We start from the raw sequence: 113,846 nt of genomic DNA, 5'->3' as shown, positions 1-113,846 counted from the left end.
CGGCGATGGCGGTGACGAAGCCCGCGATCTGGTTGATGTCGGTGGCGATGCCGCGCAGCGATTCGTCGGTCTGCCGGGCGAGGTCGACGCCGTTGCGCACCCGGTCCACCGTCGCGGTGATGCGCTGGTCGATGTCGCGCGCCGCCTCCGCCGAGCGTTCGGCGAGCGCGCGCACTTCGGAGGCGACCACCGCGAAGCCCCGGCCCGCATCGCCCGCGCGCGCCGCCTCGACCCCGGCGTTCAGCGCCAGCAGATTGGTCTGGAACGACAGCCCGTCGATCAGCGAGATGATCTCGGCGATCTCGTTCGACGAGCGTTCGATGTCGCCGATCGCGGCGACGGTGCGGCGGACGATCGCCTCGCTCGCCTTCACGTCCTCGCGCGCCCTGGCGGCGATGCCCTGCGCGTCGCGGGCCTGTGCCGCATTGGCCTGTACCGTATCGGTCATCTCGCTGACGGCGGCGGAGGTCTGTTCGAGGCTCGCCGCCTGCTGCTCGGCGCGCCGGGCGAGGTCGTCGGTCGCGGCCTGCATCTCGGCGGCGTTGTCGGCGATGCCGCCGGTGCCCTGCCGGATCGCGAGGAGCGCGCCCGACAGGCGCGTCGCCGATGCGTTGAAGTCGCGCTCCAGCACGGCATAGGCGGCGGGAAAGCCGCTCAGGCGCACGCGCAGGTCGCCGTCCGACAGGCGGGCGAGCGCCTGGCCGACCTGATCGACCACCTGCTGCTGGTCGGCATCCGCCTGCTGCTTGGCGACGGCGGCGTCGCGGAACACGATGACCGCGCGCGACATGCTGCCGATCTCGTCGCCGCGGGCCGCATCGCGCACCGGGACCGACGTGTCGCCCTGCGCCAGCGCCTCCATCTCGCCGGTCAGCCGCACGATCGGGCGGGCCAGCCCGCGGGTCAGCCGGATCGAGGCGAAGATCGTCCCCACGACGAGGAACAGCCCGCCGAGCGCCAGCGCGAGCATGCCGGTGCGCATCGCCGCCGCCCGGTCGGCACGTACCTGCTCCATCCGCGTGCCCTGTTCGTCGCGGATCGCGTGCAGCGCGGGCGTGACGGAGTTGACCCAGAAATCCGCCGCCCAGCGATTGCGCCCGAGCAGTTCGGCACGCCCCCGGTCGCGATCGACCCGACCGATCGCGAGGATCGGATCGATCAGCCGCGCGCGCCATTCGTCCATCCGTGCACGGGTGGTGGCGATGCCGCGCTGCGCGACCGGATCGCCCGCCAGCAACCGGTCGAGCGCATCGGCGGCCTGGCGTTCCTTGGCCACGGCGTCGCGATAGTCGGCGATGTTCTGCGGATCGCCCGCGATCAGATAGCCGCGCATCTGGCTGTTCTGGTTCAGCATCGCCGATTCCATCGCCTGCGCCTGGGCATGGATGTCCTGCGCGCGGACGCTTTCGGTGCTGGTGGTACCGATCCGGTCGAGCGCCCACCACAATATGCCCATCATCAGCAGGACGCCGAGAGTGATGGCGGCGAAGGCACCGGCGATACGCTTGCCGATCGGTATGGAATTCATGATGTGGAACAGCCCCCAGTAGCGATTGCCACGCAGGGGTAAGCCCATGATCTTCAACGACCCGTTAAGCGGCGGGCCGCACCCCGTCCAGCCGCGCGACGATCCGCTGGCGCATCTCGTCCAGCGTCACCGCCTGTACCGCGCCCGCATCGGACAGGCCGTCGCGCAGCAGCGCGGCGATCGCCAGCTGCATCTGCGTCACCCGGTCGATCTGTTGCAGGCTGGTCAGGTGGCGGCGCAGCGTGGCTTCGTCGCCGGCGAGGTCATAGGCGAGGTCGGCGAGCAACTGCGACGCCAGCACCAGTTCGTCGGCCAGCGCGCCGGCCAGCGTCGTTCCGGCGGGCGGGGCGATCATCGCGCACATAGCTTGAGCACCGCCTGGGCCAGCGCCTCGTGCGCGACCGGTTGGGAAACCATGCCGCGGGCCAGCGCATAGCCGCCGCCGGTCGCGGGGGAGAGGGCATAGCCGCCCGCGCCCAGCATCGCCTTCACCCCGCCGCCGCCGTCTTCGCTGCCGTCGATCAGCAGCGCGGCGACCGCATCCTGCCCCGCCGCCTTTGCCGCCGAGGCGAACAGCAGCGAGATCGAGGGCCGCTCGCCCGCCACCGGTTCGCGCGCCAGCAGCCGGGCACGGCCGTCGGGCCAGCCGTCGACGACGAGGTGCCGGTCGCCCGCGGGCGCGAAATAGATGGTGCCGCGCTCGATCGCCATGCCGTCCGCCGCCACCATGACGCGCGGCGCGACCTGCTGCCCCAGCCTGGCGACCAGCCGGTCCAGCAACTCTGCCCCCAGATGCTGCACGACCAGCACCGGCGGACCGTCGGCGGGAAAGGCGGAGAAGAAGTCGAACATCGCCGCCGTGCTCGAGGCATCGCCGCCGACCACCACCAGCCGCCCGTTCCAGTCGATCGACGCCACCTTGGCCACCGGGGCGGCGGGGCGGGGCGCCTTCAACTCCATGTTGCGCGCCTGCTTGATGCGCTTGCCCAGCCGCGCGATGATCGCGTCCAGCTCGGCCGGGGCGGCGACGCGCGGCTTGGGGAAGCAATCGACCGCGCCCAGCCGGAGCGCCTCGACCGATTCGCTCGCGCCGTCGGTGGTGCGGGTGGAGAACATGATGACCGGCATCGGCCGCTGGCCCATGATCTCCGCCAGATAATCGATCCCGCTCATGCCCGGCATCTCGACGTCCAGCGTCATGACGTGCGGGCGAAGCTGCGCCACCATGTCGCGCGCCTCGGCCGCGCCGTCCGCCAGCCCGACGACCTCGACGCCGGGTATGCGCTCCAGCGCGCCTGCGATCAGCGCGCGCATCGTCAGCGAATCGTCGACGACAAGGACTTTGGTAAGCGGCGTTACAGGCACAGGCCGATCCTAGCGCGGAAAAGAGGTCAGCTTGGCAGATTCAGGCGGCGTCGGCCAGCACCACCGGATCGACCAGCCGGTCCAGCGCGAGGACGAGGATCATGCGGTCGTCGATCGTCGCCAGCCCTTCGAGATAGCGCGATGCGTCGCTGTCGCCCAGGTCGGGCAGCGGCTGCATCGCCTCGGTCGGCACGGTCACGATGTCGTTGACCGCATCGACGATCACGCCCTGCAACTGCTCGCCGATGCGCACCACGATGATGACGTGGCGCGCGCTCGGGTCGGTCATGCCCCAGCCCAGGCGACAGCGCAGGTCGAGCACCGGCAGCACGATGCCGCGCAGGTTCACCACGCCGCGGACATGGGCGGGCACGTTGGGCAGCGGCGTGGCGGGCGACCATGCGCGGATCTCGCGGATGGCCATGATGTCGACGCCGAGAAACTGGTCGCCGAGCTGGAAGGTGATGAGCTGACGGGACATGGGCAGGCTCCGGTAGGCGGGATCAGTGCAGGACGCGGCGGATCGCGGCGGCCAGCTTGTCGGGATGGAACGGCTTGACGATCCAGCCGGTCGCCCCGGCGGCGCGGGCGCGGGCCTTCTTCTCGTCCGAGCTTTCGGTCGTCAGCACGAGGATCGGCAGGCCGCTGCGCCCGGTGCCGCGCACCTCGGCGATCAGGCCGAACCCGTCCATGCGCGGCATGTTGATATCGGTGATGAGCAGGTCCGGCTCGACGCCGCCCAGCGTCTCCATCGCGTGGACGCCGTCCTCGGCCTCGATCACGCTGTAGCCGAGGTCGGTCAGCGCGACGCGCAGCAACATCCGCATACTGGGCGAATCGTCCACGGTCATGATGGTCTTGGTCACGATAGCAACTCCCCGAAATCGATGATGGGCATCAGAAGAACTCCACGTCGCCGGCTGATGCCGGTGCGATGATCGCCGGGCGGGCGGTGCGGACCGGCGCGACCGCCGCCGCATCGACGACGCTGCGGCAGCGCGCGAGGCCGAGCGCGGCGCGGAACTCGACGCGGCGGGCGCTGTGGCCGCCGACATCCTCGCCGACCAGCGGGATGCGCTCGCTCGACAGGAATTCGCGGGCGAAGGCGATGTTGGCCCCCCCGAAATCGCGAAAGCCCGCGCGCATCATCGCCCCGCCGAAGATCCGCGCCTTCAGCCGGTGGCGCATCGCCCCCATGGCGAGCATGGCGTTGATGAGCACTTCCATCGCATAGACGCCGTAGCGCTGCATCGACGCGGGGTCGGCGGCGGCCCCGCCGTCGGCCAGCAGATAATGGTTGATGCCCCCGATGCGCGCGACCGGATCGTAGAAGCAGGCGGCGACGCAACTGCCGAGCACCGTGGTCAGCACCACGTCGGGATCGTGGCTGACGCGGGTTTCCCCCTGGGCGACGGTGATCCGGCGGAATGCGGGTTCGACCAGCGTCATGCCGCGCAGGCCTGGAGCAGGCGCGGCGCGATGCGGCGCAGCGGCAGCTGTTCGGCGACTGCGCCGATCGCCCATGCGACGGCGGGCATGCCGTACACCACGCTCGTCGCCCGATCCTGTCCGATCGTCACCGCCCCCGCCGTTCGCATCGCCTTCAACCCCTCCGCTCCGTCACCGCCCATGCCGGTCAGTATCGCGCCGGTCGCATCCGCGCCCGCGGCGCGTGCGACCGATCGGAACAGCCGGTCCACCGATGGGCGGTGTCCGTTCATCTTGTCCGCCTCGATCAGGCGGCAGTAGCGGCGCGCGCCGTCGCCCCCGATCTCCAGATGCCGCTCGCCGCCGGGCGCGACATAGACCTTGCCCGGCGTCAGCACCGCCCCGGCACGCGCTTCCGCCACCTGCGGCGCGCACAGCCGGTCGAGGCGCGCGGCGAAGCTGGTGGTGAAGCTGGCGGGCATGTGCTGCACGATCACGGTCGGCGGGCAGTTGGCGGGAAAGCCCGACAGCAGCTCGATCAGCGCCTCCACGCCGCCGGTCGATGCGCCGAGCGCGATCAGGCTGCCCGCACGGGGACTGAAGCTGCCCGGTTGCAGGGCGCGGGGCGGGGCGATGCGGGTGTGCGGCTGGGTCCGGGCGGCGGCGCGGACCAGTTCGGCGAGATCGCCGGTGCGCGGCACGTCGCCGCCGGCGTGCAGCCGCGCCTTGTCGAAACAGTCGAACGCGCCCAGTTCCAGCGCGGCGAGCGTGGTGTCGGCCCGTTCGGAGGTGAGCGACGACACCATCACCACCGGCATCGGGCGCAGCCGCATCAGCCGTTCGAGGAAGTCGAGCCCGTTCATGCCGGGCATCTCGATGTCGAGCGTGACGACATCGGGATCGAGCGCCTTGATCTGCGCGCGCGCCTCGTCCGCGCTGGCGGCGGTGCCGATGACGTCGATCGCCGGATCGGCGGCCAGCCGCTGGCACACCAGCGCCTGCATCGCGCGCGAATCGTCGATCACCAGCGTGCGGACGACGCTCATGCCGCCACCTTCAGATAGGCGGTGCGCCCGACGATCTCGAACCGCCGCGCGACCGGCCCCACCAGCCGCTCGGAATGGCCGATATAGAGCATGCCGCCTACCGCCAGCTGATCGGCAAGGCGCGACTGGAGTCGTTCCTTGGTCGCCTCGTCGAAATAGATCATGACGTTGCGGCACAGGATCGCATCGAAGTGCCGCCGCATCGGCCAGTCGCCCAGCAGGTTGAGGGCGCGGAATGCGACCGCCTCGCGCAGCGCGGGGTCGATGGCGAGCATGTCGCCCTCCGCCCGTGTCCAGTTCGTGCGTAGCGTCGGCGGGACGGTCGCCATCGCCGCGCGCGGATAGCGGCCAGCGCGGGCGGTCGCGAGCACGCTCGGCGACACGTCGGTCGCCAGCAGGCGGAAGTCGCGGCGCAGCAGCCGCGCGGCGCCGCGATCCTCGCCCAGCGCCGCCATCAGCCAGCTGTACGGCTCCTCGCCGCTGGAGCACGCCGCCGACCACAGCCGGACGCTGCCGCCCGCCGCCAGCCGTTCGGCAAGGCCGGGCCAGAGGCGCTCGGCGAAGTCGTCGAAATGATGGCGTTCGCGGTAGAAGCTGGTGTGGTTGGTGGTCAGCGCGTCGATCGCGCGGGCGCGTTCGGCGGCGTCGCGCCCGATAAGCCGCACATAGTCGCCGACGCTGGTCAGCCCGCAGGCGCGCACCCGCGGGGCGAGGCGGCCATAGACCAGCTGCGCCTTGCCCGGCGGCAGCAGGATGCCGACCTCGGCATAGGCCAGTTCGGCGATCGCCGCATGATCGGCATCGCAGAAACCGAACTCGCGTGCCCTGGGCGGAAGGAGGGCGGGGGCGTTCATGCGGCGCGCGCCAGCGGCGGGCGGGCGATCGACCGGCCCTTGGCGGTCAGCGCGTCGACATCGACGATCAGCGCGACCCGCCCGTCGCCGAGGATGGTGGCCCCGGAAACGCCGTCGACCGGGCGGAAATTGGCTTCGAGGCTCTTCACCACCACCTGCCGCTGGTCCTGGATCGAATCGACCAGCAGCGCGGCCTGTCCCTGATCGCCCTCGACGACGATCAGCACCGCCTGCGTCGCGTCGCGTTCGGAGTCGGCGATGCCCAGGTGGCGCGCGATCGGCAGCACCGGCACATAGGCCCCGCGCACGTCGAGCAGCGCCGCGTTGGGACCGAACCGGTTCAGCATCGCCTCGGTCGGGCGCAGGCTCTCGACGATCGCGCCGAGCGGCACGACGAAGGTCTGCGCGCCGACCGTCACGATCATCCCGTCGAGCACCGCCAGCGTCAGCGGCAGGCTGAGCGAGAAGCTCGACCCCGCCCCCTCGCGCGACTGGATGCCGATGCGCCCGCCCAGCGCCTGGATGTTGCGGCGGACCACGTCCATGCCGACCCCGCGCCCGGAGATATTGGAGACGGCGGCGGCGGTCGAGAAGCCCGGCGCGAAGATCAGATTGTCGATCTCCTCGTCGGTGAGCGGGGCGTCGGGCAGCACGATGCCGCGCTCGATCGCCTTGGCCAGCACGCGGGCCCGGTCGATGCCGCGCCCGTCGTCGGACACGGTGATGACGATCCGGCCCGACTGGTGCGCGGCGGACAGGCGGACGACGCCTTCGCCCGGCTTGCCCGCCGCCGCGCGCTGTTCCGGGGTTTCCAGCCCGTGATCGACCGCGTTGCGGATCAGGTGGGTCAGCGGTTCGCCGATGCGTTCGACCACGGTCTTGTCGACCTCGGTCATCTCGCCCTCGACCTCTAGGCGGACGCGCTTGCCGGTTTCGGCCTCCAGTTCGCGGACGATGCGCGGCACGCGGCTGAACACCGTCTTCATCGGCTGGGCGCGGATCGCCATCGTCGATTCCTGCAACTCGCGCGTCAGATGTTCGAGGTCGGTCAGTTCGGAAATGTCGCCCAGCCGCTGTTCGGACAGGCGCTGCGCCAGCATCGCCTGGGTGATGACCAGTTCGCCGACGAGGTTGACCAGCCGGTCGAGCCGGTCGAGGTCGACGCGGATCGTCTGCTGCGCCGCCGCCGCGCGCGGCGCGGCCGCCGTATCCGCCGCGGCGGGCAGGGCGACGGGTTCCGGCTCCGCTGCCGGTTCGACCGGCAGGATCGTCGGCACCGGCGCTTCGACCGGCGCGGCCTCCCCCTCGCGCATCAGCGTCATCGCGGCGGGATCGGCGAAATCGAACACCGCGCGGATATCGTCCTCGTCCACTACGCCTGGCAGGCGGACCTCCCAGCCGAGGCAGGGCCGTCCGGGATCGAGCGCGTCGAGCGAGGGGAGGCGGGTCCGGTCGCACGCCGTCACCGTGCCGCCGATCAGCAGCAGTTCGCGCAGCAGCAGCAGCGGCTCCGCGCCATGATCGAACGCATCGGCGGTCGGGCGATAGCACAGCCGCCAGTCGGCGGGCGCGGCGGGGGGCGGGCCGAAATCGTCGAGCATCGCCATCAGATCGTCGAACCCGTCGTCGACGACGGCGACGACGGGCGGTGCGTCGCCCGATGCCGCGCCTTCCAGCCGGGCGAGCATCGCCGCGTCGTCGGGCACCGCGCCGCCGTCGCGCGCGGCGGCGACGTGATCGGCCAGCACGTCGAACGCGCGCATCGTCAGGTCGAGCAGACCGTCGTCCAGCACCAGCGCGCCGTTGCGGATCAGGTCCAGCAGCGTCTCGTAATGATGGGTATAGGTCTGGAGCCGTTCATGGCCGAACGCGCCCGCGCCGCCCTTGATCGAATGGACGCAGCGGAACACCGCGTTGATCGTCTCCCCGTCGCGGTTCCCCTCGCGCAGCAGGGCGAAGTTCGCCTCCATGCCCGCGAGCCCCTCGTCGCATTCCTGGAAGAATATTTGCTGGATGGCGTCGAGATCCACGGGCGCGCTCCGTCGTCAGGCGGCGAGAAGGGTGGGGAGGGCGGCGAGCGTCGCCATGTCCGACAACGCCGGGGCGGGATCGGCGATGCGGAAGAGCAGGCCGCGTGCCGCCGCCGTCACCTGCGCCGCAGCCAGCACCTGCAACCCCGCCTGCCCGATCCGCTCGACCGCGCTGCCGTCGAGCAGGAGCGGCCGACCGGCGGCGATCGCGTCGAGCAGCATGGCGCGCAGCGGCGCGGCGGCGGCGGTGTCGATCACTGCGGGCAGCGGCAGCGGGGCCATCGACGCTTCCTCGGGGACAGGGGCAAGGGCGAGCATCAGAATTCGGACCAGTCGTCGGCAGCGGCCAGCGCGGGTTCCGCCGAACCGCCGCCTGCCGCCCGCCGCCGCGAACCGCGCGCGATCTCACGTCCCGCACGGGCGGCGCGCGCCTGCAACTGGTGGACCGGCAGCGGGATGGGCGCGGCGGCGCGCGGCGCGTCGTCAAGCTTGAAGCGTGCCACCTGCTGCGCCAGTTCGCGCGCCTCGTCGGCCAGGCTGCGGGCGGCGGCGGTCGCTTCCTCGACCATCGCGGCGTTCTGCTGGGTCACGCCGTCCATCTCGCTGACGGCGGTGTTGACCTGTTGCAGCCCGTTGGCCTGTTGCTCGGCGGAGGTCGCGATCTGGGCGACCAGCGTGTTGATCTCGCCGATGCGGCCGATGATGCGTTGCAGCGCCTTGCCGGTCTCGCTGACCAGCGACACGCCGATGCCGACCTGTTCGCTCGACGCGGTGATCTTGATCTTCACGTCCTTGGCGGCATCGGCGGAGCGCTGCGCCAGCGCGCGGACTTCGGAGGCCACGACCGCGAAGCCGCGCCCGGCCTCCCCGGCACGTGCCGCCTCGACGCCCGCGTTCAGCGCGAGCAGGTTGGTCTGGAACGCGATCCCGTCGATCACGCTGATGATGTCGCCGATCTCCGCCGATGCGCGCTCGATGCCGGTCATCGCATCGACCGCGCGGCGCACGACGTCGCCCGACTGTTCCGCCTCGCTGCGCGTCTCGCTGACCACCGCATTGGCGCGCACCGCGCCTGCCGCCGTCTCGCGCACGGTCGAGGTGATCTCGTCCATCGCCGCGGCGGTTTCCTCGAGGCTCGCGGCCTGCTGTTCGGTCCGCTGCGACAGGTCGTCGGAAGCCTGGCGCACGTCGGCGGCGCCGTTGTTGATGCCGTTGCTGGCCGCGCTGACCGCCGCCAGCATGTCGGCGATCGCGTCCATCGCGCCGTTGAAGTCACGGCGCAGCGGTTCGTATTCGGGCAGGAACGGCTCGTGGATGCGCTGCGTCACGTCGCCGTCGGCCAGCCGCGACAGGCCGGTGCCGAGCGCAGTCACGACCTGCTGCTGCGCTTGTCCCGCGCGGCGCACCGCCTCGCCGTTGGCGCGGAACACGTCCATCGCCTGGGTCATGCGACCGACGCAATCGGTGAAGTCGGTATATTGGACCGGCGAGGTCAGGTCGCCCGCCGCCAGTCCCTCCATGCGGACCACGGTATCGACATAGGGGCCGGTGATGAGCTGTTTCGCGACCGCGCAGACCAGCGCGATCGCGACCAGCGCGCCGATCGCCAGCGCCTTGGCCGGCATCGTCCCGCCCGCCGTCAGCGTGGTGACGACCGGGATCGCCGCCAGCGCGACGAAGATCACGCCAAGAACATCGAACTTCCGTCGGATCGGTGCCGACGCCTGAAACCAACGAAGCATATCGCCATCCTCTGCCATTGCCCGTCCGGGGCCCCCGGGCATGGAAGCGGATGTATGATCGCGCAGATAAGATACGGTTAATCCGGCACGCTTGGTATACCGAAAGGCGCGGGCGGGCGGTGCGATGCCCGCGATATCCAGCTGTCGTGCCCCTGTCCCCGCCATGGGGGGGATCATGCCCAAGCTTCGTGAAGCAAAGGCTAATTTCCGGTCGGGCGGGACGGGTCGCTACCGAAGCACGTGCGCGGCGTGCCGGGGCGGCCGGGTTTCCCGCATGCCGACCAGCACCGGCGCGACTCCGAGCGCGACCAGCGCGATCAGGATGCCGGGCGCCATCGGCGATCCGGTGCACGCCAGCAGCAGTTCGGAGGCGAGCGGGGCCAGCCCGCCGAAGATCGCCGTGGCGGCGGTGGCCCCCAGCGCAAGGCCGGTCAGCCGCCCCTCGCCCGGAAACTGTTCGGCGGTGGCGACCGCGCCGACCGCGCTCATCGCCCCGCCCAGCGCCGCAAGCACCAGCGCGCCGCCCAGTGCCGTCACCGGCGATCCCCCCGCCATCACCGCGAACATCGTCGCGGGCAGCAGCGCGGCGGCGGCGCACACGCCCAGCAGCACCGGCCTGCGCCCGATCCGGTCGGACAGCAGGCCCACAAGCGGCGTCACCGCGATCACCATCACCGCCGCGATCGTCGACAGCCACAGCGCGTCGCCCTCCTGCATCGCGCCGGTGCCGGTCAGGAAGGTCGGGACATAGACGATACCGACATAATAGGTGATCGACCCCAGCGCCGAGATCGCGAAACCCCGTGCCACCGCCGCGCGATGATGGCGCAGCACATGGGCGAGCGGTGCGGCGGGCACCGTGCCCTCTGCCTGCTGCCGCTCGAAATCGGGGGATTCGCTGAGCGTCGATCGCGCCAGCGCCACCGCTCCCGCCAGCGCGGCACCGAAGAAGAAGGGGATGCGCCAGCCCCATGCCGCCAGTGCCTCCGCGCTCATCGCCGCCACCGTCGCCGCCGAGATGCCGACCGCGAGCAGCCCGCCGACCTCGCTCGCCGCCGATGCGGTGGACGTCACCAGCCCGCGCCGTTCGGGCCGCGCGCCCTCGAACAGATAGGCGACGACGCCGGTATATTCGCCGCCGACCGAGAAGGCCATGACGCAGCGCAGGAGCAGCAGCAGCCACCCCGCCGCCGGGCCGATCGCCGCGCGGGTCGGCAACAGCGCGATGCCGAGCATCGCCACCGTCATCAGCGCCATCGACGTCAGCATCATCACCCGCCGCCCGTGCCGGTCGCCCAGCCGCCCGAACACGACCGCACCCAGCGGCCGCATCAGATACGAGATCGCGAAGCCGCCGAGCGTCGCCAGCAGCGACGTGCCGCCCTCGCCATAGAACACCCGCGACAGCACGGTCGCGAGATACAGGTACAGGGTGAAGTCATACCATTCGACCACGGTCGAGAAGGCGGCGACGGCCATCGAGCGGCGCGGGACGCCGTGCGCGGCGGGGGCGGACCGGGGCATGGCGCTTGGCTCCTGCGCGCGTCGGGGGACGGGTGCCGGACCATGCGGATTTCATCCCTTCGATGCAAGCCGCCTGCGGAAGTGTTAATTCGTAAAATTGCAATCGTTATTACACGGCGCTGTCACGGATCGCCCCTAGCGGCGCCCACGGGCTTCGCACCGGACGTGCGAAGGGGGAGATTGTTCGTCATCATGTCACCGAAGTTCCGCGCACGTTGCGCCACCCTGCCGTTCACCCTCGCCGCGCTGGCGCTGGCCGCGCCCGCACTGGCGCAGACCGCGCCCGCGCCTGCCGGGAAAGACACGAATAGCGACGAGATCGTCGTCACCGGCTCCTATGCCCGCAGCCTCGCCACCGCGACGCAGACCAAGCGGCAGGCGGCGTACGGCGTCGATTCGATCGCATCGACCGACATCGGCAAGTTCCCGGCGCAGAACGTGGCGGAGGCGTTGCAGCTGGTCAGCGGCGTCGCGATCACCCGCCCGCGCGGCGAGGGGCTGTACGTCAGCGTCCGCGGCCTGGGGCCGCAGTTCCAGAACACGCTGCTGAACGGGCGTTCGGTGGCACTCAACGACCTGATCGAGAACGGCGGCGCGCAGGGCCGCTCGTTCCGCTTCGAGATGCTGCCCGCCGAATTCGTCGCGCGGATCGACGTGGTGAAGACCCCGACCCCGGACATGACCGAGGGGGCGCTCGGCGGCAATATCGACGTCACCACCTTCCGCCCGCTCGACGTGGGCAGCAAGACCACGCTGAACCTGCGCGGTACCTATACCGGGCAGACGCACCGGGTGCGCCCCAATGCCACCGTGCTGCACAGCGCGACGACCGACGACGGCACCTTCGGCATCCTCGCGGGCGCGCAATATTGGGGCAAGGACGTCCGCAACGACCGGTTCCTGAACTTCGGCTGGAACCTCAACCGCTTCTCGGGCGTGCTCGGCAACGGCTTCTACACGCCGACCCGCACCCGCCCCACGATCGAGACCGAGCAGCGCGACCGGCTGTCGGGCATCGTCTCTGCGCAGTGGCGACCGACTCCGGAACTGGAGACCACGCTCGACGTGCTCGCGACGCGGCTGGACGTTGCCTATGACGAATATGGCATCGACATCTATCCCGACGACACCAGCATCTCCGGCCACCGCCCGGTGCCGGTCGCCGGATCGCAGAAGATCGACGGCAACACCGTCGTCGCCGCGACGATCAACGACGTGCGCTTCATGGCGTCGCGCGAATACAGCCTCAACCGCCACGACCTGCTGACCATCGGGCTGAAGCAGGCGTGGAACCCCGATCGCTGGCATGTCTCGGCCACCGCCAACTGGTCTTCGGCGCACAGCTTCCACCCCAGCTACCGCGAAGGCACGGTGCGCAGCCGCGCGCTGTTCTTCGCGCCGCTGACCTATGATGCGTCGGGCGGGTACAAGGTGCTGCCGACGATCACGACGACCCGCGACCTGAACGATCCGGCCAATTATGTCGTGCAGACGCTGAACATCGCGCCCAAGGACAGCAAGGACTGGGACGCATACACCCGCTTCGACGTGGCGCGCGATGTCGACGGCTTCCTGACGAAGCTGTCGGCGGGCGGCGAGTACCATTGGCGCAAGCGCGACTATTTCCGCCGCGATTTCAACATCAACACCCTGACCGGCCAGCCGGTGTCGGTGCTGGGCAGCGGGGCGATGATCGCGCTGCCGTACGGCGATTTCCTGAAGGACGTGGACGGCAATACCCCGCGGACGTGGGCGGTGCCGGATACCGGCAGCTTCTTCGACCGGCTGTTCACCCCCGCCGTCGCCGCGTCGCCGCTGAGCGCGGGCGACCTGCGCTCGTCGTTCGTGACGCGCGAGAAGATCACGGCGGGCTATGTCCGCGCCGACTACACCTTTCCGCTGGGCGACGTCAGCGTCACCGGCAATATCGGCGCGCGCTATGTCCATACCGATCAGGTGGCGAGCGGTACGCTGACGCTCGGCAGCACCCCGCGGGCGGTCAGCTTCCCGCGCACCTTCGACAACATCCTGCCCAGCGCCAACCTGCGCGCCGAGATCAGCCCGACACTGATCGGTCGTCTCGCGGCCAGCCGGGTGCTGACCCGCCCCAACGTGACCGACAGCGCGCCGCGCATCACCGTGTCGACCGACGCACCGACCGCCAGCGGCGGCAATCCGGAGCTCAAACCCTTCCTCGCGACCCAGTTCGACGGTTCGCTCGAATGGTATTTCGCGCCGTCGGGGGCGCTGACCGGCGCGGTGTTCTACAAGGCGATGGACGATTACATCACCGCGCAGAACGTCAATATCGACATCCCCGGCCGCGGCACGGTGCTGCTCAGCACGCAGGTCAACGGCGGCGATGCCAAGGTGTACGGCGTGGAAGCGGCCTATAACCAGGTCTTCACCTTCCTGCCCGCGCCGTTCGACGGGCTGGGCGTGCAGGCGTCCTACACCCACACTTCGGTCAAGGCGAGCTATACGGCGGGTGCGCGCGTGATCGTCGACCAGCTGATCGGGCTGTCGAAGAACAGCTTCAACCTCGTCGGCTTCTACGACAAGGGGCCGATTTCGACCCGGCTGTCGTACGTCTGGCGCGACACCTATCTGGCGGGCACCGGCAGCACGACGCAGACGCCCAATTACGTCGCGCCGTTCGGATCGCTCGACGGCAATTTCTCCTACCGCATCACGCCGAAGCTGATGGCCAGCGTCGAGGCGATCAACCTGGCGGGCGCGCGGGCCTATGCCTATCAGGACAGCAAGCTGCGCTTCGGCGAGATCAACTATTACGGGCGCACCGTGCTGTTCGGCGTCCGGGCGGAGTTCTGATGCGGAAGTTCCTGTTCGCGATCGGATGCGGGGCGGCCATTGCGGCTGCCCCGGTACCGGCACCGACCATGGCCGACGTGCAGGTCGTCGGGTCGCACAACAGCTTCAAGGCGCGCATCCCCGCTTCGGTGATGCGCGTCCTTCGCGCGCGCGATGCGAAGCTCGCCGACGCGCTCGATTATTATCACCTGCCGCTCAGGGACCAGCTCGACCGCGGCGTGCGGCAGCTGGAGATCGATATCTTCGCCGATCCGAAGGGTGGGCGCTATGCCGATCCCAAGGGGGAAGCCATCGCGCGGGCAGCGGGCGAGGCGACCGGCTTCGACCGCGCGGCGATGCTGCGACCCGGATACAAGGTGTTCCACATTCCCGACGTGGATTACCTTAGCACCTGCGTGACGCTCACGCGCTGTCTGGGGGAGATCGCGGCATGGTCGCGCGCGCATCCGCGGCACCTGCCGATCATGCTGACGATCAACGCCGCCGACACGCCGTCGACCCGTCCCGAGATCGCCAGCCCGCTGCCGCTCGACGATGCGGGGCTGCTCGACGCATTGGACGGGGAAATTCGCGCAAGCCTCGGCACCCGGCTGCTGACGCCCGACATGGTGCGCGGGACTGCGCCGACGCTGGCAGGGGCGGTGGCGACGGGGGGCTGGCCGTCGCTCGAACGGGCGCGGGGCAGGGTCTATGTGCTGTTCGATGTGCGCAAGGCCGTGTCCGATGCCTATCGCGCCGGGCACGCCTCGCTGAAGGGGCGGGCGATGTTCGGCTGGTATCCGTCGGGCGAGGCCGAGAGCGTCGTGCAGATCGTGCAGGACCCGTTGGTCGACGGCGCACGCATCCGCGACTGGGTGACGGCGGGCACGATCGTCCGCACCCGCACCGACGCCAATACGGTGGAAGCGCGCACCGGCGACCATGCCAAGGCGCAGGCGGCGGCGGCGAGCGGGGCGCAGGCGGTCAGCACCGATTACTATCCCGGCGCACCCGATCCGGCGGGGCTGGGCTTCACCGTGACGCTGCCCGGCGGCGCGATGGCGCGGTGCAATCCGGTGCGGATCGATCGGTGCGACGCGAGGGCGTTGCGGGAGTAGGGAGCACCGTCGTCATTCCCGCGCAGGCGGGAATCCATATGCGCCGACGTGCGGACAAGATGCGCAACGGCGGCGTCTATGGATTCCCGCCTTCGCGGGAATGACGACGGGAAGTTTCATCCTCTGTCCTCCTCAACCCGCGGTTTTCTCTTGAGAAACCGGTGTCACCCCGGCATCATCCTCCCACCGTCATCACGACGAAGCGAGAGGATCGAGGATGCACCGACTGCCGCGCGCCGCGTGCCACGCCCTGTTGTCGCTGCTCTTCGTCGCCATGCCCGCTGCGGCGCAGGAGGCGAAGCCCGACCGGGTGCTGCTGTTCCACCGCGCGACCGGTTTCGTCCATGACTCGATCCCCGCCGCCGTCGCCGCGCTGAGCACCATCGCCCGCGAACAGGGGCTGGAGCCGGTGGCGAGCGACGATCCGGCGCTGTTCGACCGGCCGCTCGACCGCTTTGCCGCGATCGTGCTGGTGTCCACCACCACCGATCGCAAGAAGCCCGATAGCGAATGGTTCGTCGGGCCGCGTCGTGCCGCGCTGACCGGTTTCGTCGAACGCGGCGGCGGGCTGGTCGCGATCCATGCCGCCGCCGATTCGCATGCAGGCTGGAGCGATTACGCCGCGCTGATCGGCGGCCGCTTCGCCCGCCATCCCGAAGGTACGCCAACGGGGCAGGTGACGCGCACCGCCGTGCCGCATCCCGCCACCGCGCCGCTGCCCCGGCAGTTCGCGATCGCCGACGAATGGTACTGGTTCGACGATCTGTCGCCTGCGCTCACCCATCTGCTGACGCTCGACCCGCGCTCGATCGGCGCGAACGAGGTCAATCCGCGCCCGCTCGCCTGGGCGCACCGGGTCGGGGCGGGGCGGGTGTTCTACACCGGCCTCGGCCACCGCAAGGAAAGCTGGGCGGACGCCCGCGTGCTCGCCCATGTCGCGGGCGGATTGGGCTGGGCGAGCGGGCGGGCGAAGGGGCCGCCGATGGTCGTCGTCACCGACGACGCCACCCGCATCCGCCAGCCGACGCCGCACGGGGCCATCGGCATGAGCACCGCATGGCGCATCACCGACACGGTGCCCGGCCGGACGATGGAGTTCCGCCGCCGCACGCTGGACAAGGGCGCGGCGATCGGCCTGCACCCGATCGACCATGACGAGGTCTATCACGTCGTATCGGGCGAGGGCGATGTGACCAGCGACGGCACGACCCGGCGGGTAGGACCGGGGCAGACGGTGTATCTCTACAGCGGCGCGAGCGTCGGCATCGCACAGCGCGGGCGCGAACCGCTGGCGCTGGTCATCAGCTATCCGCTGGCGCAGGCGGCGGACTGAGCGACCCTCGCTGGTTCCGCAACCGGGGATATGGTATCGCTACGCCGTCTCCGGGGGGAGTGAAGCGATGCGATATGCACGGGCGCACTGGTGGCTGGCGGCGCTGCTGCCGCTGATCGTGCTGGCCTTCTGGCCGGGGTATTTCGCCGACCTGCGCGGGGCGTCGCTTGCGCATCACGTCCATGGCATCGCGGGCACGCTGTGGCTGGCGCTGGCATGGGCGCAGAGCCGGGCGATCGCGACGCGACGCTTCGCGCTGCATGCCGCGCTCGGGCGGGCGCTGTTCGTGGCGGTACCGCTGTTCGCTGCCGGGGCGGCGCTGGCGATCGTGGCGCTGGCGACCACCCATGTCGCCGCCGCCAATCCGTTCAACGCCCGGTTCGGCGGACGGCTCGCCCCGATCGATACCATGTCGATGATCCTGTTGCCGCTGCTGGTGCGCGATGCGCTGGTCCATCGGCGGCGGGCGGATCGCCATGCGGCGGCGATGCTGGCGACGGTGCTGCTGGTCCTGCCGCCGGTGCTTGGGCGGCTGGCGGGATGGATTCCCGGTTTTCCGCCGGGGTTCGAGCCGAGCTTCCACGCCGCGCAACTGGTGTCGGCGGCGATCGCGGCGGGGCTGTGGTGGCGCGACCGGCGCGGCGGCGCGCCGTTCGCCGTCGTCGCGGTGGTCCTGCCGATCCAGTCGCTGTCGTTCGCATTATGGGACGGGCAGCCGTTCGTCGGGTTCGCCGCCACCCTGCCGCCGCTCCCCTTTGCCGCAGTGGCGGCGGCGGCGAGCTTAGAGCTGCTCTGGACGGCGTGGCGACCGACCGCGCGCCGCCGCGAGTCTCACGTCCCCGGCTGAACATAGGGAAAGCGCGCGAACAATTCGCGTTCCCAGCCGCGCGGGTCGTCCATCACCCGGCTGGTCCGGTCGAACACCATCGTCGCGCGGCGCGGCAGGGTATAGCGCGGCCAGTCCGCCCCCGGCGTGCCGCTGCGCGCCAGCGACACGAACGCCGCCATCATCCGCGCCGACAGCGCGCGCGCCGCCGCATCGGTGCCGCTGACCGAACCGGCTGCGTCGAGCGTGCCGAACACCAGCGGGATGTCGTCGGTATGCCCCGCACCGCCGCCGGGGCGCAGCGGCGCGCCATAGTCGAGCTGGTAGACCCACGCCGCCGCACCCGCCGCCGCCATCGCATCCGCCTCGATCACCTGTCCTGGCCAGCTGCGCCCGGCGGTGGTCGCGCGATAGAGGACGTCGGTCGGCGTCATCGCCGGGAAATGCGCGCGATACTGCGCCACCACCCATTCGGGATGCGCGTCGACGCGCAGTTGCGGCGCCATGCGCGCGGCGAGGTTGCTCCAGTCCAGCCCGCGCACCACCGGCCCGTCGGGCGCGATGAACGCCCGCGTCTCCTCGCGCGTGTTGCCGAGGATCATCGGGATCGTCCGCGCCTGCGGATGCGCATCGGGCCAGAAGGGGTGGCGCTCCAGCGAACGCATGTCGAGCACCGGCCCCATATAGACCCCGCCGCCGAGGATCGGGTCCTCCGCCGCCAGCGCATCGATCAGCGCCTCGACCGGCATCGTTGCCGCCTCCGCCGGGGTCGCCTTCGCCCGCGCCAGCAGCGCCTGTGCGCGGCGGGTGGCGTTGAGCGGGCCGGATGCCGTGACCTGCTGCCCGCTCATCGTCGCGGCGGCGTGGAACAGTCCGCGTGCGGCGGGCATCGCCATCAGCGTCGCGATCTTGGCTCCGCCGCCCGACTGGCCGAACACCATCACCCGCCGGGGGGCGCCGCCGAAGCCCGCGATATTGTCGCGCACCCATTGCAGCGCCAGCACCAGATCGAGCTGCCCGACATTGCCGCTGTCGGGAAAACGCGGATCGAGCCGGGCGAGATAGAGATAGCCGAGCGCGTTCAGCCGGTGGTTGACGGTCACGACCACCACGTCGCCCGCCGCCGCCAGCCGCGCGCCCTCGACCAGCGGGTCGACCACCGTGCCGCCCGAATAGGCCCCGCCGTGGAAATAGACCATCACCGGCCGCTTCGCGCCCGCCCGTGCCTCCGGTGTCCATACGTTGAGGAACAGGCAGTCCTCGCGCCGGTCCGTGCCCGATCCGCGCTGCGGGCAGGTCGGGCCGTAGGTGTTGGCGGCGAGGGTTTCGCGTGACGGGCGGGGCGGGGCGGGCGGCTGGAAGCGGGTGGGCGTCGGGTCCGCGCCATAGCGGATGCCGCGGAACGCCGCGACGCCGCCCTCGCGCGTGCCCTGCCAGCGCCCGGCGGGGCCTTGCACCACCGGATCGCCCGCACCCCATGCCGCATGCGGCAGCAGGGTCAGCGCCGCCGCACCGCCCAGCACCCCGCGCCGCCCGATCCGCGCCCGTTCCGTCACCGACCCTCTCCCGTCCGGCCAAGTTCTTGTGGCGGCTATGGTAATCGGTGTCATCGGTGCGGGCAAGTCACCCCGCCGGGGCCGCGACCGAGGCGCGGCGGATCAGCGTCGAGACGAACAGCGCGTCGGGCTCGGCGGCATCGTCGTCCTCGCCCTCGCCGATCAGCTTCAGCGCGGCGGCGCGCGCCATCGTCGCGATCGGCCAGCGCACCGTGGTCAGCGGCGGCCACAGGTGCGACGCGATCGAGGTATCGTCGAAGCCGATGATCGACAGGTCGTGCGGCACCTCCAGTCCGCGCTGCCGCGCGACATGCAGCGCGCCCGCCGCCATTTCGTCGTTCGAGCAGAAGATCGCGGTCGGGCGCGGCGACAGGTCGAGCAGCCGCTCGGCGGCGCGCATGCCCGATTCGAAGGTATAATCCCCCTGCGCGATCCACGTCCGCTGGATCGCGATCCCCGCCGCCGCCAGCGCTTCCTCATAGCCCTGTTGCCGCTCGTGCGCGGAGCGGAAGCCGTGCGGCCCGGCGATCATGCACACCCGGCGATGCCCGGCGGCGAACAGATGCTCCACCGCGCCGCGCACCGCCTCGCGATCGTTCGACGACACCATGTTGTGGCGATCGTCGAACGGCGCGGACCCCATGCGGACATAGCGGCAGCCGATCTGCGCGCACAGTTCCGCCAGCGCGTCATTCTCCGAGATCGGCGGCAACAGCATCACCCCGTACGGGCGCTGCCGTTCGAGGAAGCGGCGGATTTCCTCGGCCATGTCGGGCGCGCCCCGATCGACCGGATGGACCAGCAGCTCGAATTCGGTATCGCGCAGCACCTCGAGCAGTCCCTGCTGCACGTTCAGCACCATCTGCGCATTGGGATTGTCGTGGATCAGCGCGATCAGGAAGTTGCGGCGCAGCGCCAGCGCGCGCGCCTGCGGATTGGGGCTGTAGCCGAGGTCGGCGATCACCGCCTGCACCCGCTCGCGCGTCTCCGCGTTCAGCAGCGGCGACTGGTTGATGACGCGACTGACGGTCTTTTTCGACACGCCTGCGAGTCGGGCGACATCGTTGATGGTGGGCTGGCCGCTCTTCTGCATATCCGATCGATAGCGCTGCCGTGGCCCCGCGCCAATCGCGGGGCGTCGATTTCGCCCGCTTGTTTTTGACACCGGTTTCCTATAGGCCATCGGCAACGGAGAAGGAGAGGGCGGGGCATGGACAATCGCGATCGGATCGCACGCGCATTCGTGGACGCGCGGCGGCAGGCACGCGGTCTCTCCGCCTATCCCGGGGTGCGTCCGACGACCCTGGCCGAAGCCTATGCGATCCAGGACCATGCGATCGCGCTCGACGGGCGGGCAGTCGCGGGGTGGAAGGTCGGCAGGATCAACGCACCGCTCGACGCCGCACTGGGATCGAACCGGCTGGCCGGGCCGATCTTCGCCGACCAGGTCCATCTCCCCGCTGCCGGGCGGATGCCGGTGATCGCCGACGGGTTCGCGGCGGCGGAGGCCGAATATTGCGTCCGGATCGCGCGCGCGCCCGCGGCGGGCCGCACCGGCCTGTCGATCGAAGCGACGATGGAGCTGATCGATACGATCCATGTCGGGATCGAGATCGCCAGCTCGCCGCACCGGGGGATCAACGCCGACGGACCGCTGGTCACGATCAGCGATTACGGCAACAACTACGGCCTCTCGATCGGGCAGGAGCTGACCGGCTGGCGCGACCTGGCGTTCATGGACTGGCCGGTCGAATCGCGGATCGACGGGCAGGTCGTCGGTCGCGCCACCGCGCGGCAGATGCTCGACGGGCCGATCGGGGCGGTATCGTTCCTGATCGACTGTCTGGCGGCGCGCGGGCGCACGCTGGCACCGGGACAATGGGTTTCGTCGGGCGCGGTCACGGGGGTCCACCCGGTCGCGCCGGGACAAGCGTTCGACGCCGATTTCGGCGAGTTGCGGGTGAGCTGCACGATCGATGCGGCCACCGGCGTGGGTGTGCAAGGAGAGGCGTTGCATGGAAGCGGGGCAGAATGACGGCATCGACCGCGCGGTAGCGCGCGCGGGCCGCTATCGCTGGGGGATCGTCGGCCTGTTGTTCATGGCCACGGTCATCAATTACGTCGACCGGCAGATGATCGGCGTGCTGAAGCCCACGCTGTCGGCGGATCTCGGCTGGACCGAGACCGATTTCGCCAACGTCATCTTCTTTTTCCAGCTCGCCTATGCGATCGGCTATATCGGTTTCGGGCGGATCGTCGACGTGGTCGGCGCGCGCATGGGCTATGCCGTCGCCTTCGTCATCTGGCAGGTCGCGCATATCGCGCACGGCGGGGCGTACAGCGTCACCCAGTTCGCCATGGCACGCTTCGGCCTCGGCATCGGCGAGGCGGGCAATTTCCCCGCAGGCATCAAGGCCGTGACCGAATGGTTCCCGGCCAAGGAACGCGCCTTCGCGATCGGCGTATTCAACGCCGGGGCCAATGTCGGCGCGATCATCACCCCGCTGGCGGTGCCGGTGCTGACCGTCACCTATGGCTGGCGCATGGCGTTCGTCGTCACCGGCGTGGTCAGCCTCGTCTGGCTGGCGGCATGGCTGATCTTCTACCGCTCGCCCCGCGATCACCGGAAGCTGTCGGGCGGCGAGCTGGCGTGGATCGAGCAGGACCCGGCCGATCCGGTACAGCCGATCGCGTGGAAGCGGCTGATCGCCAGGCGCGAGACCTGGGCCTATGCGCTGGGCAAGTTCTGCATCGACCCGATCTGGTGGTTCTTCCTGTTCTGGCTGCCGGGCTATCTGGGCGATCGCTATGATCTCGACCTGCTCAGCTTCGGGCCGCCGCTGGTCGCCATCTATCTGCTGTCCGACCTCGGCAGCGTCGCGGGCGGCTGGCTGTCGTCGCGGCTGATCGCCAGCGGGCGCAGCGTCAATTTCGCGCGCAAGGTGACGATGCTGGTCTGCGCCTTTGCGGTGCTGCCGGTGCTGTTCGCCCAGTCGATCGACAATCTGTGGGTCGCGGTGCTCGTCATCGGCATCGCCACGGCGGCGCATCAGGCGTTCTCGGCCAATCTCTACACGCTCCCCTCCGACCTGTTTCCGCGCGCGGCGGTGGGATCGGTGGTCGGCATCGGCGGCACCGTCGGCGCGGTCGGCGGGATGCTGATGGCGAAATATGCGGGCTATGTGCTCGACAGCATCGGCAGCTATGCGCCGTTGTTCGTCGTGGCGGGTTCGGCGTATTTCGTGGCGTTGCTGGCGGTGCACCTGCTGTCGCCCCGGCTGGCGCGGGTGGACGGGGCGTAAGGGTCTTTCCCCGACCCCCCGTTCGGTTCGAGCAGCTTCGAGCGCAGTCGAGAAGCGTCCGTCGAGAACGCAGCGTTCGTGGCAATCCGTTCTCGATACGCGCTCTCGACTGTGCTCGATCGCTACTCGAACCGAACGGGGTGTAGGGGGGAAGCTACTCCCCCGCCAGCGCGAGGATCGCCGCCCACTCCGTGTCCGTCACCGGCGATACCGACAGCCGCGACTGGCGCAGCATCGCCATGTCCGCCAGCGCCGCCGCCCCCTTCATCGCCGACAGCGGTACCGGGCGGGGCAGGGGCGCATCCGCTGCGACCTGTACTGATACCCAGCCCTCGTCGCCGTCCGGCCGGGCAGTCCGCGCGATCCGGCAGAGACCGACCGCCGCCTTGTCCTTACCCGAATGATAGAAGAGCGCGCCGTCGCCGACCGCCATCGCGCGCAGATGCTTCGCGGCGGTGTGGTTGCGCACCCCGTCCCATTCGGTCGCGCCGTCGCGCACCAGATCGTCCCAGCCATAGCTGTCGGGTTCGGACTTCAGCAGCCAATATGCCATCGCGCGTCCCTTGCCTGTATCCCCATAATAAACGGCCCGTGAATGCCCGGTTCCGCGTCCGTTCAGTCGGGTCGTGGCACAGCATCCATCATCGGCGCGATGGCGTCGACCCGGTCGTGCGGCGAGGTAGCCGACGCCGGGCAGGTTTGAGGAGACACAGGCATGAAGACCTTGCTGACCAAGGCCGGCCTCGGGGTGACCCTGGCCGCGACCGCGCTGACCGCCGCCGCCCCTGCCGACGCCCAGTGGCGCCGCGGCTATTACCGCGACCGTGGCAACGCCGCCGGTGCGGCCGTCGTGGCGGGCATCGCGGGCCTCGCGATCGGTGCGGCGCTCACCGCCCCGCGCGATCGCTTCTATCGCGACCGTTACTATCGCGACCGCGGCTTCGCCTACGACTATGACGACCGCTTCTACCGCCAGCGGGGCTTCTATCCCAACGACGGCTATTACGCCTATCGCTACCAGAATTATAACCGGTGCTGGGTCGAGCGGCGCTACGATCCCTATTACGACCGGACGGTGCGCGTGCGCGTCTGCAACTGACCGGGCGGGGGCGGGGGAGCATCTCCTCCGCCCTTTGCACTTGGCGGGGCGGGCGTTTTGCGGCATGGGCCGCGCCCATGACTGATACGCCCCCCGATCGCCTCTCGATCAATCCGCGCAGCCCGTTCTTCGACCAGCCGGTGCTGGAGCGCGGCATCGGCATCCGCTTCAAGGGAGCGGAGCGCAACGATGTCGAGGAATATTCGATGTCCGAAGGCTGGATCCGCGTCGCGCTCGGCAAGAAGGTCGACCGCAAGGGCCAGCCGCTGACGATCAAGCTGTCCGGCCCGGTCGAAGCCTATTTCCAGACGCCTGCCGAGGATGCCGAGCCGGAAGCCGACGTCGAGGGCGACGAGGCGGAGTAATTCTCTGTCCGCCATCCCGGCGCTGGCCGGGAGCGCGGGTCATGCGGTAGGCCTATCCGCACCACCCCCCGTTCGTGTCGAGCGTAGTCGAGACACCGTGCGTCGCGCTCGCGACACGTCCCTCGACTTCGCTCGGGGCGAACGGGAACGGCGGTGCTACTCCTCCGCCGCCATCCGGGCGCCGACATGCGCCTCGCCGCGCGCCGCCGCGAGCGTGACCTGCCGGTGCCGTTCCGCCTTGCCCGCCAGCGTCGCTGCATCGCGGGTGCCCGCGCAGGCCGGGCACTGCACCCCCTCGACATACTCCGGTGACGCGCGGTCGGCGTCGTTCACCGGCATCCGGCACCCCCGGCACAGGGCGTGGGTGCCCGGCACCAGTCCGTGGCCCACCGCGACGCGCTCGTCGAACACGAAGCATTCGCCCTGCCACGCGCTCGCTTCGGCGGGCACGTCCTCCAGATACTTCAGGATACCGCCGTCGAGGTGATAGACCTGCTCCACCCCTTCGCCCTTCAGGAAGGCGGTCGATTTCTCGCAGCGGATGCCGCCGGTGCAGAACATCGCGACCCTGGTCTTGCCCGCCAGCAACGCCTCGCGGTTGGTGCGGAACCAGTCGGGAAAGTCGCGGAAGCTGTCGGTGCCGGGATCGACCGCCCCGGCGAAGGTGCCGACCTTGACCTCATAGGCGTTGCGGGTGTCGATCACGACCGTTTCCGGATCGGCGATCAGCGCGTTCCAGTCGGCGGGCGCGACATAGGTGCCGACGATGCGCGTCGGATCGGTGCCCGGCACGCCCATCGTCACGATCTCGCGTTTCACCCGTACCTTCAGCCGGTGGAACGGCATCACCGCCGCCGTGCTGAACTTCGGGGCAAGGTCGGCGCAACCGGGCAGGGCACGGATCGCCGCCAGCGCGGCATCGATCCCCGCCGCCGATCCGGCGATGGTGCCGTTCACCCCTTCGGACGCGATCAGCAGCGTGCCGCGCACGCTCTGCGCAGCGAGCACCGGTTCCAGCGCATCGCGCACGGCTTGCGGATCGGCGACGGCAACGAAGCGGTACAGCGCCGCAACGACGAACCCGGTCATCAGTGGACGAAGCGCGCCACCACGTCGCGGTACGAGCGGCTGACCTTCACCTGCGCCCCCGATTCGAGGATCAGGAAACATTCGCCGTTGGTGTGCGGCTTCACCTGCTTGACGAGGTCGAGGTTGACGATGGTGGAGCGGTGCACCCGCTGGAACCGGCGCGGGTCGAGCCGCTTTTCCAGATCCTTCATCGTCTCGCGCAGCACCAGTGAATTGTCGCCGGTGTTGATGACCATGTAATCGCCCGCCGCCTCGATCATCTCGATCGTGTCGACGTCGACGCGGAAGATCTGCCCGCGATCCTTGATGTTGATGAGCTTCTCGAACCGGTTGGCGCCCAGCGCGTCGCCGCTCTCGTCCGCCTCCATCTCGGCCGCCGTGTCGGGCGCGACCTCGGCCAGCACTTCCTTCAGCTTCTCGACCTCGGCCTGGCCACGTTTTTCCGACAGGCGCTGGCGCACCCGGTCGAGCGTGTCGGCGAGCCGCGATTCCTCGACCGGCTTCATCAGATAATCGACCGCCTGCGCCTCGAACGCGCGGATCGCATGGTCGCTATAGGCGGTGACGAACACGACCAGCGGCGGCTCGACCTCCATCAGCCCCTGCACCACCGAGAAACCGTCGAACCCCGGCATCTGGATGTCGAGGAACACGAGGTCGGGCTTGTGGGTCTTGATCGACCGGATCGCCTCGCGCCCGTTCATGCAGCGGTCGATGATCTCGACATCCTCATGCGCCTGCAACCGCAGTTCGAGGCCCTGGATCGCCAGCGATTCATCGTCGACTAGGATGGTACGGATGGTCATGCGGCCTCTTTGATGACTTCTTGCGTCTGGAACGGCAGTTCGATCTCGACCACGAATCCGCCGCCCGCGCCGGAGCGGGTCTCGAACCGGTGATCGGGGCCATATGCCTGTGCCAGCCGGTCCCGGATGTTCTGCAACCCGACACCGGTGGACAGCGTCGGCCGCTTCGGCCCCTCGATCAAGCCGGGGCCGGTGTCCGATACGGCAATCTGCACCCGGTTGCCGACGAGCCGCGCGGTGAGCGCGATGTCGGCCCCCTCGATGCGCGGGGTGACGGCATATTTGATCGCATTCTCGACCAGCGGTTGCAGCAGCAGCGAGGGCAGCCGGGCGTGGGCGACGCGGCTGTCGATATCGAAACTGGGGCGCAGACGATCCTCGAACCGCATCTTTTCGATATCGAGATACAGCTTGAGGGTTTCAACCTCCTGCTCCAGCGTGACGTGCGCGGTCGGTTCGTTCGCCAGCGTGTAGCGCAGGAACGACGACAGGCGGCTGAGCATCACGTTCGCCTTCTCGGTCTGTTTCAACAGGACCAGCGTCGAGATCGAATTGAGCGTGTTGAACAGGAAATGCGGGTTCAGCTGATAGCGCAGCATCGCCAGCTGCGCCGAGGATGCCTGCATCTCCAGCATCTGCATCTCGTCCACCTGCTGTTCGACCACCAGGTAGAAGTTGATCCCAAAATACAGCGCCGACCAGCCCGCCAGCACGGTGAAGTTCAGGAACAGCGTGCCCAGCACCAGCGAGAAGCTGACGTCGGGCGACACGTTGCGGATGAAGGTGAAGACGAAGGCGTCGATCAGCGAATAGGCGAAGGTCGCGGCCGACAGCGTACACAGCGTCAGGAAGATCGCGGGCACGCGCGGCAGCGAGCGGTAATAGCCGTAGAGCACGCTCATCAGCAGCGTCAGGCAATAGCCGACGATCACCTCGACGATATTGCCGAGCACGCTCTTCAGCGACGCGACGCTGGCCACGGTCGATACCGAGCGCAGGATCAGATAGCCGGACCAGCCCGCCGCCTGCAGCAGCCAGAAGGCGCGATTCTTCTGCTCGAAGAAGGGGCGCGAGAAAATGGCGGGCTTCGGCGTCATGCGCTCCGTCACGTGTCTGGCCCCCGGCTGACCTCTTACTATGCCGGGGGCGGGTTGGGAACCGGGTGTCTAGCGGACCCCCGCCCAAACGGAAACCGCCGCCCCGTTGCCGGGACGGCGGTTCCGATAGCGGGACTGACCGTTGGTTAGAACGAGAAGACCAGCGAGCCGCTGACGGTGCGCGGAACACCGATCTGGACGAACGGCACCGAGGTGTCGTTGGTCTGTCCGCTGACGTACCCGATGTAGAAGCTGTTCAGGATGTTGGTGACGTTGAGCTGGAAGAAGGTCTTCTCGAGGCCGAACGACGCCATCGAGAAGCGGGCATCGGCATCGAGGATGTCGAACGCGGGGGTCTTCGCCGGGTAGAGTTCGGTCGTCGTCACCACGCCCGCGGTCGATACCGAGCGCGTCACCAGCGGCAGGTTGCTGTCGTTGATGTAGCGCGGGCCGGTGCGCTTGTACTGCACGCCTGCTTCGACGGGGCCGAGGTTCGCCTGGAGCCGGCCGCCGAACATATATTCGGACACGCCCGATTCCTGCTTGCCGCCGGTCGGGAAGAAATACTGCTGCGTGGTCGCGGTGCAGCCATAGGCACGCTGCGAGACCAGCGTGGCCGAGCAGTTGCCGCCGAGCAGATCGTCCTTGATCTCCGAGTTCAGGTACGAACCGTAGATATAGGCGGTGATCTCGCGGATCGGGCTGTACGAGATGCTGCCGTCGACGCCCCAGCGGGTCACTTCGCCGATGTTGCGAGACACGCTTTCGCCGAGGTCGGCGTCGAACGCGGTGGCGATGCGATTCTCGAAGGTGGTGTAGAACGCACCCACCTGTGCCTGCACCTGCGACGAGCGATAGCGCAGGCCCGCATCGAAGCTGTCGGTGCGCTCCGGCTGCGGCTCGGCGCCCGGACGGCCCGGCGCATAGAAGAAGGCGTTGTACAGCACGTCGGTGCCGGGGACCGACAGGCCCTTGGCATAGCTGGCGAAGACGCTCGCCTGCGGCGTGAAGTTGTAGGTGAAGCCGACATTCGGCAGCACCGCGCTATAGTTGTACTCGCGCTGCTGCGGGCGGGCGAAGGTCGGGTTCTGCGCCGCATAGTCCGCCTGGCGGAGGTAGGGGATGCAGTCGACGAAACCGCCCGCCGAGGTGGTGAAGCAGTTCTGGTCCAGCTCGCGCTTGAAGAAGGGCGCACGCACGCCGAGGTCGAGCACCAGCGTCTTGTCGAAGAACGAACCGCGATACTGGCCCGACACCTGGTTCAGCTGCGCGAACGACTTACGGTCGCGCTTCTGGATCACGTTGCCGTTCAGGTCGGTGATCGGGTTGTTGACCGGGAAGACGTCGAACGGCTCGCCGTTGGAATACACGCCGCCGACTTCGCCGGTCTGGCGATGCCGACCGCGATCGAAGGTATAGGCGAGGCGCAGTGTCTGGTTCTCGGTCGGGTTGTAGACCAGGTTCGAGATCAGGATGTAGCGGCGGGTCTGCGTCTGGCTCGGCGAGAGCAGCGTGACCTGGTCGAGCGTGTCGCCGTCACCGTTCAGGTCGGTGCCGAAGTAATAGGCGTTGCCCGAGAAGCCGGTGTAGTTCTGGCCGCTGATCGTGCGCTGCTGTTCGCGGCCGGTGATCGTGCCGCCGCCGTTCGCCTTGACGTACTGGAAGCTCGGATCGATCGTCAGGACGAGGCCGTCGGCGAGCGTGAAGCGCGAATTGCCGCGGATGTTGCCGGTGTTCGACGGGTTGTAGCGCCGGTCGAACTCGGTGCCGCAGCTCGCCGCCGACTGTGCGGTGCCGCGCACCGGGGTGACGACCGACGTGCCGGTGCAGGGATAGTTGATGTTGTAGGTCGCTTCCTCGATCGTGCGCGGGAAGCGGTTGCCCGAGCCGGTGCCCGGCGCGCGGTTGGCATCGTCGCGCAGCGGGGCCGAGCCGAAGAAGTTGTTGCGGTTCTCGTTATAGTTGCCCGCGATCGACACGAAGTCGCCGTCCGACCCGATTTCCTGGTACAGGCGGGCGTTGAACTGCTGCTTGCGGATCTTGCCGTAGTTGTTGAACGGGTTGCGATAGGTCGTCCACGACCCCGACACGAACGCCTTCGTGCCCATGCCGGTGATGTCGCCGGTGTCGATCATGCCGAACGCGCGATTGTAGTCGAAGTCGCCGTACGACGCCGAGGCGAGCGCGCCGAGCTTGTCGCCCGGAATGCGGGTACGGATGTTGACGGTGCCGCCGACGGCCGATGCGGTCGGACTGTCGACGTCGGTCGCGCCGAGGTTGACCGTCACCGATTCCAGCGTTTCCGAATCCTGCTGCTGGTTGGTGTAGATGGCATAGTTGCCGGTGTCGTTCAGCGGGATGCCGTCCTGCGTCTGCGAGATGCGCGACGAATCGAACCCGCGGATACGGAAGCCGCCGCCGCCCGAGCCATAGGGATCGTTCGACAGGTTGCTGACGCCGGGGACGAGATTGATGATCTCGTTCACGGTCTGGCCGGGGCGCTGGCGCTGGATGATCTCGGAATCGAGCGTCACCTTCGCCTTGGGCTGGTTGGGAACCTCCACGCCGCCGACGTCGCGCCGGACCGTGCCGGTCACCACGATGGTATCGGCATCGTCGATCTCGGTCGACGCGGTCGACTGTGCGAAGGCCGAGGCGGGCAGGAGGAGCGCGGCAAAGGCCACGCCGGCGTACAGCTTGGTGTTCATAAGTCCCCTTTGAATCGCAGTTTTCCGGCGCGACTCGCAACTTGGTCGGGCGGTGTGATTCACCGTCCCCGCGCCCATGAACCCGGCATATTTCTATTTTGCGACAACCGGAAGTGGGGCCGCCAAGTCTCTTTTGGTGCGTTGCAAAAACATCACGTTGCGCCCGAAACGATCGCGTTCCAGCCCGCTTCGTCGATCACCCGTATGCCCAGTTCCTCGGCCTTGGCGCGTTTCGATCCGGCGTCGGCACCGACGACCACCAGATCGGTCTTCTTCGACACCGATCCGGCGACCCGCGCGCCCAGCGCGTCGGCCTGGGCCTTGGCCTCGTCGCGGCTGAGCGTCTCCAGCCTGCCGGTGAACACCACCGTCTTGCCGGTCAGTTCGGACGCGATCGTCCGGTGCTTCACGTCCAGGGGACGGACCTGTCGCAGCAGGTCTTTCACGACATCGCGATTGTGATGCTCGGCGAAGAACGCGAGCAACGAGTCGGCCACTTCCGGGCCAATGCCCGGCGTATCGATCGCGGCAACCAGCGCCCGTCCCCGGCGCAGCACGAACTTGCGATCGGCCTCACCGATCTGCGGTACGGTCGTTGCCCGCACGGCAAGCCCGCGCACGATCATCCGGGCCAGGGCACGCGGCGTTTCGTAGCGGCGGGCGAGGTCACGTGCCGTCACCTCGCCGACATGCCGGATGCCCAGCGCGAACAGGAACCGATCGAGCGAGACGGTACGCCGCGCCTCGATCGCTTCGATCAGATTGTTCGCCCAAACCCGTCCGTCCTTCTTACGCGCCGCCAGCTGTTCGACGTCGAGACGGAAGATGTCGGCAGGCGAGGCGATCAGGCCGTCGGCGAAGAAGGCTTCGATGAGCGTCTGCCCCAGCCCGGCGATGTCGAACGCATGGCGCGAGACGAAATGGATCAGCCGCTCCACCCGCTGCGCCGGGCAGATCAGGCCGCCGGTGCAGCGCACCACCACCTCGCCCTCGCCGCGTTCGGCGAGCGAGCCGCACACCGGGCATTCGGTCGGGAACACGAACGGCTCGCGCGCGGTATCGGCGGTCAGATTCTCGACCACCTGCGGGATCACGTCGCCCGCGCGCTGCACGACCACCCGGTCGCCGACGCGCACGCCCAGCCGCTCGATCTCGTCGGCATTGTGCAGCGTGGCGTTGGTGACGACGACCCCGCCGACCGTCACCGGCTCCAGCCGCGCGACCGGGGTCAGCGCGCCGGTGCGCCCGACCTGGATGTCGATCGCCCGGAGCGTCGTCTGCGCGCGTTCGGCGGGAAACTTGTGCGCGATCGCCCAGCGCGGCGCGCGCCCGACGAAGCCCAGCCGCTCCTGCCAGTCGAGCCGGTCGAGCTTGTAGACCACCCCGTCGATATCGAACGGCAGGTCGGCGCGCGCCTCCTCGATCGCGCGATACACGGCGAGCGCCGCGTCGACCCCTTCGCATCGCTGGAATGCATCGGCAATCGGAAAGCCCCAGTCGCGCAAGGCAGCGACCACCCCGGCCTGGGTATCGGCGGGCAGGGCGGTCGCCTCGCCCCAGCCGTGGGCGAGGAACCTGAGCGGGCGGCTGGCGGTGACGGCGGCGTCCTTCTGCCGGAGCGATCCGGCGGCGGCGTTGCGCGGGTTGGCGAACTGGCGTGCCCTGGCCGGGTCGACCGCCTCCGCCAGCAGGCGCGCGTTCAGCTCGGCGAAATCGGCCTTGGCCATGTACACCTCGCCGCGCACCTCGAACACGTCGGGGGCTTGCGGCGGCAGCGACTGCGGAATGTCGGCGATGGTGGCCACGTTGGCGGTCACGTCCTCGCCCACCGCGCCGTCGCCGCGGGTCAGCGCGCGGACCAGTTTGCGATCCTCGTAGCGCAGCGAGCAGGACAGGCCGTCGATCTTCGGCTCGGCGGTCAGCGCCACGGCCTCGTCGGACGACAGGCGCAGGAAGCGGCGGACGCTCGCGACGAACTCGGCGACGTCCGCGTCGGCGAAGGCGTTGTTGAGGCTCAGCATCGGCCGGGCGTGCGCGACCTTGGCCAGATGCCCCGACGGCGCGCTGCCGACCCGCTGCGACGGGGAATCGGCGCGGACCAGCGCGGGGAACGCCGCCTCGATCGCGCGGTTGCGGCGGACCAGCGCGTCATATTCGGCGTCGCTCAGTTCGGGCGCGTCCTCGCCGTGGTACAGCGCATCGGCCCGCGCGATCGCGGCGGCCAGTTCGGCGAGTTCGGCGGCGGCCTGGGCCTCGGTTTCGGGAAGCGGGGGCGTGGTCATGCCCCGGTCGCTAACCCCATGGGCGCGAAGGGGTCAACCGCCGCTGCCGCGCCTGCGCCGCATGACGCGGCGATCGACCACGATCGGCTGGTCGAACTGCAATCCGGCGCGCCCGTCGCTCGCCCATTGCAACCGGGCGGGCGCCCATTCGCCCTCCGCGATCTCGATGCGCAGCGGCTGGCCGAGCGGCTGCTGCGTCAGGTCGATCGAGTCGATCAGCACGCCGGTGGAAGACAGGTCGCGGATGCGCGCGCCGACCGGGCGCCCCGCCACCTCGACGGTCGCCGATCGCAGCATGCGGGTGCGTGGCGCGCGACTGGCCCTGGGGCCGGCGACGGTCGCCGCGCGCCCGCCATGCGCCAGCCGCGCGCGTGCCGTGTCCGCATCGCACGGTTCGTCATAGACGAAGCCCTGAATCGCGGTGCAGCCGAGCGCCTGCACCGACGCGATCTCGTCGTGATAGGCGACGCCCTTGGCGGTCGTCTCGATCCCCAGCGCATCGGCCAGCGTCACCACCGCGCGCACCACCGCGGCATTGCGCCCGCTTGCGTCGCCGACCCCTTCGATGAAGGCGCGGTCGATCTTGATCCGGTCGAACGGCAGCGCGCGCAGGCAGGCGAGCGACGCCGGACCCGCGCCGAAATCGTTGAGCGCCAGCCGCACCCCGATCGCCTTCAGCGCGGCGAGGCGGCGGGCGGCGGCGGGCAGGTCGTGCAGCACGCTCGCCTCGGCGATGTCGAGTTCGAGCAGGTCGCCCGGCAGGCCCGATCGCGCCAGCGCATTGGCGACGAGGCCGGGCAGTGCCGGATTGCGCAGCTGCGCATCGGCGAGGTTGACCGACAGGCGGATATCCCCGCCCCAGCGCACCGCTTCGGCGCAGGCGGTGCGCAACACCCATTCGCCGATCGGCTCGATCAGCGCGCAATCGGCGGCGATCGGCAGGAAGTCGGCGGGCATCAGCCGCCCGCGCGCCGGATGGTCCCAGCGCAGCAGTGCCTCATAACCGTGGATCGCCCCGTCGGCGGTATGGACGACCGGCTGGTAGACGAGGCGCAGTTCGTCGCGGCCCAGCGCCTGCGCCAGATCGGCCTCGAGCTGCTTGCGCGCCCGCGCCCCGTCGAGCAGCGCGTCGTGGAAGAAGCGGTGGACCCCGCGCCCGGCGTGCTTGGCGGCGTAGAGCGCGAGGTCGGCGTGCTCGACCAGCGCATCGGGCGTCGCGCCGTGATCGGGCGACAGCGCGATGCCGACCGACGCGCCGATCGAGACGGTCGCGGCATCGATGAAGAACGGCTGCGACAGCGCGGCGATGATGCTCTGCGCCAGTGCCGAGAGGCCGATGCGGTCGCCGGTGCGCGGCAGCACGACCTGGAACTCGTCGCCGCCCAGCCGCCCGACGAGTCCCGCCTCGCCCACGCACGCGGTCAGCCGCGCCGCGACCTGCTTCAGCAACGCATCGCCGACCGGATGGCCGAGCGTGTCGTTGACCGCCTTGAACCGGTCGAGGTCGAGCAGGAACAGCGCGGTCCCGTCATATCCGCCCTGCGCCAGCGCCTGTTCGAGCGCGAGCCGCATCCGCTGGCGGTTGGCAAGCCCGGTCAGGCTGTCGAACAGCGCGAGGCGGGTGATCGCCGCGTCGGACCGGCGGATCGCGCCGGTATCGCTGCCGGTGCCGACGAACCCCTCGAACCGGCCGAAGCGGTCGGCATAGGGGCTGCCCGAAAGCGTCCAGTGCACCGGTTCGCCGCTGCGCATCGCCGGGGTGACGGCATAGTCGGCAAAGGCGGTGCGGGCGTTCAGGTGATAGGCGATGGTGCGTTCGCTGCCGTCGCCGCCGTCGCCCGCGATCCGCACCAGATCGGTGAGCGCCATGCCCGGTGCATCGATGCCGTGCGCGGCGAAGGCGGCGGCGATCTTGTCGCTCAGATAAGTGACGCGGCCCGCGCGGTCGGTCTGCCAGAACCAGGTCGGGCCATGGTCCTCCGCCTCGCGGACCAGCCGCTGCGCGCGGTCGGCCAGTGCGGCGGGGCTGTCGTCCACGCCCTGCACCAGCGATCGCAGCGCCGCCCTCAGTCCGCCGTTCTGCAAAGCCCGCAACCCTTGTCCGTACGATATCCGTCCATGCTAGGCGGCAAGGAGTGAACGAAATCTTTGCAAGCGGTGTGCCGCTGGGGGTAGTGCAGGGCAAAGCAGTACGGAAATGGATCGAAGCGATGACGACCGTCACCATCACCGAAGCCGACCTGATCGACAGCGTGGCCGATGCGCTGCAATTCATCAGCTACTACCATCCGATGGATTACATCCGCGCGCTGGGCGAGGCCTATGCCGCCGAGACGTCGCCCGCCGCCAAGGACGCGATCGCGCAGATCCTGACCAACAGCCGGATGTGTGCCGAGGGGCATCGCCCGATCTGTCAGGACACCGGCATCGTGACCGTGTTCGTCAAATGGGGCCAGGACTGCCGCCTCGCCTCCGACCGCTCGCTGCAGGAAGTGGTCGATGAGGGCGTGCGCCGCGCGTACCTCCACCCGGAGAACAAGCTGCGCGCCTCGATCCTCGCCGACCCGGCGTTCACCCGCCGCAATACCAAGGACAACACGCCCTCGGTGCTGCATGTCGAGATGGTGCCGGGCAGCAAGGTTTCGGTCGATGTCGCGGCCAAGGGCGGCGGCAGCGAGAACAAGTCGAAGTTCAAGATGATGAACCCCAGCGATTCGATCGTCGACTGGGTGCTGGAGATGCTGCCGCAGATGGGCGCGGGCTGGTGCCCGCCCGGCATGATCGGCATCGGCATCGGCGGGACCGCCGAAAAGGCGATGCTGCTTGCCAAGGAATCGCTGATGGCCCCGATCGACATGGGCCAGCTGAAGGCGCGCGGGCCCTCGAACGACATCGAGGCGCTGCGCATCGAGCTGATGGACAAGGTGAATGCGCTGGGCATCGGCGCGCAGGGGCTGGGCGGGCTGTCGACCGTGCTCGACGTCAAGATCCTCGACTGGCCGACGCATGCCGCCTCCAAGCCGGTGGCGATGATCCCCAATTGCGCCGCCACCCGCCACGCGCACTTCACGCTGGACGGCAGCGGCCCGGCCTATCTGGAGACGCCCAAGCTCTCCGACTGGCCCGAGGTCCATTGGACGCCGGACAAGGCGGCGATCCGCGTCGACCTCGATACGCTGACGCCGGAAGTGGTCGCGACGTGGAAGCATGGCGACCGGCTGCTGCTCAGCGGCAAGATGCTGACAGGGCGCGACGCCGCGCACAAGCGCATCGCCGACATGCTGGCGAAGGGCGAGCCGCTGCCGGTCGATTTCCGGGGCCGCGTGATCTATTATGTCGGCCCGGTCGATCCGGTCGGTGAGGAAGTGGTCGGCCCCGCCGGTCCCACCACCGCGACCCGCATGGACAAGTTCACGGCCATGATGCTGGACCAAGGGCTGCTGGCGATGGTCGGCAAGGCGGAACGCGGGGCGGATGCGACCAAGGCGATCGCCGAGGCGAAGTCGGCCTATCTGATGGCGGTCGGCGGTGCGGCCTATCTGGTCGCCCGCGCGATCAAGGGGTCGAAGGTCGTCGGTTTCGCCGACCTCGGCATGGAAGCGATCTACGAGTTCGAGGTCGAGGATTTCCCGGTGACGGTCGCGGTCGACAGCGAGGGCCAGAACGTCCACCACCTCGCCCCGCTGGTATGGCGCGAGAAGATCGCGAAGGAACGGCTGCTCGAAGGGGCGTGATTTTCCGTACCCCCGCGCAGGCGGGGGGCCAGGGCCAAGCGGGGCGACGGTAGCGTCTCTGGCTCTGGACCCCCGCCTGCGCGGGGGGACGGCCCGTGGATCAAGCTGACTCCCCTTGTGTTGCCGATATGCCACACCATATCGCGGCCAACACCACAGGGGAGCATTATGAACCTCGAGAAATTCACCGACCGCGCCAAGGGCTTCCTGCAAGCCGCGCAGACCGTGGCGATCCGCAACAGTCATCAGCGCATCGCCCCCGAACATGTCCTCAAGGCGCTGCTCGACGACGAGCAGGGCATGGCATCGGGCCTGATCGCCGCCGCCGGGGGCGATGCGCGCCGCGCCAATGCCGATACCGACGCCGCGCTGGCAAAGATTCCGTCCGTGTCGGGATCGGGGGCGCAGAACACGCCGGGCCTCGACAACGACACCGTCCGCCTGCTCGACCAGGCCGAACAGATCGCGACCAAGGCAGGCGACAGCTATGTCACCGTCGAGCGGCTGCTGCTGGCGCTGACCCTGTCGCAGGGCGCGGCGGGCAAGGCGCTTGCCGCCGCCGGGGTCACGGCGCAGGGCCTCAACGCCGCGATCGACCGCCTGCGCGGTGGCCGCACCGCCGATACGGCGGGGGCGGAGGATCGCTATGACGCGCTCAAGAAATTCGCCCGCGACCTGACGGAAGCGGCGCGCGACGGCAAGCTCGATCCGGTCATCGGCCGCGACGAGGAAATCCGCCGCACGATCCAGATTCTCGCCCGTCGTACCAAGAACAATCCGGTGCTGATCGGCGAACCCGGCGTCGGCAAGACCGCGATCGCCGAGGGCCTCGCGCTGCGCATCGCCAACGGCGACGTGCCCGACGGGCTGAAGGACCGCACGCTCATGTCGCTCGACATGGGGTCGCTGATCGCGGGTGCCAAATATCGCGGCGAGTTCGAGGAGCGGCTCAAGGGCGTGCTCGACGAGGTAAAGGGCGCCGAGGGGCAGATCATCCTGTTCATCGACGAGATGCACACGCTGATCGGCGCAGGCAAATCCGAAGGCGCGATGGACGCGGGCAACCTGCTCAAGCCCGCCCTCGCGCGGGGCGAACTCCACTGCATCGGCGCGACCACACTCGACGAATATCGCAAGCATGTGGAAAAGGACCCCGCGCTCCAGCGGCGGTTCCAGCCGGTGTTCGTCGGCGAACCCACCGTCGAGGATACCATCTCGATCCTGCGCGGCCTGAAGGAGAAGTACGAACTCCACCACGGCGTGCGGATCACCGACGGCGCGCTGGTGTCGGCGGCGACGCTGTCGAACCGCTACATCACCGACCGTTTCCTGCCCGACAAGGCGATCGACCTGATGGACGAGGCCGCCAGCCGCATCCGCATGGAGGTGGAGAGCAAGCCCGAGGAGATCGAGACGCTCGACCGCCGCATCCTGCGCATGAAGATCGAGCGCGAGGCGTTGCGCCGCGAGAGCGACGCCGCCAGCCTCGACCGGCTCGATACGCTGGAGGAGGAACTCGCCAATGCCGAGCAGGCGCTGTCCGAACTGACCAGCCGCTGGCAGGCCGAGCGTGACAAGATCGCGTCGGAGGCGAAGCTGAAGGAACAGCTCGACGCCGCGCGCATGGCGCTGGAACAGGCGCAGCGTTCGGGCGACCTCGCGAAGATGTCGGAGCTGACCTACGGCACGATCCCCACGCTGGAGAAGCAGCTGGCCGAGGCGCAGGGTGCGTCGGCGGGCGCGATGCTGCGCGAGGAAGTGACCGCCGACGACATCGCCTCGGTCGTCAGCCGCTGGACCGGGGTGCCGGTCGACCGGATGCTGGAGGGCGAGCGCGAGAAGCTGCTGAACATGGAGGAAGCGCTCGGCAAGCGGGTGATCGGGCAGGCCGATGCCGTCCGCGCCGTCGCCACCGCCGTGCGTCGCAGTCGTGCGGGGCTGCAGGACCCGAACCGGCCGCTCGGCAGCTTCCTGTTCCTCGGGCCGACCGGCGTCGGCAAGACCGAGCTGACCAAGGCGCTGGCCGAGTTCCTGTTCGACGATCCGAACGCGATGGTCCGCATCGACATGAGCGAGTTCATGGAGAAGCACGCCGTCGCCCGGCTGATCGGCGCGCCTCCGGGCTATGTCGGTTACGAGGAAGGCGGCGTGCTGACCGAGGCGGTGCGCAGGCGGCCCTATCAGGTCGTGCTGTTCGACGAGGTGGAGAAGGCGCACGGCGACGTGTTCAACGTGCTGCTCCAGGTGCTCGACGACGGGCGTCTGACCGACGGGCAGGGGCGCACGGTCGATTTCTCGAACACGATCGTGATCCTGACCTCGAACCTCGGCAGCCAGTATCTCACCAACCTAGCCGATGGCGACGGTGTGGAAAGCGTCGAGCCGCAGGTGATGGAGGTGGTGCGCGCCCACTTCCGGCCCGAATTCCTGAACCGGCTGGACGAGATCATCCTGTTCCACCGGCTGGCGGCGGATCACATGGCGCCGATCGTCGATATCCAGGTCGGGCGGGTGCGTCGCCTGCTGGCGGATCGCAAGGTGAAGATCGAGCTGAGCGATGCGGCGCGGGCGTGGCTGGGGCGGGTCGGTTACGACCCGGTGTACGGCGCACGACCGCTCAAGCGCGCGGTACAGCGGTACTTGCAGGACCCGCTGGCCGACCTGATCCTGCGGGGGTCGGTGAAGGACGGGTCGACCGTGCAGGTGGACGAGGGCGACGGCGCGCTGACCCTCTCGGTCGCATAGGAAAAGGGCCGCTCTCCCGGTTGGGAGAGCGGCCCGATTTCCGTCAGGACGAAGCGACTAGAAGCCGAACTTCGCACCGGCGCGGAAGGCACGGCCGAAGATGCCGTTGCCGCCCTGCACCGCATTGTACAGGTGCGCGCCGTAGGTGACCGGATCGATCGGAGGCAGGCGATCGAACACGTTCAGTGCGTTGACGTAGAAGGTGAACTTGTCGTTGACGTTGAAGCTGACGTTCAGATCGGCCGTCAGATAGCTCTTCACGCGGCAGTCGACATAGCCCGGGTTGAGCGAGCAGTCGCCATAGTCCGAACCCTGGTCCTGCGCCGACAGGTCATAGCCCGAGACGTAGTTGACGGTACCGGTCACGTCCACCTTGTCGAACGAGAAGGTGTTCGCCCAGTTGCCGCGCCACCGGAAGGTGCCGTTGCCCGCCGTCAGGTTGAAGTTGCCGAGCGTGTCGACATAGGTCTCCTTGCTGCCGTCCGGGAAGGTCGTGCTCAGCTCGATCAGCCAGCTCGCGTTGGCGGCGGTGCGCCAGCGGAACGCACCGAAATCGACGCGACCGGTGATCCCGAAGTCGATGCCCTCGGAGAAGATCGTGTCCGAGTTGATCAGCTGCGATTCGACGAAGCCGATGCGCGGGCGACCGTTGGGCAGGTTGACGTCGGGCGCGTCGGGGATGACGTTGAACCCGGCCGGGATCGCCTGACCGGCGTAATAGGCCGCGATCGCCGGAGCGTTCGACGGCGAGGTGATCGCCCCGGTCTTCTTGATGTTGAAGTAATCGGCGGTGAAGGTGAAGTTCGGCACCGGCGAGAACTGCACGCCCGCGGTGAAGCTGCGCGACTTTTCCGGCTCCAGGTTCGGCGAGGCGAGCGTGGTCGACCCGATCGAATAGCTGGTGAGGTAGGTCGGGCAGGCGGTCGCCGCCGTCGCATTGTCGGCGCAGGCCGCGCCATACTGCGCACGGAAGCTGGAGGGCACGTTGGTGATCGACTGCGAGACGTAACCGGTCGTCGGCAGCGCATTGGCTTCGGCGAAGCTCGGGATGCGGAAGCCGCGCGACCAGGTGCCGCGGATGGTCAGCTGACGGAACGGGGTGAAGCGCGCGCCCGCCTTCGGCGAGAAGTTGCTCTGCCCGCTCGAATAGTGATCGTAGCGGCCCGACAGGTTGACGTCGAGCATGTCGAACACCGGCGCCTGGATTTCACCGAATGCCGAGCTGACGGTGCGGTTGCCCTCGGTACCGAACGCATTGATCGTGAAGTAGCGCTGCGCCGGGCCGTTGGTGTCGGGGTTGGCGCTGGGCGCGTTGACCGCTTCGTAGAACACCGATCCGCCGACGCCGACCTGCAGCGGGCCGCCGGGCAGCTCGAACAGCGACTTGGTGAACGTCACCTGCGCCTGGTACAGGTCCGACGATGCGTCGGTGATGTTCACCGGCGTCACGTAATCGCGCACCGCCTGCGAGTTCTGGCTGGGGTTGACGAAGTTGTAGCTGCCGTCGGCGATGACGTTCAGCAGGTTCTGGATATAGACATAGCCGTCCTGCTTGCGCTGCAGGTCGGTGTGCATCGCCGTCGCGTTGAAGTTGTAGTCCACGTCGTCGAAGATCGTGCCCGACAGGCCGAGGGCGGCACGATACACGCGGCTGCGCGTCTCGTTGAACACCCGCTCCTGGTTACGGCCGAGGATCTGCGCGGTCTGGCCGGCGGCGGCGAACGGGTTGTTCGGGTTCAGGCGGCCGTTGGTCGCGTTGCAGTTCACCCGCGCGGCGCAGACATAGACCGGCAGCGTCAGGATCCCCGAACCCGGCGCGAAGGTCGCCGCGCCCGACGAGGTCGAGAACTGCGGGAACAGGATGCCGGTCGGCGCATTGCCGCGGATCGTGCCGGTCGTGCCGTAGTAGCTCGAGGTCGTCTGCTGGAAGTTGACCGCGAAATAGGCTTCCGACGTGTCGCCGATCTTGGCGGTCACGCGGCCCGAACCGCCGAAGCGCTGGATGTCGGGCGTGACGTTGCCGTAGTTGTAGGTGAAGTCTTCCTGGCAGACGTTGCTGGTCGGCAGCGTCGCGCTGGCGGCGAGGCTGGCGGCGTTCGGCGTGATCGACGGACCGGCGAAGCAGCCGTTCGCCGGGTTCAGGATCTGGTAGCGACCCGAGGTGCCCGGACGGACATAGAAGGTGCTGCCGACCGAGAAGCCCGCAAGGTTGCCGTTCGCGTCGAGGCCGTTGAACACGCCGTTCGGGCCGCCGATGCTGCGCTGGTCGTCCGTCGCGAACACGCCCGGCAGGTCGCGGTTGGCGACGCCTTCGCTGCGGAAGAAGAAGCCGCTGATATAGGCGTTGTAGCCCTTCTCATCGAGGTCGCCGGTGCCCGCGGTCAGCGAGATGCGCTGGTTCGCCGCATCGCCACGCTCCGAGATGCCGTCGAACTTGCGCTTGGTGATGATGTTGACCACGCCCGCGATCGCGTCGGCGCCGTAGCTCGACGATGCGCCGTCGCGCAGCACTTCCACCCGGTCGACCACGTCGTCGGGGATGGTGTTCAGATCGACGAAGTTGCGCGAACCGTCATCGGCCAGCGGGTAATAGGCGGCACGCAGGCCGTCGAACAGCACCAGCGTCGAGCTGGTCGACAGGCCGCGCAGCGACACTGCCGACGCACCGCCCGCGAACGCGCCGTTGGCGGTGAAGGAGTTGGTCAGCGCCGGGCCGTTGTTCGACGACAGCAGCTGGATCGAATCCTGCACCGTGTTGATGCCGCGACGGTCCAGATCCTCGGTCGTCAGCGTGGTGACGGGCGAGATGCCGCTGTCCGGATTGCGGAAGATCGAGCCGGTGACGACGATCGTGTCCGGGTCGCTCGCTTCGCTCTGCGGCGGGGTGGGAACGGTCTGCGCGGCGGGCGCGACTTCCTGCGCGAAGGCAGGCGTGGCCAGGAGCCCGACGGCAACCGCGGAAGCGGCCGCACCATTGCGGAGTCCAAGGCGCATCAACGTGGAGATCATCGGTTGGGCAACCCCTTACTGGTCCCTGAAGGACATTATCGATGGCGGGTGGCCGTTATGGCTCACCCGTCGGAGCGTGAGTATCGGACCCGAATCTCGGCAGTGTAAATACGTATGGCGGTATTAAGCGGGTTGCCCGCCGCGTTTTGATATCGGGTGTAACTAAGTAGCAACACAAACCCGGCCGTCGGGCGGATCGAGGGCGCGCGTTTTCATGGGCGCGCGATGCTAGTCAGTGGCAGTGAAACGAAAAAAGCCGTCGCCGGTTCCCCGGCAACGGCGTTTCTCGAGAAATATTTCGTTACGATCGATCGACGTCGGGCAACATCAAAGGAAGCTGGCGCGCAGCCCGTCGATCACGAACTGTGCGGCCAGCGCCGCCAGCAGCACGCCCAGCAACCGGGTGATGACCGCCTCGATCCGCGCGCCCAGCAACTGCATGATCGGCCCCGCCGCCAGCAGCGCCGCCAGCGTCAGCAGCAGGATGCTGCCGAGCGCGCCCAGCACCACCGCGCGCTGCGTCCAGTCGCCGACCTGGCTCATCAGCAGCATGACCGACGCGATCGATCCCGGCCCGGCGATCATCGGCATCGCCATGGGGAAGGTGGAGACATCCTCCACCTCGGGCGTCTCGATGATCTCGCGCGCGCGGTCCTCGCGGCGCTGGGTCCGGCGCTCGAACACCATGTCGAGCGCGATCAGGAACAGCATGATCCCGCCCGCGATGCGGAAACTGTCGAGGCTGATGCCGAGCGCCTTGAGCAGCGCCTGCCCGAACAGCGCGAACACCAGCAGGATCGCGGCGGCAATGCATACCGCGCGGATCGCCATCGCGCGTTGCTGCACCTTGGACGCACCGCTGGTCAGCCCGGCATAGATCGGGGCGCAGCCCGGCGGGTCGATCACCACGAAGAAGGTGACGAGCGACGAGACGAACAGCTCGATCACAGGGTGCTATCGTCGAACGGCAGCCCTTCGCGGCGGTGCGCGGCGACCAGCGCGTTGCGCAGCAGGCAGGCGATGGTCATCGGCCCGACGCCGCCGGGCACCGGGGTGATCGCGCCCGCCACGCCCAGCGCGCCCGCATAGTCGACGTCGCCGACCAGCCCGTCGTCGGTACGGTTGATGCCGACGTCGATCACGGTCGCGCCGGGCTTCAGCCATTCGCCCTTCACGAAATTCGCCCGGCCCACCGCCGCGACGACGATATCGGCGCGCCCGACATGGCCCATCAGGTCGCGGGTGCGCGAATGGGCGATGGTGACGGTGCAGCTCTCGGCGGTCAGCAGCGCCGCCATCGGCTTGCCGACGATGTTCGACCGGCCGATCACCACCGCGTCCTTACCCGACAGGTCGCCGAGCACGTCCTTGAGCAGCAGCAGGCAGCCGTACGGGGTGCAGGGCACCATGCCCGGCATGCCCGTAGCCAGCCGCCCGGCGTTGACCGGGTGGAAGCCGTCGACGTCCTTGTCGGGATCGATCGTCAGCAGCACCGCATCGGTATCGAGATGCGCGGGGAGCGGCAGCTGCACGAGGATGCCGTCGACGGCGGGATCGGCATTGAGCGTCTCGACCAGCGCGATCAGTTCGGCCTGGGTCACGTCGGCGGGCAGGCGGTGCTCGAAGCCGGTCATGCCCGCGGCATGCGTCGCCTTGCCCTTCGAGCGAACATAGACCGCCGATGCCGGGTCCTCGCCCACCAGCACCACCGCGAGTCCGGCGGGACGCCCCGCATGGGCCGCGAAGGCGGCGGCATGGGTCGCGACCCGCGCGCGCAGGCTGGCGGCAAAGGCTTTTCCGTCGATGATCCGGGCAGTCATGCGCGCTTCATACGGGGTAGGGCAGGGGTGCGCCACCCCCGTTCGCGCCGAGGAAACGGCCGCGGTCGTTACGTTCCTCCGTCGCTAACCGTTCGTGTCGGGCGCAGTCGAGACACCACGCGCACCGTTTGCGGCACGTCCCTCGACTTCGCTCGGGACGAACGGGAGAGGGTTGCGACGCGCCGTCCCTTATCCGACGACCTCCGGCGTTTCCTGCGACAGCGCGTCGATGAAGCGCCGGCGCCACCAGATCACGTCCTCCTCGACGACGTTGGCGACCATCTTCCGCCACCGCTCGATCCGTTCGGCGCGCGGCATGCGCAGCGCCTTGTCGATCGCGTCGGCCACATCCTCGGCGCTGTAGGGGTTCACCATCAGCGCGCCGCAGCACAGCTGTTGCGCCGCCCCGGCGAAGCGGGAGAGCACCAGCACCCCCGGATCGCGCGGGTCCTGCGCCGCGACATATTCCTTGGCGACGAGGTTCATCCCGTCGCGCAGCGGCGTGACCAGCCCGATGCGCGCCGCGCGATAGATTCCGGCAAGCACCTCGCGCGGATAGCCCTTGTTCACATAGCGGATCGGCACCCAGTCGGTATCGGCATAGGCGCCGTTGATCCGTCCCGACATCTGTTCGAGGTTGTTGCGGATGTCGCGGTACGTCTGCACCGCGGTGCGCGACGGCGGCGCGATCTGGAGCAGATAGACCAGCGCCCGCCGGTCGGGATGGTTCTGGAGGAAGCGTTCATAGCCCGCGAAGCGTTCGGGCAGGCCCTTGGAATAGTCCAGCCGGTCGACGCCGACGATCAGGCTGCGCCCGACCGCGCTTTCGAGCTGGCTGAGCTGCGCCGCCTTGGCGACCGGGCCGTTGGCGCCCGCCATGAAGTCCTTCGCCTCGATCCCGATCGGACAGCTGATCGCGCAGATGGTGCGCCCGCCGACCGTCACCTTGTTGCCGTCGATGCTGCCGCCCATCTCCTCGCGGACATAGTTGAAGAAGCTGTCGAGCCATTCCTCGTTCTGGAAGCCGACCACGTCATAGGCGAACAGCGCCTCCACCATGCGGCGATGGTCGGGCAGCGCGGTCAGCAACCGGCGCGGCGGCCACGGGATGTGGAGGAAGAAGCCGATGCGGTTGGTGATCCCCTGCTGGCGCAACACCCAGCCCAGGGGGATCATGTGATAGTCGTGGACCCACACCAGATCGTCGGGTTCGATATGCGGGCCGATGCGTTCGCCGAACACGCGGTTCACGCGCTCGTAGCCGCCCTGGAAATCCCGCTCGAACTCGGTCAGGTCGAGGCGGTAATGGAACAGCGGCCACAGCGTGCGGTTGGCATAGCCGTCGTAATATTCCTCCACATCCTGTTCGCTGAGGTCCATCACCGCGGAAGTGACCCCGCCATAGGTGTGGAAACGCAGGTCGCGGTTGTCGCTGGTCTCCCCCGACCAGCCGAACCAGATGCCGTCCTCCTCGGCCAACGCGGCGTTGAGCGCGACCGCCAGCCCTCCCTGCGCCCCGCCGCCCGATCCGGGGGTGGGGGCCTGCACACGGTTGGAGATGACGATCAGGCGACTCATCGGATGACGTTCCATGACTTGCTCAGCAGGACGGCGGAATTGATCATGCCGACCAGCGAGTAGGTTTGGGGGTAGTTGCCCCACAATTCCCCGGTTTCGGGGTCGATATCCTCGGACAGCAGCCCCGCGGGCGTGCAGCGCGACAGCATCTCCTCCAGCAGTTCGCGCGCGTCGTCGTCGCGACCGGTCGCGTGCAGCGCCTCGATCAGCCAGAAGGTGCAGACGTTGAACGCGGTGTGCGGCAGGCCGAAATCGTCCTCGGTCGCATAGCGCAGCATGTGGCTGCCGCGCCGCAGCCCCTTCTCCACCGCCTCCAGCGTGCCGAGGAACCGCGGATCGCCGGGTTCGAGGAAGCGCAGGTCGAGCAGCTGGATGATGCTGGCGTCGAGGTCGTCGCCGCCGAACGTCGCCGACATGCGGTTCGTCTCCGGCCGCCACGCCTCGCGCTCGATCTTGGTGCGCATCGCGGTCGCCCGGTCGCGCCAGAAGGTCTCGCGGTCGGTAAGGCCGAGGGTGCCCGCGACATTGGCGAGCCGGTCGCACGCCGCCCAGCACATGGCGGCGCTATAGGTATGGACATGGCTCTTGGTGCGCAGTTCCCACAGCCCCGCGTCGGGCTTGTCATAGGCTTGCCATGCCCGCTCGCCGATCGGCTCCAGCGCCTCGAAATCGGGCTGCTTGCCGACGCGGAACAGCCGCTGGTCGAAGAATGCCTGCGCGTTGGACAGGATGATCTGGCCATAGGCGTCGTGCTGGATCTGCTCATACGCCTGGTTGCCGACGCGCACCGGACCCATGCCGCGATAGCCGTCGAGCCCCTCGGCCTCGCGCTCGATCAGCGTCGCCTCGCCGCCGACGCCGTAGAGCGGCTGAATCTGCCCGTCGGCGGCATTGTCGACGATGTTGCGCAGATATTCGAGATAGCCCTCCAGCACGTCCAGCGCGCCCAGCCGGTTCAGCGCCTGCACGGTGTAATAGGCGTCGCGGATCCAGCAGTAGCGATAGTCCCAGTTGCGCTGCGAATCGGCGTGTTCGGGGATGGAGGTGGTGAGCGCGGCGACGATCGCGCCGGTTTCCTCATGCTGGCACAGCTTCAGCGTGATGGCGCTGCGGATCACCGCCTGCTGCCATTCGACCGGGGTGGCGAGGCCGCGGACCCAGTGGCGCCATTCGTCGATGGTGTTCTTCAGCATCCGCTCGACCGAGGCGGGCAGTTCGTCGGCGAAGCTCTCGTCGGGCCCCAGGAAGAAATGCAGCGTGCGCTCGACGCGGAACAGCCGCTCGTCCTCGACCCAGCCGACCGGCGCGCTGGTCGACAGGCGGATCGCCTCGCTGTCGAGCAGATAGCGGATGTGGTTCGACCCCCGCGTGCGCGGCGCAGGGGCGCTGCCCCAGTCGATCGACGGGCGCAGCCGGACGCGGATGCGGGGCGAGCCCTTTACCGGGCGGACGATGCGGCAGAAGGCGACCGGGCGATACATGCGGTCGTGCCGCTTGAAGCGCGGGCAAAAGTCGACCACCTCGATCGCATTGCCCGCCGCATCCTCGTGCCGCGTGACGAGGACGGGGGTGTTGCGGATATAGGTCTGGCGTGTCTCGACCACGCCCTCGAGGTCGATCTCCCAGAAGCCGTAGGCGCCGTCCGATCCGCGCCGCCGGTCGTCGAGCAGCGAAGAGAACGCCGGATCGCCGTCGACGCGCGGCAGGCAGCCCCACACGAACCGCCCGTTGCGGTCGACCAGCGCCGACACCTGGCAATTGCCGATCGGCCAGAGATCCATCGTCGCGGTCACAGGCTCTTCTCCAGCCAGGAAAGGAAGGCGTCAACATTTTCAATGCGATACCGGGCTGCACTATCGCGCATCGGCCCGATCAATATGCCCGCCCCGCCGTGATGGGCGGCAACGATCATGCCCGGTTCGTCGGTCAGGTCGTCGCCGACGAACACCGGGGGATGCCCGGCGAACGGGGCATCCTCGCACAGGGCGGCAATGGCGGTGCCCTTGTCATGGCCCGACAGGCGCAGCTCGATCATCATCTTGCCCGGCTGCACCGTCAGCCCGTCGCGTGCGGCGAACGCCTCGACCAGCGCATGGGCTTCCGGCTCGCGCTCCGGCGCGCCGCGATAATGAAGCGCGACGCCCAGCGTCTTGACCTCGATCACGATGCGGTCGTCGTCGCCGAACGCCCGGCGGAAGGCGGCTTCGGCGGCGGTGAGGCTCGCCGGGCGATCGGGGACGCAGGTGGCGTGGCCCGCGCGGCGGATCTCCGCGCCATGGCTGCCGACCACCGCGAAACCGGCGATGGTTTGCCCGAGGAAATGGTCGATCTGCGCGACCGACCGCCCGCTGACGATCGCGACCCGCCCGTCGAGCCGCGCCGCCGCCCGGCGCAACAGGTCACGCAGCGCGTCGCCGACCACGACCGCTTCGGGCCGGTCGACCAGTTCGACCAGCGTGCCGTCGAAATCGAGGAACAGGCCCGCATCGTCGAGCAGGCCGGGGGGCGGAAGGGGGAGGTCAGGGTGCGCCATCGCGCCCTGAACGCGGTGGCCGCCGAAATCGTTTCGCATGTGCGAACGATTCTTCGGGATATCACGGCGTGACGATTGCCCCCGCCAGCGCCCCCGCCGCCAGCACCGCCGGAGTCACCCAGCCGCCGCGCACCCGCCAGACGACCGCCAGCGCCGCCGCGAACAGGATGAGTGCGACGAGCGGCTGGCTGACCCGCCCGGCGGTAGCCGTGACCAGTCCGACCAGGGTCGCGGCGATGATCCCGACCACCGCCGCCGCCACGCCGTTCAGCACGGCATGGAGCGCGGGATGCGCCACGATCGCCTCCAGCCGCTCGAAGAACAGCAGCGAGAAGGCGAAGGCGGGGAGGAACATCCCCGCCGTGATCGCCAGCGCGCCGCCGATCCCGCCGCTGACATAGCCGACGAAGGTCGCGAAGATCACCAGCGGCGCCGGGAGCACCCCCGCCAGCGCGATCCCGTCGAGGAAGGTCGCATCGCCGATCCACCCGCGCCCGACGGTATCGGCGCGGACGTACGGGATGGCGGTATAGGCTCCGCCGAAGGTCAGCAGCCCGCCCTTCAGCCCTGCCACGAACAGCAGCCACAGCGTGGGTGTGGTGGTGGCGACCGGCGCGGCGTCGGGCAGCGTCATGGGGCGCACCAGCACCGCCAGCAGCGCGGCGACCGCGATCACCCCGGCCACGACCAGCCGCCGCCCTCCGGCGGCATGGATCGCGCCCGCCGCCGCCAGCACGATCCAGAACGGTACCCCGCCCAGCGTCGCCAGCAGCGCCGCCAGCGCGATCGCGGCGAGGCCCGCGCCCTCGACCACATGCTGCCCGATCCGCACCACCGCGCGGGCGATCACCGCCAGCACCACGATCTGCACTCCCAGCAGCGGGGCGGCCAGTGCCGCGCTGCCCGCGACGAACGCGGTGTACGCCCATCCGGCCAGCAGCATCAGCACCAGCCCCGGCAGCATGAAGCCCAGCCCGGCGAGCAGCCCGCCGATCCGCCCGCGCGCGATCATCCCCATATGGACGCACAGTTCGTGCGCCTCGGGTCCGGGCAGCACCTGCAACACGGCGAGCAGCCGGTTGAACCGCGCGGGATCGATCCAGCGCTCGCGCTCCACCAGCGCGTCGCGCAGCATCGCGATCTGCGCCACCGGCCCGCCGAACGCGAGCGCGCCGAACGCGAGGAACTTCACGAACAGCCGGGGCAGGGAGATGGCAGGGGGGCATTGGTGCATATCACGCTCCGTTCACGCCGCGGACGCGACGCATGGAGCGGAACTTGGGCAGCACAGCCGCCTGAACGGGCGTCCGCTTGCTGCCCGTGGCGGCGGTGTGCCGCCCCCGTTTCGAGGTGTCAATCGATGCGCGAAGATTACGCTTGTAAACGTAACGACCACGGGTGTAGTCATTGCCCATGGCCGAACGAATCAGCGATGCCGAGCATGCCGTGATGGAAGTGCTCTGGGACGAATCCCCGCTCACCGCGCAGGAAGTGGTGGAACGCGCCGCTCCGACACGCGGGTGGAGCGCGAACACCGTCAAGACGCTGCTCGGGCGGCTGCTGGCCAAGGACGTGGTCGCGGCGGAGGAGGACGGGCGGCGCTATCGCTACCGTCCGCTGGTGGCGCGCGAGGAATATGTCGCGGGTGAATCGCAACGGTTCATCGACAAGCTGTTCGGCGGGAGTCTCACCCCGCTGGTCGCGCACCTGGCCCAGCGGGACCAGCTGAGCGCGCGCGAAATCGACGAGATCGAGGCTCTGTTGAAGGCGCTGAAACAATGATCGGATGGGCGGTGGAAACGCTGGCGGCGACGACGCTGCTGATGCTGCTGGTGCTGGCCCTGCGCGGGCCGGTGGCGCGACGCTTCGGGCCGCAGGCGGCCTATGCGCTGTGGGCGCTGCCCGCGTTGCGCATGATCCTGCCGCCGCTGCCCGACGCATGGCGCCCGGTCGAATATGCCCCGATCGGCGCCGCGACCGAGCCGGGCACGATCATGATGTTCGTGCCCGTCGCCGAAGTGCCCGCGCTGCCGCAGGGGTGGGGCATGGCCGATGTACCACTGGCGGTGATCGCGCTGTGGGTGCTGGGCGCGATCGGCTTCGTCGCGTGGCATGTCGTGCAGCACAACCGCTTCTGCGCGAAGGTGCTGGCGTCGGGCCGGGCGAAGGGCGTGGCGGGGGGCCATGTCCGCATGATCGAGACGCGCCATGCCGCCGGTCCGCTCGCCTTCGGGGTGCTCAAGCGCTATGTCGCGATGCCGATCGACTTCCGCGAACGCTATGACGATCGCGAACAGGCGCTGGCGCTGGCGCACGAGCTTGGCCACCATGCCCGCGGCGATCTGCTTGCCAACTGGGTCGCGCTGGTGGTGCTCGGCTGCCACTGGTTCAATCCGGTCGCATGGCGCGCCTTCCGGGCGTTCCGCGCCGATCAGGAGATGGCGTGCGACGCCATGGTCCTCGCCCGTGCCACCCCGCAGGTCCGCCATGCCTATGCCACCGCCATCGTGAAGTCGGCGCACGGGCAGGCGCTGTCCGCCGCCTGCCACCTGCACAGCGTCAACGAACTGAAAGGGAGACTCGTCATGTTGTCCAAGCACCGGGTGATGTCGCCCGCCACCCGCCGCATCGCCGGTACCGCCACGCTGGCGCTGGCCGTCGTCGGTCTCGGCTTCACCGCCTCGGGCACCGAAGCCGCCGAGACGATCCGCACCAGGGTCGAGAACGTCACCGGCGTGGAGATCGCGCAGGTCGAGGCGAAGGCGGCGCAGGCGCTGGCCCCCGTGGCCGCGCTGGCCCCGGTCGCGGCGATCGTGCCCGCACAGGCCGCCCCCGCGCTGCCCGCGACGCCCGCCCGGCCCGAGGGCGCGGTTCCGGCACCTGCCGCACCGGCAACTGCGCCTGCCAAGCCGGAGCGGGTGCGCAAGATCGTGATCCGCAAGCTCGGCGACGACGACAAGGTGCTGAGCGAGAGCCTGACCGAAATCCCGGAAATTACCGAGGCCAAGTGCGGCACCGGCGGCGCGGCGGGTGCCAACCGGCAGTTCACCATCACCCGCGCCGACAAGAACGGCACCAGGATGATCATCTGCACCGACCGGGTCGAGCGCATCGCCAGCTTCGCCGCCAAGGATGCCGCCTTCGCCGAGCGTTCCGCCGCGTTCGCGGAGCGCCATGCCGAAGCCGCCGCGCGCCGGGCCGAAGCGGCGGGCGCCCAGGCCGAGGCGCATGGCCGGGTCGCCGCCGCGGCGGGCATGCGCGCAGGCCTCGCCGCGCTGCAGGCCGCCCGCGCCTCGATCCTCGCCCAGACCGACATGCCCGCCTCGGCCCGCCGCGAGGCGCTGGCCGGGATCGACGAGGGGATGCGCGAACTGCGCGACCAGATGCGCGAGCAGGACTGATACGAGCTTTCGCGAACGTTCTGCCCCGTTCGTTTGCGGAAGGGATCGGCCGGGTTTCCGGCCGGTCCTTTCCGCATGTCCGGTGCCTTGCATCGCGCCGCCGCCGCCGCCATCTGACACGGCGATGACCGATTTTCCCCCCGGGCTGGCCCAGCCGCTGGAACCGCTGGTCACGCGCATCCTCGCGCCCAATGCCTCGCCCTACACCCACACCGGCACGCAGAGCTTCGTCGTCGGCGGCAGCGGTGCGGTGGCGGTGATCGATCCGGGTCCGGCCGATCCGGCCCACCTCGACGCGATCCTCGCGGCGGTCGGGGGCAGGGCGGTGGCGGCGATCCTGTGCACCCACACCCACCGCGACCACAGCCCCGGTGCCGCGCCGCTGGCGGCGCGGACCGGCGCGGCGATCATCGGCTGCGCCGCGCTGACGCTGGATGACGCGGGGCCGCGCGCCGACGCCGCGTTCGACACCGACTATCGCCCCGACCGGGTGCTGCGCGACGGGGAAGCGCTGGCGGGCGACGGCTGGACACTGGTCGCGGTCGCGACGCCGGGGCATACCTCGAACCACCTCGCCTTCGCATTGCCGGAAAGCGGCGCGCTGTTCAGCGGCGATCATGTGATGGGGTGGTCGACCACCATCGTATCGCCGCCCGACGGCGACATGGGCGACTATATGGCCAGCCTGTCGAAGCTGCTCGAACGCGACGACCGCGTCTATTATCCGGCGCATGGTGGCGCGGTCGACAATCCGCAGCGGCTGGTGCGCGGCATGCTCGGCCACCGCAAACAGCGCGAGGGGCAGATATTGCGCGCCCTCGAACGCGGGCAGACGACGATCCCGCAGATGGTCGCGGTGATGTATGTCGGGCTCGCCCCCCAGCTGGTCGGGGCGGCGGGGCGGTCGGTGCTGGCGCATCTGATCGACCTGCAACGGCGCGGGATGGTGATCGTGGAGGGCGACGCATGGCGACGCACTTGAGGCCGGGGGTGCTGCGCGTCGCCACCGCGCTGCTGATCGCGGTCGTCGCCGGGATCGGCGGCTGGTTCGGCTATCAGCGTTATGCCGAACGCTATGCCGTCACCACCGAACCGGACACCGGCGAGGCGGTGACGCGCATCGTCACCGCGCGCCTGTCCGGGGCGAGCAGCCTGAAAGTCGCTACCCTGTCCGGCACGTTGCAGGCACGGGCGACCGACACCCGCGGATTCGGGCTGCTGAAGTCGGATCAGGTGGTCAAGATGCCCTATGCGGTCGACTATTTCGTCGACGTGTCGCGCATCGGCCCGGGCGACATCAGCTGGTCGGCGCAGAACCGGACGCTGGTGATCGACGCCCCCGACGTGACCGTCGCGCCGCCGAACATCGACGAGGCGGCACGCACGCTGGTGCGCACGCAGGGGCTGTACGTCAGCCGCGAAGCCTCGGAAGCCCTCTTCCAGCGCACCTCCGCCGCCGCGCAGGCCAAGGCGCAGGGCGAGGCGCGCAGCCCCGAGCGGCTGGCGCAGGCGCGCGAAAAGGCACGCGCCGCGCTCGCCACACTGCTGGGCAGCCCGCTGGCGGCAATGGGCTATGGCGACGCACGGGTGCTGGTGACGTTTCCCGCCGAGCGGGGCGGGCGCGGGGGCGAGCGTTGGGACGTGTCGGCCGATCCCGCCGACGTGCTCGCCAATCGCCGATGACAAGCCGCGTGCCGCCCGCTAGGGGGCGGGCACGCCCAAGGAGACGATGATGAACGCGCGCACCGACCTGCCCACCGGCACCGACCTGCTGGCCGAGATCGACCGGCTGCGGCGCGAGCGCAACGCCGTCATCCTCGGCCATTACTATCAGAAGCCCGAGATCCAGGATCTGGCGGATTTCGTCGGCGACAGCCTCGACCTCAGCCGCAAGGCGGCGGCGACCGATGCCGATGTCATCGCCTTTTGCGGCGTGCGCTTCATGGCCGAGACGGCCAAGATCCTGTCGCCCGACAAGACGGTGGTGCTGCCCGACATGGATGCCGGCTGTTCGCTGGAGGACAGCTGCCCGCCCGAACAGTTCGCCGCGTTCCGTAGGGCACACCCCGATCACATCGCGCTGACCTACATCAACTGCTCGACCGAGGTGAAGGCGCTGAGCGACATCATCGTCACCTCGTCGTCGGCGGAAAAGATCCTGTCGCAACTGCCCGCCGATCAGAAGGTGATCTTCGGGCCGGACCGCAATCTGGGCGGCTATCTGATGCGCAAGACCGGGCGCGACATGCTGCTGTGGCCGGGCGTATGCATCGTGCATGAGGCGTTCAGCGAGACGGAACTGCTCAAGCTGAAGGCGCAATACCCCGACGCGCCGGTCGCGGCGCATCCCGAATGCCCGGCGATCATCCTCGACCATGCCGATTACGTCGGATCGACCAGCGGCATCCTGTCCTACGCCAGCGAGTTCCCCGGCGACACGTTGATCGTCGCGACCGAACCGCACATCATCCACCAGATGGAAAAGGCGCTGCCGACCAAGCGCTTCATCGGCGCGCCGGGGGCGGACGGCAACTGCAACTGCAACATCTGCCCGTATATGGCGCTCAACACGCTGGAAAAGCTGTACATCGCGCTGCGCGACCTGACCCCGCGGATCGAGATCGAGGAAGGGCTGCGGCGACAAGCCAAGGTGTCGCTCGACCGGATGCTGGCGATGGCGAGCGGGACGGTGGGGCTGGGCGACCTGGGGCCGCTGCGGGTGACGGGAGACTGAGGTTTCGCAGCGGCGCGCATGCCGGAGGAAAAAATTGGTTCGCGCGGAGGCGCGGAGGCGCGGAGGGGGGTGCGTGCGGGGCGCTTTCGACCTGCCCGGCGAAGCCTCTGGATTTCGCTGCAACGAAAGATGCAGGCTGCTGACGCGGGAAGACTTTGCCGCGAACGCACCTCCTCCGCGTCTCCGCGCCTCCGCGCGAACCAATCCTCTTTGTCGGATTCGACGCCCGAACCCTATTGGACCGTCACCACCTCGACGCTCGCGCGCTGCCGCGCCAGTACGTCGGGATCGCTCGCCAGCGAATGGAGATAGGCGTGGCGCTCCGGCGTGCCGTGCTTGAGCGCATCCAGATGCGCGCGCTGGTCGCGGGTCAGGTTGAAGCGGACATAGCCCTTGGCCGTCAGGCACTGGTCGGTGGTGCTCTGGAGCGCGGTGCGCACCTCGCGGAAGCGGGCGCGGGGGTTGGCCCCGTCGGTGATGCGCGACACCTGCTGCGCGGTGTTCAGCGTCGCCGGATCGACCTCCAGCATCCCGCCCGCGCCCGGCGAAGGGGGCGGCGCGGCACCGCCCGTCGTCTGGGTGCCGAGCACCGTATCGAGCTGGCGCGAGGCGGTGATGAGCGTCTTGACCGCCTTCATCTGCGACACGTCGGTGGCGACCCCGGCCCGGCCGCATTCGATCGCGTCGGCGCGATATTGTTCGAGTCCCACGCCCGCGCGGCCCCAGCTTGATCGCGGCGGATCGGCGGCGATCGCCGTTCCCGCGACGCACAGCGCCACCACCGCCAGACCTGCCCGCATGACCATCCCTCCGCCGCTTTTCCGGTATTCTAGCGCAGCGCGGCGCGACGAACAACGCAACCCGGCCTTGCCGTCGCCGCAATTTGGGGCCATTTGGCGCACCATGCCTTTCTCTGTATTGCCCGAACCGCTTGCCGCGGCGCTTGCTGCGCGTGGTTACGAATCCCCCACCGCGGTACAGGCCGCGGTCCTGACCCCCGAAGCCGAGGGGCGCGACCTGCTGGTTTCCGCACAGACCGGCTCGGGCAAGACCGTCGCCTTCGGCCTCGCCATGGCGCGCGACCTGCTCGACGAGGACGCGAAGATGCCGCGTGCGGGCACGCCGCTGGCGCTGGCCATCGCCCCGACGCGCGAACTGGCGTTGCAGGTCGCGCGCGAGCTGCTGTGGCTCTACGGCCCGACCGGCGCGCGCATCGTGTCGTGCGTCGGCGGCATGGATGCCGCGCGCGAACGCCGCAATCTCAGCCATGGCGCGCACATCGTCGTCGGCACGCCGGGCCGGTTGCGCGACCATCTGGAGCGCGGCGCGCTCGACCTGTCGGGCCTGAAGGTCGCGATCCTCGACGAGGCCGACGAGATGCTCGACATGGGCTTCCGCGAGGATCTCGAAGGGATTCTCGACGGCACGCCTGCGGATCGGCGCACTTTGCTGTTCTCGGCCACGCTCGCCAAGCCGATCGTGGCGCTGGCCAGGCGCTACCAGAAGGACGCATACCGCATCGACACGCGCGAGGCGGAGCGCGGCCACGGCGACATCAGCTATCAGGCGATGACCGTCGCGCCGAACGACATCGAGAATGCGGTCGTCAACCTGCTGCGCCTGCACGAGCCGGACACCGCCTTCCTGTTCTGCGCCACGCGCGAGGCGGTGCGCCACCTCCACGCCAATCTGGTCGAGCGCGGGTTCGATGCGGTCGCGCTGTCGGGCGAGCATTCGCAGTCGGAGCGCAACCATGCGCTCCAGGCGCTGCGTGACCGTCGCGCCCGCGTGTGCGTCGCGACCGACGTGGCGGCGCGCGGTATCGATCTGCCCTCGCTCAGCCTCGTCGTCCATGTCGAGCTGCCGCGCGATGCCGAGGCGCTCCAGCACCGGTCGGGCCGCACCGGGCGCGCGGGCAAGAAGGGGATCGCCGCCCTCATCGTGCCGTTCCAGCGCCGCCGCCGGGTCGAAGGGTTGCTGCGCGACGCCCGGATCAACGCCGAATGGATCGGCGTGCCGACCCCCGAACAGATCCACGCCGCCGACCGCGACCGGCTGCTCGCCAAGCTGGCCGAGCCGGTCGAGTTCGACGAGGCCGATGTCGAGCTGGGCGCGCGCCTGCTCGCCGAAAAGTCGCCCGAGGATATCGCCGCGCTGCTGGTCCGCGCCTATCGCGCCAAGCTGCCCGCGCCCGAGGAACTGTCGGCAGGCGGCGTGCCCGAGCGGCGCGAGCGCCCCGAAGGGCCGCGCCCCGGCTTCGAGGATACGGTGTGGTTCCGCATGAACGTGGGCCGCCGCCAGAACGCCGACCCGCGCTGGCTGCTGCCGCTGCTGTGCCGCCGCGGCCATATCACCAAGGGCGAGATCGGCGCGATCCGCATCGGCAACGAGGAGTCGGCGTTCGAGATTCCGAAGGCGATCGCCGCCAAGTTCGTCGCCTCGGTCAAGCGCACCGCGACTCCCGACGACGACCTGATGTTCGAGCAGATGGCAGGCCCGCCCGCGATGCCGCAGCGCCGCCCGCAAGGCGCGCCGCCGCGCCATGCCGCGAAGCCGTACCGGCCGGGTTCGCGGCGGGGCTGAGCAGGGTTTTCACGCGAAGGCGCGAAGACGCGAAGCAGGTAGTAGCAGGTTGGTTCGCGCGGAGGCGCGGAGGCGCGGCGAAGCTGCGCTTGCGGCGATCGCCTGCCGCGCCAGCGGCTGTCATCGTTGTGGACAGCCGCAGGAGAAAGGCTTCGCCGGATCGGTGACGACGGTCCGGAGCGCAACCTCCTCCGCGCCTCCGCGCGAACCAACCTTCTTTCTTCTTCCCGTCACGCGCCGCCCGTTGCGCGAACCCGTGCAAAGGCGTATGGCGCGCCGGTTCGTCGAGTACAGACTCGCGAAGGCCGGGCGCCTGCGCGCCCTCTCCGCATAGCCGGGCCATGCCTTTCGTGACGAGGGATTCGCCGGATGCCGCGGCCGACATTCGGTCGCCGTGGCAATGCCGGTCAAAGACCGCCGGATTCAACCGGCCGGCCGGAAATGAATACAGAGCTAGGAACCAAGGATTTTATGGCCAGCATGGCAAATCCCACCCGTGACGATTTCGCGTCGATGCTCGACGACATGTTCGGTGCTTCGGAAAGCTTCGAGGGCCGCGTGGTCATCGGCACCGTCACCGGCATCGAGAATGATCTGGCCGTCATCGACGTCGGCCTGAAGTCCGAAGGCCGCGTGCCGCTGCGCGAATTCGCGGCGCCGGGCCAGAAGGCGGACCTGAAGGTCGGCGACGAGGTCGAGGTCTATGTCGACCGCGTCGAGAATGCGAACGGCGAAGCGATGCTCAGCCGCGACCGCGCCCGCCGCGAAGCCGCGTGGGACAAGCTGGAAACCGAATTCGCCAAGACCGCGCGCGTCGAGGGCGTGATCTTCGGTCGCGTCAAGGGCGGCTTCACCGTCGACCTGTCGGGCGCGGTCGCGTTCCTGCCGGGTTCGCAGGTCGATATCCGTCCGGTGCGTGACGTCACCCCGCTGATGGACATCCCCCAGCCGTTCCAGATCCTGAAGATGGACCGCAAGCGCGGCAACATCGTCGTGTCGCGCCGCGCCGTGCTCGAGGAAACCCGCGCCGAGCAGCGTTCGGGCCTGATCCAGAGCCTCGCCGAGGGCCAGGTTATCGACGGCGTGGTCAAGAACATCACCGATTACGGTGCGTTCGTCGACCTGGGCGGCATCGACGGCCTGCTGCACGTCACCGACCTGTCGTACAAGCGCGTCGGCCATCCGAGCGAAGTGCTGAACATCGGCGACACCGTCCGCGTCCAGATCATCCGCATCAACCGCGACACGCAGCGAATCTCGCTCGGCATGAAGCAGCTCGAGAGCGATCCGTGGGACGGCGCCGCCGCCAAGTATCCGATCGGTGCCAAGCTGTCGGGCCGCGTCACGAACATCACCGAATATGGTGCGTTCGTCGAGCTGGAGCCGGGCATCGAGGGTCTGGTGCACGTCAGCGAAATGTCGTGGACCAAGAAGAACGTCCATCCGGGCAAGATCGTCTCGACCAGCCAGGAAGTCGACGTCATCGTTCTGGAAGTCGATCAGGACAAGCGCCGCATCTCGCTGGGCCTCAAGCAGGCGCAGGCCAATCCGTGGGAGAAGTTCGCGGAAGAGCATCCGGTGGGTTCGACCGTCGAGGGCGAAGTCAAGAACGCGACCGAGTTCGGCCTGTTCATCGGCCTGGACGGCGATGTGGACGGCATGGTCCACATGTCGGACATCGCCTGGGGCATCTCGGGCGAGGACGCGCTCAACCTGCACCGCAAGGGCGAGACGGTCCAGGCCGTCGTGCTCGCGATCGAGCCGGACAAGGAGCGCATCTCGCTCGGCATGAAGCAGCTCGAGCGTGGCGGCCCGGTCGCCGCGCAGGCGGGTGATCGCCTGAACAAGAACGCGATCGTCACCGTCACCGTGCTCGAAGTCCGCGACGCGGGCCTCGAGGTGCAGCAGGGCGACGACGGCGCGACCGGCTTCATCAAGCGTACCGATCTCGGCCGCGACCGCGACGAGCAGCGTCCGGAGCGCTTCCAGGTCGGCCAGAAGTTCGACGCGATGGTGACGGGCTTCGATCGTTCCAAGAAGCCGACCTTCTCGATCAAGGCGATGCAGATCGCCGAAGAGAAGCAGGCGGTGGCGCAGTACGGTTCGTCCGATTCGGGCGCGTCGCTGGGCGACATCCTCGGCGAGGCGCTGAAGGCGCGCACCGAGCAGAAGTAATCGTCCGGTCCCGTAGCGGACTGAACGGCGGGGCGCTTCCGGTGACGGAAGCGCCCCGTTCTCGTTCAATCGAAAGACTAATTGGCGCGGCGTATAGATTTAGGTTAGGTCTCGCGGTCGCCAGGCTGGGGGGTGTCGCGGCCAGGGCATTGCGGTATGAAACTGGGGGCAAGATGATCCGATCCGAACTGGTGCAACTGGTGGCGCAGGACAATCCCGGCCTGCCGCTGCGCGATGTCGAACGGATCGTCGCGACCTTCTTCGACGCGATCACCGAGCGCCTGCGCGCGGACGGCCGGGTCGAACTGCGCGGCTTCGGCGCCTTCTCCACCCGTGCGCGCGATGCCCGCACCGGGCGCAACCCGCGCACCGGCGAATCGGTCGCGGTCGATGCCAAGCGCGTGCCCTATTTCAAGCCCGGCAAGGAAATGCGCGCGCGCCTGAACGTCTGACGCGCGGGATGCTCTGATCTGCGTCACTCCCGCGCAGTCGGGAGCCGATATGCGCTGAGGTCCCGAATCCATCGCGGGCCGAAGCGGCTATGGATTCCCGCCTGCGCGGGAATGACGAAGACCCCGGGTAACGCGCTACGCCTCGGCGCCGTCGGCCTTCCACAGCGCGCTGGTGCTGGGCAGCAGGAAGTGGCTGAACGGCAGGATCGCCGCGCCCACGGCGGGCGCATCCTCCGCCAGCATCGCCCGGCGTACCGGGGCCAGCGCGGGCAGGTTCGCGATCTCTGCCTGCAACCGTGCGGTCAGCCGCTCCGTCAGCGTATCGACATGCCGCCCCGGCAGGCGCCCGCCGACGAACACCGCCGCCGGATTGATGAGGCAGTTGATCGCGACCAGCGGGCCGACCAGCCGCTCGACCGCGCTGTCGATCCAGCGGTCGACCACCGCCAGCAGCGCCGGATCGTTCGCCGCCGCGCCCAGCATGTCGGCGATGCCGAACCCCGCCTCGCCCAGCGCCAGCGACAGCCGCGACAGCGAGACATGGTGCTGGATCTGCGCCTGTCCGCCGCGATCGTCGCTGCCGAGCAGGAAGCCCAGCTCGCCCGACCGGCCGTTGGCCCCCCGGAAATAGGCGCCGTCGATCACCAGCCCGCCGCCCAGCGCCGCCGAGACGAGGATGTAGAAGAAGCTGCCGTGATGCTGGCCATGCCCCAGCTGCAACTCGCCCATCGCGGCGGCGGCGGCGTCGTTCTCGACGAACACGGGCAGGCCCAGCGGATCGGCGAACAGCGCGGCCAGGTCGACGCTGTCCCATTCGGCATAGGCGGCGGGGCGTCCGGGCAGGTCGACGCTGCCCAGATCGTCGGGCCGCGCCACGCCGATGCCGACCAGCCGCGCGGCGTCGATCCCCGCCTCGGCGATCAGCGTGCCCACGCGCGCGCGGTACAGCGCGGCGACATCGGCGGGCAGCGCGAAGTCCACCTCCTGCGTCATGCGCGCCAGCGTGCCGCCCGCGAAATCGACCAGCACGAACGTCACATGGTCGCGATCGACGTTGATGCCGATCGCGAAGCAGGCGGCGCGGTTGATGACCAGCTTGGTCGGCGGCTGCCCGCGCCCGCCGCGCCGCTGCCCCGCCTCGACGATCATCCCGTCGTTCAGCAACCGGCGGGTGATGTTGGCGATCGCGGGCGGGGTCAGCCCGGTGATCCCGGCCAGGTCGACGCGGGTGATCGATCCCGACACCCGGATCGCGTGCAGCGTCACCCGCTGGTTATGGTCGGCGGCACGTTCGAGGTTGGTGCCCGACAGCCGCACCGGGGAAGGGGCGGGCGTCACGGCCTGATCCGGCGGAAGACGCGACGGTCGAACGGCAAGAATGGCCTCCTGATATGCCGGGCATAGCGGAACGCCCGACTCGAAATCCTGCTATCGCCGTTCGGGCCGGGCGGGCGCAAGCGGCAAGTCGCGCGAGACGTGGCGGGTCTTGCGCGGGCGACCGCATCGCCTATCGTGGACGGTAACGCCGGATACCGTGTCCGGCATCCCTTTCCGGGCGGCTGTTGTCCCGCCGCCCCGCCGATGGAGTAGCGATGTCCCGCCATGTCCTTGCCGCGATCGCCTGCCTGATGACCACCACGCCCGCTTTTGCCCAGACCATCGCCTATCCGCCGACCCGCACCGTGCCGCAGGTGGACGAACAGTTCGGGGTCAAGGTCGCCGACCCGTACCGCTGGCTCGAGAACGACGTCCGCAACGATCCGGAGGTCGCCGCCTGGGTCGCCGCGCAGAACAAGGTGACGGACGCCTATCTGGCGACGCTGCCGGGCCGCGACATCTTCAAGCGGCGGCTGACCGCGCTGTTCGATTACGAACGCTTCGGCGTGCCCAACCGCGAAGGGGGCCGCTATTTCTACAGCCGCAATTCGGGGTTGCAGAACCAGTCGGTGCTCTATGTCCGCGACAGCCTGAACGGGCCGGGGCGGGTGCTGATCGATCCCAACGGCTGGTCGAAGGACGGGGCGACGGCGCTGGCCGAATGGTCGCCGTCGAAGGACGGCAAGCGGCTGCTCTATTCGATCCAGGACGGCGGCAGCGACTGGCGCAAGCTGCGCGTGCTCGATGTCGACAGCGGCAAGGTGCTCGACGACCAGATCGACTGGGTGAAATACGGCCTGTCCGCATCATGGGTGAAGGACGGCTCGGGCTTCTACTACGCCCGCTTACCGACCCCGGAGAAGGGGCAGGAGTTCCAGAGCCAGAACCTGAACGCCAAGGTCTATTTCCACAAGCTCGGCACGCCGCAGAGCGCCGACACGCTGGTGTACGAACGGCCCGACCAGCCGCGCTATACCTTCTATCCCGGCATCACCGACGACGGGCGCTGGCTGGTCATCTCGACCAGCGGGCCGGGCGATCACATCGAGATCGCGGTGATGGACCTGACGAAGCCCGGCGACAAGCCGCGCACGATCATCAACACCGATAACGTCGACTGGAACACCGTCGGATCGCAGGGCAGCACGCTGTACCTGACCACGACGCAGGGTGCGCCGCGCCTGCGCATCGTCAGCATCGACATGGCCGCACCCACGCCCACCCCGCGCGAAGTGGTGGCCGAGGACAAGGCGGTGCTGAACGGTGCGTCGCTGGTCGGCGGGCGGATCATGGCCGCCTATCTGGTCGATGCGAAGACCGAGGTGAAGCGCTTCACCCTCGACGGCAAGCCCGACGGCAGCATCGCGCTGCCCGGCATCGGCACGGTCGGCGGGGTCGGCGGCGAACTGGACAACAACGAAGGGTTCTTCGCCTTCTCCAGCTTCGCCACCCCGACGACCATCTATCGCTATGACGTGGCGTCGCGCACGGTGACGCCATGGGCCAGCCCCAAGGTCGCGTTCGATCCGAGCCAGTATGACGTGCGCCAGCGCTTCTACACGTCGAAGGACGGGACGAAGGTGCCGATGTTCATCGTCAGGCGCAAGGACGTGACCGGCCCCGCGCCGACGCTGCTCTATGCGTACGGCGGGTTCAACGTGCCGATCCTGCCCGGCTTCTCGCCCGGCCGCATCGCATGGCTGGAGCAGGGCGGGGTGCTGGCGGTCGCCAACATCCGCGGCGGCAGCGAATATGGCAAGGCGTGGCACGACGGCGGCAAGCTGCTGAACAAGCAGAACGTGTTCGACGACTTCATCGCGGCGGGCGAGGATCTGATCGCGCAAGGCGTGACCGGCAAGGGCCAGCTGGCGATCCAGGGCGGGTCGAACGGCGGCCTGCTGGTCGGTGCGGTCGTGAACCAGCGGCCCGACCTGTTCGCCGCCGCGCTGCCTGCGGTCGGCGTGATGGACATGCTGCGCTTCGACCGGTTCACGGCGGGGCGCTACTGGGTGGATGATTACGGCGTGCCCGCGAAGGAGGCGGATTTCCGCAACCTGCTGGCCTATTCCCCCTATCATAACGTGAAGGCGGGCAAGCCCTATCCGGCGATCCTCGCCACCACCGCCGACACCGACGATCGCGTGGTGCCGGGGCATACGTTCAAATACACCGCGATGCTCCAGTCGATGGACCTCGGGCCGAAGCCGCGCCTCGTCCGCATCGAGACGCGCGCCGGTCACGGCTCGGGCAAGCCGACCGACAAGGTGATCGAGGAAACCGCCGATCTGTGGGCGTTCATCGCCAAATGGACGGGGATGACGGTGAAGCCGGTGCAGTAAGGGTTCGGGTTCACGCGAAGGCCGCCAAGAGAAGAAGAGAGATTTTCGCGCAGAGGCGCAGAGGCGCGGAGGAGTTGCGATTGCGGCACCCCCTCCGCCGCGTCAGCGGCCTTCATCCTCGAAGCAACGGGAGCGGGCGTCTCCCGATCGCCGGTCCGTCGCCATAGGCGCAACCTCTCTGCGCCTCTGCGCGAAATCTCTCCTGCCTTTCTTCCTCCGCGTCTTCGCGCCTTCGCGTGAAACCGAATCCTTCCGGCCCGGCAAAGGGCTGGCACACCCCCGAAGCTCTGCTATCGGGTGCCCATGAACGAGACCCCCGATTCCATCCTGATCGTCGACTTCGGCAGCCAGGTGACGCAGCTCATCGCCCGGCGCGTGCGCGAGGCCGGCGTCTATTCCGAGATCGTGCCCTTCCAGAAGGCCGAGGAAGCCTTCGCGCGGCTGGCGCCCAAGGGCGTGATCCTGTCGGGCGGTCCCGCTTCGGTATGCGACGCGGGCAGCCCCCGCGCCCCCCAGGCGATCTTCGAATCGAAAATCCCCGTCCTCGGCATCTGCTACGGTCAGCAGGTCATGACCGAGCAGCTGGGCGGCAAGGTCGAGAAGGGCCATTCGGGCGAGTTCGGCGAAGCCTATGTCGAGGTCGCCGAAACCTGCGCGCTGTTCGACGGCCTGTGGGCGACGGGCGAGCGCCATCAGGTGTGGATGAGCCACGGCGACAAGGTGGCGGCGATCGCGCCCGGCTTCCATGTGGTTGCGACCAGCGCGGGCGCACCGTTCGCGATCATCGCCGACGACAGCCGCCGCTACTACGGCGTGCAGTTCCACCCGGAAGTCTACCACACCCCCGACGGCGCGAAGCTGATCGCCAATTTCGCCCGCCACGTCTGCGGCCTGTCGGGCGACTGGACGATGGCCGAGTTCCGTGCGCTGAAAATCGCCGAGATCCGCGAGCAGGTCGGTTCGGGGAAGGTCATCTGCGGCCTGTCGGGCGGCGTGGACAGCTCGGTCGCGGCGCTGCTGATCCATGAGGCGATCGGCGACCAGTTGACCTGCGTGTTCGTCGACGGCGGCATCCTGCGCATGGGCGAGGCGGAGCAGGTCGTCAGCCTGTTCCGCGGCCACTACAACATCCCGCTCGTCCATGTCGACGCGCAGGACCTGTTCATGGACGGTCTGGCGGGCGTCGCCGACCCGGAGGCGAAGCGCAAGTTCATCGGCAAGACCTTCATCGACGTATTCGAGGCGGAGGCGAAGAAGCTGGGCGGTGCGCAGTTCCTCGCGCAGGGCACGCTCTATCCGGACGTGATCGAGAGCGTCAGCTTCACCGGCGGCCCCTCCGTGACGATCAAGAGCCACCATAACGTCGGCGGCCTACCCGAGCGCATGAACATGGCGCTGGTCGAACCCTTGCGCGAACTGTTCAAGGACGAGGTGCGCGCACTGGGCCGCGAACTGGGCCTGCCGGACGTGTTCGTCGGCCGCCACCCGTTCCCCGGACCCGGCCTCGCCATCCGCATCCCCGGCGAGGTGACGCGCGAGCGCTGCGATATCCTGCGCAAGGCCGACCAGATCTACCTCGAAGAGATCCGTGCAGCGGGGCTGTACGACACCATCTGGCAGGCGTTCGCGGTGCTGCTGCCGGTGCGCAGCGTCGGCGTGATGGGCGACGGGCGGACGTACGACAACGTACTTGCGCTGCGGGCGGTCACCTCGACCGACGGCATGACCGCGCAGGCGTTCCAGTTCCCCGGCGACTTCCTGCCCCGCGTCGCCACCCGCATCATCAACGAGGTGAAGGGCATCAACCGCGTCACCTACGACTATACCAGCAAGCCGCCCGGCACGATCGAGTGGGAATGACCGGGACGCAAAATCGTCCGGGGGACGATTTTCGCCCGGTCATTCACCCCGCGCAAGCGGGGTGCTGACGAAGATTCACATCGTCCAGGGGACGCTTTGTGCCGGATCATTCGGTCGGCGGTAGCCGACCGCTGAGCGGAGAGGCAATCACCCGGGGGGGCGATCGACCCCGCTTCATTCGCCCCGCGCAAGTAGTGCGAGCCTTGCCGAGGGAAAGGCAACGGTGACGACGAGCCCGCCGCCCGGCCGATCCGCGAAGGCGACCTCCGCACCGTGGAACTCCGCGATGCGCAGGACTGCGCTCAGCCCCAGTCCGGCTCCCTGCGTGCCCGCCGCCGCCGGTCCCCGCCGCAGATAGCTGCCGGGATCGTCGGGCAGACCTGCCGTTCCCATTCCCGCATCGGCGACGATCAGCGTCGCCCGCTCGCCGTCGATCCGGGTCGCGACCGTCACCTCGCTGTCGGGCGCAGTGAACTTCACCGCATTGGCGACGAGGTTGGCGACCAGCCGCTCGACCAGCGCCGCCTCACCCGCGATCGGTGTCGCTGCCAGATCGGCAGTGATCGTCACCCCGCGCTCGGCGGCGGCCGCCGTGTAGAGGTCGACGACGAGATAGGCGATGGTGTGCAGCGCCACGCGATCGGCATGCAGCGGGCGTGTGCGCAGCGCCGCGAGATACAGGATGCTGTCGAACACGTGCAGCAACCGCCCTACCTCGACCCGGCAGGCCGCAGCCAGCGTGTCGGGGTGGTCGGCGGCGTCGATCCGGCTGATCGCCAGCGCCACCGGGCCGCGCAGCTCATGCGCGAATCGTTCGGCAAAGAGCTGGAACCCGTCGAACTGGCGCTGCACGATCGCCAGGCACCGATCGATGCCGTGTCCCACGCGCCCGGCAAGGTCGGTCGCAGGATCGTCGATCCGAGCGTCCAGCGTCCCGGACTGGAACGCCAGCAACGTCGCCTCGATATGCGCGAGGCGGGCGCGCAGCCGGCGTGCCACCACCATGTGGCGCAGCAGCGCGACCGTGACGATCGCGGCCGTGCTGCCGATCAGCCACCACCAGGCATTGTCGGCGACCGCACCCATCGTCGGCACGGGCCGGGCGATCATTAGCGGATAATGGCCGTCGATCCGGGTCGCCCGGGCAAGGACCGGGCCGATCCCCGCGACGGTACCGGTGATCCATCCGTCGGACCCGGCGGCGCCCAGCCCGTCGGGCAGGTTGCCGACGATCCGTTCCCCGGTTTCGGGATCGGTCAGCCGATACAGGAACCGCTCGCCCCCGGCCCGATCGCGCGCTTCGAGCAGGGTGATGGCGAACGCGGCGTTGCCGTGCCGCTCGGCGGTCGTGAGGACCGCCAGGTCGGCGGTGATCTGCGTGCGCTGGTCGCGCAGCCACCATGTGTCCACCGCGCGCGCACTGAAATGCAGCCCGGTCAGCGCCAGCAACGCCAGCATGAGGACCGCTGCGATCGATCCGCGCGCGCTCACCCCCCGGTCGCGCCCCGCACGTCGAGCAGATAGCCGCGCCCCGGCACGGTGCGGATCAGCGGCGCGGAGGTGACCGCCTCTATATCGCGCCGCAGGCGGCTGACGGCGGCCTGGATCGGCGATTCCTGCGGCGGCAGGTTGGGAAAGCGCGACCAGACCGTCTGCCACAGCATCGCAGGGCTCACTACCTGCCCGGCGTCCAGCGCGAGGCAGACGAGGATGTCGAAGCTCTGCCCGCGCAACGGGATGCGTTCGCCCAGCCAGTGCGCCGAATGGTGATGGCGGCTGACCCGCAGCGGTCCGATCCTGAGCAGGGCGGGATCGCTGTCCCGCGCACGGCGGGCGAGCGCGCGCAACCGGGCGATCAATTCATCCGGATCGAACGGTTTGGCCAGATAGTCGTCCGCCCCGGTATCCAGCATCGCCGCGGGCGGATGCGCCGCGGCGAACTGCGTGAGCATCAGCACCGGGATGGCGACCCCTGCGTCGCGCAGGCCGCGAACGATATCGCTGCCCTTAACCGTTTGATCGGCCAAATGGATATCGGTGACGAGTACGTCGAACGCCGCGACGCGGAACGACGTGGCGAACTCGTCGCGGGACCGGAACCAGGTCGTCGTCCAGCCGACCGCAGCGGTCGCGCGATCAACCAGTTGCGCCCATTCATATTCGTCTTCCAACAATGCGACTCGCATGGCCGTCTTTCGCCAGGTGGATCGAAATCAACTTGACCGCTACGTCGGGCGACGCCGTTTTCCACCCGATATATTTTGTTGGAAGGGATTTCGCGGATGCTGTGGCCGTTATTGCTCATCGCGTCGGTGCAATGCGGCGGGGCCGATCCGGTCGCGATGCTGGCACAGGCCGATCGGCTCCGGGCCGCCGGGCACGCGCGTCGCGATCCGCAACTGCTGGTGCGCGGCGTATCCTGCGCGGCGCGGGCGTCGGGGGCGGTGTTCGACATCGAGGGCGATCCCGCGCCGATCGATCTGGCGGAGCGTATCGCCGAGGCGCGCATACTTGCCGAGGACGACGTCGCGCTGAACGCGACGCTGGATGCGGTGCCGGTCGACCGCGGGCGTGCAGGGGGCAGCACGGCCTTTGCCGGACGGGCAACGACGGACCGGCCGTGGCGGCGGCGCATCCCGTTCGACGGCGGCGAGACCGCCATGCTCTACCTGCGCACCGATGCGCCTGCGCGGATGGTCGTGCGCGATGCGGCGGGGCGCGTGCGATGCGATGCGCGCCGGGCGAGCGGGCGGGTGCTGTGCCGCTGGCTGCCCGCCGGACGCGAGGTGGTGGAGGTGCAGGTCATGCTCACCCGGCCCAAAGACCCGGATCGCGCCTTCGCGCTGTTCACCAACTGAGGCTGCCCGATCCGTCCGCGGGGGCCATGTCCTGACATCGGGCGTCAGGCGGCGGGTTGTCGTTGTCTCTGGCGCGATTCGCCGCCCATTCGTCGCTGCATCGATCCCGGTTTCTACCGGGGATATCGGCGAAGGGGGCGGCGATGAATCACCTGATGATCGGATTGGGCGGCACGGGCGGCAAGGTGATCGCAGGGCTGCGCCGTGCGATATTCCAGCAATATGGCGATGTCGCCCCGCCCGAACTGGCGGTCGATTTCCTCTATATCGATTCGTCTGTCCACGACACCGAACAGGCGACGGTGACGTCGGTGTTGCAGGACAGCGACCAACGCTGGCGGACCAACGGCCGGTCGGTGCAGTTGCTGCCGGCGCAGGTCGTGCTGCTGAAGCAGGGTAATGTCGCGCAGATCATCGAGCAGGTCGAGGATTACGGCACGATCCGGTCGTGGATCGGCGACCGCGCCTTGTGGCGATCGATCATGGCAGGTGCGCCGAACGGCATCGAGGCGGCGGGACAGTTGCGCCGGTTCGGGCGGCTGCTGGCGGCGCAGAACGTCCATGCGATCGATCAGGCGATCAAGATGCGGCTGGACGGAACGGGCGGCGTCCAACTCTCGGAATGGACGTTCCATGTCGTTGCGGGCCTGGCCGGCGGGACCGGATCAGGAACGCTGATCGACCTGATCGGCCATTTGCGTTCGCTGAGCCAGGGGCAGCGCGGCAAGATCGTGATCTATGCGGTATTGCCCGAAGAGGAGGACACGCACTGGGCCAAGGGCAATTACCACGCCAACGGCTATGCCGCGCTCAGCGAGATCAACGCGCTGCTGGCGGGCAGCTTTAGCCCGACCGACATCGCCGGGACCGGCGCGCGGTATGATTTCCGCAAGCCGATCGACAATATCTGGGTGATGTCGCCGACCAACGATCAGGCGCTACGCGTGGATGTCGGTGTAACCCTGCCCAATCTGTGCGCCGATGCGATCTATCAGGTCGTGATCGCTTCGGGGATGGCAAGGGCGCTCGATGCCGAACAGGCGACGCAGACGTCGGAACAGGGCTGGCGCGCCATGACCACCGGCGAGAACTTCCGGGGCGAGTATGAAGGCGATTCGACCGAGGCGACCGCTCCCAAGACCCGCGCCAATCGCTTCACGAGCTTCGGCATCAGCCGGGTCGCCATCCCGACGCAGGAAATCGCGGAATATGCCTCGGCGTCGTTCACCCGGCAGTTCCTGCTGCAATCGCTGAACAATGCGTGGCTCGACGGCACCGGCTTCGTCGAGACGCGCAAGCCGTTCGACGTGGCGGCGGAAGTGCGTTCGCCCGAACGGCGCAACGGATGGTATCTGTCGGACCAGCATCTGCGGATCGAAACCGCGTCGCTGGACAATGACAAGGCGACATGGCGTTCGATCGCCGACGAGTTCCGCGGCGCGATCAACGGCAAGACGACGGCGATCATCGGCGGTGACATGTCGAGCGACGGATGGCCGCGCGCGCTCGACGAATTCGCGCGGGGGTTCAGCGAACGGCAGTTCCGGCTGGTCGGGGTCTCGGAATTCTACCGCGTGGCCGAGCGCGGCATCGTCGATCGCGCGCGCCATATCGTCCACCACCGGATCGGGCCTGACCTGTTCGCGAAATGGAACGACGGCACCTGGTCGCTGCGCGACATCGCGCGCATCCTCGAGGAACTGATCGCCGATACCGGCGAGCGCATGCGCGGGTTCGACGGACGCATCGCCGAAGCGACGCGGCGTGAGGGAGAATGCGCCACCCGGCTGACGCAACAGGAAACGACGTTCCGCAACAGCAGCAAGATTTCGCCCATGCGACTGGTGCGCAGTCGCCCGCAAATGCTGGAGGCGATCGCGCAGGCCCAGTCGGAACTGCACACCGCGCGCGCCGACAAGGTCGCCTTCGGCTTTGCCCAGCGCCTGTCGAGCGCCATTCTCACCGAATTGCAGCGGCTGCGCGCCGATGCGGAGGAAGTCGCGAAGCGGTTCGCCGTCGCGCTGGAGACGGTCGAACGACGGCAGGCGGCGCGGGTGCGGGTCGATGGCAACGGCGATGCCGTGCAACTCCACAAGCTGTACGATCCCGAACATATCCGCGACGTCGTCCGGCGGCTGGAACAGGACGAGGGACTGCAACGCCTGCGCACCGCCGAGCTGCGCGGCAAATTGCTCGAGCAGCTCGGGCCGCAGCGGTCGTTCGCCGCGCTGGTGGAGCGGGTGAACGATGCCCGCATCGTCGCCACGCTGGAGGAACCGGCACAGGCGGCGGTGGAGGCGACGTTGGACGCGCTCGACAGCGACCGCGACCATATCCTGCAGGGGCGGGTCATCCAGAAGCTGTACGACGAATATGCGTCGCGCGACGATGCGCTCCGGAAATTTCTCGGCACCCAGTTGCGCCGCGCGGCGAGTTTTGCGCCGCTCGACCCCAACCAGCGGATCGCGCACGGCGTCGGCGCGATCACCCGTCGCGTGGCGGCATTCGTGCCCGCCGAGGCGGGGCTGAGCGACGAACTGCGGGCGTTCCGGACCCGGATGGTCGGCTATATCCGCTCCGCGGCGAGCGAGATTCCGGTCGATATCATCGATACGGCGGACCGCGATCACGAGATCGTGTTCCTCAGCCTGACCAACCAGTTCGCGTTGCGACACCTGCGTTCGCTGGCCCGGCTCCGCGACAAGTATCGCGAGATGGTCGACGGGCCGGACGGTGCGCGCAAGCGGCTGGAACTCCATATCGAAGGGGACGGGACGACGCTTCCGTCGCTGTTCGCGCGGGGTATCGACGAGCTGCGCGCCGACATGCGGCCCTATTGGCTGATCGGGCAGGTCGAGACGCTGTTCCGCGAGCGGACCAATCCGACGACCGGCGCGCCCGAGGTCTTCTTCGTCGTCCGCGACGAGCATGGTCGCGAACGGCCCGTCGTGATCGGTGACACCATCGTGAACGGCACGGCCCGCCTCACCGGCGACACCGCCTATCCGCTCCAGGCAAGGGTCGAACGCCATCTGGCGGGGCTGGTCCATGTCGATGCCCGCGCGGGGCTGATGGCACGGCTGGCGGAGCATCAGAACGAGGTGATGCGCCGGTTCGACTATGACGAGACCCGGCCCGAGGTGCGCGGCGCGATCGCCGATGTCGCCGCTGCCTGCGCACTGGTCAACCAGCAGCGCGCCGCCGCCTGACGGCACGGGCGAACACCCCATGACGACAACGCGAGGGCGCGATGAAAGTCCGGTGCCAGCATTTCGGGAACTGCCCCCTCCAGCTCGACGACGGGCGGGCGCACGAGGTCGAGAGTATCGAGGGCATCGGCTGCCCGCTGCACGCCGACGGCAACCAGTGCCAGGTGGAGGCGGTGCGCGGCGGCGGCGGTGGCGCGGCGCTCACCCGTCGCGCGCGGATCGCGGCATTGGCGGTGGTCGGCGCGGGGCTGGTCGGCGGGATCGGCTGGGGCGGCTATGCGCTGACGGCAGGCGCGTTTTCCGGCTGCGAGGTCAAGGACGTCGAGCAGTTGATGGCGCTCGACCCCAAGGTCGGCGAACTGGAATCGAGCGGCATCGACTGTTTCGACGCCGGGCGGCGCGACGGTGACGTCGGCAAGCTCGTGGCCGGGACGACGGCGCTCCGGATGGCGGCGGACAAGGGATCGGTCGCGGCGGCGTTCCAGTTGGGGCGGATGCTCGATCCGCTGGCGCGGCCCGCGCTGGAGGAGGATGCCGCGCGGGTCGGGCTGCTGCCCGCGCCCGATCCGGCCGAAGCGCTGCGCTTCTATCTGAAGGCGGGCGCCCATGCCGGCGCGCCCGAAGCCGCGGCGGCGTTGCGCGCGAAATTCCCCGAGTTGCGTGCCGATGCGACCGGGCGCGACGGCGCGCCGCTGGCCATGCCGGGCCATTCCGGCCTGTACCAGCGGGTCCTCACCAAGCCCGGCGCGCTGCTGGCGACCGCGCCCGGCGGGACGGGGGGCGCACCGCTGCCGACGTTCGACATCCTCTATGTCTTCGGCGCGCGACCGGGCTGGCGACAGGTCGGCCACACGCTGGAAAATGGTGCCGAAGGCTGGGTCCGCGAAGAAGCGGTGCAGCCGTGGAACGTCATGCTCGTGATGCAATATGCTCCGCAGGGCGGCCGCCTGCCGGTGCTGTTCTTCCAGGACGAGACCGCGCTCAAGGGGCTGCTGATCGGCGGCGATCCGGCGGGGGAGGCGGACGCCATCGCCCGGTCCGCGGCGACCGCCACCCCCGATCCGCGCCTGCTCGGCGTCGAGGAGCGGGCGGTCGACTGGCAAACGATGCCCTATGTCATGCCGGTGCTCAAGGCATCGCCGGTAACCGCGAACGACGGGCGTACGGTGTATCTGGCCAATATCGCCTCGGTCGCCGGACAGGGCGCGCGGTCGCCCGCCGCCGCGGGGACGCCGGGCTATTGCGCGGGCAGCGCGCTGGCGTCGATCGTCCACGAGATCGTGTTCGTCATCGACACGACCGCATCGATGGGTCCGTATATCGACGGCGTACGCCGGATCGCCGCGACATGGCGCGACGAGATCGCGAGGCGCGGCCTGAAGGACAAGTTCCGCTTCGGCGTCGTCGCCTATCGCAACAACATGGACGCCGAACCGCAGCGCAGCGGGCTGGAATATGTCACGCGGGTCGCGCTGCCCCTGTCGCCGCAGGCGGATGCCGACCGGTTCGTCGCGGCGATGGACACGCTGAAGCCGGCGACCGTGTCCACCCACAGCTTCGACGAAGATGCCGTCGCCGGGTTGCATGAGGGGCTGGGGTTCGACTGGCGCCAGGGGTGCGGGTTGCGGATGCTGTTCCTCGTCACCGACGCGGGGGCGCTGCGGTCGGACGATCCGCATGCCCGCCACCAGGGCATCGGGCTGTCGACCATCGCGGCGCGCGCGGCGGGGGACGGCATCTCGGTCCTGCCGGTCCATATCCGGACGGCGGAGGCGCGCGCCGCGCGCAATATCGACGGGGCCGCACAGCAGTATCGCACCGAATTGCGCACCGATGGGGGAACATCCTCCTATCGGCTGATCGAGGGCGGTTCGTCGGCGGCATTCGATGGCTATCTGCGTGACGTGGGGACGCTGATCGACGCGATCGCCGCCGAACGTCGCAACCAGACGGTCGCCCGCCCGGCGATCGCCGCCGCCGACACGGCGGTGTCGGTCAAGGACATGGTGCTGGGCAAGCTGTTCAGCGTGCAGCAGCGTTTCCTCGGCGCGGCGGCGCAGGTGAGCGCCCCGACCTTCCAGTCGAGCTGGACCAGCGACCGCGATCTCGCCAACCTCGATCATGCCGCGCTGGAGGTCAGCGTCTATCTGACCCGGCGGCAGTTGAACCAGCTCGCCGAAAAGACCCGCAGCCTCGTCGCCAACGCCACGCTCGCGCGGACGGGCAGCGCCGAGTTCTTCGACCTGCTGCGGACGCTGTCGGCGGCAACGGCGCAGGACCCGCAACGCTTCACCGGCGAACGCGCGGCGCTCGGCGCGCTGATGCCGTCGTTCCTGACGCTGCTCCCCTATCGCAGCGATGCGCTGGCGCTGACCGCCGCCGACTGGCGGGCGATGGGGCCGTCGAAACAGGCGGCGTTCGTCCGTCGCCTACGCGAGAAGCTGTCCTATTATGCGATCCTCGATGGCGACCAGTCGCGCTGGCGCGCGATCGGCAGTAGCGATCCGGCCGAACTGGTCGCGCTGGTGCCGCTCCGGGAACTGCCGTGACGGCCGCGCTGCTCTGCTCGATGCGCGAGACGGCGGTGCGCGTCGGTGAATCCGCCGAGCGTTTCACGCTGGCGATCGATGCGTTCGACGTGATGCGCGGCGAACGGCTGGCGATCGTCGCGCCGAGCGGCTCGGGCAAGAGCCTGTTCCTCGAATGCCTCGCGCTGATGCGCCCGCCGTGGAAGAGCGCGCGCTTCGACCTGCGGGAGCGGGGCGGCGGCTGGCTGGACGCGCGCGGGGCATGGGCGGCGGACGACCGCGCGCGGCTGCTGCGCCACCGCCGGACCGAAACCGGCTTCCTGTTGCAGGGCGGTGGGCTGCTGTCGGCGCTCAGCGTATGCGACAATCTGCGGCTGCCCGCGCGGATCGCCGGGCGCGATCCGGGGGCAGGCGCGCGGCTGTTGGCGGCGCTGGGGATCGGCGACCTGCTCGCGCGTCGTCCCGCCACGCTGTCGGGCGGGCAGCGGCAGCGGGTGGCGCTGGCGCGCGCCGCCGCGACGGGGCCCACGCTCCTGATCGCCGACGAACCGACCGCCGCGCTCGATCCCGACAATGCCGGTCGCACCCTGTCGACGATCGCCGGGCTGGCGGCGGACGGCGCGGTGGGCGCGGCGGTCATCGTCACGCATGACGGCGCGATGGCGGCGGCGCACGGCTTCGAGACGCTCGGCATCGCGCTGGACGGCGCGGGGGCGAACCGGACCGGCTGGTTGTCGCCGCGCATCGCCGCCGATGCCGGTGATGCGGAGACGGCGCGATGATGGCGATCGCGGCCGAGCTGGCATGGAAGGACTGGCGCCATGAATGGGCGATGTCGCTGTGCCTTGCGATCGGGGTCGCGGCGGCGGCGATGCCCCTGCTGCTGCTGCTCTCGGTTGGCGGCGGGATATTGCGGCAGATGTGGGACGAGCTCGACCGCCACCCCGCCAGCCGCGAACTGATCGCCACCGGCCAGCCGGTGGTACCGCCCGCCCTGATCGAGCGGCTGCGTAACCGGCGCGACGTGGCGTTCGTCGCGCCGCAGACGCGACTGCTCGCGGCGGGGGCGGTGGTGCGTGCGCCGAACGGGGACGGCGCGGCGGTGGACATGGTACCGAGCGGCGCGGGCGATCCGCTGCTCGATGCGCCGTGGCGACCCGGCACGATCGCGCTGTCCGACGCGGTTGCGCGCAAGCTGGGTGTGGGACGCGGCGATGCGGTGACGCTGTCGATCGAGCGGGTGCGTCGCGACGGTACCCGCGAACAGGCGCGCATCGCGGTGCGGGTGGTGCAGGTCGCGGCGGCGCAACAGGCCGACAGTTCCCGCGCGTTCGTCCTCGTCGATCCTGCGCTGCTGCTGGCGAGCGAAGTGTGGCGCGACAGCGACGACGATCGCCCGCTGCGCGCGCTGGTCGCAGCGGGCAGTCGTCCGATGCGGTACGCCGGCCTGCGCCTCTATGCCCGCACGCTGCATGATGTCGCGCCGTTGCGTACGCTGCTGCTGGACCAGGGGATCGCCACCGACAGCCGGATCGACGCCATCCGACTGGTCGCGCGGCTCGAGCGCGGACTGGACATCTTCCTGCTGGTGATCGGGGCGATGACCGCCACCGGCCTGGGCCTTTCGCTCGCCGCCGCCGAATGGAGCTGGGTCGAACGCAAGCGCCGCGATTTCAGCTATCTGCGGCTGATCGGCCTGCCGCCGCATGCGTTGCGCGCGGTGCCGCTGGCCCATGCGGTGCTGGTGGTGTCGCCGGGGATCGTGCTGGCCGTGCTGCTGGCATGCGGCGGGCAGGCGCTGCTCAACATGCTGTTCGCCGGGCAGTTGGGAACGGTGCAGGGGTTGGGGCGGATCGCGGCGGGCGACGTCGCGCTGGTCGCCGGGATCGCGCTGGCGGCGGCGCTGGCGGCAGGGGCGGCGGCGGCGGCCAATGCCGCGCGGACCTCGCCCATCCTGGCGTTGCGGGGGAGCGAGTGATGCGGCGGTGGATGACGGCGGCGGCGGCGATCGGCGCGGTGCTGACGGCGGCCGGATGCCGCGATCGGGGCGGCGGTGGCGGCAATGCCGCCACGGCCCGCGGCGGGGTGAAGAGCTGGTGCCAGATCGACGATCCCGGCATGGTCGAACACGCCCGCCGCGCGGCGCGGGCGGCACGCGACGTCATTCCGACGCTGCCGTGCGCGTCCGAACGCCCCGCGGCCGAACGGCCCGATGAACTGGTACTGCCGATGCCCTGCGGGCGGCGGATGGTGTTCCGCGCGGTACGGGTCGCGACCGGCGACGCGCTGGACAGCGAACGCGCGCTGTTCGGCGATGCGGACGCCGCCGATCCGCTGCGCAAGGCGGTGAGCGGCAGCTGGTGGGGCGAGGTGGCGGGGGGATTTCCCGGCAGCGCCGACGGATCGGGCACCAGCCTGTATTACATCGGCAAATATGAAGTGACCGAGCCGCAGGCGAGCATCTTCACCGGAGGGGCGCCGGATGAGTCCTATGCCGACGGTTCCGCCGCATGTGCCCGTGCCGAAGCCGCGCTGGCAAGGACCGACGGCGACTGGGTGTTACCGGCGACCGGCATCGGCTGGGCCGACGCGGTCGCCTTTGCCGATCGCTATTCGCGCTGGCTGATCGCACGGGAGAAGGCGGGTGGCGGTCCGGGCAGCCTGCTGCCGTCGAACGGCGCGCGGCCGGGCTATGTCCGCCTGCCGACCGAGGCGGAATGGGAATTCGCCGCGCGCGAAGGACGCGAGGCGTCCGACGGCGGGCGCGGCCATGGCATTCCGGCGGGATGGGGACCGGCGGACGGTTCTGCCGACCTTGCCGCCATCGGCTGGTTCGCGGGCGTGGGTCAGGCGCCGCCAGACGGCAGTGCGGTATATTATGTCGGGCAGAAGGCCCCGAACCGCCTGATGCTGTTCGACATGGTCGGCAATGCGGAGGAGTTGACCGCCGACCTGTTCCGTCCGGTCCGCCCCGACGGATCGGTCGCAGGTCGCCCCGGCGGTGTCGTCGCGCGCGGCGGCAGTGCGGCGGACGCGCGCGATCTCGTCGGCGTGGGGAGCCGGCGCGAGGTCGAGATCTACGACACCGACGGCGCGGTGCGCCAGGCGACGCTCGGCTTCCGGCTCGTGATCGCCGCGCCCTATCTGGTCAATGCGGGCGGCGCGAACGGCGCGGAGATGCAGGGCAATCCGGCGTTGCAGGCCGGGGTTGCGCGCGCATGGGAACAACGTCGGGCGAACGGGGCCAATGCGGGGCAGGCGGCGCGCGCTGCTGCCGGGGCGATGCTCGACCGGTTGCAGACGGTACCCGCCGCCGATCCGGGCACGGCCGCGGAACTCGGGCGCATCCGCGGGCAGCTCGAACTCGCATCTGCACAGGTCGCCGAACGCGAGCGCGGCGCGACGCAGTCGGCGGTGCTCGCCGCGCTGCTGGCGGCGGGCTATGCGCGCGAACGCGGGCTGAAGGTCGCGCAGGTCGACGATCTGCTGCGCCAGCGACAGGGCACCGCGACGCCGCTGTCGGCGGAGGAGCGGGCGGAGGTCGCGCGCATCGCGCAGCTCCGGCCGCAGAACCTGCGCGAACGGGATTCCAGCTACGACTATTATGTCGCGACCGTGGTGCAGCTCGGCGGGCGTCCGGCGGCGGAGGTCGATCAGGCGCTTGGCGTCGTCGCCGACCGGCTGGCGCGGGCGGGCCTGACCCGGCTGGCGCGGTTGTTGCCCGCGCTGGCGCGGCATGTCGCCGAGGCGCGACAGGGGCCGCCACCCGCCGCGCGCCGGGCCGGATGGATCAAGGGCATCGAAACCGCCTGACAGGCGCATTCGCAAGGGGGGACTGGCTATGACGAAGATGGGTGGACGGGCCACGGCGTGGCTGGTGACGGCGGCGTTGCTCGCAGCACCGCTCCCCGCGACGGCCGCGCCGAATGTGGTAGCGGGCTTGGCGCTGGCGGGATCGGCATCCGATCCATGCGATCGCCACCGGACGCCGTTCCGGGCGATCCGGGACTATCGCATGGGCCAGGTGATCGGCGGGGTCGTCGCAGGGATGGCGCTGGAGGGGCTGCGCGCTATCCTCAACGGCGACAAGGTGCGTCCGGGCAATGTCGTGATCGCCGGGATCGGCGGCGGGGTGGTCGCCCACTTCCTGTCGGCCAAAAAGGCGGCCGCCAATCGGGAGGCGCTGCAGGCCGCGCTCAACGCCGATTACCGCGACGACATGGCGCAATTCTCGCCGCTCGCCGCCGCGCTCGCCGATCTCGGCAATTGTCGTCGCCAGCAGATCTATGCGGTGCAGACCCAGTATGAGGCACGGACGATCGACCAGCGCAAGGCGGCGAAGGCACTCGACGCGATCGAACGCGACATCGCCGCCGACAACCGCATCATCAGCGGTGCGGCCAAGCGGCAGGTGAAGGTCATCACCGCCTATGCGCAGGAAACCGCCATGGCCGACGGCCAGGACCCTACGGCGGTCGGCGAACGGGGCGAAGCGATCCTCGAGGAACCCGGCATGCGCGACGCCGCGTTCGAGGCACCGATCGATGAGCAATGGGTCGATGCCAGGGGCGTCGACATCACCCCGCCCATGATCCCCTTCGCGCGCCGCTATGTCGTCGCGGCGAAGGGCACGCCGCTGCGTGCGCAGGGCATGGCTGCCGCCGCGGTCGTGCGGACCCTGCCGCGGGGCGCGGCGCTCGACGTCGTGGCGGGCGATGGAGCGTGGCTGGAGGTGCCGGGCGAGGGCGCGAGCAGCTATGTTGCCGCCGCCGACGTCGCCATTTCGCCGCCGCCGCGGGTCAAGCCGCCCGCGCCCGCCGCAAACGCGTTGGCGAACCGCCCCGGACGTCGCAAGGCGTTGCCGCCGGGAGCAGGGGTTCGCCGCCTCGCGGTGCGTCCGCCGGTTCGCCGCCCGGTGACGACCCGCGACCAGCCGAAGGCGGCGGTGGCTGCGCGGACATCCTTCGTCCGCGTCGCGGCGGCGGACAGCGCCGCGACCGCCGAACAGCTGCGCGCCGCGCGTCTGCGGCTGGAAAGCTGATGGACCGCGCGTACGGGATTGCCGCGGTATTGCTGCCGGTGATGCTTGCCGGATGTGCCTCGCCCGGTACGGCTGCGATAGAAGCCGCGGTCGAACGCGGCTGGCAGCAGGATGTGCTGGGCATGGAGGTGGCATGCGGGCTGGCGACTGCCGAGGAGGTGCGCGGGCTGCGCACGGTCCGCAACACCCGCACGGCGGCGATCGATGCCGTCGAGGCATGGGGCGGCGGTACCGCCCGCGCGCTCGCCGAACGCGCGGTGGGGATCGCGGCGGCGGCGGGTAGCGATCTCGCCGGCCCCGGCGCGCAGGGGCGGCAGGTCGAACTGCTCGCCGCGCGCGCCTGGGACGTGACCAACCTCGAGGTGCTGGAGCGTCGGCAATCGGGGGACGGCGTGGTCGTGCGGGTCCGCTACGACGTGTCGGCCGAAGTCGGCGGAACGCGCGAATCGGTCGCGCGCGACGTCACCCAGCTCGTCCGCCTCGAACGCCGCGACGGCGACTGGACGGTGGCGTTATAGGCGGGCTTCGCGCAGGATCATTGCCGTAACGAAACGAATGCGACGAGGATGCGATGCGGTGGTGGAGCGGTCGGATGGCGATGGTCGTGCTGGCGACGGTCCCGACTCCCGCGGCGGCGCAGGACGCGCCCGCGACGGTCGCGGTACCCGCCGCCGCCCAGGAGGCCCTTGACGCCGGACGATATCTCGCCGCCGCCGCGCAGCTCGAACAGGCCGCCGGTGTCTGCGCCGCGCGGTTCGGCGACAGCGGAGCCGCGGCGGCCCCGTGCCTTGCCGTACTGACCGCGTGGATCGACGCGCTGCTTTCCGTGGAACAGTCGGCCAAGGCGGAGGCGGTCGCGCGACGCCGACTGGCGATCGCCCGGGCCCGATTCGGCGAGGTGCATGGCGAAACCGCCTCCGGCTATTCCGACCTCGCCGTCGCGCTCAAGCAACTCGGTCGCCGCCGCGAGGCCGAGGTTTATACCCGCCGCGATCTTGCGCTGTCGCTGCAGATCCATGGGCGGATCAGCGAGGATACGTACATCTCCTGTTCCAACCTCGCCAGCAACCTCGACGCGCAGGGGCGGCATGACGAAGCGGTGCCGCTGCGGCGCGAAGCGCTGGCGATCACGCAGGCGCTGGCGGGGGGCAGCGACCGGGTAACGGCGGCGACCGCAGCAGCATGGTCCAACCTCGGCTTCACGCTTCAGAACACGGGGGCGTATCGCGATGCGGTGGTGGCCTATCGACAGGGACTGGCGCAACGGCGTGCGGTGTTGCCGCCGCATCATCCGCTGATCGTCCTGACGCTGTCCAACCTCGCGACCAACCTGCAGGCGCTGGGCGATTTCACGGAAGCGCGGGCGCTGCTGGAAGAGGCGCTGGACCATGACCTGGCGCTGGGCGGCCCGGCGACGGTGCGGCAGGCCTATACGTTCCACGCGCTGGCGCGCAATTCGCTGGCGGAAGGGCGCGCCGAGGCGGCGCTGGCGCAGGATCGACGCGCGCTGGCGATCTTCGATGCGCTGGACGGCAGGCGTACGGGGCTCAGCAGCGGTGCGCTGTCGGGTATGGCGCATGCGCTGGCGGCACTGGGCCGCCGGGTCGAAGCGGATGCGCAGTATCGCGCGGTGCTGGGGATCGAACTGGCGCTCCAGCCGCCCGATCCGGTCCGGGTGGCGAATGCCCGGCTGTCGGTCGCCGAATCGTTGCTGGCGCTCGGGTTGCCGCGGGATGCGGCGCGTGAAGCGCGACTGGCGCTGCTTGCCCCCGATACCGGCCCGGTACGCCGCGCCGATGCGCACATCGTTCTGGCAAAGGCGGAGCATGCGCTCGGCCGGATGGAAGCGGCCGCCGATGGCGCTCGGGCGGCGTTGGCCGCGCTCGATACGGTCGGGCTAGCCGACGGCGACGCGCGGATCGAGGCGCTGACCCTGCTGGGGCGCGTCGAGCTTGGTGCGTCGGCCACCGCCACGCAGGGGCGTGCCCGGATCGACGCCGCCGCGGCACTGGTCGTCGCACGCGCCGCACGATTGCGCTGGTTCGACATCGTCGCGCACCGGTATCTGGCGGATCGGGCGGCGGTGTTCGGCCTTGCGGTCGCTGCCCGCTGGAACGGTGCCGGGGCGGACGGCACGACGTGCGACACGGCGTGCGGCTATGCGTTCGTCGCGGCACAACGCGGCAGCAACCTCGCGGCAGCGACCGCGCTGGTCCGTCGGCGCGATATCCCGATCGGTCTGGCGGAACTGAGCGACGAGCACGACCGGCTGGTCGCCGAGCGCGAACGGATCGATGCGGTGCAAGCGAGCGCGGTGTTCGATCCGGATGCGGCGAACCGCCGTGCCGCGCGCCGTGCGGCCATCGACGACCGGTTGGCCGCGATCGATCGTGCGGCGGCGGCCTTTGCCGGGGCGCCGGTCCGCCCCGAACCGCTGACCCCGGAACAGGCGCAGGCGCGCCTCCACCCGCGACAGGCGCTGCTGCTGGTGTTGCCGGTACAGGATGCGACGTTCGTGTGGACCGTGACCCCGACGCAAGCGACCTGGCGACGGATCGCGTCCCGTCCACGCGCCGGGCCTGCGCGACGGTGGACCGATGGCGGGGTCGATCGAGCGTGGGGGCAGGGGGTGTTGCAGGACCTCGCGCCGCTGCTGTCCGGAGTCGACACGCTGTTCGTCGTCAGTTCGGGGGCAGCGGCGCAGGTGGCGATGGCGGCGCTGCCGGTCGACGGCGACCTGCTGCTCGGCGAGCGGGTAGGGCTGATCGCCTTGCCCGGCGTGTCGCAGATGAACGATTCCGCGGTGCCGCGGCGGGCGGGCGGCTTTTTCGGTATCGGCGCACCGGTGAACACGCTGGGCGCGGGCGACGTGCCGTTGTCGCCGCTGCGCCATGCTGCTGCCGAACTGGCGACGGTCGGCGCGCTGTTCGCGGGTCGCGCGACGGTGCGCACGGGACCGGCGGCGCGCGAGGCGACGCTGGCCGATGACCCGGCGTTGGCAACGGCGTCGCTGGTCCTGATGTCGACGCACGGGATCGAACGATCGATCGACGCCCTTGACGAACAGGGGCTCGTACTCGAACCGGGCGGTGGTGCGGACGGCTTCCTGACCGCGGGTGAGATCGCGCAATGGCGGCTGTCGGCCGATCTGGTGGTACTGGCAGCGTGCGATAGCGCCGCACCGGACGCTACGCTGTCAGGCGATCCGCATTCCGGCCTTGCCCGTGCGTTTCTTCAGGCTGGCGCGCGGGCGGTGCTGGTGTCGCAGCGCCCGGTGGACGACGCTGCGACCTCGCGCCTCATCGTCGCGCTGTTTCGCGCGCTCGCCCGCGACGCGACGCTTCCCGTGTCACAGGCACTGCGCGCGGCGATGGTGGAGGTCCGCCGCGCGGACGGGGAACGCTTCGCCGATCCGCGCGCGTGGGGCAGTTTCGTGCTGGTGGCGACTGCGCCGTGATGTCGCGCCGTGTCACACGCGCTGTCCGGCACGTCTGCCCGTCCGGCGGAACCGTCATCCCTCCGCCCGGCGATGCGCCGGTGTAGATCGGCCACGACGCCGCGTCGCGCTGACGACGACTAAGGATGGAATAAGAATTGGTCCGCACCAAGGGTGCGGTCCGGGCGGGGTGGTGGAGCTGAGGGGAATCGAACCCCTGACCTCTGCAGTGCGATTGCAGCGCTCTCCCATCTGAGCTACAGCCCCGCCCCGTCGCCCGGCAGTGCCGGGGCCGTCGCTGTAGCCGCGACGCAGCCGCGATGCAACGCCTCTTCGCGCATGTCCGCCAAAAATCCTGCGCCCAACCGCCGGTCGTCGTCGCGGTGCCCTTTGTCGCACCGGGGCGAAACGATCGGAACCAACGTCGCAATCGGCCTTTGTTGGCGTACGACGCAGCCGATGCACTGCTGCGCCGCAACAATAATGTGCATTTGCAGGAGAATCCCGATGGGGTACGATCGCTATACCCGGAATGACGATGGGTCGAACAACGACCGTTTCCGGAATGACAACCGCTGGAATGACCGCGACGATCGTTCGGATCGCGACCGCGGATATTATGGCGGCAGCGGCGGATCCTATGGCTATGGTGGCGGATCGTTCCGGAACGATGATCGCGACGGCCGGGACAATTACGGTCGCGACCGCAACTATTACGGATCGAACCAGCGCTATGGCCAGGATCGCGACCGCGGCACCAGCTACGGCGGGTACGGCCAGCGCGACTATGGCCAGCGCGATTATGGCCAGCGCGATTCGTCGCGGGGCGGCTATGGGCAGGGCGACACCTATCGCGGCAGCTATGCCAGCGACGGCCATCGCTTCACCGACTATCGCGGCGACGACCGCGACCAGTATCGCAGCCGCGACCGCAGCGACTATCGCGGCGACCGGCGCGACCGGATGGAATATGACGCGGAGGATCGCGGTTTCCTCGCCCGCGCGGGCGACGAGGTGCGGTCGTGGTTCGGCGACGAGGAGGCGGAGCGCCGCCGCGAGCGCGACCAGCGCTACGATGAGCAGATGGCGCGCTACGACGATCGCACCAACGACCATGCCTATCGTTCGTGGCGCGATTCGCAGGTCAGCGCGTTCGACCGCGACTATGACGAATATCGTCAGGAGAATGCGACCCGCTTCCAGAACGAGTTCACCGCCTTCCGCACCGAGCGCCAGACGCAGCGCGACAGCCTGAACCGCGTGAAGGAGCATCAGGAAGTCGTGGGGTCCGACGGCGAGCATGTCGGCACCGTCGACAAGGTGCGCGGCGACCGCATCATCCTGACCAAGAACGATGTCGACGCGGGTGGCCACCACCATTCGATCCCGTCGCGCTGGGTCGAATCGGTCGACGACAAGGTGAAGCTGCGCAAGACCAAGGCCGAGGCGCAGAGCGCATGGCGTGACGAGGAGCAGAACCAGGCGCTGTTCAACGATCGCGGCCAGTCGCAGCAGCGCAGCAGCTATGGCAGCGACCGCTTCGGCAGCAGCGACGACCAGTCGCGCGAGCGCAGCCGCTACGGCGCGTCGGCGACCACCGGCGATGCGCTGGGTGCGGGCACCTCGACCACGGCGGGCACCGGCATCGGCGGTTCGACCACCGGCACGACCGGGTCGACCACCGGGACGACCGGATCGACCACCGGCACCACGAGCGGCAGCGATACCAATCTCAATCGCAGCTTCTCCGGCACCTATTGATCGTTTCGCACGAGGCGACAGGCGGAGGGGTCCGGGAAACCGGGCCCCTTTGTCGTTGCCGCCGGTTTCGGAAAGGAGGATGCATGGCCAAGGCATGGCATCTGGTCAGCCGCCCGAAGGGGATGCCGACCGCAGATAATTTCGCGCTGCGCGATCTGCCCGCGCGCGACCTGAATGACGGCGAGGTGCGCGTCGCCAACCGCTGGCTCTCGGTCGATCCGTATATGCGCGGTCGGATGAACGACACGAAAAGCTATGTCCCGCCGTTCGCGCTCGACGCGCCGATGCAGGGCGGCGCGATCGGCGAGGTGATCGAGAGCCGGTCGGACCGGCTGCCGGTCGGCACCGTCGTGCAGCACATGGCGGGCTGGCGCGACGTAGCGGTGTTGCGGGCCGAGGAAGCGCAGCCGATCCCTGGCGGCGACATTCCCGCGCAGGCGTATCTGGGCGCGTTGGGGCTGACCGGGATGACCGCGTGGTTCGGGCTGCTCGACGTGGCGCAGGCAAAGCCGGGCGAGACGGTGTTCGTATCGGCGGCGGCGGGGGCGGTCGGATCGTGCGTGGTGCAGATCGCCAAGGCGAAGGGCATGACCGTGATCGGATCGGCAGGCGGCGCAGAGAAGGTGGCGTGGGTCCGCTCGCTCGGGGCCGATGCGGTGATCGACTACAAGGGCGACGTGCCGCTCGCCAAGGCGCTGGGCGAGGTCGCGCCGGACGGGATCGACGTATATTTCGACAATGTCGGCGGCGAGCATCTCGACGCGGCGCTGGCGCATGCGCGGCAGGGGGCGCGCTTCGCGATCTGCGGCATGATCGACGGCTATAATACCGCCGAGCCGGTCGCGCTGCGCTATCTGATGCGCGTCATCGCCGCGCGCATCCGGGTACAGGGGTTCATCGTCAGCGACTTCCTCGGCCGCATCGCCGAATTCCACCAGGGCATGGCCCCGATCGTCGCGAGCGACGCCTTCCAGCGCGAGGAAACGGTGGTCGAGGGGCTGGAGAACGCGCCGGACGCCTTCCTCGGCCTGTTCTCCGGCAGGAACCGCGGCAAGATGCTGGTGAAGCTCTGAACTCCTCCCCGGCACGGGGAGGGGGACCGCCGCCGAAGGCGGTGGTGGAGGGGGCTGTCCGCATACGCAACGGCTGCGTTCGCGGCCACCCCCCTCCACCAGCCTACGGCTGGTCCCCCTCCCCGCAGAGCGGGGAGGATCGGGGCGTTACCGCAGTTTCGCGATCTTCAGGCCGTCTTCCTTCGCCCGGTCCTTGATCGACTCCTCGCTGCGGGTCAGCGCCTTCGCCATCTGCTTGAGCGGCATGCCCTTTGCCGCCAACTGGTGCAGCTTCTGGATTTCGTCGGGGCGCCACGGCTGGCGGTGACGTTCAAATTTCTCGGCCATGCTACGCTCCTATGCCGTCCGCTTCAGCCGCACCAGTGCGGTGTCGAGCGCCTGGAGGAACCGCGAACGATCGGTCTTGCCGAACGGCGGCGGGCCGCCCAGCTGCTCGCCGCCCGCGCGCAGGTCGGCCATGATCGCCCGCGTCGCGATCGCCCCGCCGATCGACGCGCCGGTGAACGGCTTGCCGTTGGGGGCGAGGACGCTCGCCCCGGCCTTCAGGCAACGATCGGCGAGCAATATGTCGGCGGTCACGACCACGCTCGCGGGCGTGGCCGCGTCGGCGATCCAGTCGTCGGCGGCGTCGAACCCGTCGGAGACGACCACCCGCTCGACCCATGGCAGCGGCGGCACGCGCAGATGGCTGTTGCTGACGATCGCCACCGGTACGCCATGCCGCTCGGCGACGCGGTATACCTCGTCCTTCACCGGGCAGGCATCGGCGTCGACGAGGATGCGGATCACGGCTCGATCGCCTGCGTGTCCGTCACCTCGATCGCGTCACGTTTCCCTGCGAAATCCGCCGTCTCGCCAGGCATCAGCCCGGTCAGCGCCAGCGCCAGCGGCGCGGTGAAGGCGATGCGGCCCGCCGCCGGATCGGCCTCGTCGCTGCCGACCAGTTCGATCGTCTTCTCCTGCCCGTTCAGCCGATAGGTCACGCGCGATCCGAAACCCACCTCGTCGGTCGGCGGCGGCGGGATGTCGGCGGTCGAGTGGCGGGTCCGCCAGTAGCGCAGGTCGCGCCTGATCGCCGCCTGCCGTTCGGCATCGCCCTCGGCGGCCAGTTCACCCTCCAGCCGCGCGACCTGTGCCGCCATCGCCGCCAGCCCGCGGCGGGTCACGAGATTGGGGCCGGGCGGCAGCGGCAGCTCGAAGCGCGGCTCCTTATGCTCGTCGTCATCTTCCCGTCGAAACGCTACGCTCATCAAATCTGCCCTGAAAAAGTATCGCACTGTGCCGGGTCGCCGGTCTGATACCCGCGGTTCAGCCAGTAGCGGCGCTGGGCGGAGGTGCCATGGGTAAAGCTCTCGGGCGAGGCGTTGCTGCCCTGGAGCGTATCGTCGCCGATCGCTTCCGCCGCCTTCAGTCCTTCCTCTAGGTCGCCCGACTCCATCCGCCCGCTGCGCTTGCCCCAGACACCGGCATAGCAGTCCGCCTGGAGTTCGAGGCGGACCGACTGGGCATTGCCCTGCGCGGTCGGCAGCGTCTGCTGCGCGCGGCTGACCGCCTCGGCCTGTCCGGTCAGGTTCTGGATATGGTGGCCGACCTCGTGCGCGACGACATAGGCCTGCGCGAAATCGCCGCCCGCGCCGAAGCGCTGCGACAGTTCGCGGAAGAAGCTCGTGTCGAGGTACACGCCGCGATCGGGCGGGCAGTAGAACGGCCCCATCGCCGACTGCGCCGCGCCGCAGCCCGACTGTGCCCCGCGCCGGAAGAAGTTGAGCGTGGGCGCGGGATATTGCTGGCCCTGCTGGCGGAAAATCTGCCCCCATACCTGTTCGGTCGAGGCGAGCACGCGGCAGGCGAACAGTTCCTCGGCGGTGTCGCACGGCACATTGCCCTGCGCCGAACCCTGTTGCGCGGTAGGTGCCTGTCCGCCGCCCGACACCAGCCCACCGCCGCCGGAGAACATCAGGAACGCGACCGCGACGATCGCAAGGATGCCGATCGTGCCGCAGCCGAGGCCGCGCCCGAGCAGCAAGGGCAGGAATCCCAGCAGGTTGAGCCCGCCGCCGCCCCCGCCGCCTTCGCCAAGGTCGCGCACGTTGCTGGAGGGATCGAGATCGTCGAGGCGCATGGGCGGCGGTCCGTTCGTTAAAGCTGCGTATTGAAATGCGCGAAGGGGCGCGTCCGTTGCAACCAGCCGCCGTGAAATCGGTTGTACGGGCGTTGAACCGATACAAGAGAACGCGCAAGGTGCCCGCGATGGCCGAAGCCGACCCCCGCCCGCGCCGCACGGCCACCCCCGGACTGCCGCTGCCCGACTGCGTGGCGCTGGTATTGCAGGGCGGCGGCGCGCTCGGCAGCTATCAGGCGGGGGTGATCGAGCGGCTGGGCGAGGCCGAGGTCGAGATCGACTGGGTCGCGGGCATCTCGATCGGCGCGATCAACGCGGCGATCTTCGCGGGCAACCCGCCCGCCGCCCGCGTGGAACGGCTGCGACAATTCTGGACCCAGGCGGCGGGCGTGCTGCCGTGGTTCCCGATCCTGCCGGATGACCGGGTGCGCGAATGGGTGCATGAGTGGTCGGCGGGGGTGGTGCTGGCGACCGGGGTGCCGGGCTTCTTCAGGCCGCGCATGGTGCCGCCGCAGTTCGCGACGCCGGGCACGCCCGCCGCGCTCAGCTATTACGACACCGCGCCGCTGCGCGAGACGCTCGACGCGCTGGTCGACTGGGACCGGGTGAACGACGGGCCGGTGCGGCTGTCGGTCGGCGCGGTCGATATCGAAAGCGGCAACTTCGTCTATTTCGACAGCGCGCGCGAACGGCTGGACGCGCGGCATGTGATGGCATCGGGCGCGCTGCCGCCGGGGCTGCCCCCGGTCGAGATCGACGGACGCTGGTACTGGGACGGCGGCCTCGTCAGCAACACGCCGCTGACCCATATCCTCGACCATCAGCGCGAGGCGATGCTGGTGTTCCAGGTCGATCTGTTCGCCGCCGAATCCGCACTGCCGCGCACCATCGGCGACGTGGTGGCGCGCGAAAAGGAAATCCGCTTTTCCAGCCGCACGCGGCAGGTGTCGGCCGAGCGGCTGCGCCTCAGGCAGGAGCGCGAGCTGATCCGGCGGCTGGTGTGCCGCCTGCCCGACGGACTGCGCGACGATCCCGACGTGCGCGCGCTGGCTGCGATGGCCGACGAACATCCGCTCAGCCTCGTCCACCTGATCTACCGCGCGAATGCGTGGGAGGGCGGGGCGCGCGACTTCGAGTTTTCGGCGCGGGCGATGGCGGAGCATTGGGCCGCGGGCCGTGCCGCCATTTCCCAGACGATGGCCAACGCCACCGTCGTCGCCGCCAATATCGTCGACGGGCGCACCGCCGCGTTCGACCTCACCCCCCATGTCCACCATCGCCAAGGATAATCCATGTTCCTGAAGGGCAAGACCGCGATCGTCACCGGCTCCACCTCGGGCATCGGCCTCGCCTATGCCAAGGCGTTCGCCGCCGAGGGCGCGAACGTCGTCATCAACGGCTTCGGCGACGCAGACGCGATCGAGCAGGAACGCGCCGCGCTGGCGCAGGCGAGCGGGGCGGAGGCGCGCTACGACCCCGCCGACATGACCAAGCCGGACCAGATCGCGGCGATGGTCGACAAGGCGGCGGCGGAACTGGGTTCGGTCGACATCGTCGTGAACAATGCCGGTATCCAGCATGTCGCGAAGATCGAGGAGTTTCCGATCGACAAATGGGATGCGATCCTCGCGATCAACCTGTCGTCGGCGTTCCACATGATCCGTGCCGCCGTGCCGCATATGAAGCAGGCGGGCTGGGGCCGGATCATCAACACCGCCTCCGCCCACAGCCTCGTCGCCAGCCCCAACAAATCGGCCTATGTCACCGCCAAGCACGGCCTTGCGGGCCTGACCAAGACGGTCGCGCTGGAAGTGGCCACGCACGGCATCACCGCCAACTGCATCTCGCCCGGCTATGTGTGGACCCCGCTGGTCGAGAAGCAGATTCCCGACACCATGGCCTCGCGCGGCCTCACCCGCGAGCAGGTGATGAACGACGTGCTGCTGGCGGCACAGCCGACCAAGGAGTTCGTGACCGCCGAGCAGGTCGCATCGCTGGCCCTCTACCTGTGCCGCGACGAGGCGAAGGCGATCACGGGTACCAACCTGTCGATCGACGGCGGCTGGACCGCGGCTTGAGGCGGTTCGCATCGATCCCGTTCGCCTGTCTCGGGCTGTCGCTGACCGCGTGCGGCGGCGGCGACCGGCCTGCTGCGGCGAGTGCGTCCACGACCCCGCCGCCCGCGCGGAGCGGCGACGACTGGCGGCGGGTGGCGACCGCGAACGACCGCGACCGGCTGCGGCGCTGGCGCGATGCGTGGCTGGCGGCGCTGCCCCGCGCGCGGGCTGCCGATGCGGCGGGCGTGGCGGAACAGGGCGCGTTGTTCGACCCCGACCTGCGCCTCACCGGCGATGCCCCTGCCGGACGATACCGCTGCCGGGTGTTCAAGCTGGGCGGCGTCGGCACGGCAGCGCGCGACTTCACCGCCTACCCCGCATTCGATTGCCGCATCGACGACGAGGGGCCGGTGCGCAGTTTCTACAAGCTGACCGGATCGCAGCGCCCCGTCGGGCTGCTGTTCCCCGACGGCGACCGGACGGTGTTCCTCGGCACGCTGCTGCTGGGCGACGAGCGGGCGGCGCTGCAATATGGGCAGGACCGCGACCGCGACATGGCCGGGTTCCTCGAACGGATCGGCGACCGGCGCTGGCGGCTGGTGCTGCCCTATCCCCGGTTCGAATCGACGTTGGACGTGATCGAGCTGGTGCCGGTGGAGTAGGGGGCGGGCGGCTGGACCGATCCGATCCACCCGTTCGTGTCGCGCGCAGTCGAGACACCATGCCCGGCGCGTGCGGCACGTCCCTCGACTTCGCTCGGGACGAACGTGCTGGACGTGCTGCCCCCTACAGCGTCGCCTCGATCGCCCGTGCTGCCGCGTCCATGTCCTCCGCCTGGGTGATCGGGCGGCCGACGACCAGTACCGACGCCCCGGCGTCGAGTGCGGCGCGCGGGGTCACGACCCGCTTCTGGTCGCCCACCTTGCCGCCGGCGGGCCGGACGCCCGGCACGACGAAGAATCCCTGCGGCCACGCCTTCTTCGCCGCCGCAACCTCCTCGCCCGAGCAGACCACGCCGTCGATCCCGGCGCTCTTGGCCAGTTCGGTCAGGCGCACGACCTGTTCGTGCGGGTCGGCGGGCATGCCGATCGATGTCAGGTCATGCGCGTCGAGGCTGGTCAGCATCGTCACGGCCACCACCCTGGTGCCGAGTGGCGCGGCGGCCTTTGCGTCCTCCAGCATCGCCCGGCCGCCTGCGGCATGGACAGTCAGGATCGCCGGGTCGAGCGGCCCCAGCGCCTGGATCGCCTTGGCCACCGTATTGGGGATGTCGTGGAACTTCAGGTCGAGGAAGATCGGCAGCCCCAGATCGGCCATCGTCCGCACGCCCGCACGGCCATTGGCCATGAAGAATTCGAGGCCGAGCTTCAGCCCGCCGACATGGTGGCGCACCGCCTGGGCGATGGTGCGGGCGCGGTCCAGATCGGGGGTGTCGATCGCGACATAGATCGGCGAGCGGCTCACAGCGTGGCTCCCGGCAAGGGGGTGGCAGGTTCTACGACCGCCGGTTCGGGACGGCGCAGGTCGGCGAGCGCGCGGTCGCTGGTGGCCAGCCGCTGCTTCATCCGCCAGCGGGTGAGGCGAAGCGCGATGAAGGTCGGCAGGAACCCGGCGAGGAAGGTGACGAACAGCAGCAGCGGCAGGTTCACATCGGCATAGAGCGTGCCCCACAGCTTGAGCGGCACCATCGTCATGTTGTTCAGCGCGAAGGCGACGATCACCCCGACCAGCAAGGCCCAGAACAGGGTTTTGAGGAATTGCATCGGGCCGCCCTTGTCGTTGTCGCTCTCCAGCGTTCCTTACGCCTGTCGGCGGCGGATTTCCAATAGGTGCCTGTCCGCCGGTCCCTCAGCCGATCGCGGCGCGCAGTTCGGCGAACAGCGGGGCGATGGCGGACAGGCGCGGCTCCTCCTCGTCGAGGATCGCGCGAAAGGCGTTGCGCTTGGCGGTGGCGATCCAGCCGGGGGGCAGGCGGGTATCGGCGGGCAGCGCCGACAGCGCGATGTCGATCATCCGCTCCGCGCCGTGCAGCCGCCCCCACAGATAGTCGTTCTCGCGGTACGATCGGCTGAAGAACGCGCCGAAATTATTGAAGCGGATACCCTTCAGCGTCGCCTCCGCACCGCCGCCGCGGATCGAGGGGGCATCGTCCGGGGCGATGCGATCGACGCGGATCGGATCGAATTCGTCCAGCCCCTCACCGCGCAGCAGCGGCAGGGTGGCGATGTCGAAGAAGGGAAAGCCGAGATAGGCGAGCAGCAACGGCCGCCGCACCTCGCGCGGGGCGGCGGAGAGCGCGGCGGACAGGCGCGCGTCGGTTTCCGCATCGAGGCTGGTCAGGTCCATCGCCCGGCCCATCGCGTCGAGCAACTCGGCCGGATCGGCACGCGGATCGGCGGCCAGCGTACGCAGATCGACGTAGCGGTCGGTCCGCTCGCACGCGAGATAGGGCGACAGGCTGTCGAACACCGCATCGCGGATGGCGAGCAGCAGTTCGGGGGGATGGTCGCACTCCATCGCCGCGATCGTCCGCCCCAGCATCCGCAGCCGCCGGATGCGGAACGGCAGGTCGTGGGTGCGCAGGAAGTCGATCGTGCCGACGCTTGCCCCGTCGCTCTCGAACCGGTCGGCCTCGCGCGCGGCAAGCACGTCGCCGAAGCGCTGCCGCAACCGTCGCCGCCGCTCGGGCGAGGGATCGTCGGCGATCGCTGCCACCCGTCCGGCCAGTTGCTCGAGCAGTTGGTCGATCTTGAGCAGGCCATAGGCGGCGTGCCCGACCCCGGCCTGCGCCGCCGCGCGCTCCTGCGCCTTCGCCCGCCATGCCGCCAGCCGGGCAGGGGTCGGCCAGTCGAGGAACAACGTATAGCCGAACAGCGCCTCGACCTGCGCGTCGACCGTTTCACGCAGCCGCTCGACGATGGCGAGCATCCGCTCGATCCGCGCCGAGCGGCGCTGGATCGCATCGAGATTGTCGCGGATCGGCTGCTTGCGCGGCAGTTCGGACAGCGACCCGAGGATCGTCTGGAAGAAGCTCGGCGGACCGTCCGCTACGGTGCCGATGCCGAACTTGTGGTTGGGCGCGGGATCGAGATAGACGAAGCGCCGGTCGATCTGTCGCCGTGCGGGGCGCTGGCGCAGTGCGGCGATGGCGGGGGCGAAGGGGGCGTTGGCCAGCACCGATCCGTCGATCAGCGTCGCCGCCTCCGCCATGCCGACTGCCGACTGACGCGGCAGCACGCGGCGCAGGAACGCCTCACGCCCCGGCCATTCCATCGCGCGCTCGGCGATCGCCGCGTCCAGCTCGCCCACGCGGAACGGCGGAAAGGCACCGGGGAAGCTCGAGGTGGCGCGCGCCGCGAACACCAGTTCGGCGGGATCGGCCAGCGTGTCGCCCGCATGGTCGCTGAACCCGATGACCAGCCGGTGCTCGGTCTCGACCACTTCGGGCGGTGAGTTGAGCCGCAGCAGTTCGGGGTGGCCGGTGAAGTCGGTGACGGTGACGAACAGGTCGAGCGGCTGGCCCGGCGGCAACAGCCGCGCCCCCGCCGGCGCTTCGGCCATGGCGGCGAAGGCGTCGAGCAGCATGTCGACCATCACCCGCCCGCCGAACGGCGGCTCGAACCAGCGGGCGCGGAAGAAATGGTCGAGCTTGGTGCGCAGCTCGTCGCGCGCCGCGCGGTCCACCGCCGACATGTCCTCGCCCTCGCGGCCCAGCGCCATCCATGCGATCGGCCGCGCCCATGGCCGCGACAGCGCGCTGGCCGGGGCCTGCGCCGGATCGATCAGCGCCTCGATATCCGCCTTTTCCAGCCACAGGTCGGTCAGCGGGTCGAGCGACTGGCCGGTGGCGATCGCCTGCGCGAGGAACACGCCGTTGATCCCGCCCGCGCTCGCCCCGGCGACGATGTCGACGAGGATGCGCAGCCGCACCCCGCTGCGTGTCCCAAGATCGTCCAGCATCGCGCGATAGACCTCGGCGCTGCCGGTCAGCGGATCGTCGCCCGCATGGGCGGCACGGCTGGCGCGGGCGATGTGCCAGATTTCCTTGACCAGCCCGTGCATATAGACCGCAAGGCTGATCCCGCCGTAGCAGATCAGCGCGAGGCGCAGTTCCCGTTCCTGCCGGGGCGCGTCGCTCACGCGGGCTCCAGCACGGCCCAGATCGGCAGATGGTCCGACGCCTTGCGCGCAGCCGCACTGGCATGGACCCCGGCATCGACGATCCGGAGGTCGGCGGACACCATGATCCGGTCGAGCCGCCCGACCGGATGGCGCGCATGGAAGCTGGGACCGGTATCGGCGAAGCGGTGGTCGCGCGCGAAATCGCGCAGGCATCCCGAACGCGGCGTCCATTCGTTGAGGTCGCCCATCAGCACGCTCGGCAACCGCTCGCCGCAGCCGTCGATCTCCGAGAGGATCGCATGCGCCTGTTTCCGACGCCACAGGCCGGACAGGTCGAGATGCATGCCCACCACCCGCAGGCGGATGCCGCCCGTGGTCACATCGGCCCGCACCGCGCCGCGCGGCTCCAGCGCGGGGATCTCGATCCGGTGCGGATCGGCGATCGCGGCGTCCTTGCGCACCAGCAGGGCATTGCCGTGCCAGCCCATCGACCTCGCCCGCATCGCCACCGGCACCGCCTGCCACGGGCTGCGTTCCTCCAGCATGTTGAGCGGGATGACCCCGGCGCGCTCGCCCAGCCGCCGGTCGCATTCCTGCAATGCGATGATGTCGGCGTCGATCTCGCAGAGTACTTCCAGCGTGCGTTCGGGCATGCGGCGACGATCGGTCCCGATCGCCTTGCGCATGTTGTAGCTGGCTACCTTTATCATCGTTCCGGCCTCAACGTGGGGCAGGGGGATTCGTTTCGTGGGTGGGATGGGTTGTCCACCGAACCGTTCGTGCTGAGTAGGGACTGAGCGCAGGCGAGGAGGATCAGGTGAACCATGCCCCGCATGGTTCAGGATCGTCCGGGGGACGATCCGACCTGATCCTTATCGAAGCACCATGCGCGCCGGTCCCTCGATACGCCGCTTCGACTGGCTCAGCGGCTACCCGGGACGAACGGGGTTTTGCTCGAACAGCAAGGCCTACCGCGCCAGCCGGATCGTCGCGTCCAGCCCGCCGCCCGCGCGGTTGGCCAGCGTGATCTCGCCGCCCGCATCGCGCACGATCGCGCGGGCGAGCGCTAGGCCCAGCCCGATGCCGCCGGTGCCCCGGTTGCGCGACGTCTCGATCCGGGTGAAGGGATCGAACACCGCGTCGAGCCGGTCCTGCGGGATGCCGGGGCCGCGATCGCACACTACGATCCGCACCGCCTGCGCCGTCGTCTCGACGCGCACCTGCGCGCTGCCCGCATATTTGACCGCATTCTCGATCAGGTTGCGCACCGCGCGGCGCATCAGATTGGGGCGGACGCGCAGCGGCACCCGCGCCGCCTCGACGAAATCGACCTCCGCGCCCAGATCGCGGAAATCCTCGACCACCGCATCGACCAGCGCCGCCAGATCGACATCGGTCGCGGGTTCGCTCGGCCGCCCCAGCCGGGCGAGCGACAATATGTCTTCCAGCGTCGCGTTCATCTCGTCGATCGTCTCGGCCATGCGCTGGCGGTCGGTATCGTCCTCGACCGATTCGATACGGACGCGCAGCGCGGCGAGCGGGGTGCGCAGGTCGTGGCCGATCGCGCCCAGCATCCGGTCCTTTTCCTCCAGCATCGCATTCACCCGCCGCGCGAGATCGGCGAAGGCGGCGATCAGCAGCCGCACGTCCTGCGGCCCCGACGGTTCGATCGCGGGGAGCGGCTGCCCCGGCTGGAACGCGCGCGCCGCCCCGGCCAGTTCGCGAAGCGGCTTGGCGATGCGCCGCCCGATCCACAGCACCGGGGCCAGCACGATCACGTAGAGCACCAGCGTCTGCGCGAGCAACTGCCACAACAGCCCGCGCTCGGCGATCGGCCACGGGCTGTTGGCGACCAGCCAGCCGCGTCCCGGCAGCTCGACCGCGACGCCCAGCATCGCCCCCAGCCGCCGCAGCCGCTCGGCGCGGCGGCGGTCCATCTGCCTGCCGAGGATCTCCGCCTCGTCGATCGCGCGGACGCGCGCCTCGACCCGGCCGACCGCGATCCCGGCATCGGCGAAGCCGCGCCGGATCGCTTCCTCGACATCCGCCTGCCGCTCGCCGCGCGGTGCCTTGCGCAGCCGCTGCTCGAACCGCACGCCGCGAATGCGCTCGCCGCGCGGCGCCTCGATGGTGCTCCGCCGCTGGAGCGTGACGCGCTCGGCGGCATCGACCAGCCGGGTGACGGCAGGCAGCGTCACCTCGGCGAAGCGGAACGCACGGCGCTCGCGCAGCAGCAGCGCGAAGTTGAGCGCCTGCGCCACGAACAGGGCGATCGCGACCAGCAGCGCGATCTGCCCCGGCAGGCTGGCGGGCCACAGCCGCCTCAAAGCCGCGTCACCTCCGACGCCAGCGTATAGCCGCCGCCCCAGACGGTCTTGATGATCTCCGGGTTGCGCACATCGGCCTCGATCTTCTTGCGCAAGCGGCTGACCTGATTGTCGATCGCGCGGTCGAACGCCGCCGCCTCGCGCCCCTGCGTCAGGTCGAGCAGCTGGTCGCGGGTCAGCACCTGGCGCGGCCGCGTGACCAGCGCATGGAGGAGGTTGTATTCGCCGGTCGACAAGGGCACCGACACGCCCTCGCGATCGACCAGCGCGCGCTCGCCGGTCTTCAGCACCCAGCCCGAAAAGGCGAACGACCCGGCCTCCGGCGCATGCTGCCGCACCGCGCCGCCGGCGGTGCGCCGCAGCACCACCTTGACCCGCGCCGCCAGTTCGCGCGGGGAAAAGGGCTTCACGACATAATCATCGGCACCCATCTCCAGCCCGACGATGCGGTCGGTTTCCTCGGTGCGCGCGGTCAGCAGGATCACCGGAGTCTCGCTCGTCTCGCGGATGTGGCGGCACAGCGACAGCCCGTCCTCCCCCGGCATCATGATGTCGAGGATCGCAAGGTCGATCGCATAGGCGTTGAGCCGCGCCCGCGCGCCTTCGGCATCGCCCGCCTGGGTCACGCGAAACCCCTGTCTGGTCAGGTACTGCGCCAGCGGTTCGCGGATCGAGCGTTCGTCGTCGACGAGGAGGAGGTGCGGGATGTCGGCCATATCGGACATGGTAGGAGGTGCCTGTGCAAGGGGCAAACCGCCGGGGCGGCGGGAAAGTGCCGCCCGGCGTGGGGGCGCATCACCCCTGCGCGCGGCGTTCGGCGCGCTGCTGGCGATGCTGGCCGCGCTCGGTCGCGTCGATGCGGCCGTCCTTGTTCAGGTCCAGCCGGTCGAAGCGGGCGAGGGCGCGCGCCTGATATTCGGCGCGCGTGACCACGCCGTCGCGCCTGGCGTCGATCCTGGCCATGCCGCCGCCGCGGCGGCCACCGCGCTGCTCGCGCCACTGCTGGCGCTCGGTCGCATCGACCTTGCCGTCCTTGTTCGCATCCTGCCGGTCGAAGGCGGCGGCGGCCTGTGCGCGATATTCCTCGCGGGTGACGACGCCGTCGTTGTTGGTGTCGGCACGCTTCAGCATCCGCGCGCCCATGCCGCGCCCGCCGCGGCCCTCGCCCGGCGACCGAGCCTGTGCATCGGCGCCGTTCTGCGGGGCCATGCCGCGACGGGCCGGGATGGCGGCAAGCTCGGCGGCGGTGATGCGACCGTCATGGTCGGCGTCGATCCGGTCGAAGCGCCGGTCGGCGCGCGCCAGCGCCTCGGCACGGGTCAGCACGTCGTCGGCCATCGGGCGCGGCGCGGCCTGCTGCGCCGGGGCCACGGCGGGAAGGGCAAGTGCGGCGACCGAGGCGGCGAGAAGGAACGAACGCATGGGAAAACCTCCTGTTGAACGATGGTCCCCGTATCGCCCGGCCTTGTCGCCGATCTTTGTCGTCGAACGCGCCCTTTTGTCGCAGTTTGTCGCAGCCCGGCTATTGCGCGGGCGGCGTACCGAACAGCACGCGGCGCTGTTCGTCGGTCATCGGCTGCTCGCCGCTCGATACCGCCTCGCCCTTCGCATAGGCAGCGACGGTTGCGGGACGCGCGGCGATCGCGTCGAACCAGCGGCGCAGGTTGGGATAGTCGCCCAGATCCTGCCCGAGCTTTTCGTGCGGGACGATCCACGGATAGGATGCCATGTCGGCGATCGAATACTCGCCCGCGACGAAGTCGCGATCGGCCAGCCGCCGGTCGAGCACGCCGTACAGCCGCGCGACCTCGCGGGCATAGCGGTCCTGCGCATAGGGCAGCTTCTCGGGCGCATAGACGTTGAAGTGGAAACTCTGCCCCGACATCGGGCCGAGGCCGCCCATCTGCCACATCAGCCACTGGATCGCGTCATAGCGGCCATGGGGATCGGCGGGCAGGAAGCGCCCGGTCTTCTCCGCCAGATACAGCAGGATCGCACCCGATTCGAAGATGGCGATCGGATCGCCGCCGCCGGTCGGCGCATGATCGACGATCGCGGGCGTCCGGTTGTTCGGCGACAGCGCGAGGAATTCGGGCGTGAACTGCCCGCCGTTCCGGATATCGACCGGACGGATGGTATAGGGCAGCCCCGCCTCTTCGAGGAACAGGGTGATCTTGTGCCCGTTGGGCGTCGGCCAATAATGAAGATCGATCATCGCGCTGGCTCCTGAACCGTGCAGGCGCGGCAGATGGGGCGGCGGGCGTGCCGCGCCAAGGGGTCAGACCCCCAGCCAGCGCAGCCCGCCGGGAAGTTCCCCTGCCGCATAATCGACCTGCAGCACCCGCCGCCGTGCCGGACGCGCCGCCGCGTCGGAGGCATGGAGGATCGGCGTGGCATAGAGCCAGACGTCGCCCCGCCCGGCGAGACAGACATGGCAGGTGCCCTGCGCCACGATCGCGGCGATATCCGCTTCGGCGATCCGGCCCCGGCGATGCGATCCCGGCACCACCAGCAACGGTGCGTTGTCGGCGGGCACGGGATCGAGATGCAGTCGCAACGTGACCATCGCCGCCTGTAATTCGGGCGGCGGTTCGACGTGGTGCAGGCCCTGCTTGATCGTCCACGGACCATAGCCCGGCGTGTCGATCCGCTGCGCCACCACGATCGTGCGGTCCTGATGCCAGCCGAGCGACCAGTTCGTCCCCGGCGACTTGTCGAACAGCAGCGCCCGCACCGGTTGCATCGCCCTGCCGACCGCCTGCGCGACGACCGCGCCGATCGGTCCTTCGGGCACCAGCAACGCGGTGAGATCGGGCCGACCGTGCAGCCGCAATCCCGCCCGTTCCTCAGGCAGCCCGCCGAGCGCCGCCTCGATCGCGGGCAGCGCCGCCGCTGCCGCGCCGGGCAGACGGCACGCCCCGTCGCGATCGAGGTCCGGCGTCACCGCCCGAACACCGCCAGCGGCACCGCGTCCGCCATCGCCTTGTAGCCCGCTACCGAGGGGTGGAGATGGTCGCCCGAATCATAGGCGGGCAGCATCCGGTCGGGCTGCGCCGGATCGCGGATCGCGCGGTCGAAGTCGATCACCGCGTCGAAATTGCCGGGCGTGCGGATCCAGGCGTTGACCGCCTGCCGCGCGGCCTCGGCGGCGGCGTCCGGGTGGTAGTAGCCGTTGCCGACGAAGGGCATGACGGTGCCGCCGATCACCTTCAGCCCCCGCGCGCGGCCCCGCGCCACCAGTTGCCCATAGCCCGCGATCAGCCGCGCGCTATGCGCCACCCGCTCCTGTGCCGACACGCTGCGTTCGCGCGCCAGCCCGCCCAGGTCGTTGATCCCCTCCAGCAGCACGACATGGGTCACGCCCGGCTGGCTCAGCACGTCGCGGTCGAACCGGGCCAGCGCGTTCGGCCCCGAACATTCCGCCAGCACGCAATTGCCGCCGATGCCGTGGTTGAGCACCGCCACCTGCGCGGTCGCCCGGTTCGCCGCCAGTCGCCGCGCCAGACCATCGGTCCAGCGGGCATGCGCGCCGCCGGAGGTGCCATAGCCGTCGGTGATCGAATCGCCGAACGCCACGATCGCACGGGCGGCGGGGGCGGCATCGACCTCGACGCCCGCGATCTGGAACCAGCGCTCGACCGGCGCCGCCCCCGCGAACACCGGATCGGCCAGCGCATCCCCCTTCGCGACCCAGCTGCGGGTGCGGGCACCGGCATGGCCGGTCTGCTGTTCGGGCAGGTCGGCGAAGCGGGTGCTGATCGCGACGTCGTCGAACGCGCGCAGCGGCAGCGCGACCGGATCGGACCACCAGTCCGCTCCGGCGGGGATGACGACATCCGCCTTGCCCGCGAAAGTCAGCGCGCGGTCGCTGCCCGGCCGGGTCGCGGCATCGGCGGGACCGGTCGCCAGCGCGACATGCGCGCCGGCAATCCGGAGCGGCGTCGCGCCGAAGGCGTTGGTGAAGCGGACCCGCAATGCCCGCCCGCCGATCGTGACCCGCACGATCTGGCGCACGGTCGTATCCTGCGCCTGGTCGGGGGGCAGGCGCTGTTCGGTTCCCGCCTTGACCGGCGAGGTCGTCCACCCCGCCACCCACGGCCCCGCCTGTACCGGCGCGGCAACCAACGCCAACGCCACGCCGCACCATTTGCGCATTCCGCCCCTCCACCATTATTCGCACGGGAATAGCATGATGTTATCGCTATCACAATCTGGGTTACATAGGTTGCGGTATACAGTTGAAGTCCTTGCGGAAAGTATACCCATCCGAATGCCCTTTGTCCGTCCATAATCGATCAAAGTGTATTGATTCTGCGTATGTCCGCGCCGATGTTCGCGATACAGGATTGGAAACAAAGGCATGGACCGCCGAACAACGGCGGCGGGTGCCTGTAGTGGGAGGATACCCGCATGCTATCGGTCGGTCAGCCTGCGCCATTGGCCGGGGACGCGCGGCACCCCATGGTATCTTCCGCCGATCTGGCGCGACGCTTCGGCCAGTTGCGACAGATGAATCAGGACGAGGCGATCATCGTCACCCATCACGGGCGACCGACCCATGTCCTGACCACCGTGGCGCATTATACCAGCCTCCGCCACGCCTCGCCCGACGAGACCGCCGCGCCGGTCGATTCTCCGGCGCTGCACCAGTTCGCCGACTGCCTGCCGCAAGGCGTGCTGATGATCGACTATCAGCTGAAGGTGGTGGTCGCCAACCGCGTGGCGCAGGCGATGCTCGACACCGGTGACGCCCCGCTGGTGGGCAAGCGCATCTTCGAAGCCGTGCCGTTGCTGCGCCATTCGCTGGTCGAAACCTATGTCCGCCGCGCCGTGGCGAGCAAGGAGCCGTGTTCGGCGGAACTGCCCTCGCTGTTTCGGGCCGACAGCTGGGTCCGGGTGGAGATCCACCCCTTCGCGCGGCACGTCACCATCCTGTTCCACGACATCACCGACGACATGCAGCGCAACCGGCTGGCCGATGCGCGCAAGGCGATCAAGCAGGCGATCGCGGCGCATGAAGGGATCGGCTATGTCTGCATCAACGTGCGCGGCCATATCAGCCAGTGCGACGCGAGCTTCACCGATCTGGTGCGCCTGCCGCAGGAGCGGCTGCACCATGTGCTGCTGGCCGATCTGGTTCCGGTGGCGCACCGGGTGGCGTTCCGTGCCGCGATCGACCGGGTGCTGAGCGACGGCGGAACCAGCACGATCGAGACGGTCCTGCTGAGCAACGACGGCATGACGGTGCCGGTGCACGCGACCATCGCCGAATTGCGCGGCAACTACGGCAACGAGGGTGCGATCCTGCTCGTCACGCGGGGCTGATCGCCTGGCGCGCCGGCGGCGACCCGTACGACAACCCTGACCGTCGATCGCCCCGGTCCCGGCATTCGCCGGTCCGGGCAGCGCGATCCGGCAGCGCAATATGGTCCATGATGGATGGACTGAGCGCGCTGCCCGCCGTTTCCGGCGGCATCGCGGTCAGGAGGCCGTTGCGTGCCGCAATCGATCACACCGATCGGGACAATGGCGGTTGACCTTCGGCGTGCGGGCGACCACATGCCAATCCGACCGGAATGATCCGATTAAGGAAGCGATGCGCCTCTCCAGCCTTGCCGACTATGCCGTCGTCCTGCTCGCCGCCACCGCGCGGCGCGGCGGCGACGCGCGCGTCACGGCGACCGCGCTGGCGGAGGAAACCGGGCTGCCGCTGCCGACCGTGCAGAAGCTGGTCAGCCGCCTGTCCGCCGCCGCGCTGATCGAGACCGGGCGCGGCAGCGGCGGGGGCTTCCGCCTGGCGCGCGGTGCCCATGCGATCGACCTCGCCCAGATCATCGAGGCGATCGAGGGGCCGATCGCGCTCACCACCTGCGTCGATGCCGCGCGGCATGATTGCGCGGTGGAGACGAACTGCATGATCCGCCCCCATGCCGGCACGGTCAACGCCGTGGTCCGGGGTGCCCTGGCAGGCGTCAGCCTCGCCCAACTCGCGAACACCGGGGCCGTGCCCCAAGAGGTAGTGTGATGGCCACCAAGAATGCCGAGGCGCTCGCCGCCGCGAACAAGAAGTACGAGTGGGGCTTTTCGTCCGACATCGAGCAGGACTTCGCTCCCAAGGGGCTGAGCGAGGATACCGTCCGCTACATCAGCGCCAAGAAGGGCGAGCCGGAATGGATGCTCGACTGGCGGCTGAAGGCGTTCCGCCTGTGGCAGACGATGGAGGCGCCCGACTGGTCGAAGCTGAACATCGACCCGATCGACTATCAGGACGCCTATTACTACGCCGAGCCGAAGAAGAAGCCGACGCTCTCGTCGCTCGACGAGGTCGATCCGGAAATCCTGCGCGTCTACGAAAAGCTCGGCATCCCGATCGAGGAGCAGAAGGTGCTCGCCGGGGTCGAGGGGTCGCGCAAGGTTGCGGTCGACGCGGTGTTCGACAGCGTGTCGGTCGCCACCACCTTCCGCAAGGAGCTGGAGGCCGCGGGCGTGATCTTCCGCTCGATCTCCGAGGCGATCCGCGAATATCCCGATCTGGTCCGCAAATGGCTGGGCAAGGTCGTGCCGCAGCGGGATAATTTCTTCGCGACGCTCAACAGCGCGGTCTTTTCGGACGGGACGTTCGTCTACATCCCGGAGGGCGTGCGCTGCCCGATGGAGCTGTCGACCTATTTCCGGATCAATGCCGAAAATACCGGCCAGTTCGAGCGTACGCTGATCGTCGCCGACAAGGGCAGCTATGTCAGCTATCTCGAGGGCTGCACCGCGCCGATGCGCGACGAGAACCAGCTGCACGCCGCGGTGGTCGAACTGGTCGCGCTGGACGATGCCGAGATCAAGTACAGCACCGTCCAGAACTGGTATCCCGGCGACGAGAACGGCAAGGGCGGCATCTATAATTTCGTGACCAAGCGCGCGCTGTGTCAGGGGAAGAACTCGAAGGTGTCGTGGACGCAGGTCGAAACCGGATCGGCGATCACGTGGAAATATCCGTCGTGCGTGCTGGCCGGGGAGAATTCGGTCGGCGAATTCTATTCGGTCGCGGTGACGAACAACCGGCAACAGGCCGATACCGGCACCAAGATGATCCATCTGGGCAAGGGGTCGCGCTCTACCATCGTGTCGAAGGGGATTTCGGCGGGGCGCAGCGACAACACCTATCGCGGGCTGGTGCGCGTGGCGCCGGGCGCGGAAGGGGTGCGCAACTTCACCCAGTGCGACAGCCTGCTGCTCGGCGACCAGTGCGGCGCGCATACCGTGCCCTATATCGAGGTCCGCAATCCCTCGGCGCAGATCGAGCATGAGGCGACCACCTCGAAGATCAGCGAGGACCAGATGTTCTACGCGATGCAGCGCGGCCTCGACAGCGAGGCGGCGGTGGCGCTGATCGTCAACGGCTTCGCGCGCGAGGTGCTGCAACAGCTGCCGATGGAATTCGCGGTCGAGGCGCAGAAGCTGCTCGGCATCAGCCTCGAAGGGTCGGTGGGGTGATGCTCGCCGCGCTGATCCTTGGCATGCAGACGCCGGTACCCGCACCGGTGCCGGTCGCGACGCCGGAGGACGAGATCGTCGTCCTCGGGCGCAAGCTGCGCAGCACCAAATTCCACTATACGACGCGCAAGTGGAAGCTGCGGACCTGCCGGGTGACCAACGGCCCGGTCGATCCGGTGCTGCAGACGGCGGCGTGCGAGGCGATCGGCTGGTGTGTCGACCAGCGGCGCGGCGGCAAGGCCGACATCGGTGCCTGCATCAGCGAGCGCCGCCCGGAAATGCTCGACCGGATCGCCGAGCTGCGGGCGGCGAAGCCATGATCGCGCTGCTGCTGGCGTTTCAGGCGGTCGCGCCGACCGCGCCCTATGCCGATTGCCTGTCGAACCGGATCAACGCCGACCCGCGCATGGAAAAGCCGCCGGCCGAGGCGGCGGCGCGCGTCGCGATCTTCGACGATGCGGCCAGGGCATGCGCGGCGGTGCGGGCGAAGGTGGCGAAGGCGCATGCCCCGATGCTCGACAAGATCGACGCATCGATGAAGGCGGTGCTGGTCAACCCGCAGGCGGCGGAGGCCGAGTTCGGGACGGAGCCGGTCGGGGGCGAGACGCCGTAACGGACAGACGAGATTTGCGGCCCCGCGCCGCACGAACAGGACGGAACATGCTGAACATCCAGAACCTCCACGCCGAAATCGACGGCAAGGAAATCCTCAAGGGCCTGTCGCTCGCCGTGAACGCGGGGGAGGTCCATGCGATCATGGGGCCGAACGGCGCGGGCAAATCGACGCTCGGCTATGTGCTGGGCGGGCGTCCCGGCTACGACGTGACCGAAGGCAGCGTGACCTTCGCGGGCGAGAATCTGCTGGAGATGGAGGCCGATGCCCGCGCCGCCGCCGGGCTGTTCCTCGGCTTCCAGTATCCGGTCGAGATTCCCGGCGTGTCGAACGTCCAGTTCCTGCGCGAGAGCCTGAACAGCCAGCGCCGCGCGCGGGGCGAAAAGCCGCTGTCGGGCGCCGAGTTCCTGAAGCTCGCCCGCGCGCAGGCCGATGCGCTGGGCATGGACATGGACATGATGAAGCGCCCGGTGAACGTCGGCTTTTCGGGCGGCGAGAAGAAGCGTAACGAGATGGTGCAGATGGGCATCCTCGACCCCAAGCTCGCGATCCTCGACGAGACGGATTCAGGGCTGGACATCGACGCGCTGCGCATCGTCGGCGACGGGATCAACCGCATCATGCGCTCGCCCGACAAGGCGGTGATCCTCATCACCCATTACCAGCGGCTGCTCGATTATGTGCAGCCCGATTTCGTCCATGTGCTGGCCGACGGGCGCATCGTCCGTTCCGGCGGCCCCGAACTCGCGCACGAACTGGAGCGCGAAGGCTATGGAGCGGTGGCGGCATGAGCGCGACCATGATCCTCCCCGGCACGGGGAGGGGGACCATGCGCAGCATGGTGGAGGGGGGCTTCCACCAGCGTACCGCCTGGGGCGACCCCCCTCCACCAGCCTGCGGCTGGTCCCCCTCCCCGCAGGCGGGGAGGATCTGATGGCGACGCTTCCCACCAACAAGCAGGAGGCGTTCCGCTGGACCGACCTCACCGCGTTGACCACCGCCGCCGCCAGCGGGCGGGGGCAGGCGGTGGCGGTCGACGGTTACTGGCTCGACCTGCCCGGCCCGCGTATCGTCTTCGTCGATGGGGTGTATGACGCTGCCGCCAGCACGCCCGGCCATGTCGCGCTCTCGCCGCTGACGCTCGACACCGCGCACCCGCTGGGCGTGCAGGCATCGGGCGCGCCCGGCTGGTCGATCGACCTGTCGGCGGCGGAGATCGTCGATCCGGTGCAGATCGTCCATGTCGCGACCGGCGGCGAGAACCATGTGCCCGCCAGCCTGACGCTGGACGAGGATGCGGTGGCGCAGGTGATCGAGACCTATGTCGGCAGCGGCTGGACCAACCGCCTGACCCAGATCGACCTCGAGCGCGGCGCGCGACTGATGCGCAGCATCCGGTTGCTCCAGACCGAAGGCTTCGTGTCGATCCGCGACGAGGCGGTGGTGGGCGAGGGCGCGAGCCTCGTCACCGGCTTCCTCGGTGCAGGCGGCATGGGCAGCCGCATCGACGCGCTGCTGACGCTCGACGGCGACGGCGCGTTCGTCGATTACGGCGGCGCGCTACTGACCCGCGAGCAGCAGCGGCAGGAATGCGCCGTCGCCGTCCGCCACGCCGCGCTCAACGGATCGAGCCGCCAGACATGGCGCGCGGTCGCCGCCGACCGCAGCCAGGCGAGCCTTGCCGCCCGCGTCGAGGTGGCGCGGGGCGCGCAGAAGACCGACGGCGAACAGTCGCTGCGCGGCCTGCTGCTCCAGCGTACCGCCACCGTGAACCTGAAGCCCGAACTCGAAATCTTCGCCGACGACGTGAAATGCGCCCACGGCGCGACGGTCGGCGAACTCGATGCCAAGGCGCTGTTCTACCTGCGCAGCCGCGGCGTGAGCGAGGCGCGGGCCAAGGCGCTGCTGACCACCGCCTTCGTCGCGGACGCGATCGACCGGATCGGCGACGAGACGGTGCGCGCGGCGTTCGCGGCGGATGCCGATGCATGGCTGGAGGCGGCGCTTTGATGCCACGTCGCGCGCAAGACCGGTTCTCGACCGGCTCGAACCGAACGGGGGGCGGGGCGGCGCTCCCATCCGTTTGGTTCGAGGCTGTCGAGAACCGTGGGCGGGAGGAACGCGCATGACCGGCACCACCCCCCTCGACCGCGTGGCCGATTTCCCGGCGATCCCGTCCGGCTGGGCCTATCTCGACACCGCCGCCACCGCGCAGAAGCCGCAGGCGGTCATCGACGCGATCACCCGCGGCTATGACACGACCTATGCCACGGTCCATCGCGGCGTGTATCAGCGCTCCGCCGACATGACGCTGGCGTACGAAGCCGCGCGCCGCCGGGTGGCGGACTTCATCGGTGCGGCCGCGCCCGAGGAATGCGTGTTCGTGCGCGGCGCGACCGAGGGGATCAACCTCGTCGCGCAGGGGTGGGCGGCGCGGCACCTGAAGGCGGGGGACCGTATCCTGCTGTCGATGCTCGAGCACCACAGCAATATCGTGCCGTGGCAGCTGGTCGCCGAAGCGGTGGGCGTGGGCATCGACGTGGTGCCGCTGACCGGGGACGGCCGGATCGATCTCGACGCGATGGCGGCGATGCTGACCCCGCAGCACAAGCTGGTCGCGCTGGCGCATGTGTCGAACGTGCTCGGCTCGATCCTCGATGCGCGCCGCGCCGCGACCCTCGCGCATGGCGTCGGCGCGAAGCTGCTGCTCGACGGGTGCCAGGCGGTGCCGCGCGTTCCCGTCGATGTGGCCGACCTCGACTGCGATTTCTACGTCTTTTCCGGCCACAAGCTCTATGGCCCGACCGGCATCGGCGTGCTGTGGGCCCGCGCCGACCTGCTCGAAGCGATGCATCCGGTGCAGGGCGGCGGCGCGATGATCGATCGCGTGAGCTTCGCGCGCACCACCTATGCCCCGCCGCCCGCGCGGTTCGAGGCGGGGACGCCGCACATCGTCGGCGCACTCGGGCTGCATGCCGCGATCGACTATGTCGAGGGCATCGGGCTGGACGCGATCCACGCGCATGAGACCGCGCTGGTCGCTGCGACGCGCGAGGCGCTGGGGCGGATCAATTCGATCCGGCTGCTGGGGCCGGACGATGCGGCGGGCATCGTCAGTTTCGTGGTCGAGGGGGTGCATCCGCACGACGTCGGCACCATCTTGGACGAGGAGCGGGTGGCGATCCGCGCCGGGCACCACTGTGCGCAGCCGCTGATGGAGGCGCTGGGCGTCCCCGCCACCGCGCGTGCCAGCTTCGGCGTCTATAACGGCATGGCCGATGTCGAGGCGCTGGTGCGCGGCCTTGAACGAGTGAACAGGATCTTCGGATGAACGACGAACGCAATTTCACCGTCGAGGAAGTGGACGCGGTGCCGCCGCCGCCCCGCGCGCGCGTGGAAGACGCCGCACCGCGCCGCCGCGACTATCTCGACGGCTTCCTCGCGCAGAAGCCCGAACCGGTCGCCGCGGGCGAGCCGGGCGGCGACACCTATGAAGCGGTGATCGCGGCGCTCAAGGAAATCTTCGACCCCGAGATTCCGGTCAACATCTATGACCTGGGCCTGATCTACGGCGTGGACGTGGCCGACAACGGCCATGTCGCGGTGACGATGACGCTGACGACGCCGCATTGCCCGGTCGCCGAATCGATGCCCGCCGAGGTCGAGCTGCGCGTCAGCGCGGTGCCCGGCGTCGCTACCGCCGACGTCAACCTCGTCTGGGACCCGCCATGGGATCCGCAGAAGATGTCGGACGACGCCAAGCTCGAACTGGGGATGCTGTGATGGCCACGCGCGTCCGCCCCGCCGCGATCCGCCTGACGCCCAACGCCGAACGCCGCGTCGCCGACCTGATGGCGAAGGCTCCGGCGGACGCGATCGGGGTGAAGCTCTCGACCCCCCGGCGCGGCTGTTCCGGTCTTGCCTATTCGGTCGATTACGTCACCGCGGCCAACCCGATGGACGAACGGATCGAGACGCCGGGCGGCACCTTCTTCGTCGACGGCGGATCGATCCTCTACCTCATCGGTTCGACGATGGACTGGGTGGAGGACGATTTCACCGCCGGTTTCGTCTTCGCCAACCCCAACGCCAAGGGCGCTTGCGGCTGCGGCGAGAGTTTCACGGTCTGATCCTCCGCCCCGCATGGGGGTGACGTGAAGCGTTTCGCATGGGTGCTGGCCGCATGGCCGATGGCGGCGGCGGCACAGGACCTGCCCGAGATCGTCGTGACCGGACGCGGCCTTGCCGATGCGCCCGGCGATGCCGCCTATGACATCGTGACGCTGGAGCGCGGGCGCATCCTCGACAGCGCCAGCGGACGGCTGGAGGACGTGCTGCGCGACGTGGCCGGGTTGCAGCAGTTCCGCCGCTCCGACTCGCGCTCGGCCAATCCCACGTCGCAGGGCATCACCCTGCGCGGCATCGGCGGCAATGCGTCGAGCCGTGCGCTGCTGCTGCTCGACGGCGTGCCGCAGGCCGATCCGTTCGGCGGCTGGGTCGCCTTTCCGGCATATGCCACCGACCGGCTCGGGCGGGTGCGGATCACGCGCGGCGGCGGCAGCGGGGTCGCCGGGCCGGGGGCGCTGGCGGGCACGATCGAGATGGACAGCGCCGCGCCCGCCGACCTGCCGCCGCTGTCGGCAATGATCGCAGGCGGCAGCCGCGCGTCGCTCGACGCCCGCGCCGGGGCCGCGCTGGTCCGGCCCGGCGGCTTCGCCACGTTGTCGGGCGCCTATGCGCGCGGCGACGGCTTCGTGCCGGTCGTGGCGGAGGATCGCGGCCCCGCCGACCGCGCCGCCCCGTTCGAGCAGGCGAGCGGTGCGGCCCGCGCGGTGATCGAAGTGGCCCCCGCCACCGAGCTTCAGGCCAATGTCGCCGCCTTCACCGACCGGCGCGACCGCGGGCTGGATTTCACCAACAACCGCAGCGAAGGGGCCGACGCCAGCGTCCGGCTGGTCGGGCGGGGGCGCACCGGCTGGTCGCTGCTCGGCTATCTCCAGACCCGCGCCTTCGCCAGCCGCTTCGCCAGTGTCGGGGCAGGGCGGGCGAGTACCACGCTGACGCTCGACCAGTATAACGTGCCCGCCACCGGCTGGGGCGGGCGGGCGGAGGTCGCGCCTGCGTTCGGCGCGGTCACGGCGCGAATCGGCGGCGACTGGCGTGTGGTCGAGGGCGAGACGCAAGAACTCTATACCTATGTCGCCGGGCTGCCGACGCGGCGGCGAACGGCGGGGGGGCGCAACACCACCGCCGGCGCCTTCGCCGATCTGGCGGCGACGCTGGGGCGGCTGACGCTCAGCGGCGGCGGGCGGATCGATCGCTGGACCATCGCCGATGGCCGTCTCACCGAGCGTCCGCTGACCGGCGGCACCCTGACCGATCAGGCATATGCGACGCGGCAGGGGTGGCAGCCGACCGGACGGATCGGCGCGGCATGGGCGGCGGACGACGCGCTGACGCTGCGCGCGGCGGGCTATCGCGGCTGGCGGCTGCCGACGCTCAACGAACTCTATCGTCCGTTCCGGGTCGGCGCGGACGCGACCGCCGGGGATGCCGGGCTGAAGCCCGAGACGCTGTGGGGCGGCGAGGTCGGCATCGAGTTGCGCCCGGCCCGCGCGGTGCGCATCGCCGCGACCGCCTTCGCCAACGCCCTGTCGGACGGCATCGCCAACGTGACGGTCGCGCGGGGGCCGGGGACGTTTCCGGGTGTCGGCTTCGTCCCGGCGGCGGGAGTCTATCGGCGGCGGGCGAATCTCGACCGCGTCCGCGTGCGCGGCGTGGAGGTGGACGGCGAGGCGCGTTTCGGCACGGTCGAGGCGCGGCTGTCATGGGCCTATACCGATGCGGTGGTGCGCGATGCGGCGCTGGCCGGGCTGCGTCCGGCGCAGACGCCTGCGCATAGCGGATCGGCCACGCTCGGCTGGCGGCGCGATCGCATCGCGCTGTCGGCGACCGCGCGCTACATCGGCGCGCAATATGAGGACGACGCCAATCTGCGACGTCTGGCGGATGCGACGACGCTCGACCTTGTGGCACGCCTGCCGCTGACCCGCGCGATCACCCTCGAGGGGCGGGCGGAGAACGTCACCGACACCCGGATCGAGGCGGCGGTCGGCGGCGACGGCGTGGTCGAACGCGCCGCCCCGCGCACGCTGTGGATCGGCCTCCGGCTCGGCGGCTGAGCGCAACCCCTTGGCCTGCCGATGGTTGGTCGGGGGAGAGGAACCCGCCATGTCCCAGTCCGACCGCGCACCCAACCATAATATCTCGACCGATCATCAGCGCTCCGGCGACGCGAAGCGCCCGTCCGACACACTCGACCGACCCGCCGATCAGGTGCATCCGGCGAAGGATTTCGATCCCGTCGCCGATGTCGGATCGGCGGAACCGGGCGGCGGCAAGAACTGACCCGCCGCCCGGCGTGCCGTCAGGCGCCGGTCTGCGACGCCATGCTGCCGCGCGGTTCGACCATCGACGGCACCGGGCCGGTCGCGGGGCGCAGCCCTTCGCGCTCGCTCGCCGGGACCGGCGCGGTCGGATCGGGGCGGAAGGCATCGGGGGCGCGATCGGTCGGGCCGGGGTGCGGCTTGTCGAGCGCGAGATCGGGGGCGGGATGTTCGGCATTGCCGGGCTTGGCCCGTCGCGCGAGCACGACGCCCAGCAGGCCCATGGCCACGCCGGTCGCCGCCAGCAGGGTGGTGCGCAGCGCCGAGACGCCTGCGGTCCGGCGCGGTTTCGCCTTGTGTTTCCTGTGCTTGCTCATCGATCGTCTCCTCGTTCGCAACGGGTAACGGCCCGCGCGGCGGAAGGGTTCAATCGAGGGCGGCAGTCTCGCTGCGCCGGGCGGTGGCGGCTTCGCGGATCAGCCGCTGTTCGGTGGTGCGCTCGGCCCGGTCGGCCATGGCGGTCCATGCGGACTCGGCGCGCAGGCAGCGTTCGCGGACATTGTCCAGCGTCGCGGCATCGGCATTGGCGCGTTCCACGGCGGCGCGGGCGCGATAGGCTTCGGGCGTGTCGGCCAAGGCGGCGATACTTTCGTCGGCAGGAGGGGGGAGCGGCGCGGACGGGCGAACCCTTCCGCGCCGCGCGAACATCAGTCGGCCGGGGTCAGGTTGACCGCGCTGGTCTTGCCGCGACGGTCCTGCTCCAGCTCGTATCCGATGCGCTGGTTCTGGTTGAGCGTGGTCATGCCCGCGCGCTCGACCGCCGAGATATGGACGAACGCATCGCCGCCGCCGTTGTCGGGCGCGATGAAGCCATAGCCCTTATCGATGTTGAAGAATTTTACGGTGCCGAGAATGGCCATGATGGTTCCTTCTTGAATGACCGGGCGGCGGAACTGCCCGTCCCCCGGAGCCTTAGGCAGCAGGGAAAGAAGGAACGTGCCGCAAAGCAAGAAACCGTCGATTTGCGACTGTAGCGGGAGCGATATGGGGAGCCGTTCCGGAATTGCAACGGGCCGGAACGACATGGTCCCCCCGGCCCGCCGTTGCTGCTGCCGATCGGTTCAGCGGCAGCGCACGTTGTTGCGATCGATCGCCTGACCGCCTGCGGCACCTGCGGCACCGCCGATCAGCGCGCCGAGCAGCCCCGACCCGCCGGGCGCGATCGCGCTGCCCAGCACGCCGCCTGCGATCCCGCCGACGATCAGCCCGGTCGTGCCGTCGTTGCGGCGGCAGTAATAGCGCCCGTCCTGCCCGACATAGACCCGGTCGTTGGTCGCCAGACGGCGCTCGCGATAGCGGCGGTCGTCGCGATAATAGCGCGCCGCGTCATAGCCGTTATAGGCGGGATCGGGCCGATCCCAGTCATAGCGGCTGTAGCCGCCCGCGTCGGCGTAGCGGGGGCCGCCGATGCCATAGTCCGAGCAGCCGGAAACGAGCGTCGCGGCGGCGACGATGCCGAGGGTCAATGCGCGCATGAGGCAATCCTTCCTGATGTCGATCAAGGCGGAATGTCGGGCGGTGGCAGAGGTTCCCGTTTACCAGCGCCCGCCCGCCGCGGCGATCGCCGCGAGCAGTGCGCGCTTGCTGTCGGTGCGGCGGGTACCGTCGTTGCGCGGCACCTGCGGATCGCCCAGCGCGGCGCGGCGCGCGGCGAGTTCGCGGGCGAAGTCCGCGTGCGAGATGCGCAGCCCCGTCCAGTCGGGGTCGTCAGCCTTCAAGGGCGTCGATGCCATATTCCCCTGCGCTTTCTTCGCCGATCCGCCGGTCGAGATAGGCGCGATCGAGCCCCGGGTGAAGCCGGTACAACAGCCTTGCCTGTTCGATGCGGTCGGGCGCGGTTCCGGATGCGAACTGGCCGACGCGATCCGCGATCAGATCCTCGACGCCGATGATCGCAAAGGCCGCGCCGGGCACGAGATCCTCGACCAGCACGATATGATCGGGAGCCGCCAGTCCGTCGAGCGGTGTGCGCCCGACCACCTCGAACCCCAGTGCCAGATCGGGATGCACCCACCCGCGCGTCGCGACGCCGGCACCCGATGGCCGGACGAAGCCGTATCGCCGCAACACGGCTTCCAGTTCGGGCTGCGCCGGCGAACACAAATCGAAATCGCCCGTCGCGACCATGCTGCCCGACCAATATTCGACGGCGGCACCGCCGACCAGTATCGGGCGGGGTTCGCCCTCGGCACGCATCGCCTCGCTGATCACGGCGAACAGCCGCAGTGCCGCCTCGAACGGTGCGCGCCAGACGCTCACTCCGCCGCCCGCGCCTGGTCCTGTTCCAGCAACGGCTTGAGATACCGCCCGGTAAAGCTCCCCTCGACGCCTGCGACCGTTTCCGGCGTGCCTTCGGCCACGACGCGCCCGCCCTTCACCCCGCCTTCCGGGCCCATGTCCAATATCCAGTCGGCGGTCTTGATGACGTCGAGGTTATGCTCGATCACCACCACCGTATTGCCCTGTTCGACCAGCTGGTGGAGCACCTCCAGCAGCTTGCGCACGTCCTCGAAATGCAGCCCCGTGGTCGGTTCGTCGAGGATGTAGAGCGTGTTGCCGGTCGCCCGCCGCGCCAGTTCCTTGGCCAGCTTCACCCGCTGCGCCTCGCCACCCGACAGGGTGGTCGCCTGCTGACCGACCTTGACATAGCCCAGCCCCACCTCCGCGAGCATCGCCATCCTGTCGCGGATCGGCGGCACCGCCTTGAAGAACTCGACCGCATCCTCGACGGTCATGTCGAGCACGTCGGCGATGCTCATCCCCTTGAACTTCACCTCCAGCGTCTCGCGATTGTAGCGCGCGCCGTGGCACACGTCGCAGGTGACGTAGACGTCGGGCAGGAAGTGCATCTCGATCTTGAGCACGCCGTCGCCCTGGCACGCCTCGCACCGCCCGCCCTTGACGTTGAAGCTGAACCGGCCGGGCTTGTAGCCGCGCGCCTGCGCCTCCGGCAGCCCGGCGAACCAGTCGCGGATCTGGGTGAAGGCGCCGGTATAGGTCGCCGGGTTGGAGCGCGGCGTGCGCCCGATCGGCGACTGGTCGATGTCGATCACCTTGTCGAGATGCTGCAACCCGGTGATCTTGTCATGCTTGCCCTGCACGATCCGCGCGCCGTTCAGCGTGCGGGCGGCGGCGGCATAGAGCGTGTCGATGGTGAAGCTCGACTTGCCCGATCCGCTGACGCCGGTGATGCAGGTGAAGGTGCCGAGCGGCAGCGATGCCGTCACCCCGGTCAGGTTGTTCGCGGTGGCGTTGTGGACGGTCAGCTTCTTGCCGTTGCCCTTGCGCCGCTTGTCGGGCAGCGGGACCGATCGCGTGCCGTTCAGATAATCGGCGGTGATCGATCCCTTGGCCTTCAGCAACTGCTTGAGCGTGCCCTTGGCCACCACCTCGCCGCCGTGGACGCCCGCGCCCGGCCCCATGTCGATCACATAGTCGGCGGTGCGGATCGCATCCTCGTCATGCTCGACCACCAGTACGGTGTTGCCGAGGTCGCGCAGCCGCCGCAGCGTGGCGAGCAGCATGTCGTTGTCGCGCTGGTGCAGCCCGATCGACGGCTCGTCGAGCACGTAGAGCACCCCCGACAACCCGCTGCCGATCTGCGAGGCGAGGCGGATGCGCTGCGACTCCCCGCCCGACAGCGTGCCGCTGGTCCTGTCGAGGTTCAGATAGTCGAGCCCGACATTGTTGAGGAATCCCAGCCGCTCGACGATCTCCTTCAGGATCGACTGGGCGATCGCCTTCTGCTGGTCGTTGAAATGCTCGGGCAGCGATTCGAAGAACTTCAGCGCATCGACCACCGACAGGTGGGTGGCATGCGCGATGTCCTGCATCGCCACCTTCACCGCCAGCGCCTCGGGCTTGAGGCGCGCGCCGTGGCACGTCTCGCACGGCTGCGACGCCTGGTATTTCGCGAGCTCCTCGCGCATCCACGCGCTCTCGGTCGACAGCATCCGCCGGTTGAGGTTGCCCAGCACGCCCTCGAACGGCTTCTTGACGTCATAGGCCTTCTTGCCGTCGACGAAGGTCAGCGTCACCGCCTTGCCGCCGGTGCCGTGCAGGATGACGCGCTGCGCCTCCTCCGGCAGGTCCTTCCACGCGGTGTCGAGCGAGAAGTCGTACGCCTTCGCCAGCGACCCCAGCACCTGCATGTAATAGGGCGAGGGCGGGTTGGACTTCGCCCACGGCACCACCGCGCCCTTCTTGATCGACAGGTCGTGGTTGGGGACGATCAGGTCCTCGTCGAACTCCATCCGCTCGCCAAGGCCGTCGCACGCCGGGCAGGCGCCCTGCGGCGCGTTGAAGCTGAACAGGCGCGGCTCGATCTCGGCGATGGTGAAGCCGCTGACCGGACAGGCGAATTTTTCCGAGAACACGATGCGGTTGTCGGGAATGCCCGCGCCCTTGAGCTTGCTAGCCCTCTCCCCGCCTGCGGGGAGAGGGTTGGGAGAGGGGGCTTCCTCGTTTTCTCCCGCCCCGGAAGCGGCCTGCGCCACGGTCGTGTCGACCAGATCGA

Annotated in this window: 99 protein-coding genes and 1 tRNA gene (2 of these 100 cut by a window edge); 46 read left to right on the top strand and 54 right to left on the bottom strand. The window is 69.4% G+C overall.

Annotated elements, in window-relative coordinates:
• The 12 genes from ABLE43_RS03065 to ABLE43_RS03010 form a co-directional block, all read right to left on the bottom strand.
• Positions 1–1,576: the 5' portion of a methyl-accepting chemotaxis protein gene (locus ABLE43_RS03065; protein ID WP_348977006.1), read on the bottom strand. It extends 305 nt beyond the left edge of the window; the window shows 1,576 of its 1,881 coding nt (coding positions 1–1,576); its start codon is at positions 1,574–1,576; its stop codon lies beyond the left edge, outside the window.
• A gap of 16 nt (positions 1,577–1,592) precedes the next feature.
• The gene (locus tag ABLE43_RS03060; protein ID WP_348977005.1) at positions 1,593–1,883 is read right to left on the bottom strand and encodes a hypothetical protein; all 291 of its coding nucleotides are present in this window, start codon (positions 1,881–1,883) and stop codon (positions 1,593–1,595) included.
• The gene (locus ABLE43_RS03055; RefSeq protein WP_348977004.1) at positions 1,880–2,893 is read right to left on the bottom strand and encodes a chemotaxis protein CheB; all 1,014 of its coding nucleotides are present in this window, start codon (positions 2,891–2,893) and stop codon (positions 1,880–1,882) included. The genes ABLE43_RS03060 and ABLE43_RS03055 overlap by 4 nt, the downstream gene beginning before the upstream one ends.
• A 40-nt stretch (positions 2,894–2,933) precedes the next feature.
• On the bottom strand, positions 2,934–3,374 hold the full coding sequence (locus tag ABLE43_RS03050) for a chemotaxis protein CheW (RefSeq protein WP_348977003.1): 441 nt from the start codon (positions 3,372–3,374) through the stop codon (positions 2,934–2,936).
• 22 nt (positions 3,375–3,396) lie between these two features.
• Complete coding sequence (locus tag ABLE43_RS03045; protein ID WP_348977002.1) at positions 3,397–3,759, bottom strand: response regulator; 363 nt, start codon at positions 3,757–3,759, stop codon at positions 3,397–3,399.
• Positions 3,760–3,790: 31 nt separating this feature from the next.
• Entirely contained in the window at positions 3,791–4,342 is a 552-nt protein-coding gene (locus ABLE43_RS03040; protein ID WP_348977001.1) for a chemotaxis protein CheD, read from the bottom strand.
• The gene (locus ABLE43_RS03035; RefSeq protein ID WP_348977000.1) at positions 4,339–5,367 is read right to left on the bottom strand and encodes a protein-glutamate methylesterase/protein-glutamine glutaminase; all 1,029 of its coding nucleotides are present in this window, start codon (positions 5,365–5,367) and stop codon (positions 4,339–4,341) included. Before ABLE43_RS03035 ends, ABLE43_RS03040 begins: the two co-directional genes overlap by 4 nt.
• Positions 5,364–6,221 carry a CheR family methyltransferase gene (locus ABLE43_RS03030; RefSeq protein ID WP_348976999.1) on the bottom strand — a complete coding sequence of 286 codons (858 nt, stop codon included), beginning with the start codon at positions 6,219–6,221 and terminating at the stop codon, positions 5,364–5,366. The genes ABLE43_RS03035 and ABLE43_RS03030 overlap by 4 nt, the downstream gene beginning before the upstream one ends.
• Positions 6,218–8,251, bottom strand: coding sequence for a chemotaxis protein CheA (locus ABLE43_RS03025; protein ID WP_348976998.1), 2,034 nt, complete (start codon positions 8,249–8,251; stop codon positions 6,218–6,220). Before ABLE43_RS03025 ends, ABLE43_RS03030 begins: the two co-directional genes overlap by 4 nt.
• 15 nt (positions 8,252–8,266) lie before the next feature.
• Positions 8,267–8,533, bottom strand: a complete 267-nt coding sequence (locus ABLE43_RS03020) for an STAS domain-containing protein (protein ID WP_348976997.1) — start codon at positions 8,531–8,533, stop codon at positions 8,267–8,269.
• A 35-nt stretch (positions 8,534–8,568) separates the two neighbouring features.
• Positions 8,569–9,993: a methyl-accepting chemotaxis protein gene (locus tag ABLE43_RS03015; protein ID WP_348976996.1), complete on the bottom strand. Its 1,425-nt coding sequence runs from the start codon at positions 9,991–9,993 to the stop codon at positions 8,569–8,571.
• Positions 9,994–10,221: 228 nt separating this feature from the next.
• Complete coding sequence (locus tag ABLE43_RS03010) at positions 10,222–11,517, bottom strand: MFS transporter (RefSeq protein WP_348976995.1); 1,296 nt, start codon at positions 11,515–11,517, stop codon at positions 10,222–10,224.
• A 192-nt stretch (positions 11,518–11,709) separates the two neighbouring features.
• On the opposite strand from ABLE43_RS03010, the gene ABLE43_RS03005 reads away from it, so the two are divergent.
• From ABLE43_RS03005 to ABLE43_RS02985, 4 genes are all read left to right on the top strand, one after another.
• Positions 11,710–14,349 carry a TonB-dependent receptor gene (locus ABLE43_RS03005; RefSeq protein ID WP_348976994.1) on the top strand — a complete coding sequence of 880 codons (2,640 nt, stop codon included), beginning with the start codon at positions 11,710–11,712 and terminating at the stop codon, positions 14,347–14,349.
• The gene (locus tag ABLE43_RS03000; protein WP_348976993.1) at positions 14,349–15,446 is read left to right on the top strand and encodes a Ca2+-dependent phosphoinositide-specific phospholipase C; all 1,098 of its coding nucleotides are present in this window, start codon (positions 14,349–14,351) and stop codon (positions 15,444–15,446) included. Before ABLE43_RS03005 ends, ABLE43_RS03000 begins: the two co-directional genes overlap by 1 nt.
• Before the next feature lie 217 nt (positions 15,447–15,663).
• Positions 15,664–16,779 carry a ThuA domain-containing protein gene (locus ABLE43_RS02995; RefSeq protein WP_425475224.1) on the top strand — a complete coding sequence of 372 codons (1,116 nt, stop codon included), beginning with the start codon at positions 15,664–15,666 and terminating at the stop codon, positions 16,777–16,779.
• A 67-nt stretch (positions 16,780–16,846) separates the two neighbouring features.
• Positions 16,847–17,626, top strand: a complete 780-nt coding sequence (locus ABLE43_RS02985; RefSeq protein ID WP_348976992.1) for a hypothetical protein — start codon at positions 16,847–16,849, stop codon at positions 17,624–17,626.
• Here ABLE43_RS02985 and ABLE43_RS02980 read toward each other — a convergent pair.
• Positions 17,611–19,161 (bottom strand): carboxylesterase/lipase family protein, encoded by a 1,551-nt coding sequence (locus ABLE43_RS02980; RefSeq protein ID WP_348976991.1) that lies wholly within the window; start codon positions 19,159–19,161, stop codon positions 17,611–17,613. The genes ABLE43_RS02985 and ABLE43_RS02980 overlap by 16 nt on opposite strands.
• A 67-nt stretch (positions 19,162–19,228) precedes the next feature.
• The gene (locus tag ABLE43_RS02975; RefSeq protein WP_348976990.1) at positions 19,229–20,254 is read right to left on the bottom strand and encodes a LacI family DNA-binding transcriptional regulator; all 1,026 of its coding nucleotides are present in this window, start codon (positions 20,252–20,254) and stop codon (positions 19,229–19,231) included.
• 117 nt (positions 20,255–20,371) lie between these two features.
• Here ABLE43_RS02975 and ABLE43_RS02970 point away from each other — a divergent pair, with 117 nt between their 5' ends.
• Both ABLE43_RS02970 and ABLE43_RS02965 read left to right on the top strand, forming a co-directional pair.
• Positions 20,372–21,196 carry a 2-keto-4-pentenoate hydratase gene (locus ABLE43_RS02970; RefSeq protein WP_348976989.1) on the top strand — a complete coding sequence of 275 codons (825 nt, stop codon included), beginning with the start codon at positions 20,372–20,374 and terminating at the stop codon, positions 21,194–21,196.
• On the top strand, positions 21,177–22,463 hold the full coding sequence (locus ABLE43_RS02965; protein ID WP_348976988.1) for an MFS transporter: 1,287 nt from the start codon (positions 21,177–21,179) through the stop codon (positions 22,461–22,463). Before ABLE43_RS02970 ends, ABLE43_RS02965 begins: the two co-directional genes overlap by 20 nt.
• A 154-nt stretch (positions 22,464–22,617) precedes the next feature.
• On the opposite strand, the gene ABLE43_RS02960 is transcribed toward ABLE43_RS02965, so the two are convergent.
• Positions 22,618–23,016: an EVE domain-containing protein gene (locus ABLE43_RS02960; RefSeq protein ID WP_348976987.1), complete on the bottom strand. Its 399-nt coding sequence runs from the start codon at positions 23,014–23,016 to the stop codon at positions 22,618–22,620.
• A gap of 162 nt (positions 23,017–23,178) precedes the next feature.
• On the opposite strand from ABLE43_RS02960, the gene ABLE43_RS02955 reads away from it, so the two are divergent.
• Together ABLE43_RS02955 and ABLE43_RS02950 are read left to right on the top strand one after the other, a co-directional pair.
• The gene (locus tag ABLE43_RS02955) at positions 23,179–23,562 is read left to right on the top strand and encodes a hypothetical protein (RefSeq protein ID WP_348976986.1); all 384 of its coding nucleotides are present in this window, start codon (positions 23,179–23,181) and stop codon (positions 23,560–23,562) included.
• A 77-nt stretch (positions 23,563–23,639) separates the two neighbouring features.
• The gene (locus ABLE43_RS02950; RefSeq protein WP_348976985.1) at positions 23,640–23,927 is read left to right on the top strand and encodes a DUF3297 family protein; all 288 of its coding nucleotides are present in this window, start codon (positions 23,640–23,642) and stop codon (positions 23,925–23,927) included.
• 156 nt (positions 23,928–24,083) lie between these two features.
• Here the strand turns inward: ABLE43_RS02950 and trhO are convergent, their stop codons facing one another.
• The 6 genes from trhO to ABLE43_RS02920 form a co-directional block, all read right to left on the bottom strand.
• Complete coding sequence (gene trhO / locus ABLE43_RS02945) at positions 24,084–25,016, bottom strand: oxygen-dependent tRNA uridine(34) hydroxylase TrhO (protein ID WP_348976984.1); 933 nt, start codon at positions 25,014–25,016, stop codon at positions 24,084–24,086.
• The gene (locus ABLE43_RS02940; RefSeq protein ID WP_348976983.1) at positions 25,016–25,822 is read right to left on the bottom strand and encodes a LytR/AlgR family response regulator transcription factor; all 807 of its coding nucleotides are present in this window, start codon (positions 25,820–25,822) and stop codon (positions 25,016–25,018) included. The genes trhO and ABLE43_RS02940 overlap by 1 nt, the downstream gene beginning before the upstream one ends.
• Complete coding sequence (locus ABLE43_RS02935) at positions 25,819–26,919, bottom strand: sensor histidine kinase (protein WP_348976982.1); 1,101 nt, start codon at positions 26,917–26,919, stop codon at positions 25,819–25,821. Before ABLE43_RS02935 ends, ABLE43_RS02940 begins: the two co-directional genes overlap by 4 nt.
• 146 nt (positions 26,920–27,065) lie before the next feature.
• A complete protein-coding gene (locus ABLE43_RS02930; protein WP_348976981.1) occupies positions 27,066–29,627 on the bottom strand; it encodes a TonB-dependent receptor in 2,562 nt (853 codons plus the stop codon).
• A 152-nt stretch (positions 29,628–29,779) separates the two neighbouring features.
• Positions 29,780–31,909, bottom strand: a complete 2,130-nt coding sequence (ligA, locus tag ABLE43_RS02925) for an NAD-dependent DNA ligase LigA (RefSeq protein ID WP_348976980.1) — start codon at positions 31,907–31,909, stop codon at positions 29,780–29,782.
• Positions 31,910–31,942: 33 nt separating this feature from the next.
• Complete coding sequence (locus tag ABLE43_RS02920) at positions 31,943–33,994, bottom strand: EAL domain-containing protein (protein ID WP_348976979.1); 2,052 nt, start codon at positions 33,992–33,994, stop codon at positions 31,943–31,945.
• A gap of 125 nt (positions 33,995–34,119) precedes the next feature.
• Here ABLE43_RS02920 and ABLE43_RS02915 point away from each other — a divergent pair, with 125 nt between their 5' ends.
• Positions 34,120–35,643: a fumarate hydratase gene (locus ABLE43_RS02915; RefSeq protein ID WP_348976978.1), complete on the top strand. Its 1,524-nt coding sequence runs from the start codon at positions 34,120–34,122 to the stop codon at positions 35,641–35,643.
• Between the two features lie 168 nt (positions 35,644–35,811).
• Positions 35,812–38,388 (top strand): ATP-dependent chaperone ClpB, encoded by a 2,577-nt coding sequence (clpB, locus tag ABLE43_RS02910; RefSeq protein ID WP_348976977.1) that lies wholly within the window; start codon positions 35,812–35,814, stop codon positions 38,386–38,388.
• 57 nt (positions 38,389–38,445) lie between these two features.
• Here clpB and ABLE43_RS02905 read toward each other — a convergent pair whose 3' ends face one another.
• The 7 genes from ABLE43_RS02905 to chrA all read right to left on the bottom strand — a co-directional run bounded on the left by ABLE43_RS02905 (position 38,446) and on the right by chrA (position 48,562).
• Positions 38,446–41,397: a TonB-dependent receptor domain-containing protein gene (locus ABLE43_RS02905; protein ID WP_348976976.1), complete on the bottom strand. Its 2,952-nt coding sequence runs from the start codon at positions 41,395–41,397 to the stop codon at positions 38,446–38,448.
• A 327-nt stretch (positions 41,398–41,724) separates the two neighbouring features.
• Positions 41,725–42,345 carry a MarC family protein gene (locus ABLE43_RS02900; protein ID WP_348976975.1) on the bottom strand — a complete coding sequence of 207 codons (621 nt, stop codon included), beginning with the start codon at positions 42,343–42,345 and terminating at the stop codon, positions 41,725–41,727.
• Entirely contained in the window at positions 42,342–43,217 is an 876-nt protein-coding gene (gene folD / locus ABLE43_RS02895; protein WP_348976974.1) for a bifunctional methylenetetrahydrofolate dehydrogenase/methenyltetrahydrofolate cyclohydrolase FolD, read from the bottom strand. Before folD ends, ABLE43_RS02900 begins: the two co-directional genes overlap by 4 nt.
• Positions 43,218–43,406: 189 nt before the next feature.
• On the bottom strand, positions 43,407–44,795 hold the full coding sequence (locus ABLE43_RS02890; RefSeq protein WP_348976973.1) for an alpha,alpha-trehalose-phosphate synthase (UDP-forming): 1,389 nt from the start codon (positions 44,793–44,795) through the stop codon (positions 43,407–43,409).
• Positions 44,792–46,588 (bottom strand): glycoside hydrolase family 15 protein, encoded by a 1,797-nt coding sequence (locus ABLE43_RS02885; RefSeq protein WP_348976972.1) that lies wholly within the window; start codon positions 46,586–46,588, stop codon positions 44,792–44,794. Before ABLE43_RS02885 ends, ABLE43_RS02890 begins: the two co-directional genes overlap by 4 nt.
• Positions 46,585–47,367: a trehalose-phosphatase gene (otsB, locus tag ABLE43_RS02880; RefSeq protein WP_348976971.1), complete on the bottom strand. Its 783-nt coding sequence runs from the start codon at positions 47,365–47,367 to the stop codon at positions 46,585–46,587. Before otsB ends, ABLE43_RS02885 begins: the two co-directional genes overlap by 4 nt.
• 22 nt (positions 47,368–47,389) lie before the next feature.
• Complete coding sequence (gene chrA, locus ABLE43_RS02875; RefSeq protein WP_348976970.1) at positions 47,390–48,562, bottom strand: chromate efflux transporter; 1,173 nt, start codon at positions 48,560–48,562, stop codon at positions 47,390–47,392.
• A 179-nt stretch (positions 48,563–48,741) separates the two neighbouring features.
• On the opposite strand from chrA, the gene ABLE43_RS02870 reads away from it, so the two are divergent.
• The 5 genes from ABLE43_RS02870 (at position 48,742) to nadA (ending at position 53,463) form a co-directional block, all read left to right on the top strand.
• Complete coding sequence (locus tag ABLE43_RS02870; RefSeq protein WP_348976969.1) at positions 48,742–49,110, top strand: BlaI/MecI/CopY family transcriptional regulator; 369 nt, start codon at positions 48,742–48,744, stop codon at positions 49,108–49,110.
• On the top strand, positions 49,107–50,729 hold the full coding sequence (locus ABLE43_RS02865; protein WP_348976968.1) for a M56 family metallopeptidase: 1,623 nt from the start codon (positions 49,107–49,109) through the stop codon (positions 50,727–50,729). The genes ABLE43_RS02870 and ABLE43_RS02865 overlap by 4 nt, the downstream gene beginning before the upstream one ends.
• Positions 50,730–50,853: 124 nt before the next feature.
• A complete protein-coding gene (locus ABLE43_RS02860) occupies positions 50,854–51,711 on the top strand; it encodes an MBL fold metallo-hydrolase (protein WP_348976967.1) in 858 nt (285 codons plus the stop codon).
• A complete protein-coding gene (locus ABLE43_RS02855; protein ID WP_348976966.1) occupies positions 51,696–52,412 on the top strand; it encodes a DUF4230 domain-containing protein in 717 nt (238 codons plus the stop codon). Before ABLE43_RS02860 ends, ABLE43_RS02855 begins: the two co-directional genes overlap by 16 nt.
• Positions 52,413–52,461: 49 nt before the next feature.
• On the top strand, positions 52,462–53,463 hold the full coding sequence (gene nadA, locus ABLE43_RS02850) for a quinolinate synthase NadA (RefSeq protein WP_348976965.1): 1,002 nt from the start codon (positions 52,462–52,464) through the stop codon (positions 53,461–53,463).
• Positions 53,464–53,696: 233 nt separating this feature from the next.
• Here nadA and ABLE43_RS02845 read toward each other — a convergent pair whose 3' ends face one another.
• Complete coding sequence (locus ABLE43_RS02845; protein ID WP_348976964.1) at positions 53,697–54,263, bottom strand: hypothetical protein; 567 nt, start codon at positions 54,261–54,263, stop codon at positions 53,697–53,699.
• Between the two features lie 103 nt (positions 54,264–54,366).
• Between ABLE43_RS02845 and ABLE43_RS02840 the strand changes: the two genes are divergently transcribed.
• The 3 genes from ABLE43_RS02840 to ABLE43_RS02830 all read left to right on the top strand — a co-directional run bounded on the left by ABLE43_RS02840 (position 54,367) and on the right by ABLE43_RS02830 (position 58,673).
• Positions 54,367–56,046, top strand: a complete 1,680-nt coding sequence (locus ABLE43_RS02840; RefSeq protein WP_348976963.1) for a DEAD/DEAH box helicase — start codon at positions 54,367–54,369, stop codon at positions 56,044–56,046.
• A gap of 471 nt (positions 56,047–56,517) precedes the next feature.
• Positions 56,518–58,221: a 30S ribosomal protein S1 gene (gene rpsA, locus ABLE43_RS02835; protein WP_348976962.1), complete on the top strand. Its 1,704-nt coding sequence runs from the start codon at positions 56,518–56,520 to the stop codon at positions 58,219–58,221.
• A gap of 173 nt (positions 58,222–58,394) precedes the next feature.
• A complete protein-coding gene (locus tag ABLE43_RS02830; RefSeq protein WP_348976961.1) occupies positions 58,395–58,673 on the top strand; it encodes an integration host factor subunit beta in 279 nt (92 codons plus the stop codon).
• Between the two features lie 135 nt (positions 58,674–58,808).
• Here the strand turns inward: ABLE43_RS02830 and ABLE43_RS02825 are convergent, their stop codons facing one another.
• Positions 58,809–60,011, bottom strand: a complete 1,203-nt coding sequence (locus ABLE43_RS02825; RefSeq protein WP_348976960.1) for an ROK family transcriptional regulator — start codon at positions 60,009–60,011, stop codon at positions 58,809–58,811.
• Positions 60,012–60,265: 254 nt separating this feature from the next.
• Between ABLE43_RS02825 and ABLE43_RS02820 the strand changes: the two genes are divergently transcribed.
• Entirely contained in the window at positions 60,266–62,389 is a 2,124-nt protein-coding gene (locus ABLE43_RS02820) for a prolyl oligopeptidase family serine peptidase (protein WP_348976959.1), read from the top strand.
• A gap of 303 nt (positions 62,390–62,692) precedes the next feature.
• Positions 62,693–64,249, top strand: coding sequence for a glutamine-hydrolyzing GMP synthase (gene guaA, locus ABLE43_RS02815; RefSeq protein ID WP_348976958.1), 1,557 nt, complete (start codon positions 62,693–62,695; stop codon positions 64,247–64,249).
• Between the two features lie 174 nt (positions 64,250–64,423).
• Here the strand turns inward: guaA and ABLE43_RS02810 are convergent, their stop codons facing one another.
• Together ABLE43_RS02810 and ABLE43_RS02805 are read right to left on the bottom strand one after the other, a co-directional pair.
• A complete protein-coding gene (locus ABLE43_RS02810; protein ID WP_348976957.1) occupies positions 64,424–65,707 on the bottom strand; it encodes a sensor histidine kinase in 1,284 nt (427 codons plus the stop codon).
• A 29-nt stretch (positions 65,708–65,736) separates the two neighbouring features.
• Positions 65,737–66,435, bottom strand: a complete 699-nt coding sequence (locus ABLE43_RS02805) for a response regulator transcription factor (RefSeq protein ID WP_348976956.1) — start codon at positions 66,433–66,435, stop codon at positions 65,737–65,739.
• Positions 66,436–66,531: 96 nt separating this feature from the next.
• On the opposite strand from ABLE43_RS02805, the gene ABLE43_RS02800 reads away from it, so the two are divergent.
• From ABLE43_RS02800 to ABLE43_RS02760, 9 genes are all read left to right on the top strand, one after another.
• The gene (locus tag ABLE43_RS02800) at positions 66,532–67,107 is read left to right on the top strand and encodes a hypothetical protein (RefSeq protein WP_348976955.1); all 576 of its coding nucleotides are present in this window, start codon (positions 66,532–66,534) and stop codon (positions 67,105–67,107) included.
• A gap of 143 nt (positions 67,108–67,250) precedes the next feature.
• Entirely contained in the window at positions 67,251–70,316 is a 3,066-nt protein-coding gene (locus tag ABLE43_RS02795) for a tubulin-like doman-containing protein (protein WP_348976954.1), read from the top strand.
• Positions 70,317–70,357: 41 nt separating this feature from the next.
• Entirely contained in the window at positions 70,358–72,865 is a 2,508-nt protein-coding gene (locus tag ABLE43_RS02790) for a vWA domain-containing protein (RefSeq protein WP_348976953.1), read from the top strand.
• Entirely contained in the window at positions 72,862–73,626 is a 765-nt protein-coding gene (locus ABLE43_RS02785) for an ATP-binding cassette domain-containing protein (protein ID WP_348976952.1), read from the top strand. Before ABLE43_RS02790 ends, ABLE43_RS02785 begins: the two co-directional genes overlap by 4 nt.
• Entirely contained in the window at positions 73,623–74,822 is a 1,200-nt protein-coding gene (locus tag ABLE43_RS02780) for an FtsX-like permease family protein (protein ID WP_348976951.1), read from the top strand. The genes ABLE43_RS02785 and ABLE43_RS02780 overlap by 4 nt, the downstream gene beginning before the upstream one ends.
• Positions 74,822–76,657 (top strand): formylglycine-generating enzyme family protein, encoded by a 1,836-nt coding sequence (locus ABLE43_RS02775; RefSeq protein WP_348976950.1) that lies wholly within the window; start codon positions 74,822–74,824, stop codon positions 76,655–76,657. Before ABLE43_RS02780 ends, ABLE43_RS02775 begins: the two co-directional genes overlap by 1 nt.
• 28 nt (positions 76,658–76,685) lie before the next feature.
• Positions 76,686–77,885 carry an SH3 domain-containing protein gene (locus ABLE43_RS02770; protein ID WP_348976949.1) on the top strand — a complete coding sequence of 400 codons (1,200 nt, stop codon included), beginning with the start codon at positions 76,686–76,688 and terminating at the stop codon, positions 77,883–77,885.
• On the top strand, positions 77,885–78,403 hold the full coding sequence (locus ABLE43_RS02765) for a hypothetical protein (protein WP_348976948.1): 519 nt from the start codon (positions 77,885–77,887) through the stop codon (positions 78,401–78,403). The genes ABLE43_RS02770 and ABLE43_RS02765 overlap by 1 nt, the downstream gene beginning before the upstream one ends.
• A gap of 74 nt (positions 78,404–78,477) precedes the next feature.
• Positions 78,478–81,342, top strand: a complete 2,865-nt coding sequence (locus ABLE43_RS02760; protein WP_348976947.1) for a CHAT domain-containing tetratricopeptide repeat protein — start codon at positions 78,478–78,480, stop codon at positions 81,340–81,342.
• 170 nt (positions 81,343–81,512) lie between these two features.
• On the opposite strand, the gene ABLE43_RS02755 is transcribed toward ABLE43_RS02760, so the two are convergent.
• Positions 81,513–81,588, bottom strand: a tRNA-Ala gene (locus ABLE43_RS02755).
• A gap of 240 nt (positions 81,589–81,828) precedes the next feature.
• Between ABLE43_RS02755 and ABLE43_RS02750 the strand changes: the two genes are divergently transcribed.
• Both ABLE43_RS02750 and ABLE43_RS02745 read left to right on the top strand, forming a co-directional pair.
• On the top strand, positions 81,829–83,082 hold the full coding sequence (locus ABLE43_RS02750) for a DUF2171 domain-containing protein (protein ID WP_348976946.1): 1,254 nt from the start codon (positions 81,829–81,831) through the stop codon (positions 83,080–83,082).
• Between the two features lie 83 nt (positions 83,083–83,165).
• A complete protein-coding gene (locus tag ABLE43_RS02745; RefSeq protein ID WP_348976945.1) occupies positions 83,166–84,155 on the top strand; it encodes an NADP-dependent oxidoreductase in 990 nt (329 codons plus the stop codon).
• A gap of 147 nt (positions 84,156–84,302) precedes the next feature.
• Here the strand turns inward: ABLE43_RS02745 and ABLE43_RS02740 are convergent, their stop codons facing one another.
• Genes ABLE43_RS02740 through ypfJ form a run of 4 tightly spaced genes read right to left on the bottom strand, consistent with a single transcriptional unit; the run spans position 84,303 to position 86,277 of the window.
• On the bottom strand, positions 84,303–84,482 hold the full coding sequence (locus ABLE43_RS02740; RefSeq protein WP_348976944.1) for a hypothetical protein: 180 nt from the start codon (positions 84,480–84,482) through the stop codon (positions 84,303–84,305).
• A gap of 9 nt (positions 84,483–84,491) precedes the next feature.
• Complete coding sequence (locus ABLE43_RS02735; protein WP_348977136.1) at positions 84,492–84,941, bottom strand: YaiI/YqxD family protein; 450 nt, start codon at positions 84,939–84,941, stop codon at positions 84,492–84,494.
• Positions 84,941–85,405, bottom strand: a complete 465-nt coding sequence (locus ABLE43_RS02730) for a GreA/GreB family elongation factor (protein ID WP_348976943.1) — start codon at positions 85,403–85,405, stop codon at positions 84,941–84,943. The genes ABLE43_RS02735 and ABLE43_RS02730 overlap by 1 nt, the downstream gene beginning before the upstream one ends.
• Positions 85,405–86,277 carry a KPN_02809 family neutral zinc metallopeptidase gene (gene ypfJ, locus ABLE43_RS02725; protein ID WP_348976942.1) on the bottom strand — a complete coding sequence of 291 codons (873 nt, stop codon included), beginning with the start codon at positions 86,275–86,277 and terminating at the stop codon, positions 85,405–85,407. Before ypfJ ends, ABLE43_RS02730 begins: the two co-directional genes overlap by 1 nt.
• Positions 86,278–86,405: 128 nt before the next feature.
• Between ypfJ and ABLE43_RS02720 the strand changes: the two genes are divergently transcribed.
• The 3 genes from ABLE43_RS02720 to ABLE43_RS02710 are packed head-to-tail and all read left to right on the top strand — an operon-like array spanning position 86,406 to position 88,996.
• Positions 86,406–87,566: a patatin-like phospholipase family protein gene (locus ABLE43_RS02720; protein WP_348976941.1), complete on the top strand. Its 1,161-nt coding sequence runs from the start codon at positions 86,406–86,408 to the stop codon at positions 87,564–87,566.
• 3 nt (positions 87,567–87,569) lie between these two features.
• On the top strand, positions 87,570–88,355 hold the full coding sequence (locus ABLE43_RS02715; RefSeq protein WP_348976940.1) for a 3-hydroxybutyrate dehydrogenase: 786 nt from the start codon (positions 87,570–87,572) through the stop codon (positions 88,353–88,355).
• A complete protein-coding gene (locus tag ABLE43_RS02710; protein ID WP_348976939.1) occupies positions 88,352–88,996 on the top strand; it encodes a DUF4893 domain-containing protein in 645 nt (214 codons plus the stop codon). Before ABLE43_RS02715 ends, ABLE43_RS02710 begins: the two co-directional genes overlap by 4 nt.
• 124 nt (positions 88,997–89,120) lie before the next feature.
• Here ABLE43_RS02710 and pyrF read toward each other — a convergent pair whose 3' ends face one another.
• The 10 genes from pyrF to ABLE43_RS02660 all read right to left on the bottom strand — a co-directional run bounded on the left by pyrF (position 89,121) and on the right by ABLE43_RS02660 (position 98,938).
• Entirely contained in the window at positions 89,121–89,798 is a 678-nt protein-coding gene (gene pyrF, locus ABLE43_RS02705; protein WP_348976938.1) for an orotidine-5'-phosphate decarboxylase, read from the bottom strand.
• Complete coding sequence (locus tag ABLE43_RS02700) at positions 89,795–90,097, bottom strand: LapA family protein (protein WP_348976937.1); 303 nt, start codon at positions 90,095–90,097, stop codon at positions 89,795–89,797. The genes pyrF and ABLE43_RS02700 overlap by 4 nt, the downstream gene beginning before the upstream one ends.
• Positions 90,098–90,182: 85 nt before the next feature.
• Entirely contained in the window at positions 90,183–92,474 is a 2,292-nt protein-coding gene (locus ABLE43_RS02695) for a patatin-like protein (protein WP_348976936.1), read from the bottom strand.
• A complete protein-coding gene (locus ABLE43_RS02690) occupies positions 92,471–93,166 on the bottom strand; it encodes an endonuclease/exonuclease/phosphatase family protein (protein ID WP_348976935.1) in 696 nt (231 codons plus the stop codon). Before ABLE43_RS02690 ends, ABLE43_RS02695 begins: the two co-directional genes overlap by 4 nt.
• Before the next feature lie 258 nt (positions 93,167–93,424).
• The gene (locus ABLE43_RS02685; RefSeq protein WP_348976934.1) at positions 93,425–94,783 is read right to left on the bottom strand and encodes a sensor histidine kinase; all 1,359 of its coding nucleotides are present in this window, start codon (positions 94,781–94,783) and stop codon (positions 93,425–93,427) included.
• Positions 94,780–95,499, bottom strand: a complete 720-nt coding sequence (locus ABLE43_RS02680; RefSeq protein ID WP_348977135.1) for a response regulator — start codon at positions 95,497–95,499, stop codon at positions 94,780–94,782. Before ABLE43_RS02680 ends, ABLE43_RS02685 begins: the two co-directional genes overlap by 4 nt.
• 79 nt (positions 95,500–95,578) lie before the next feature.
• Positions 95,579–96,205 carry an EF-hand domain-containing protein gene (locus ABLE43_RS02675; protein ID WP_348976933.1) on the bottom strand — a complete coding sequence of 209 codons (627 nt, stop codon included), beginning with the start codon at positions 96,203–96,205 and terminating at the stop codon, positions 95,579–95,581.
• A gap of 100 nt (positions 96,206–96,305) precedes the next feature.
• The gene (locus ABLE43_RS02670; RefSeq protein ID WP_348976932.1) at positions 96,306–96,998 is read right to left on the bottom strand and encodes a glutathione binding-like protein; all 693 of its coding nucleotides are present in this window, start codon (positions 96,996–96,998) and stop codon (positions 96,306–96,308) included.
• 63 nt (positions 96,999–97,061) lie between these two features.
• Positions 97,062–97,727 carry a phytanoyl-CoA dioxygenase family protein gene (locus tag ABLE43_RS02665; RefSeq protein WP_348976931.1) on the bottom strand — a complete coding sequence of 222 codons (666 nt, stop codon included), beginning with the start codon at positions 97,725–97,727 and terminating at the stop codon, positions 97,062–97,064.
• Positions 97,724–98,938, bottom strand: a complete 1,215-nt coding sequence (locus ABLE43_RS02660) for an SGNH/GDSL hydrolase family protein (protein WP_348976930.1) — start codon at positions 98,936–98,938, stop codon at positions 97,724–97,726. The genes ABLE43_RS02665 and ABLE43_RS02660 overlap by 4 nt, the downstream gene beginning before the upstream one ends.
• A gap of 306 nt (positions 98,939–99,244) precedes the next feature.
• On the opposite strand from ABLE43_RS02660, the gene ABLE43_RS02655 reads away from it, so the two are divergent.
• The 12 genes from ABLE43_RS02655 to ABLE43_RS02600 all read left to right on the top strand — a co-directional run bounded on the left by ABLE43_RS02655 (position 99,245) and on the right by ABLE43_RS02600 (position 109,292).
• Entirely contained in the window at positions 99,245–100,108 is an 864-nt protein-coding gene (locus ABLE43_RS02655) for a PAS domain-containing protein (protein ID WP_348976929.1), read from the top strand.
• Positions 100,109–100,379: 271 nt separating this feature from the next.
• Positions 100,380–100,808, top strand: a complete 429-nt coding sequence (locus ABLE43_RS02650; RefSeq protein ID WP_348976928.1) for an RrF2 family transcriptional regulator — start codon at positions 100,380–100,382, stop codon at positions 100,806–100,808.
• A complete protein-coding gene (gene sufB, locus ABLE43_RS02645) occupies positions 100,808–102,271 on the top strand; it encodes a Fe-S cluster assembly protein SufB (RefSeq protein WP_348976927.1) in 1,464 nt (487 codons plus the stop codon). Before ABLE43_RS02650 ends, sufB begins: the two co-directional genes overlap by 1 nt.
• Entirely contained in the window at positions 102,268–102,591 is a 324-nt protein-coding gene (locus ABLE43_RS02640) for a hypothetical protein (protein ID WP_348976926.1), read from the top strand. The genes sufB and ABLE43_RS02640 overlap by 4 nt, the downstream gene beginning before the upstream one ends.
• Positions 102,588–102,884: a hypothetical protein gene (locus ABLE43_RS02635; protein ID WP_348976925.1), complete on the top strand. Its 297-nt coding sequence runs from the start codon at positions 102,588–102,590 to the stop codon at positions 102,882–102,884. Before ABLE43_RS02640 ends, ABLE43_RS02635 begins: the two co-directional genes overlap by 4 nt.
• Before the next feature lie 47 nt (positions 102,885–102,931).
• Positions 102,932–103,675: a Fe-S cluster assembly ATPase SufC gene (gene sufC, locus ABLE43_RS02630; RefSeq protein WP_348976924.1), complete on the top strand. Its 744-nt coding sequence runs from the start codon at positions 102,932–102,934 to the stop codon at positions 103,673–103,675.
• A gap of 142 nt (positions 103,676–103,817) precedes the next feature.
• Positions 103,818–104,894 carry a SufD family Fe-S cluster assembly protein gene (locus tag ABLE43_RS02625; protein WP_348976923.1) on the top strand — a complete coding sequence of 359 codons (1,077 nt, stop codon included), beginning with the start codon at positions 103,818–103,820 and terminating at the stop codon, positions 104,892–104,894.
• A gap of 115 nt (positions 104,895–105,009) precedes the next feature.
• Complete coding sequence (locus ABLE43_RS02620) at positions 105,010–106,215, top strand: cysteine desulfurase (protein WP_348976922.1); 1,206 nt, start codon at positions 105,010–105,012, stop codon at positions 106,213–106,215.
• Positions 106,212–106,667 carry an SUF system Fe-S cluster assembly protein gene (locus tag ABLE43_RS02615; RefSeq protein ID WP_348976921.1) on the top strand — a complete coding sequence of 152 codons (456 nt, stop codon included), beginning with the start codon at positions 106,212–106,214 and terminating at the stop codon, positions 106,665–106,667. Before ABLE43_RS02620 ends, ABLE43_RS02615 begins: the two co-directional genes overlap by 4 nt.
• Positions 106,667–107,014: a HesB/IscA family protein gene (locus ABLE43_RS02610; protein ID WP_348976920.1), complete on the top strand. Its 348-nt coding sequence runs from the start codon at positions 106,667–106,669 to the stop codon at positions 107,012–107,014. The genes ABLE43_RS02615 and ABLE43_RS02610 overlap by 1 nt, the downstream gene beginning before the upstream one ends.
• Positions 107,015–107,038: 24 nt before the next feature.
• Positions 107,039–109,066, top strand: coding sequence for a TonB-dependent receptor (locus ABLE43_RS02605; protein WP_348976919.1), 2,028 nt, complete (start codon positions 107,039–107,041; stop codon positions 109,064–109,066).
• 49 nt (positions 109,067–109,115) lie between these two features.
• Positions 109,116–109,292: a hypothetical protein gene (locus ABLE43_RS02600; RefSeq protein ID WP_348976918.1), complete on the top strand. Its 177-nt coding sequence runs from the start codon at positions 109,116–109,118 to the stop codon at positions 109,290–109,292.
• Between the two features lie 19 nt (positions 109,293–109,311).
• Here the strand turns inward: ABLE43_RS02600 and ABLE43_RS02595 are convergent, their stop codons facing one another.
• The 7 genes from ABLE43_RS02595 to uvrA all read right to left on the bottom strand — a co-directional run.
• The gene (locus ABLE43_RS02595; RefSeq protein ID WP_348976917.1) at positions 109,312–109,647 is read right to left on the bottom strand and encodes a hypothetical protein; all 336 of its coding nucleotides are present in this window, start codon (positions 109,645–109,647) and stop codon (positions 109,312–109,314) included.
• A gap of 49 nt (positions 109,648–109,696) precedes the next feature.
• The gene (locus ABLE43_RS02590) at positions 109,697–109,906 is read right to left on the bottom strand and encodes a hypothetical protein (RefSeq protein WP_348976916.1); all 210 of its coding nucleotides are present in this window, start codon (positions 109,904–109,906) and stop codon (positions 109,697–109,699) included.
• A gap of 71 nt (positions 109,907–109,977) precedes the next feature.
• Entirely contained in the window at positions 109,978–110,190 is a 213-nt protein-coding gene (locus tag ABLE43_RS02585; protein WP_348976915.1) for a cold-shock protein, read from the bottom strand.
• 201 nt (positions 110,191–110,391) lie between these two features.
• On the bottom strand, positions 110,392–110,805 hold the full coding sequence (locus ABLE43_RS02580) for a glycine zipper 2TM domain-containing protein (protein WP_348976914.1): 414 nt from the start codon (positions 110,803–110,805) through the stop codon (positions 110,392–110,394).
• A gap of 60 nt (positions 110,806–110,865) precedes the next feature.
• Positions 110,866–111,048, bottom strand: a complete 183-nt coding sequence (locus tag ABLE43_RS02575) for a hypothetical protein (RefSeq protein WP_348976913.1) — start codon at positions 111,046–111,048, stop codon at positions 110,866–110,868.
• Positions 111,038–111,589: a hypothetical protein gene (locus ABLE43_RS02570; protein WP_348976912.1), complete on the bottom strand. Its 552-nt coding sequence runs from the start codon at positions 111,587–111,589 to the stop codon at positions 111,038–111,040. The genes ABLE43_RS02575 and ABLE43_RS02570 overlap by 11 nt, the downstream gene beginning before the upstream one ends.
• A protein-coding gene (gene uvrA / locus ABLE43_RS02565; RefSeq protein ID WP_348976911.1) for an excinuclease ABC subunit UvrA crosses the window boundary here: on the bottom strand, positions 111,586–113,846 show its 3' portion. The gene runs 706 nt beyond the window's last position; 2,261 of the gene's 2,967 nt are visible here — the last part of the coding sequence; the start codon falls outside the window, past its right edge; its stop codon occupies positions 111,586–111,588. The genes ABLE43_RS02570 and uvrA overlap by 4 nt, the downstream gene beginning before the upstream one ends.

Source organism: Sphingomonas silueang (assembly GCF_040049155.1).
Taxonomy (GTDB): Bacteria; Pseudomonadota; Alphaproteobacteria; order Sphingomonadales; family Sphingomonadaceae; genus Sphingomonas; species Sphingomonas silueang.
Note: the sequence above shows the minus strand (reverse complement) of the source record. Positions and strands in the feature narration are given on the sequence as shown.

What these genes read in the sequence shown, in the direction of transcription:
- ABLE43_RS03060 (WP_348977005.1), bottom strand. Translation starts at nt 1,883, where the DNA reads ATGATCGCCCCGCCCGCCGGAACGACGCTGGCCGGCGCGCTGGCCGAC.
- ABLE43_RS03050 (WP_348977003.1), bottom strand. Translation starts at nt 3,374, where the DNA reads ATGTCCCGTCAGCTCATCACCTTCCAGCTCGGCGACCAGTTTCTCGGC.
- ABLE43_RS03040 (WP_348977001.1), bottom strand. Translation starts at nt 4,342, where the DNA reads ATGACGCTGGTCGAACCCGCATTCCGCCGGATCACCGTCGCCCAGGGG.
- ABLE43_RS03035 (WP_348977000.1), bottom strand. Translation starts at nt 5,367, where the DNA reads ATGAGCGTCGTCCGCACGCTGGTGATCGACGATTCGCGCGCGATGCAG.
- ABLE43_RS03030 (WP_348976999.1), bottom strand. Translation starts at nt 6,221, where the DNA reads ATGAACGCCCCCGCCCTCCTTCCGCCCAGGGCACGCGAGTTCGGTTTC.
- ABLE43_RS03020 (WP_348976997.1), bottom strand. Translation starts at nt 8,533, where the DNA reads ATGGCCCCGCTGCCGCTGCCCGCAGTGATCGACACCGCCGCCGCCGCG.
- ABLE43_RS03015 (WP_348976996.1), bottom strand. Translation starts at nt 9,993, where the DNA reads ATGCTTCGTTGGTTTCAGGCGTCGGCACCGATCCGACGGAAGTTCGAT.
- ABLE43_RS03010 (WP_348976995.1), bottom strand. Translation starts at nt 11,517, where the DNA reads ATGCCCCGGTCCGCCCCCGCCGCGCACGGCGTCCCGCGCCGCTCGATG.
- ABLE43_RS03005 (WP_348976994.1), top strand. Translation starts at nt 11,710, where the DNA reads ATGTCACCGAAGTTCCGCGCACGTTGCGCCACCCTGCCGTTCACCCTC.
- ABLE43_RS03000 (WP_348976993.1), top strand. Translation starts at nt 14,349, where the DNA reads ATGCGGAAGTTCCTGTTCGCGATCGGATGCGGGGCGGCCATTGCGGCT.
- ABLE43_RS02995 (WP_425475224.1), top strand. Translation starts at nt 15,664, where the DNA reads ATGCACCGACTGCCGCGCGCCGCGTGCCACGCCCTGTTGTCGCTGCTC.
- ABLE43_RS02985 (WP_348976992.1), top strand. Translation starts at nt 16,847, where the DNA reads ATGCGATATGCACGGGCGCACTGGTGGCTGGCGGCGCTGCTGCCGCTG.
- ABLE43_RS02975 (WP_348976990.1), bottom strand. Translation starts at nt 20,254, where the DNA reads ATGCAGAAGAGCGGCCAGCCCACCATCAACGATGTCGCCCGACTCGCA.
- ABLE43_RS02970 (WP_348976989.1), top strand. Translation starts at nt 20,372, where the DNA reads ATGGACAATCGCGATCGGATCGCACGCGCATTCGTGGACGCGCGGCGG.
- ABLE43_RS02965 (WP_348976988.1), top strand. Translation starts at nt 21,177, where the DNA reads ATGGAAGCGGGGCAGAATGACGGCATCGACCGCGCGGTAGCGCGCGCG.
- ABLE43_RS02960 (WP_348976987.1), bottom strand. Translation starts at nt 23,016, where the DNA reads ATGGCATATTGGCTGCTGAAGTCCGAACCCGACAGCTATGGCTGGGAC.
- ABLE43_RS02955 (WP_348976986.1), top strand. Translation starts at nt 23,179, where the DNA reads ATGAAGACCTTGCTGACCAAGGCCGGCCTCGGGGTGACCCTGGCCGCG.
- ABLE43_RS02950 (WP_348976985.1), top strand. Translation starts at nt 23,640, where the DNA reads ATGACTGATACGCCCCCCGATCGCCTCTCGATCAATCCGCGCAGCCCG.
- trhO (WP_348976984.1), bottom strand. Translation starts at nt 25,016, where the DNA reads ATGACCGGGTTCGTCGTTGCGGCGCTGTACCGCTTCGTTGCCGTCGCC.
- ABLE43_RS02940 (WP_348976983.1), bottom strand. Translation starts at nt 25,822, where the DNA reads ATGACCATCCGTACCATCCTAGTCGACGATGAATCGCTGGCGATCCAG.
- ABLE43_RS02935 (WP_348976982.1), bottom strand. Translation starts at nt 26,919, where the DNA reads ATGACGCCGAAGCCCGCCATTTTCTCGCGCCCCTTCTTCGAGCAGAAG.
- ABLE43_RS02930 (WP_348976981.1), bottom strand. Translation starts at nt 29,627, where the DNA reads ATGAACACCAAGCTGTACGCCGGCGTGGCCTTTGCCGCGCTCCTCCTG.
- ligA (WP_348976980.1), bottom strand. Translation starts at nt 31,909, where the DNA reads ATGACCACGCCCCCGCTTCCCGAAACCGAGGCCCAGGCCGCCGCCGAA.
- ABLE43_RS02915 (WP_348976978.1), top strand. Translation starts at nt 34,120, where the DNA reads ATGACGACCGTCACCATCACCGAAGCCGACCTGATCGACAGCGTGGCC.
- clpB (WP_348976977.1), top strand. Translation starts at nt 35,812, where the DNA reads ATGAACCTCGAGAAATTCACCGACCGCGCCAAGGGCTTCCTGCAAGCC.
- ABLE43_RS02905 (WP_348976976.1), bottom strand. Translation starts at nt 41,397, where the DNA reads ATGATCTCCACGTTGATGCGCCTTGGACTCCGCAATGGTGCGGCCGCT.
- folD (WP_348976974.1), bottom strand. Translation starts at nt 43,217, where the DNA reads ATGACTGCCCGGATCATCGACGGAAAAGCCTTTGCCGCCAGCCTGCGC.
- ABLE43_RS02890 (WP_348976973.1), bottom strand. Translation starts at nt 44,795, where the DNA reads ATGAGTCGCCTGATCGTCATCTCCAACCGTGTGCAGGCCCCCACCCCC.
- otsB (WP_348976971.1), bottom strand. Translation starts at nt 47,367, where the DNA reads ATGCGAAACGATTTCGGCGGCCACCGCGTTCAGGGCGCGATGGCGCAC.
- chrA (WP_348976970.1), bottom strand. Translation starts at nt 48,562, where the DNA reads ATGCACCAATGCCCCCCTGCCATCTCCCTGCCCCGGCTGTTCGTGAAG.
- ABLE43_RS02870 (WP_348976969.1), top strand. Translation starts at nt 48,742, where the DNA reads ATGGCCGAACGAATCAGCGATGCCGAGCATGCCGTGATGGAAGTGCTC.
- ABLE43_RS02865 (WP_348976968.1), top strand. Translation starts at nt 49,107, where the DNA reads ATGATCGGATGGGCGGTGGAAACGCTGGCGGCGACGACGCTGCTGATG.
- ABLE43_RS02860 (WP_348976967.1), top strand. Translation starts at nt 50,854, where the DNA reads ATGACCGATTTTCCCCCCGGGCTGGCCCAGCCGCTGGAACCGCTGGTC.
- ABLE43_RS02855 (WP_348976966.1), top strand. Translation starts at nt 51,696, where the DNA reads ATGGCGACGCACTTGAGGCCGGGGGTGCTGCGCGTCGCCACCGCGCTG.
- nadA (WP_348976965.1), top strand. Translation starts at nt 52,462, where the DNA reads ATGAACGCGCGCACCGACCTGCCCACCGGCACCGACCTGCTGGCCGAG.
- ABLE43_RS02845 (WP_348976964.1), bottom strand. Translation starts at nt 54,263, where the DNA reads ATGCGGGCAGGTCTGGCGGTGGTGGCGCTGTGCGTCGCGGGAACGGCG.
- ABLE43_RS02840 (WP_348976963.1), top strand. Translation starts at nt 54,367, where the DNA reads ATGCCTTTCTCTGTATTGCCCGAACCGCTTGCCGCGGCGCTTGCTGCG.
- rpsA (WP_348976962.1), top strand. Translation starts at nt 56,518, where the DNA reads ATGGCCAGCATGGCAAATCCCACCCGTGACGATTTCGCGTCGATGCTC.
- ABLE43_RS02830 (WP_348976961.1), top strand. Translation starts at nt 58,395, where the DNA reads ATGATCCGATCCGAACTGGTGCAACTGGTGGCGCAGGACAATCCCGGC.
- ABLE43_RS02820 (WP_348976959.1), top strand. Translation starts at nt 60,266, where the DNA reads ATGTCCCGCCATGTCCTTGCCGCGATCGCCTGCCTGATGACCACCACG.
- guaA (WP_348976958.1), top strand. Translation starts at nt 62,693, where the DNA reads ATGAACGAGACCCCCGATTCCATCCTGATCGTCGACTTCGGCAGCCAG.
- ABLE43_RS02810 (WP_348976957.1), bottom strand. Translation starts at nt 65,707, where the DNA reads ATGCTGGCGTTGCTGGCGCTGACCGGGCTGCATTTCAGTGCGCGCGCG.
- ABLE43_RS02805 (WP_348976956.1), bottom strand. Translation starts at nt 66,435, where the DNA reads ATGCGAGTCGCATTGTTGGAAGACGAATATGAATGGGCGCAACTGGTT.
- ABLE43_RS02800 (WP_348976955.1), top strand. Translation starts at nt 66,532, where the DNA reads ATGCTGTGGCCGTTATTGCTCATCGCGTCGGTGCAATGCGGCGGGGCC.
- ABLE43_RS02795 (WP_348976954.1), top strand. Translation starts at nt 67,251, where the DNA reads ATGAATCACCTGATGATCGGATTGGGCGGCACGGGCGGCAAGGTGATC.
- ABLE43_RS02790 (WP_348976953.1), top strand. Translation starts at nt 70,358, where the DNA reads ATGAAAGTCCGGTGCCAGCATTTCGGGAACTGCCCCCTCCAGCTCGAC.
- ABLE43_RS02780 (WP_348976951.1), top strand. Translation starts at nt 73,623, where the DNA reads ATGATGGCGATCGCGGCCGAGCTGGCATGGAAGGACTGGCGCCATGAA.
- ABLE43_RS02775 (WP_348976950.1), top strand. Translation starts at nt 74,822, where the DNA reads ATGCGGCGGTGGATGACGGCGGCGGCGGCGATCGGCGCGGTGCTGACG.
- ABLE43_RS02770 (WP_348976949.1), top strand. Translation starts at nt 76,686, where the DNA reads ATGACGAAGATGGGTGGACGGGCCACGGCGTGGCTGGTGACGGCGGCG.
- ABLE43_RS02765 (WP_348976948.1), top strand. Translation starts at nt 77,885, where the DNA reads ATGGACCGCGCGTACGGGATTGCCGCGGTATTGCTGCCGGTGATGCTT.
- ABLE43_RS02760 (WP_348976947.1), top strand. Translation starts at nt 78,478, where the DNA reads ATGGCGATGGTCGTGCTGGCGACGGTCCCGACTCCCGCGGCGGCGCAG.
- ABLE43_RS02750 (WP_348976946.1), top strand. Translation starts at nt 81,829, where the DNA reads ATGGGGTACGATCGCTATACCCGGAATGACGATGGGTCGAACAACGAC.
- ABLE43_RS02745 (WP_348976945.1), top strand. Translation starts at nt 83,166, where the DNA reads ATGGCCAAGGCATGGCATCTGGTCAGCCGCCCGAAGGGGATGCCGACC.
- ABLE43_RS02740 (WP_348976944.1), bottom strand. Translation starts at nt 84,482, where the DNA reads ATGGCCGAGAAATTTGAACGTCACCGCCAGCCGTGGCGCCCCGACGAA.
- ABLE43_RS02730 (WP_348976943.1), bottom strand. Translation starts at nt 85,405, where the DNA reads ATGAGCGTAGCGTTTCGACGGGAAGATGACGACGAGCATAAGGAGCCG.
- ypfJ (WP_348976942.1), bottom strand. Translation starts at nt 86,277, where the DNA reads ATGCGCCTCGACGATCTCGATCCCTCCAGCAACGTGCGCGACCTTGGC.
- ABLE43_RS02720 (WP_348976941.1), top strand. Translation starts at nt 86,406, where the DNA reads ATGGCCGAAGCCGACCCCCGCCCGCGCCGCACGGCCACCCCCGGACTG.
- ABLE43_RS02715 (WP_348976940.1), top strand. Translation starts at nt 87,570, where the DNA reads ATGTTCCTGAAGGGCAAGACCGCGATCGTCACCGGCTCCACCTCGGGC.
- ABLE43_RS02700 (WP_348976937.1), bottom strand. Translation starts at nt 90,097, where the DNA reads ATGCAATTCCTCAAAACCCTGTTCTGGGCCTTGCTGGTCGGGGTGATC.
- ABLE43_RS02690 (WP_348976935.1), bottom strand. Translation starts at nt 93,166, where the DNA reads ATGATAAAGGTAGCCAGCTACAACATGCGCAAGGCGATCGGGACCGAT.
- ABLE43_RS02680 (WP_348977135.1), bottom strand. Translation starts at nt 95,499, where the DNA reads ATGGCCGACATCCCGCACCTCCTCCTCGTCGACGACGAACGCTCGATC.
- ABLE43_RS02675 (WP_348976933.1), bottom strand. Translation starts at nt 96,205, where the DNA reads ATGCGTTCGTTCCTTCTCGCCGCCTCGGTCGCCGCACTTGCCCTTCCC.
- ABLE43_RS02670 (WP_348976932.1), bottom strand. Translation starts at nt 96,998, where the DNA reads ATGATCGATCTTCATTATTGGCCGACGCCCAACGGGCACAAGATCACC.
- ABLE43_RS02660 (WP_348976930.1), bottom strand. Translation starts at nt 98,938, where the DNA reads ATGCGCAAATGGTGCGGCGTGGCGTTGGCGTTGGTTGCCGCGCCGGTA.
- ABLE43_RS02655 (WP_348976929.1), top strand. Translation starts at nt 99,245, where the DNA reads ATGGTATCTTCCGCCGATCTGGCGCGACGCTTCGGCCAGTTGCGACAG.
- ABLE43_RS02650 (WP_348976928.1), top strand. Translation starts at nt 100,380, where the DNA reads ATGCGCCTCTCCAGCCTTGCCGACTATGCCGTCGTCCTGCTCGCCGCC.
- sufB (WP_348976927.1), top strand. Translation starts at nt 100,808, where the DNA reads ATGGCCACCAAGAATGCCGAGGCGCTCGCCGCCGCGAACAAGAAGTAC.
- ABLE43_RS02635 (WP_348976925.1), top strand. Translation starts at nt 102,588, where the DNA reads ATGATCGCGCTGCTGCTGGCGTTTCAGGCGGTCGCGCCGACCGCGCCC.
- sufC (WP_348976924.1), top strand. Translation starts at nt 102,932, where the DNA reads ATGCTGAACATCCAGAACCTCCACGCCGAAATCGACGGCAAGGAAATC.
- ABLE43_RS02625 (WP_348976923.1), top strand. Translation starts at nt 103,818, where the DNA reads ATGGCGACGCTTCCCACCAACAAGCAGGAGGCGTTCCGCTGGACCGAC.
- ABLE43_RS02620 (WP_348976922.1), top strand. Translation starts at nt 105,010, where the DNA reads ATGACCGGCACCACCCCCCTCGACCGCGTGGCCGATTTCCCGGCGATC.
- ABLE43_RS02615 (WP_348976921.1), top strand. Translation starts at nt 106,212, where the DNA reads ATGAACGACGAACGCAATTTCACCGTCGAGGAAGTGGACGCGGTGCCG.
- ABLE43_RS02610 (WP_348976920.1), top strand. Translation starts at nt 106,667, where the DNA reads ATGGCCACGCGCGTCCGCCCCGCCGCGATCCGCCTGACGCCCAACGCC.
- ABLE43_RS02600 (WP_348976918.1), top strand. Translation starts at nt 109,116, where the DNA reads ATGTCCCAGTCCGACCGCGCACCCAACCATAATATCTCGACCGATCAT.
- ABLE43_RS02595 (WP_348976917.1), bottom strand. Translation starts at nt 109,647, where the DNA reads ATGAGCAAGCACAGGAAACACAAGGCGAAACCGCGCCGGACCGCAGGC.
- ABLE43_RS02585 (WP_348976915.1), bottom strand. Translation starts at nt 110,190, where the DNA reads ATGGCCATTCTCGGCACCGTAAAATTCTTCAACATCGATAAGGGCTAT.
- ABLE43_RS02580 (WP_348976914.1), bottom strand. Translation starts at nt 110,805, where the DNA reads ATGCGCGCATTGACCCTCGGCATCGTCGCCGCCGCGACGCTCGTTTCC.